The organism is Bacteroides sp. ET336 (assembly GCF_024733815.1).
GTDB classification, from domain to species: Bacteria; Bacteroidota; Bacteroidia; order Bacteroidales; family Bacteroidaceae; genus Phocaeicola; species Phocaeicola cellulolyticus.
This window is the reverse complement of record NZ_JANRHK010000011.1, coordinates 1-115343: the sequence shown is the minus strand read 5'-3', so window position 1 is coordinate 115343 and position 115343 is coordinate 1. Positions and strand designations below refer to the sequence as shown.

Annotated in this window: 106 protein-coding genes and 1 pseudogene (1 of these 107 running past the window's edge); 78 read left to right on the top strand and 29 right to left on the bottom strand. The window is 40.6% G+C overall.

What is annotated here, in order from left to right; translation table 11 throughout:
* The 19 genes from NW213_RS11160 to NW213_RS11070 form a co-directional block, all read right to left on the bottom strand.
* Positions 1-662, bottom strand: the 5' portion of a protein-coding gene (locus tag NW213_RS11160) for a dTDP-glucose 4,6-dehydratase (RefSeq protein WP_258322818.1). The gene continues 478 nt to the left of window position 1, outside the view; the window shows 662 of its 1140 coding nt (coding positions 1-662); the start codon lies at positions 660-662; the stop codon falls past the left edge of the window.
* A 14-nt stretch (positions 663-676) separates the two neighbouring features.
* Complete coding sequence (locus tag NW213_RS11155; RefSeq protein WP_309148294.1) at positions 677-1735, bottom strand: NAD-dependent epimerase/dehydratase family protein; 1059 nt, start codon at positions 1733-1735, stop codon at positions 677-679.
* Positions 1736-1738: 3 nt separating this feature from the next.
* Positions 1739-2989 carry a nucleotide sugar dehydrogenase gene (locus tag NW213_RS11150; protein WP_258322817.1) on the bottom strand — a complete coding sequence of 417 codons (1251 nt, stop codon included), beginning with the start codon at positions 2987-2989 and terminating at the stop codon, positions 1739-1741.
* A gap of 22 nt (positions 2990-3011) precedes the next feature.
* Positions 3012-4130 carry a glycosyltransferase family 4 protein gene (locus NW213_RS11145; protein WP_258322816.1) on the bottom strand — a complete coding sequence of 373 codons (1119 nt, stop codon included), beginning with the start codon at positions 4128-4130 and terminating at the stop codon, positions 3012-3014.
* Between the two features lie 182 nt (positions 4131-4312).
* The gene (locus NW213_RS11140) at positions 4313-4486 is read right to left on the bottom strand and encodes a hypothetical protein (RefSeq protein ID WP_258322815.1); all 174 of its coding nucleotides are present in this window, start codon (positions 4484-4486) and stop codon (positions 4313-4315) included.
* Positions 4471-4896 (bottom strand): hypothetical protein, encoded by a 426-nt coding sequence (locus NW213_RS11135; RefSeq protein ID WP_258322814.1) that lies wholly within the window; start codon positions 4894-4896, stop codon positions 4471-4473. Before NW213_RS11135 ends, NW213_RS11140 begins: the two co-directional genes overlap by 16 nt.
* A 30-nt stretch (positions 4897-4926) precedes the next feature.
* A complete protein-coding gene (locus tag NW213_RS11130) occupies positions 4927-5952 on the bottom strand; it encodes an acyltransferase family protein (protein ID WP_258322813.1) in 1026 nt (341 codons plus the stop codon).
* A 12-nt stretch (positions 5953-5964) separates the two neighbouring features.
* Positions 5965-7002: a glycosyltransferase gene (locus NW213_RS11125; protein ID WP_258322812.1), complete on the bottom strand. Its 1038-nt coding sequence runs from the start codon at positions 7000-7002 to the stop codon at positions 5965-5967.
* A 12-nt stretch (positions 7003-7014) separates the two neighbouring features.
* The gene (locus NW213_RS11120) at positions 7015-8064 is read right to left on the bottom strand and encodes a glycosyltransferase family 4 protein (RefSeq protein ID WP_258322811.1); all 1050 of its coding nucleotides are present in this window, start codon (positions 8062-8064) and stop codon (positions 7015-7017) included.
* Positions 8061-9197 (bottom strand): EpsG family protein, encoded by a 1137-nt coding sequence (locus NW213_RS11115; RefSeq protein WP_258322810.1) that lies wholly within the window; start codon positions 9195-9197, stop codon positions 8061-8063. Before NW213_RS11115 ends, NW213_RS11120 begins: the two co-directional genes overlap by 4 nt.
* An 88-nt stretch (positions 9198-9285) precedes the next feature.
* Positions 9286-10407: a glycoside hydrolase family 99-like domain-containing protein gene (locus NW213_RS11110; RefSeq protein WP_258322809.1), complete on the bottom strand. Its 1122-nt coding sequence runs from the start codon at positions 10405-10407 to the stop codon at positions 9286-9288.
* Positions 10408-10426: 19 nt separating this feature from the next.
* Positions 10427-11062: an acyltransferase gene (locus NW213_RS16945; RefSeq protein ID WP_309148293.1), complete on the bottom strand. Its 636-nt coding sequence runs from the start codon at positions 11060-11062 to the stop codon at positions 10427-10429.
* 44 nt (positions 11063-11106) lie between these two features.
* Positions 11107-12384: a glycosyltransferase gene (locus tag NW213_RS11100; protein WP_258322808.1), complete on the bottom strand. Its 1278-nt coding sequence runs from the start codon at positions 12382-12384 to the stop codon at positions 11107-11109.
* A 24-nt stretch (positions 12385-12408) separates the two neighbouring features.
* Complete coding sequence (locus NW213_RS11095) at positions 12409-13929, bottom strand: polysaccharide biosynthesis protein (protein ID WP_258322807.1); 1521 nt, start codon at positions 13927-13929, stop codon at positions 12409-12411.
* Positions 13930-13946: 17 nt separating this feature from the next.
* Positions 13947-15074 carry a dTDP-4-amino-4,6-dideoxygalactose transaminase gene (gene rffA, locus NW213_RS11090; RefSeq protein WP_204394514.1) on the bottom strand — a complete coding sequence of 376 codons (1128 nt, stop codon included), beginning with the start codon at positions 15072-15074 and terminating at the stop codon, positions 13947-13949.
* Between the two features lie 5 nt (positions 15075-15079).
* A complete protein-coding gene (locus tag NW213_RS11085) occupies positions 15080-16240 on the bottom strand; it encodes a sugar-transfer associated ATP-grasp domain-containing protein (protein ID WP_204394516.1) in 1161 nt (386 codons plus the stop codon).
* A 35-nt stretch (positions 16241-16275) separates the two neighbouring features.
* On the bottom strand, positions 16276-17499 hold the full coding sequence (locus NW213_RS11080; RefSeq protein WP_258322806.1) for an ATP-grasp domain-containing protein: 1224 nt from the start codon (positions 17497-17499) through the stop codon (positions 16276-16278).
* A gap of 23 nt (positions 17500-17522) precedes the next feature.
* Positions 17523-18452, bottom strand: coding sequence for a M28 family metallopeptidase (locus tag NW213_RS11075; protein ID WP_258322805.1), 930 nt, complete (start codon positions 18450-18452; stop codon positions 17523-17525).
* 22 nt (positions 18453-18474) lie between these two features.
* A complete protein-coding gene (locus NW213_RS11070) occupies positions 18475-19590 on the bottom strand; it encodes an acetyl-CoA carboxylase biotin carboxylase subunit family protein (protein ID WP_258322804.1) in 1116 nt (371 codons plus the stop codon).
* A gap of 406 nt (positions 19591-19996) precedes the next feature.
* Between NW213_RS11070 and NW213_RS11065 the strand changes: the two genes are divergently transcribed.
* The 3 genes from NW213_RS11065 to NW213_RS11055 all read left to right on the top strand — a co-directional run bounded on the left by NW213_RS11065 (position 19997) and on the right by NW213_RS11055 (position 23331).
* A complete protein-coding gene (locus NW213_RS11065; RefSeq protein ID WP_258322803.1) occupies positions 19997-21109 on the top strand; it encodes an MraY family glycosyltransferase in 1113 nt (370 codons plus the stop codon).
* A 130-nt stretch (positions 21110-21239) separates the two neighbouring features.
* On the top strand, positions 21240-22712 hold the full coding sequence (locus tag NW213_RS11060; protein ID WP_258322802.1) for a capsule assembly Wzi family protein: 1473 nt from the start codon (positions 21240-21242) through the stop codon (positions 22710-22712).
* Between the two features lie 142 nt (positions 22713-22854).
* Entirely contained in the window at positions 22855-23331 is a 477-nt protein-coding gene (locus tag NW213_RS11055; RefSeq protein WP_258322801.1) for a lipocalin-like domain-containing protein, read from the top strand.
* Positions 23332-23495: 164 nt separating this feature from the next.
* Here NW213_RS11055 and NW213_RS11050 read toward each other — a convergent pair whose 3' ends face one another.
* Both NW213_RS11050 and NW213_RS11045 read right to left on the bottom strand, forming a co-directional pair.
* Positions 23496-23987 (bottom strand): toxin-antitoxin system antitoxin subunit, encoded by a 492-nt coding sequence (locus NW213_RS11050; RefSeq protein ID WP_204394051.1) that lies wholly within the window; start codon positions 23985-23987, stop codon positions 23496-23498.
* The gene (locus tag NW213_RS11045) at positions 23984-24274 is read right to left on the bottom strand and encodes a nucleotidyltransferase domain-containing protein (RefSeq protein ID WP_154042700.1); all 291 of its coding nucleotides are present in this window, start codon (positions 24272-24274) and stop codon (positions 23984-23986) included. The genes NW213_RS11050 and NW213_RS11045 overlap by 4 nt, the downstream gene beginning before the upstream one ends.
* Positions 24275-24481: 207 nt before the next feature.
* Between NW213_RS11045 and NW213_RS11040 the strand changes: the two genes are divergently transcribed.
* The 4 genes from NW213_RS11040 to NW213_RS11025 all read left to right on the top strand — a co-directional run bounded on the left by NW213_RS11040 (position 24482) and on the right by NW213_RS11025 (position 25666).
* The gene (locus tag NW213_RS11040) at positions 24482-24634 is read left to right on the top strand and encodes a lipocalin-like domain-containing protein (protein ID WP_258322800.1); all 153 of its coding nucleotides are present in this window, start codon (positions 24482-24484) and stop codon (positions 24632-24634) included.
* A 108-nt stretch (positions 24635-24742) separates the two neighbouring features.
* On the top strand, positions 24743-24967 hold the full coding sequence (locus NW213_RS11035; RefSeq protein ID WP_258322799.1) for a DUF3791 domain-containing protein: 225 nt from the start codon (positions 24743-24745) through the stop codon (positions 24965-24967).
* Complete coding sequence (locus tag NW213_RS11030) at positions 24964-25446, top strand: DUF3990 domain-containing protein (protein WP_258322798.1); 483 nt, start codon at positions 24964-24966, stop codon at positions 25444-25446. The genes NW213_RS11035 and NW213_RS11030 overlap by 4 nt, the downstream gene beginning before the upstream one ends.
* A gap of 4 nt (positions 25447-25450) precedes the next feature.
* The gene (locus NW213_RS11025) at positions 25451-25666 is read left to right on the top strand and encodes a hypothetical protein (RefSeq protein ID WP_154042698.1); all 216 of its coding nucleotides are present in this window, start codon (positions 25451-25453) and stop codon (positions 25664-25666) included.
* A 103-nt stretch (positions 25667-25769) separates the two neighbouring features.
* Here NW213_RS11025 and NW213_RS11020 read toward each other — a convergent pair whose 3' ends face one another.
* Both NW213_RS11020 and NW213_RS11015 read right to left on the bottom strand, forming a co-directional pair.
* A complete protein-coding gene (locus tag NW213_RS11020) occupies positions 25770-26018 on the bottom strand; it encodes a DUF4248 domain-containing protein (RefSeq protein WP_204394045.1) in 249 nt (82 codons plus the stop codon).
* Between the two features lie 268 nt (positions 26019-26286).
* Positions 26287-28710: a DUF3987 domain-containing protein gene (locus NW213_RS11015; protein ID WP_258322797.1), complete on the bottom strand. Its 2424-nt coding sequence runs from the start codon at positions 28708-28710 to the stop codon at positions 26287-26289.
* A 337-nt stretch (positions 28711-29047) separates the two neighbouring features.
* Between NW213_RS11015 and NW213_RS11010 the strand changes: the two genes are divergently transcribed.
* The 32 genes from NW213_RS11010 to NW213_RS10855 all read left to right on the top strand — a co-directional run bounded on the left by NW213_RS11010 (position 29048) and on the right by NW213_RS10855 (position 70526).
* Positions 29048-29170 carry a hypothetical protein gene (locus NW213_RS11010; protein WP_258322796.1) on the top strand — a complete coding sequence of 41 codons (123 nt, stop codon included), beginning with the start codon at positions 29048-29050 and terminating at the stop codon, positions 29168-29170.
* Between the two features lie 118 nt (positions 29171-29288).
* Positions 29289-30587: an ATP-binding protein gene (locus NW213_RS11005; protein ID WP_258322795.1), complete on the top strand. Its 1299-nt coding sequence runs from the start codon at positions 29289-29291 to the stop codon at positions 30585-30587.
* 5 nt (positions 30588-30592) lie between these two features.
* Entirely contained in the window at positions 30593-31231 is a 639-nt protein-coding gene (locus NW213_RS11000; RefSeq protein WP_258322794.1) for a hypothetical protein, read from the top strand.
* A gap of 249 nt (positions 31232-31480) precedes the next feature.
* Entirely contained in the window at positions 31481-32275 is a 795-nt protein-coding gene (locus NW213_RS10995) for a polysaccharide biosynthesis/export family protein (protein WP_258322793.1), read from the top strand.
* Positions 32276-32309: 34 nt separating this feature from the next.
* Positions 32310-34739: a tyrosine-protein kinase gene (locus tag NW213_RS10990; RefSeq protein WP_258322792.1), complete on the top strand. Its 2430-nt coding sequence runs from the start codon at positions 32310-32312 to the stop codon at positions 34737-34739.
* 106 nt (positions 34740-34845) lie between these two features.
* A complete protein-coding gene (locus tag NW213_RS10985) occupies positions 34846-36375 on the top strand; it encodes a lipopolysaccharide biosynthesis protein (protein WP_258322791.1) in 1530 nt (509 codons plus the stop codon).
* Complete coding sequence (locus tag NW213_RS10980; RefSeq protein ID WP_258322790.1) at positions 36372-37592, top strand: hypothetical protein; 1221 nt, start codon at positions 36372-36374, stop codon at positions 37590-37592. The genes NW213_RS10985 and NW213_RS10980 overlap by 4 nt, the downstream gene beginning before the upstream one ends.
* Positions 37586-38893, top strand: coding sequence for a glycosyltransferase (locus NW213_RS10975; protein ID WP_258322789.1), 1308 nt, complete (start codon positions 37586-37588; stop codon positions 38891-38893). Before NW213_RS10980 ends, NW213_RS10975 begins: the two co-directional genes overlap by 7 nt.
* A gap of 8 nt (positions 38894-38901) precedes the next feature.
* Positions 38902-39975, top strand: a complete 1074-nt coding sequence (locus tag NW213_RS10970) for a glycosyltransferase (RefSeq protein WP_258322788.1) — start codon at positions 38902-38904, stop codon at positions 39973-39975.
* Positions 39972-41153: a glycosyltransferase gene (locus NW213_RS10965; protein WP_258322787.1), complete on the top strand. Its 1182-nt coding sequence runs from the start codon at positions 39972-39974 to the stop codon at positions 41151-41153. Before NW213_RS10970 ends, NW213_RS10965 begins: the two co-directional genes overlap by 4 nt.
* Before the next feature lie 11 nt (positions 41154-41164).
* A complete protein-coding gene (locus tag NW213_RS10960; RefSeq protein ID WP_258322786.1) occupies positions 41165-42259 on the top strand; it encodes a glycosyltransferase in 1095 nt (364 codons plus the stop codon).
* Positions 42256-42819 carry a serine O-acetyltransferase gene (locus NW213_RS10955; RefSeq protein WP_258322785.1) on the top strand — a complete coding sequence of 188 codons (564 nt, stop codon included), beginning with the start codon at positions 42256-42258 and terminating at the stop codon, positions 42817-42819. The genes NW213_RS10960 and NW213_RS10955 overlap by 4 nt, the downstream gene beginning before the upstream one ends.
* Positions 42809-43936, top strand: a complete 1128-nt coding sequence (locus NW213_RS10950) for a glycosyltransferase family 4 protein (RefSeq protein WP_258322784.1) — start codon at positions 42809-42811, stop codon at positions 43934-43936. Before NW213_RS10955 ends, NW213_RS10950 begins: the two co-directional genes overlap by 11 nt.
* Before the next feature lie 11 nt (positions 43937-43947).
* Positions 43948-44670, top strand: coding sequence for a WecB/TagA/CpsF family glycosyltransferase (locus NW213_RS10945; RefSeq protein ID WP_258322783.1), 723 nt, complete (start codon positions 43948-43950; stop codon positions 44668-44670).
* 28 nt (positions 44671-44698) lie between these two features.
* Positions 44699-45739: an NAD-dependent epimerase/dehydratase family protein gene (locus tag NW213_RS10940; RefSeq protein WP_258322821.1), complete on the top strand. Its 1041-nt coding sequence runs from the start codon at positions 44699-44701 to the stop codon at positions 45737-45739.
* Positions 45740-45749: 10 nt separating this feature from the next.
* The gene (locus NW213_RS10935) at positions 45750-47072 is read left to right on the top strand and encodes a nucleotide sugar dehydrogenase (protein WP_258322782.1); all 1323 of its coding nucleotides are present in this window, start codon (positions 45750-45752) and stop codon (positions 47070-47072) included.
* Between the two features lie 11 nt (positions 47073-47083).
* A complete protein-coding gene (locus NW213_RS10930; protein ID WP_258322781.1) occupies positions 47084-48163 on the top strand; it encodes a nucleotidyltransferase family protein in 1080 nt (359 codons plus the stop codon).
* A gap of 19 nt (positions 48164-48182) precedes the next feature.
* Entirely contained in the window at positions 48183-49511 is a 1329-nt protein-coding gene (locus tag NW213_RS10925; RefSeq protein WP_258322780.1) for a hypothetical protein, read from the top strand.
* Positions 49512-49597: 86 nt separating this feature from the next.
* Complete coding sequence (locus NW213_RS10920) at positions 49598-50653, top strand: DUF262 domain-containing protein (RefSeq protein ID WP_258322779.1); 1056 nt, start codon at positions 49598-49600, stop codon at positions 50651-50653.
* A gap of 6 nt (positions 50654-50659) precedes the next feature.
* The gene (locus NW213_RS10915) at positions 50660-51784 is read left to right on the top strand and encodes a DUF3696 domain-containing protein (RefSeq protein WP_258322778.1); all 1125 of its coding nucleotides are present in this window, start codon (positions 50660-50662) and stop codon (positions 51782-51784) included.
* Positions 51785-51788: 4 nt separating this feature from the next.
* The gene (locus NW213_RS10910; RefSeq protein WP_258322777.1) at positions 51789-52700 is read left to right on the top strand and encodes a hypothetical protein; all 912 of its coding nucleotides are present in this window, start codon (positions 51789-51791) and stop codon (positions 52698-52700) included.
* Between the two features lie 74 nt (positions 52701-52774).
* Positions 52775-55627: a bifunctional fucokinase/fucose-1-phosphate guanylyltransferase gene (locus NW213_RS10905; protein ID WP_258322820.1), complete on the top strand. Its 2853-nt coding sequence runs from the start codon at positions 52775-52777 to the stop codon at positions 55625-55627.
* Between the two features lie 157 nt (positions 55628-55784).
* Positions 55785-57041 carry a nucleotide sugar dehydrogenase gene (locus tag NW213_RS10900; RefSeq protein WP_258322776.1) on the top strand — a complete coding sequence of 419 codons (1257 nt, stop codon included), beginning with the start codon at positions 55785-55787 and terminating at the stop codon, positions 57039-57041.
* Positions 57042-57158: 117 nt separating this feature from the next.
* A complete protein-coding gene (locus NW213_RS10895) occupies positions 57159-58271 on the top strand; it encodes an OmpA family protein (RefSeq protein ID WP_258322775.1) in 1113 nt (370 codons plus the stop codon).
* 157 nt (positions 58272-58428) lie between these two features.
* Positions 58429-59835: an undecaprenyl-phosphate glucose phosphotransferase gene (locus tag NW213_RS10890; RefSeq protein ID WP_258322774.1), complete on the top strand. Its 1407-nt coding sequence runs from the start codon at positions 58429-58431 to the stop codon at positions 59833-59835.
* Positions 59836-60005: 170 nt separating this feature from the next.
* Positions 60006-62471 (top strand): SLBB domain-containing protein, encoded by a 2466-nt coding sequence (locus NW213_RS10885; RefSeq protein ID WP_258322773.1) that lies wholly within the window; start codon positions 60006-60008, stop codon positions 62469-62471.
* A gap of 73 nt (positions 62472-62544) precedes the next feature.
* Entirely contained in the window at positions 62545-63642 is a 1098-nt protein-coding gene (locus tag NW213_RS10880) for a Wzz/FepE/Etk N-terminal domain-containing protein (RefSeq protein WP_258322772.1), read from the top strand.
* Between the two features lie 70 nt (positions 63643-63712).
* Positions 63713-64804: a GDP-mannose 4,6-dehydratase gene (gmd, locus tag NW213_RS10875; protein WP_154042664.1), complete on the top strand. Its 1092-nt coding sequence runs from the start codon at positions 63713-63715 to the stop codon at positions 64802-64804.
* Positions 64805-64911: 107 nt separating this feature from the next.
* Positions 64912-65988, top strand: a complete 1077-nt coding sequence (locus tag NW213_RS10870; protein WP_258322771.1) for a GDP-L-fucose synthase — start codon at positions 64912-64914, stop codon at positions 65986-65988.
* A gap of 276 nt (positions 65989-66264) precedes the next feature.
* Entirely contained in the window at positions 66265-68001 is a 1737-nt protein-coding gene (locus NW213_RS10865) for a hypothetical protein (protein ID WP_258322770.1), read from the top strand.
* 18 nt (positions 68002-68019) lie between these two features.
* Complete coding sequence (locus NW213_RS10860) at positions 68020-69420, top strand: DUF5723 family protein (protein ID WP_258322769.1); 1401 nt, start codon at positions 68020-68022, stop codon at positions 69418-69420.
* Positions 69421-69578: 158 nt separating this feature from the next.
* Positions 69579-70526, top strand: a complete 948-nt coding sequence (locus NW213_RS10855) for an Rpn family recombination-promoting nuclease/putative transposase (RefSeq protein ID WP_258322768.1) — start codon at positions 69579-69581, stop codon at positions 70524-70526.
* Positions 70527-70612: 86 nt separating this feature from the next.
* On the opposite strand, the gene NW213_RS10850 is transcribed toward NW213_RS10855, so the two are convergent.
* The 3 genes from NW213_RS10850 to NW213_RS10840 all read right to left on the bottom strand — a co-directional run bounded on the left by NW213_RS10850 (position 70613) and on the right by NW213_RS10840 (position 73082).
* On the bottom strand, positions 70613-71794 hold the full coding sequence (locus tag NW213_RS10850) for a class I SAM-dependent rRNA methyltransferase (protein WP_154042661.1): 1182 nt from the start codon (positions 71792-71794) through the stop codon (positions 70613-70615).
* Positions 71795-71939: 145 nt separating this feature from the next.
* Positions 71940-72539, bottom strand: coding sequence for a 3'-5' exonuclease (locus tag NW213_RS10845; protein ID WP_258322767.1), 600 nt, complete (start codon positions 72537-72539; stop codon positions 71940-71942).
* Positions 72540-72551: 12 nt separating this feature from the next.
* Positions 72552-73082, bottom strand: a complete 531-nt coding sequence (locus tag NW213_RS10840; protein ID WP_258322766.1) for a DUF5063 domain-containing protein — start codon at positions 73080-73082, stop codon at positions 72552-72554.
* 148 nt (positions 73083-73230) lie between these two features.
* On the opposite strand from NW213_RS10840, the gene NW213_RS10835 reads away from it, so the two are divergent.
* The 6 genes from NW213_RS10835 to NW213_RS10810 all read left to right on the top strand — a co-directional run bounded on the left by NW213_RS10835 (position 73231) and on the right by NW213_RS10810 (position 82384).
* The gene (locus NW213_RS10835) at positions 73231-75939 is read left to right on the top strand and encodes a DNA translocase FtsK (RefSeq protein WP_258322765.1); all 2709 of its coding nucleotides are present in this window, start codon (positions 73231-73233) and stop codon (positions 75937-75939) included.
* A 65-nt stretch (positions 75940-76004) separates the two neighbouring features.
* Positions 76005-76610: a LolA-like putative outer membrane lipoprotein chaperone gene (locus NW213_RS10830; protein WP_258322764.1), complete on the top strand. Its 606-nt coding sequence runs from the start codon at positions 76005-76007 to the stop codon at positions 76608-76610.
* Positions 76611-76646: 36 nt separating this feature from the next.
* Positions 76647-77582 carry a thioredoxin-disulfide reductase gene (gene trxB / locus NW213_RS10825; protein ID WP_258322763.1) on the top strand — a complete coding sequence of 312 codons (936 nt, stop codon included), beginning with the start codon at positions 76647-76649 and terminating at the stop codon, positions 77580-77582.
* 151 nt (positions 77583-77733) lie between these two features.
* The gene (locus tag NW213_RS10820; RefSeq protein ID WP_258322762.1) at positions 77734-80544 is read left to right on the top strand and encodes a pitrilysin family protein; all 2811 of its coding nucleotides are present in this window, start codon (positions 77734-77736) and stop codon (positions 80542-80544) included.
* 247 nt (positions 80545-80791) lie between these two features.
* Positions 80792-81286, top strand: a complete 495-nt coding sequence (locus NW213_RS10815; protein WP_375338138.1) for a C40 family peptidase — start codon at positions 80792-80794, stop codon at positions 81284-81286.
* 12 nt (positions 81287-81298) lie between these two features.
* Positions 81299-82384, top strand: a complete 1086-nt coding sequence (locus NW213_RS10810; RefSeq protein WP_258322760.1) for a DUF4858 domain-containing protein — start codon at positions 81299-81301, stop codon at positions 82382-82384.
* Between the two features lie 77 nt (positions 82385-82461).
* On the opposite strand, the gene NW213_RS10805 is transcribed toward NW213_RS10810, so the two are convergent.
* Complete coding sequence (locus NW213_RS10805; RefSeq protein ID WP_154042654.1) at positions 82462-82833, bottom strand: DMT family protein; 372 nt, start codon at positions 82831-82833, stop codon at positions 82462-82464.
* A gap of 25 nt (positions 82834-82858) precedes the next feature.
* Complete coding sequence (locus NW213_RS10800; RefSeq protein WP_154042653.1) at positions 82859-83608, bottom strand: ATP-binding protein; 750 nt, start codon at positions 83606-83608, stop codon at positions 82859-82861.
* A 365-nt stretch (positions 83609-83973) separates the two neighbouring features.
* On the opposite strand from NW213_RS10800, the gene NW213_RS10795 reads away from it, so the two are divergent.
* From NW213_RS10795 to NW213_RS10655, 29 genes and pseudogenes are all read left to right on the top strand, one after another.
* The gene (locus tag NW213_RS10795; RefSeq protein ID WP_154042652.1) at positions 83974-85395 is read left to right on the top strand and encodes a M48 family metallopeptidase; all 1422 of its coding nucleotides are present in this window, start codon (positions 83974-83976) and stop codon (positions 85393-85395) included.
* 6 nt (positions 85396-85401) lie between these two features.
* Positions 85402-86280 carry a nucleoside phosphorylase gene (locus NW213_RS10790; RefSeq protein WP_258322759.1) on the top strand — a complete coding sequence of 293 codons (879 nt, stop codon included), beginning with the start codon at positions 85402-85404 and terminating at the stop codon, positions 86278-86280.
* Positions 86280-86765 (top strand): GAF domain-containing protein, encoded by a 486-nt coding sequence (locus NW213_RS10785; protein ID WP_258322758.1) that lies wholly within the window; start codon positions 86280-86282, stop codon positions 86763-86765. Before NW213_RS10790 ends, NW213_RS10785 begins: the two co-directional genes overlap by 1 nt.
* Positions 86766-86775: 10 nt before the next feature.
* Positions 86776-88188 carry a tRNA uridine-5-carboxymethylaminomethyl(34) synthesis GTPase MnmE gene (mnmE, locus tag NW213_RS10780; protein ID WP_258322757.1) on the top strand — a complete coding sequence of 471 codons (1413 nt, stop codon included), beginning with the start codon at positions 86776-86778 and terminating at the stop codon, positions 88186-88188.
* 314 nt (positions 88189-88502) lie between these two features.
* On the top strand, positions 88503-90011 hold the full coding sequence (locus NW213_RS10775) for a helix-turn-helix domain-containing protein (RefSeq protein WP_004309764.1): 1509 nt from the start codon (positions 88503-88505) through the stop codon (positions 90009-90011).
* 80 nt (positions 90012-90091) lie between these two features.
* On the top strand, positions 90092-91297 hold the full coding sequence (locus tag NW213_RS10770) for a site-specific integrase (protein WP_004309763.1): 1206 nt from the start codon (positions 90092-90094) through the stop codon (positions 91295-91297).
* A gap of 434 nt (positions 91298-91731) precedes the next feature.
* Positions 91732-92130: a hypothetical protein gene (locus NW213_RS10765; protein ID WP_227201968.1), complete on the top strand. Its 399-nt coding sequence runs from the start codon at positions 91732-91734 to the stop codon at positions 92128-92130.
* A gap of 11 nt (positions 92131-92141) precedes the next feature.
* Positions 92142-92522: a helix-turn-helix domain-containing protein gene (locus tag NW213_RS10760; RefSeq protein ID WP_008781816.1), complete on the top strand. Its 381-nt coding sequence runs from the start codon at positions 92142-92144 to the stop codon at positions 92520-92522.
* A gap of 214 nt (positions 92523-92736) precedes the next feature.
* A complete protein-coding gene (locus NW213_RS10755) occupies positions 92737-93462 on the top strand; it encodes a hypothetical protein (RefSeq protein WP_004309761.1) in 726 nt (241 codons plus the stop codon).
* A 168-nt stretch (positions 93463-93630) separates the two neighbouring features.
* Positions 93631-93960, top strand: coding sequence for a helix-turn-helix domain-containing protein (locus NW213_RS10750; RefSeq protein ID WP_018667707.1), 330 nt, complete (start codon positions 93631-93633; stop codon positions 93958-93960).
* Between the two features lie 16 nt (positions 93961-93976).
* The gene (locus tag NW213_RS10745; RefSeq protein WP_009275719.1) at positions 93977-94120 is read left to right on the top strand and encodes a hypothetical protein; all 144 of its coding nucleotides are present in this window, start codon (positions 93977-93979) and stop codon (positions 94118-94120) included.
* 40 nt (positions 94121-94160) lie between these two features.
* On the top strand, positions 94161-95213 hold the full coding sequence (locus NW213_RS10740) for an AAA family ATPase (protein WP_018667708.1): 1053 nt from the start codon (positions 94161-94163) through the stop codon (positions 95211-95213).
* Between the two features lie 75 nt (positions 95214-95288).
* Complete coding sequence (locus NW213_RS10735) at positions 95289-96227, top strand: toprim domain-containing protein (protein WP_018667709.1); 939 nt, start codon at positions 95289-95291, stop codon at positions 96225-96227.
* Between the two features lie 278 nt (positions 96228-96505).
* Entirely contained in the window at positions 96506-96979 is a 474-nt protein-coding gene (locus NW213_RS10730; protein WP_018667710.1) for a hypothetical protein, read from the top strand.
* A gap of 37 nt (positions 96980-97016) precedes the next feature.
* Positions 97017-97313, top strand: a complete 297-nt coding sequence (locus tag NW213_RS10725) for a DUF4134 domain-containing protein (protein WP_050541679.1) — start codon at positions 97017-97019, stop codon at positions 97311-97313.
* A gap of 70 nt (positions 97314-97383) precedes the next feature.
* Positions 97384-97740: a DUF4134 domain-containing protein gene (locus tag NW213_RS10720; RefSeq protein WP_018667712.1), complete on the top strand. Its 357-nt coding sequence runs from the start codon at positions 97384-97386 to the stop codon at positions 97738-97740.
* Between the two features lie 27 nt (positions 97741-97767).
* Entirely contained in the window at positions 97768-98070 is a 303-nt protein-coding gene (locus NW213_RS10715) for a DUF4133 domain-containing protein (protein WP_062695337.1), read from the top strand.
* Between the two features lie 154 nt (positions 98071-98224).
* Positions 98225-100783, top strand: a complete 2559-nt coding sequence (locus NW213_RS10710) for a TraG family conjugative transposon ATPase (RefSeq protein ID WP_175324269.1) — start codon at positions 98225-98227, stop codon at positions 100781-100783.
* 9 nt (positions 100784-100792) lie between these two features.
* Positions 100793-103351 carry a hypothetical protein gene (locus tag NW213_RS10705; RefSeq protein WP_258322756.1) on the top strand — a complete coding sequence of 853 codons (2559 nt, stop codon included), beginning with the start codon at positions 100793-100795 and terminating at the stop codon, positions 103349-103351.
* Positions 103326-104069, top strand: coding sequence for a hypothetical protein (locus NW213_RS10700; RefSeq protein ID WP_258322755.1), 744 nt, complete (start codon positions 103326-103328; stop codon positions 104067-104069). The genes NW213_RS10705 and NW213_RS10700 overlap by 26 nt, the downstream gene beginning before the upstream one ends.
* 24 nt (positions 104070-104093) lie before the next feature.
* On the top strand, positions 104094-104825 hold the full coding sequence (locus tag NW213_RS10695; protein ID WP_062695345.1) for a DUF5045 domain-containing protein: 732 nt from the start codon (positions 104094-104096) through the stop codon (positions 104823-104825).
* Positions 104826-104858: 33 nt separating this feature from the next.
* Entirely contained in the window at positions 104859-105989 is a 1131-nt protein-coding gene (locus tag NW213_RS10690) for a hypothetical protein (protein ID WP_258322754.1), read from the top strand.
* A gap of 23 nt (positions 105990-106012) precedes the next feature.
* A pseudogene (locus tag NW213_RS10685) lies at positions 106013-106258 on the top strand (conjugative transposon protein TraK); the annotation flags it as partial.
* 213 nt (positions 106259-106471) lie between these two features.
* Positions 106472-107584 (top strand): site-specific integrase, encoded by a 1113-nt coding sequence (locus NW213_RS10680; protein ID WP_258322753.1) that lies wholly within the window; start codon positions 106472-106474, stop codon positions 107582-107584.
* Between the two features lie 19 nt (positions 107585-107603).
* Positions 107604-108755 carry a site-specific integrase gene (locus NW213_RS10675; RefSeq protein ID WP_258322752.1) on the top strand — a complete coding sequence of 384 codons (1152 nt, stop codon included), beginning with the start codon at positions 107604-107606 and terminating at the stop codon, positions 108753-108755.
* Positions 108756-108770: 15 nt separating this feature from the next.
* A complete protein-coding gene (locus tag NW213_RS10670) occupies positions 108771-109703 on the top strand; it encodes a hypothetical protein (protein ID WP_258322751.1) in 933 nt (310 codons plus the stop codon).
* Between the two features lie 308 nt (positions 109704-110011).
* On the top strand, positions 110012-110245 hold the full coding sequence (locus NW213_RS10665) for an excisionase family DNA-binding protein (protein ID WP_258322750.1): 234 nt from the start codon (positions 110012-110014) through the stop codon (positions 110243-110245).
* 37 nt (positions 110246-110282) lie between these two features.
* Complete coding sequence (locus NW213_RS10660) at positions 110283-110777, top strand: hypothetical protein (RefSeq protein WP_258322749.1); 495 nt, start codon at positions 110283-110285, stop codon at positions 110775-110777.
* Positions 110778-111032: 255 nt separating this feature from the next.
* Positions 111033-111470, top strand: coding sequence for a hypothetical protein (locus tag NW213_RS10655; protein ID WP_258322748.1), 438 nt, complete (start codon positions 111033-111035; stop codon positions 111468-111470).
* On the opposite strand, the gene NW213_RS10650 is transcribed toward NW213_RS10655, so the two are convergent.
* The gene (locus tag NW213_RS10650) at positions 111442-111657 is read right to left on the bottom strand and encodes a hypothetical protein (protein WP_258322747.1); all 216 of its coding nucleotides are present in this window, start codon (positions 111655-111657) and stop codon (positions 111442-111444) included. The genes NW213_RS10655 and NW213_RS10650 overlap by 29 nt on opposite strands.
* Before the next feature lie 103 nt (positions 111658-111760).
* On the opposite strand from NW213_RS10650, the gene NW213_RS10645 reads away from it, so the two are divergent.
* The 4 genes from NW213_RS10645 to NW213_RS10630 are packed head-to-tail and all read left to right on the top strand — an operon-like array spanning position 111761 to position 115291.
* A complete protein-coding gene (locus tag NW213_RS10645; RefSeq protein WP_258322746.1) occupies positions 111761-112210 on the top strand; it encodes a hypothetical protein in 450 nt (149 codons plus the stop codon).
* Entirely contained in the window at positions 112207-113466 is a 1260-nt protein-coding gene (locus NW213_RS10640) for a relaxase (RefSeq protein WP_258322745.1), read from the top strand. Before NW213_RS10645 ends, NW213_RS10640 begins: the two co-directional genes overlap by 4 nt.
* 25 nt (positions 113467-113491) lie before the next feature.
* The gene (locus NW213_RS10635) at positions 113492-114028 is read left to right on the top strand and encodes a hypothetical protein (protein ID WP_258322744.1); all 537 of its coding nucleotides are present in this window, start codon (positions 113492-113494) and stop codon (positions 114026-114028) included.
* Between the two features lie 48 nt (positions 114029-114076).
* Positions 114077-115291, top strand: a complete 1215-nt coding sequence (locus NW213_RS10630) for a phage integrase SAM-like domain-containing protein (RefSeq protein WP_258322743.1) — start codon at positions 114077-114079, stop codon at positions 115289-115291.
* Positions 115292-115343: the final 52 nt, after the last annotated feature.

Below are 115343 nucleotides of genomic sequence, written 5' to 3'. Positions count from 1 at the left end.
TGGTACGGCCCATAGTTGTTCGAGCAGTTAGTCACTATAGTCGGCATCCCGTAAGTATCATGATAAGCACGCACAAAATGATCCGAGCTCGCTTTCGAAGCCGAGTACGGGCTGTGCGGATTGTATTTCGTATCCTCGTAGAAGAAATCCTTTCCGTATGCCAGATGATGTTCCGACGACGAAGCCGTAGTAGTGAACGGCGGTTTTACACCCTCAGGATTAGTCAGTTCCAGAGCCCCATACACCTCGTCGGTAGAGATATGATAGAAACGCTTGCCCTCATACTTCTCAGGCAGACTCTCCCAGTACAGTTTTGCAGCCTGCAGCAGGCTTAGCGTACCCATCACGTTCGTACGTGCGAAAGTGAACGGATCCTTTATCGAACGATCCACATGACTCTCAGCAGCAAGATGGATGATACCGTCTATCTGGTATTCCTTCATAATCTCCTGCATGCGTTCATAGTCGCATATGTCAGCCTTTACGAACACATAGTTAGGCTTATCCTCTATGTCCTTCAGGTTCGCCAGGTTGCCGGCATAAGTCAGCTTGTCCAGGTTGATGATTCTGTACTCAGGATATTTGTTCACAAACAGGCGCACTACGTGGCTGCCAATGAAACCGGCTCCGCCGGTTATCAGGATATTGCGGTTAAAGTTCATAATTGCTTGTTTTTTTATTTACAATAATAGTCTGCATACCATTTCGCAAAGTTTCTTAATCCATCTCTCAATGAAGTGGAAGGTTTAAAACCGAAGTCTTTTTCCAGAGGTGTTGTATCAGCGTACGTTACAGGTACATCACCTGGCTGCATAGGGACTAGCTTTTTATGTGATTCAAAGTCATAATCCTTTGGTAAAACGCCCGCATCTATTAATTCTTCCTGTAGGATTTGAACAAAATCAAGCAGGTTTTCAGGCTGATTGTTACCTATATTGTAAACTTTATATGGAGGAATAGGCAGACCATCATCGCCATTTTGTTTTTCAGGTGCATGTTGCATCACTCTTATAACGCCCTCCACTATATCATCTATATAAGTAAAGTCCCTTTTACAGTTACCGTAATTGAATATTTCTATTGTTTCACCTTTGCGGAGCTTGTTGGTAAAGCCGAAATATGCCATGTCAGGACGTCCTGCAGGTCCGTAAACTGTAAAGAATCTCAATCCGGTAGAAGGTATATTATATAGTTTTGAATAAGCATGAGCCATCAACTCATTACTTTTCTTTGTAGCGGCATAAAGCGATACAGGATTATCCACCTTGTCATCGGTAGAATATGGAACTTTCTTGTTTGAGCCATAAACCGATGATGAAGAAGCATATACCAAATGTTCAACTTCATGATGACGGCAAGCCTCCAGTAGATTGTAGAAACCAATCATGTTACTCTCAATGTAGGCGTCAGGATTGGAAATTGAATAACGTACTCCCGCCTGGGCTGCCAGATTTACTACAACAGCCGGCTTGTGTGTTGTAAAAATACTTTCTACCGCGTCGCGGTTGGCAATACTGTTTTCCACAAACACCCAGTCACGATTTAGGGCCTCAATTTGCGAAAGACGTTCTTTCTTTATATTGACATCGTAGTAATCAGTCATTGAATCGATGCCGACAATTTTTATATCATCCACATCATTGAACAAACGCTTTACAAGATTCGAGCCTATGAAACCGGCAGCACCTGTCACCAGGACAGTTTTTCCATTCAAGTCAATATTATATTCCAACATATCCTAGTCCCTCCTAAAAATATCTCTTGTATACACTTTCCCAGCCACATCATCAAGACAGGTATCATATCTGTTTGCAATTATGGCATTGCTCATACTCTTGAATTTATCAAGGTCGTTGATAACCTTCGAGCCAAAGAATGTGGAACCATCTTCTATTGTAGGTTCATATATTATAATGGTTGCACCTTTAGCTTTTATTCGTTTCATGACACCTTGAATGGAACTCTGACGGAAATTGTCGCTGTTCGATTTCATTGTAAGTCTGTAAACACCTATTACTACTTCATGTTCATTCTCTGAGCTCCATTGTGCATTGTCATTATAATATCCTGCCATGCTCAAGACTCTGTCGGCAATGAAATCTTTTCTTGTTCGGTTTGATTCTACTATAGCTTCAATAAGATTCTCCGGAACGTCCTTATAATTGGCTAACAGCTGTTTTGTATCTTTAGGCAGACAGTATCCCCCGTATCCGAACGACGGATTGTTATATTGGTCTCCTATTCTAGGATCCAGACTCACCCCCTTTATTATGTCCTGTGTATTCAGACCTTTCATTTCAGCGTATGTATCCAGCTCGTTAAAGTATGAAACTCTCAGTGCCAGATAAGTGTTTGCAAACAGTTTTACTGCTTCCGCTTCTGTAAGTCCCATAAACAGGACATCAATGTTTTCTTTCAGGGCTCCTTCCTTTAAAAGATTCGCAAATGCATTGGCTGCATCTTTCAGCTCTTCAGTATGATTGGAGAATTCTTCAGTTGGATATCCTACAATAATTCTACTAGGATATAGATTGTCATATAAAGCTTTGCTCTCACGAAGAAATTCCGGCGAGAACAATAACTTCAGTTCTCTGCCATATTTCTTGTACAGACTCTGACAATATCCCACAGGTATGGTACTCTTTATAACCATAACGGCATTAGGATTTACCTCCAGAATCAGGTCAATAACCTCTTCTACATGACTGGTGTCAAAATAATTTTTCACAGCGTCATAGTTTGTAGGAGCTGCGATAACAACAAATTCTGCATCTTTATATGCTGATTTACCATCTAAAGTTGCAGTAAGATTCAACTCTTTTTCAGCCAAATATTTTTCTATATATTCATCCTGAATAGGACTGATTCTTTTATTTATCTTTTCTACTTTTTCAGGGATGACATCTACAGCTGCCACTTTATGGTGTTGTGACAATAATGTAGCTATAGATAGACCCACATATCCTGTTCCTGCTACTGCAATATTCATAATAACTTAATTTAAAATATCCTTACAAACTGTTATAAATTTTTATATGTGCATTTATTACATCTTCCAACGAGAATTTGTTCTCTGCATATTTTCTTGCATTATATCCCATTTCCTTTCTGAGATTTTCATCTTCGAATAGAATCTGTAATTTATCGGCCAGTGCTGTACTGTCCTTTATCGGTATAAGAAATCCTGTCTTTCCATCAATAACCGTATCTCTGCATCCTGTAGAGTCACAGGTTATTATTGGTCTTCCAATAGCTGCAGCCTCTATACATGATTTCGGTAATCCCTCTTTATAATATGATGGGAATGCGAAAATATCCGAACTTTCCAGAAGTTGCTTTATATCGTCACGTTTGCCCAGCCATTTTATGTATGTACCGTCGCAAAGTTTATTTAAAGTTTCTTTTTTAATGGCAAGAGGATTGGTTTCCAGACCACCGCACAACAGGAATTCTACTTTATCATGGTATTTCTCTCTCAGAATATTTGCTGCATCTATTAAAATGAGCACACCTTTGTCTTCCACCATTCTGGCAGTAAACAATACTCTTAGTTTGCTGTCTTTTTGTTTTTCAACATATTTGAAAATATTAAGATCTATTCCCGATCCCATTGTCCTGATACAATGTTCTCTGTCAATAATTCCGTTGCTGACGAACAAATCCAAGTCATCTGTGTTATGAAAAATACAGTATGTGTTTTTTCTGTGATGAATAAATCTCATCATTTTCAGGATACATTCCGACATCAACCCATGTTTATATTCCGGAGAAAACATGACTCCCAAACCGCTCACAGCAGTAACAAGTCCGTTTATCTTTCTTAATCTGGCGGCCAGTCCTCCCCATAATATAGTTTTAAGTCCTACAAGATGAACAATATGAGGTTTCTCTTTCTTGAACAGCGAATATAGAAACTTAAAGGTTTTTAGTTCTTGAAATATATTTGTACCCGTTTTATTTATAGGCAAGTTAATAAATTTCAACCCCAATGACTTTATTTCTTGTGATTTTCCTGTATCACTGGCAATGATTGTAACATCATATCCTTCTTTTACTGCTCTTAATGCAATATCTTTCCTGTGTGAAAGAAAAAAACTATCAACATTAACTACAATAAATAGTTTATTCATATATAATTACGCATTAATAAAATAAATACTGCACTCCTGTTAAAAAAAATCACTATTTACAAATGTATGACAAAAGAATTATATCTCACAATCTTTATACGATAAAAAAGATTTTTACTGGTGTTTTTGTATAATTCCCATACATCAGTTGGATTTGCAGTTTCCTTACCATGTAAAACTCATTAATTATTATATCCGATAATTCTTGACGGGTTTCCAACTACTATTGCATTGTCGGGAATGTCTTTTACCACTACAGCACCTGCTCCTACCGTTACGTTGTTCCCGATAGTTACATCTCCTATAATAGTAACATTGCATCCTAAATTTACATTGTTGCCTATTTTCGGACGCAAGGTTCCTTTTTTCCAATTGTCGTACAGTGAATACAACTGAAATTGTCTCCAATATATTCAGCGTTCAAAATAGTGGAATATGGGTGAGCATATTTTAGTCCTTTACCAATCTTAGTTGAGAACGGCAAAGAGAAATACTTGTCTCCCGGACGATACCAGCTGATTAACAAGTCAAGGGTCGGACCAATCCGATAGTAGAATACATTGCGGAAATATCTGTTGTTGTGCAGCTGGTATAATAACTGCAATCCTATTGGTATTCTGATATTTAATTGTGGTTCAATGGCTTTCAGGTCACTGATTATGTAATTCATTTTATAGATAAAAACTATAAAATGAGGTATATATAACCAGAAGAAGCAAATAGAGCCAAACAGCCTGATACTGTCTCTTATTTTACGTTTATCCATGTTCCAGTATATTTATATGATTTGTAAATTCTATCTTTTCCCTAAAGCATATTTCTTGACAAATGTGCTATTTGATAAAAGGTAAATGAAAAGCATGCAAAGTGCTGTAATAAAGACTGTATATCCGAAACTTATAGCATAGATACTTAGCCAGTCAAGGGATTTTAACCATTGGGGATAACCGGAAAAATCAGGCATAAAGAAATATTGTAAAAGATAAATAGCAAGTGAATTCTTCCCGATATTCTGGATTATACTGTTGATTCTGTTGTCTTTGCTAAATATTTCCTGCTTGCAGTAAAAGAGTGATACAACAATATATAAGCCCAAATATCTCAATACAATATCCCTTAACAAATGATGAACAATATTTGGTAATGTTATTTTATATAACATGAAGAGTATAGTAAAAAATAATATGATGGAAGTGGCTTTTATCCACTCACTCCTCATCACTTTGTCATAAAGCGGAAAATACATTTTTGACAGTACCCCTAATGTAAAGAACTGGAAATATTTCATTAAATGGTTAAAATCAAAGAATGCAATATCATATTTACTAAAGAAGTTCAGATAACAGAGTCCTGATATAGATAGTAATATTAATGATATGGCAAGTCCTGTCTTTGATTTTATCAGGGAAATTACGCAATAGTATATCATGAACATTTCAAACAATGTAAATGTAAACCAATATTTCCCCAGACCATATTCAAAGAATCCGAAAATGTTGCCACCTTGTTCCAATAGACTTGAAAAAACATAAAATACAATTGCAGGTAAAACAAGATACTGGAATTTATTTCCTGTTTTTCTTACCCCTTTCATATTGCCTATCATATCTTCTTTAAAAGCTAAATATCCGCTAATAAAGAAAAATAATGGCATATTGAAACTGTATAGCATTAATGTAGGAGGAGAATCGTATGCTTTTATGTTCATTCCAAAAAACTGTACATGTCCGCTTATGACCAATAATATTCCCAGACACTTAAGTGTGTCGAAATAAGCTAATCTTTTACCACTATTTACAGGAATAACATTTTCTTCTTTCATATATCAATATAATCATTTATATACGCTCAAATATCTTTTTGACATTACAGAAATGTCATATTCTTTAGCCCTTTGCAAACATCTGTCTGAGACTTTCTGATAGTATTCTTTATCATTCAGAAGATTATTTATTATGTCGGCAAGTTCAGTTTCATTACCGCATTTAAAGATTATACCTGCACCTTCAACAACTTGCTTCAGTCCGTCTACATCAGTAGCAACCACAGGCTTGCCGCATGACATTATTTCCACAGCCGTCAGACCAAATCCCTCCCACTTGCTTGATTGTATTCCGATGTATGCCGAAGATATCAGTTCTGCTATATCAGATCTGGCACCCAGGAATTGAATTCTGTCCGTCAGTCCCAGTTTCTCAGTTATTTTCTCACAATGAATTCTGTTTTCGCCATCACCCACGAAACGTAGTGTTGCTTTCTTATCAATATACTTCATTGCTTTGATAACGGTTTCCTGGTCCTTAGAAGTTGCGAAGCGTGAAACCATAATCAGCGATCCTGGAATTACAGGAGTCTTTATTGAAGAAAACTTTTTTGTATCTACACCATTTTCAATAATTCTAAAACGTTCGTCATGTTCACCCAGCCACAAGGTTAACGCATCTTGTGTTTGTCGGCTTATTGATATGATTTTATCATATCTTTTATACATAAACCGTTCTATAGGTCTAAAATACCATTTATTTCTCCTTGAATTGAATGTAGAGTGTTCTGTATATATCAGTTTGGTCTTAAGTCCCCTTGCTGCCAGTGAAGCCCAATATATTGTTGGAAACAGATGAGCGTGTACTATGTCGTAATCCTTGAAAATTTTCCTCAATTTGAGGACAACTTTAGGATTATAGAAATTATGCTCATCCAGACAAATGATATTGACTCCGGCCTGTTCAACGGCCTTTTCAAAATCATTACATACACGTTCGTAAACAAGCAGAGTGACATTTTCTGAAACAGCCTGCAAAGGCAATAAATCGGCCAGAAGCCTTTGTGCCCCACCTACTTCCAAAGACGTGATAACATGCAATATTTTCATTCCTAATGTTTCCTATGACAGATTAATCTGTTTGTAAAAAAAAACTATTCCCTTTTCAAAATCGTCTATGGTCTTCAGATTCATCACAGTCTCCTGTATCCCCTTTTGCAGTTTTTCCCTTAACTCATGATTACCTGTCAACTGTTGAATTTTTGAGGCCATATCCTTTGCGTCTTTATTTTTTGCTATGAGTCCGTTTACATTGTCTTTTACTGTGTATGGCATAGCTGTATTGTCAAAACATATAATAGGAAGCCCGTTATTGAAGGCTTCTATCAATACTATACCATATCCTTCAAGTAAAGAAGGGAACGTAAATATTTCAGCTTTTTTGTAGCATTCTTCCAATTCTTCATCTGAAACTCTTCCTAGGAAATGTATATTATTTTCCAATTCCAGATCATGAATTTTCTGTCGAAGCATAGCAAAATAAGACTGATCCACTATTTTCCCTATTATATTAAGGTTTATATTTGTCTTATTATCCAGCAAGGATATAGCCTCCACTAAGTACGATAACCCCTTACGTTCTTCTATCGTCCCTACATACAATAAGTTTCCTTCCTCATATTTTTCGGATTTTATATATTTTCTTTCGAAAGGCAGAGGTATATAATAAATTGATTTTTGTGGAAATAATGATTTGGCCACATCATGTGTAAAAGGACTAGGCACAACTATACTGTCCATATAGGATACGTATTTGCACATCAGCCATTTATCTATCTTCGAAAGCATCCCTGTCTGTTCCAGAAAAGGGAAATGGTGTACTACTATAGTAGATTTGGCCTTTTTAAACCATTTGTTGAATATAGCCAGTAAAAAATGATGCTTGAAAGAAGTATCTCCAAAGATAACAAGAGTCTCCTTGTTGAAATATTTCAGGCTTTTCAATTCTACCAGTGGTGAGATTATCTTTTTCCACCCTCTAGTTTTGTTTCTGTATGAAACGGTTGCCTTTATTCCGGACAGCTTCTCCAGATGTGCCTTGAAGGCATTGTTGTATTTATGGCCTCCTGTCACCGGTTTCTCATGACTGTTTAGACATATAATCTGCTTCATCTTCCTAAAATTTTTTCAGTATAATATGCGCGGGTGTCAAAATCACTGACACCTGTCAGTACATTTTCATATTCAAGATTCGGATCGCTGGCTATTAGAACGAGTTTCATTGATAGTAAAGCTACAATAAACAGATATATGATTTTATTCCTGTTCTCTTTTGCATATTCTATAAGCATAGGGTATAACACCCAGAAAGAAGCTATGAACATATATTGGAAACGTTGAACCATGACTGCCGATTCGGAACAAACGGTAAATGCGGCATATAAAAGTACATACATATTCAGAAACAGAAGGTTACAGTTTTTTGATTCTGCCAGTTTATTATATAATATGATAACAATAAACATGGTAATCATACGCTCTATGTTACCGAATAAGGACGAATACGCCTGACTGTTCTCCAGATGTCCGGCCAAATGTTCCAGACGTCCGTCTTCGGAAAAAGAAACACGTGATACTATATCAGAAACGATTCCTATATGCAGAAACATTATCAGTGCTCCACCAATATAAATGCTCCATAATATCCATTTCGGCCATTTTTTGTTTAGCACGAAATATAAAGGAAAATACATTATGGAACTTATATGGAAAAGACAAGCTATAAATATGACACCAAAGTATTTCCACTTCTTTTTCTCTTCAATATAGCGCAATGCATACAGGAAAAGAAATATTGCTTTTGCATTTCTAAGCACATTAAATTCCAATGCTGTAGCTCCAATAATGAAAAACACTATTAATGATAAGATATGATTGCTCGAATATCGTTCTAGTATCTTGTAGAGCAAAAACAGATCGATTGTTGTTGAAATGACATTCCATGCAAAATAATTTGGAATTAGGAGTTTACACAATGCTGAGTATACCACAAAACCAGGTTCCCAGCCTTTGAGTAACAAAACCTCAGGAAGATTCTGAAAACCTTCAAGCATATCGAAGAATGGTTTGTAGTTTACAAAATCTGTATATACATACCCTCTTAGTCCCAGAAATATAACAAGTATCAGATATGCGAATTTAAGGAGCTGCTTCCTGCTTCTGTCTGTCGCTTCAGTAGATAATGGTATATCTGTTTCACAGTTGTACGAAAGGATATTTGTCTCACGCTCTCCAGCGTAAGACAAAACCCTTTTGTATTTTCTATATAAAACGAATAATAGGATAAATACAAAATAATATGGCACTCCTCTTAATATTGTATCTACCATAATATTATTTCTCTTCTACAATACTTTTTATCGCTTCCAGATATTTGTAACCATTTTCATTGTCAGGTTCCAGATAAGCTCCCTCACCCCATTCGTTCCATGCTGTCAGAAAAATGAACTCCTTGTTATTCTGTCGTGCTATACTATACAGCTCTTTCAGATATTTATGGAATTTATCTACAGAGAAACCTGTGAACAGACGTGAACCTTTGTTTCCGCGTCTTGGAGAGTCATCATAATTGATGAATGCCCCTGGATAAACGTTCTTAGGACAAGAGTTAGAATAATATTTAATCATTTTCTTCCATATCTTATCATAATCATAAGTAAGATATCTGAAATTAATGCCTAACTTTCGTTTTGCGAAATTGATGTATCTCTGTACTGTTGAAGGAGTATTCCATGCTGCGGAATGAGGCTCATAATTATAGCAGAAAGTATTCTGAGGGTATTTTATGTACTGGGAGAATTTAAAGATAAAGTGCATTCCCGGATAACCGTCCTTTTTGGCCAGTTTATCCCAAAAATCACACATTCTTTGGATATCCTTTCCGTAATTGATAATACAGAATACAGGTTTACCGTCTATCTTTATGTATCTGTCCTCCTTAAAATGTGTCTTAACGTAATTATAATGGTTTTCCCAATCAGGTTCTTCCCCCAGAATATAAGGGATTAAAACCTGAGGTCCCTTTCTTTGTTCCTTGGTCTGTTCTTCATCAGCAATAGGCGACCATGCATTTCCGCTTACGTTGCTCCAGCTTCTTTTCCACAGACAGTTGTCCCATACAAAGAAATAATTAATATCTATATCCTTGTTGTCTCTGATTGTTTCTGTAGGTTTTGTGAGAAGGTTTTTTTCGTTGTTAAACCAGTAATGGTAAGCGCCAAAACCGTATATACCATTTTCTTTGGCTATTTTTGCCTGCCATGCCACATGTTCTTTAACTGACAAATCATAATAATTGTCATTTAGCGGTACTTTTGGTTCCTTATGTCCCTCAAATAGCGGTTTGGCTTTTCTTACTGTTACCCAATCGGTAAAACCTTTACCCCAAAATTCGTCGTTTTCCGGAATGCAATGGAATTGCGGTAAATACATCGCAATAATTTTTGTATCTGTCATACTTATAATTGTATAGAATTTATACTGTTATACGTTTTATCACTTTTGCAGGGATACCGCCCACTATTGTATAAGGAGGTATATCCTTAGTAACTACGGAATTGGCGCCAACAATGACTCCATCTCCAATTGTAACTCCAGCCAATATTGTTGCCTTATCTCCTATCCAGACATTCTTGCCTATCACTATTTCTCCTTTGGAGTACATTTCCCTTTCGGCTGGCGGAGTCTTCAATGATGAATAGTCGGACTCTCCATGAGAATTGTCCGATATGGTAACCCATCGGCCGGTCAACAGACCATCTCCTATTGTAATGTTGTTCGTAGATGTGATATGATTATACTCTCCGAAACGGCAATCCGATCCGATAGTTATATGTGGATTCATCTTCTGGCCGTTGTAGCTGGTCCATGCTGTCAGTACGCTGTTCTTTCCGAATGACACGTTATTCCCAATAGATATACGGTCACCTCCATACAGGTAGAATGAAGACTTGAATATTACATTGTTACCTGTTTTTGCTATATCCAGACTATACCATTCACTGCGAATCAGAGTCGCCAGTTTGTCGAATTGGTTTATAATTTTCTTTAGACACAGCAATCTTGCTACCGACAGGATCAATTTGATGGCCTTTCTTAAGATAACTTTCATAATTACATTATTTCATGTTTTCTTGAGATTCTTTCAGTTTCCTGTTATGATTGAATGGCCGAAAGCATAAGCTGGCCGGAAGCCTTTCTCGAACATTCCTTTCTTGAAAAGTCAATACAGTGTGTACGTAATTTCTGATATTCCTCACTGTCCATCCTGAGAATCTTTAAAACTCCGGCTGCCAGATCTGCCGAATTGCGAAGTTCGGCACAATAACCTGTTCCCTGTCCAAGAACAAGTCCCAATGCAGCTCCCATTTTAAAAGATACTACAGGAGTGCCACATGCTAGTGATTGCGATACCATGGAAGGACCGGCATCATTTACTGATGAGCAGACGAATAAAGTTGATATTGAATAAAAAGCCGGTAAGTCACTTATAGGAATATACCCCAGATCCTTATGATCGAACTTCAGTCGCGGTATAATCTTATCTCCATTATTACCTATAAACATAAGCATCGTCTCTTTGCGTTCTTCATCAGTCATTTGTTCGTACACCATGTCCAGAGTATCCAACAAGTAAGACATCCCTTTTCTCTCGTCCGATAAAGACTGACATCCGAAAGAGATTATCTTTTTCTTCTCTTCAGGAATCTGGAATTTCTTGTATGTCACCTCTTTTTCAATAGGTTTGAAAACTTTGTGGTCGATACTGTTTTTTGAAAGGAAGAATTTGCAGTCCTTCAATAAATACGATTTCTTGAAGAAGTATTCCACCATATAGTGATTGGCTATAATAGCCGGTTTAACTTTTTCGTACACCTTTTTTCTGTACATGACGTTCCAATGAGTAAAATCATTCGGATCTGTCGAATCGAAAGCCGGACAGCAGCCACATCCGGTCATGAAGCGTTTACATTCATTCGTAAAATGGCATCCGCCAGACATAGGCGAATAATCAGCACAGACGAAAACGAACTTACATTTTAATTTGTCATAAAGCATTTCTACAGTCTTAAACGAAAGTAGATTCTGCCAGAAATATATTATAACCGCATCATAATCTTTATCTACCTGTTTCAAAACCTGTTCCGTAGATACAGGTGGAATCGATTCTTTGTGATAAAAGAAATAATATCCATCCTTAGGCTTCTTCCAGAATTTACGGCGCAGATTGAATGCTATAGCATTAAAACGTGATTTCTTTTTATAGATATATTTTGCTTTGGGAAACTTCGGCTCTTCATATAACGTAAGTACATCAACGTTACAACCTTCGTCACACAAAGTGTTGTATATATTCATCGCAATGGCTCCCGGTCCTGTAGTTAATGAAGCCGATGATATTAATAAAATATCAGTCTGATTATTATTTCTCATAAAAGTCACATTTCTGCTTATAGATTACTGTCCTATACCAAATTTTTTCTTTATCAGTGATGGTATCATTATCTTTATCTTCTTAGGTAAAAACAGATATGAAACTGTAATCACACTCAATACACTGGTCGCTCCTACAAGGATAAACCCTGCTATAGTGTTTACATCTACCATCAGGAATAAAATGAAAGGTAATATGAAGGATGATACGAATATAGTAAAAGTCTTTTTAAAGCAATTTGTAAAATCAGTGATGTTATAATTAACCTCACGTATAAGCAAATATGGTTTCACGATAAGGCCGAATATCATGGCTACCAGAATATAGCTGTATTGCACGAACATAACATCCTGGCCTGTTTTCAGCAATATATAAGCTATTACAAATTGTCCTCCGCAAATACACAGGGCAGCAATTGAATTTCCCTTTAATTTTCCGGCAGCGGTAAGTGGAGTATAAAATCCTCCACTGAACACACCGAACATGGCCGAAGCTATGATACATCTTGAAAAGGCTACAGCATATTCAGGCACTTCTTTCAGCCACAAATGCATGATAGGTTCTATTAACAAGAAAATAGGAATTCCAAACAACAGGTATAATTCATAGATGTAGATTGACGATTCTATTGTCAGTTTTTTTGACTCCTCATAATCTTTGGTTGCATACAGTTTTATAATCTGTGGATTAATGGCTGAACGGAAATTGTTGGTAAACTGTGTGATGCCATTCGACAGCTGCGTCGCTATAGACTGTGCTGCAATTACCATAGGCTGGAAAAACATACCAAACAGCATTATCAGTCCCTGTACCCTGAATGTCTCAGCTATATGGGCAATGATGTTCCATCCTGAGAAACTCAACAGATTTTTCAAAGTCGAAAAGTTTATTTCCCATGAAATATGCGACTCTTTCCAGTGCTTGTAACAATATGAACGGTAAATCATGGCTACAGACATCTGTGAGACAAACATCAATATAGCATAAAATACTAGCTTGTCTATAGGGGAAATCGTTATCAGATATGCTATTGTTAGTTTTAATATGGCCTCCAGCAGACTGATATATGCGAAAGCCTTCATCTGTTCATGTGCCATTATCAGTGAGGTATATGGCACCTGAGTAAAAGTCACAAGTACGGTTGCCACGGAGATATGGAACACATACAATGTCGGATCCAGTCGCTCTACAGGTATGATAGCTTTGTTGTAAACATACCACAACCCTACTGTCTCCATAATCAATATTACCAACACTCCCAAAACCAAGTGAGCTATCAGAGTGGTGTTGAAAGTCTGTTTCAGCCGTTTGAAATCACCTATGCCAATATCAAATGTAAGAAAACGTGAAGTGGCTGTCGATAAAGTACCATTAAGGAATGTCAACATACCTACTATACCGCCTACCAGGTTGTATAGACCATAATCATCCACACCCAATACATCAAGAACGACTCTTGATGTATAGAGCGAGACAAACATGATAATCAGCATTCTTACATAAAGAAATCCTGTATTTTTAGCTATTCGTTTTGAATCTATCATTATCCAGCGGCATTCCGTTAATTAAAGAACTCAACAATAAGCTTTATAATCATCTTAACCTCTTCGTCCTTTAATTCGTAGTACATAGGCAGTCTGACAAGACAATCAGCAAATCTGTCGCATGAAGGCAAATCAGGAATATAGTCACTGTGATTCCTGTTGTAGTCGCTCAAATGCAGACTCAGATAATGGAATACCGCACAAACACCATTCTCTTTCAGATGTTTGATAAGTGCAGTACGCTCTTCCAGTGAGCGGCATATTATATAGAACATGTGTGCATTGTTTGTAGCATATTCAGGGATATATGGAAGATGAATCATGCCTTTTTCCTTCAATTCAGACAGACCGTAGTGATATTGCTGCCAGATTTCCTTTCTGCGGTTCTGTATCATGTCCAGATTTTCCAGCTGAGCGTACAGGAATGCTGATATCGTTTCAGAAGGAAGGAATGAAGAACCTGTATCCACCCAGCCATATTTGTTTACTTCACCACGAAAGAACTCAGAACGGTTTGTTCCTTTTTCCCAGATGATTTCCGAACGGCGGATGAAACGTTCGTCATTGATAGCCAGCAAGCCTCCCTCACCAGAAATTACATTCTTTGTTTCATGGAATGAGAATGCTGCCAGATGTCCTATGCTTCCCAGAGGTCTGCCTTTATAGAACGAATCGATAGACTGAGCTGCGTCTTCCACAACCAGCAGATTATATTTTTCGGCTATTGCCATAATCTTGTCCATATCGCAAGCCACACCTGCATAATGAACTGGCACTATAACCTTTGTTTTCTCTGTAATCAATGATTCCAGTTTGTCGGCGTCAATATTAGGGTTGTTACTGTAACTGTCAGCAAATACAATCTTGGCTCCCTGACGTACAAAAGCCAATGCTGATGAAACGAAAGTGTATGATGGGACAATAACCTCATCACCGGGCTTTACATCACAAAGTATGGCAGCCATTTCCAGCGCGTCTGTACACGAAGTGGTCATGAGGGCTTTTTTAAAGCCATATCTGTCTTCAAAATATTTCTGGCATAATTTAGTAAACTTGCCGTTACCTGAAAGTTTACCTGTATATACAGCCTCATACATGTAATGTGCTTCTTTTCCTGTCAAAAATGGTTTGTTAAATGGTATCATAATCTTTATTTTTTAGATTGATTTTTATATTCGAAATATTTGTCCATTAATTCGTGAAGAACATTCTTGTTACCTTGTTCATGATTCTGTATCAAAAGTGGTTCGCCTACATCGTTAGCTTCCAACATTACCCAACCGGACTGACTGTATGCCCAGTCCCAGGATATCACAGTGGCTCCGTCTAATACTTGTGCGGCTTTTTTTACACAAGTCTGCAATTCGTCCCATTCGGGTATATTGAATCCCAACAAATCAATCTTAGTATCAGGGTGATATATATATTTATTTCCTAAATAATCTTTTCCGTATGAGTCAACAAAACCATAAGAATGATTTATATGGCAGAAAATTCCACCCGAACCGGCGTTGTCAACTATAGATTTTCCAACTCCCATACGTAATGCCGCACCATATATTGTAATCTGATTTCCAATTTTAAATGTCGCTACTCTTACTGTATTGATACTTTCTTGATGCAATACAGACATCTGCGGAGCCTGTTCGATAATCTCCTCCACGATAAATGGCCCGTTGGATACAGCCTTTGACAAAAAAGAAACAGGATCTTCATTGAAATCCCTAAATATCTTTATACCACGGCCACACACACCTCTCAACGGCTTAAAAATAAATGATTTGTGCTTTTTCAGGAAATCCTGAAACTCATTCTGATTAGCGGGCGTTATTACGGCTACAACATCTCTTTTGTAGAATGGCTTGAAATGCTTATATGTTTCTACCTTATTGTCAAACAGTTCTCTTACATTAGGGTCATTGACCTGTTCACAATAACCGTATTGGATTCTCAAATTATTAATTAGAGACCTGCCTATATAATTCTTTTTATAGAATTCATATACGAAATATTCTATAAAGTTCACCCCATACCTGTGGAGGCTATAAATCATATCACGGCGCAGATACTCGTCGGACAATGGGGTATCTTCGGCTGTCTCAGGTAGGTTCGGACGTTGCTTTGCTATTTCATCATCAATGATTTTTTTTCCCTTTGAATAATACTGATGATCAAACAGTTGATAATAAAGTACATATAATTTTTTCCAGAACTCATTTCTGTCAGCTTTATATCCCAGCCAGTTTTCGAATGAATTATCCATCTTCCAGCGAGTAATGGTTTTTGCTACCAAATAATATTTTTCTTTCATAAATAGCTATACCTTAGATAAGACACTTTGTTTGTTCAACTCCAGTGAATACCTGCCTTCCCATCAATATTGACCGAGAAGGCCGATTGTATATCATGTATGTATCTGTTCAGTTCTGATAATGAATTTGCCTCTACAATGAAAGGTCCCTTTCTCATTCCCTTATGTTCGATGAACGGAACATTGTCTCCTATATGCAGGTTCTCTACATCGGCTTTCTTTACGTGTGGCATTGACTTTATCTTGTCAATTCCTTCAATAGAAGTGATGCGACCCTCATTAAGGTAGAAACAGATATATGCAGAAGCACGTTCTATTCTGTTTCCCAGCTTCTCAATGGCTTTTTCCTTTTGTCCTGTCATAGCCAGGAACAGTATCTCTGTCAGTTCCACACCCACTGAAAGCGGAATAAGGTCGGATGCGATATATACGCCCCCTCCTCTTAATGCAGATTCAACCACTACAAACTCGCCTGTTTCTTCGTTCACCAGATACTCTGAATGTACAGTACCGAATCCGGGTTTTAATATCGAAGTTATCAGCCTTTCGTTTGCTATGATACGCTTCTCTATTTCCGTGGATATGGAAGAAGGGAAAATAGTCTGTGAAGGGATAAACTTGCCTTCCAGATTAAAATAGTTTCTGTCGCCAAAAGCTACGGGATAATACACTCCATCGATAGCAAATCCTTCGCACACCACCTCGCGTCCTTTGAAGAACTCTTCAATAACCACCGAACCTTTTTTTGAGTATGCCATTGCGTCCAGTACTGCCTGTTTCAGATCTGTGTATGACTCAACCTTTGATATACCCCTGCTGCCTTGCGAGTCTGCAGGCTTTACTACAACAGGAAATCTCAGGCCCTCTGGCAGAGAGTCGGCGTTATGTATCTCCACTGCTTTTGGTGAAGGGATATTGTTTTTCTCGCAGAATGCCCTGAACTTACTCTTGTATGAATATGTCTGTGCCACTTCCGGCTTGTTTCCCGGCACGCCCAACTTATCTGCAATATATGCTACAAGAGGAACAGCGAAATCCGACTGGTCTGATATCACATAGTCTACACCCAGTTCTCTTCCTTTTTCCACCAGTGCATCCACGTGGTAAATATCTTCATTGATATGTGTATCGGCCAGTTCAATGCCAGGGTAAGGGCCGAAAGGAGACACGACATACGTATGCAGTCCTTCCTGCTTACATAAATTAATAAGTGGAACCTGACCTGCACCAGCTCCGATAATCATAACTTTCTTTTCCATTGTTTGTACTGTTGTTATATTAACTAATTGTCCACTTCAATATTATTCTTATATATAGCTTGCTCAAAAGGGAATGTAATCAATTCAAAATTCATCAATGTGATAATTTCCATTTTATCCAGCGACAGATGTTTCATCTTGTCCTCTTGAGTATGGTTGAATTTTCCCTGATTGCTTTTCAAAGGATTTTTCCAGGTAAAGACAGGTATATTGACTGCATCGAACGGAACAAAATCCTGACTGTACTTGACTATTTTGTTATCTATTTCAAGATTGAGCTTCTTGTGCTTTTTTCCAATCTCCCTTATGCAGTTAGCCAGATAGTCGCTTGTCGTTTCTATGCGATGAAGCATTTCTGCATTTCCTATCATGTCAATATTCAAATAGAACAAAGGGCTCTTCTTTAATGTCGAAACAAAGAAGCGTGATCCGTTAAACGACACTCCGCTATCCTGTGTTTCCTCTCCATCGAAAAATACCAATTGATAGTCATATATAAGATCATCATTAGTATTTACCAGTAAATCAGCGAGTAATAATAATGACGCCACTCCCGATGCATTGTCATTTGCGGCAGGATGCTTACTTGATTCAACAGCTCCGTCATAATGTGCACCGATGATTATAGTCTTGTCCGAATTATTGTCAATATTTACAATGATATTGTAGTAATCTTTGTTTCTTTTGTCCACAGCTTTTTGTACAGTTGGGATATATGACATGTTTTCCAATTCGGATATAATAAAGTTTCTGGCCATTTCATTGCCTCTGGTTCCGGATTTACGGCCTTCGCACTCTGCTGAACATAAATACTCCAGCCAGAACTTCAGTTTACTTTGTCCGACAGAGAATGTCTCATTATTGATGTGCAGAAAATCCTCATCTTTTTCACACGAACAGAATGACAGACAAAGGCATGCCAGAAGCAGATAATAAATATATTTCTTTATCACAATCATTTCATCTACTGGCTATTTATAATAAAAAACGTTTGTCAGACTGATATATAAAATAGCCACTTCTGTCACCGCTACATTCTATATTTTTCAGAACCGGATCAGTAATCTGTGCCTCTACAATTTCAGGATATTCTGAGCTGTTGTCGATATATTTCTTTATGTGTTCAGTTTCTTTACTCAGGAAATATACTCCAGAACACATGTGTTGTGTGATAACCGGTTTTTCAAATTCTCCCATTGCAACCTTTATTACACCTTTAAGGAAATCATAACCTGTTGACAGACGGACCAATGTCGAACCGATAAAGTCACCTCCCATTCGTGCTCCGATTTCAATCACCCGTATATCACCATTGCTGGATATTTTCAGCTCTGAATGAGACGCGCCGAATTCAACGTGGAGCGCGTCCAAGGCATGAAGGACAATATTTTTGACTTTTTCCTGGATGTCCTCAGGAAGTGTAGTCGGCTGATGATGTTCCAGTTCAACAAAATAAGGAGCCTCGGTTGTTACTTTGTCAGTTATTTGAAGTATGTAGTGAACTCCTTTGTATGATATCGATTCTACACTTATTTCGCGTCCTGAAATAAATTCCTCTATAATGGCGGCACCGCTGAATGACTCCTTCTGTGCACGTTCTACTGCTTCGTTCAGATAAGAAGGATTGTCTACCTTTTCCACTCCCCTGCTGCCTGAACGGTCTGTAGGTTTCACTATTATCGGATAGCTGAAACCTTTCACATTGTAAGTGCCTTTGCTGTCAGCTATCGTGAAACGTGGTGAAGGCACACCGTTTTCGATGAAGCATTTACGCATCATGTACTTGTTTGTAGTGATTTGGGAATATTCGTCAGGATTGCTTATAAGTTCCATTCTTGATGCCACATAGTTTACTGTCAGCACTGCCACGTCACTGGCTATAGTGGTTATGCCATCAATCTTTATCCTCTGGCATTCTTCCAGTATCTGTTCTTTCTCAATTATAGAAATCGGATAAAAAAAGTCTGCATACTTTTCACATACAGCTCCATCCCGCCATGAAAAGCAATGAACCTCATATCCTAAATCCTTAGCTTTCAGTACTGCAGGCAGTTGCAAATAACTGCCACCTATAATTGCAATTTTTTTCATTGTTATTTTTTAATATCTTTAGATACACTCTAATATTGTTAAATATATTCAACACATTTAGTCAATATACATTTCTTCTTGGACACGCTTCGCGGCTACCTCCCACATCTTTCTTTTCGTTCTAACTAATGTGCAAGATAGTCCGTGTTTTATCCAAAATTATCCACAAAAGTAATTTTTATTCCCGATATAACCAACATAAACCGTGGTTTTCTGTTGTCCGGCATAATAAATCACTATAAATTTACCATTATACAAAAACATGTTGGTTTTCAGGGTAAAAAAACTCTTCTGTTTTTTAATTAAAGCATAAAAGATTTTGCTTTGTCAGATAAATGCGATATTTTTGCAATCACTTGCTGCGACAAGATGAAAAACAAATGGATTTAACAAAAATTTAATTTTTATGGCGAATGTTTATATTCTTATAGGGGCTTTCTTGGCCGCTATAGTATTGGGGAGGATTATAATTCCTAACATTCTTATAATTTCTTTAAGAAAACGGTTGTTCGACCAGCCTGACGCACGAAAGGTTCATAACCGTCCTATTCCGCGTTTGGGAGGTGTCACATTCTTTCCTGTCATCGTTTTTACTTTTACTGTAACTACCGCCCTGAGGGTGATGATGAATGAGATAGAATATGAAGTCTTCACGGCAAAAATGGCGTGCGAATTCCTGTATTTAATCGCAGGTCTTACCCTTCTTTACATCATAGGTATAGGCGATGATCTTATAGGCGTTCGTTATCGCAAGAAATTCCTTGTGCAGATTATTTCCGCATCACTCTTCCCTATCGCCGGACTTTATATAAATAATTTCTACGGAGTATTTGGTATTACTGAGATTCCCGCATGGATAGGTATGCCGTTCACAGTTCTTCTGGTGGTATTCATTACCAATGCCATCAATCTTATCGACGGAATTGACGGACTAGCTTCCGGACTTAGTATGGTGGCCCTTGTAATATTCGGAGTGATATTCATGCACTATAAATTGTGGAACTTCGCCATTCTTGCATTTATATGTGTAGGCGTGATTATTCCTTTTTTTGCATATAATGTATTCGGTAACGCCGACAGGGGACGCAAGATTTTTATGGGCGATACAGGCAGTCTTAGCCTTGGATATATCATAAGTTTCTTTGTTATAAAGTACTGTATGTACATACCTGGCGAAGATATGCAGGCGTACGGTGCTCCTGTAGTAGTGGCATTCAGCGTTCTTCTTGTTCCTTGTCTTGATGTCATTAGAGTGGTATTGAAACGTGCCCGTATGGGACATGCGCTTTTTATGCCTGACAAGAATCATATCCATCATAAATTCCTTGATATGGGCTTCACTCCAAGGCGTGCACTTATTACTATCCAGACTATGTCGGCATGTTTCTGTGCATTCTCTTTTATTGCTGTAAGACACATGAACAACACTCTTGTTTTTGTGATAGATATCGTTGTATGGACTTTGTTGAATTTATGGTTTAACAGGATTATTAATAAGAGGAAGACAATTAAGAATTAATAATTAAAAATTAATAATTAAAAATTAAGGACAGTACGTAAACTGAGTTTATTAGAACTATATGTTCTTTTGTACTTTTTTTAAAAAACGTCAACTAGTATCTAGTCAACTTATCAACTTAAAAACTTACATGAAACTATATACACTCATACTTTCCCTCCTCCCGTTATGTGCTCATGCTGCAAACGACAGTATTTCCGCCAGGGTGGAGACGGAAGCAACTTTTTCGGGGGGCGATTATGCTCCCCTTTGGCTTTCTACCAATAAGTATGGTATGGGAAGCGCTGAAAGCAACAGCTTTTATCTGCGTACGGGTGCCGACTGGAAAAAAGATTTCCGTCGCGGATGGAAAATCGGTGCAGGCCTTGATCTGGCAGGCGGAGCCGGTACAGTGTCCAAATTCTGGGTACAGCAGGCATATTTCGACGTATCATGGCGCATGCTCGGACTGAGCATAGGAAGCAAAGAACGCATAAGCTCTCCCCTTGAGAAAAATGCTGACCTTACTTCTGGATGGATGACCGAGGGAATGAACACACGCCCCATACCTCAGGTACGTGTTGAGATACGCGACTTCTACAGTCTGCCGTTCACCGGTCACTGGCTAGCATTGAAAGGTCATCTGGCATACGGAGCCTTCCTTGACGGCAAGTGGCAGGAAGATTTTACAGCTCCCGGTACACTCTACGGAAGAGATATAAAATATCACAGCAAGGCCCTGATGTTCCGTCTGGGAAACAAGGAGAAACTGCCTGTAGAGTTCGAATTCGGTCTGCATATGGCAACACAGTTCTGTGGTGACCAGATGCGCAAGCTTGCTGACGGAAGCAGTGAACTTGTATTAGATATGCCTGACGGATTACGTAATTATATAAATGCTTTCTTCCCTTCAGCCGGAGGCAGCGATACCACATGGGGCGAACAGGTAAACGTAGAAGGTAACATGTTGGGTAGCTGGAACTTTGCCTTGAATTATTATTTTCGCGACTGGAAATTCCGCTTGTATCTCGATCATTATTTTGAAGATGAGTCACAATTGGTATGGCAGTACGGCAGATGGAAAGACGGACAGATAGGTCTTGACATCACTCTTCCCCAAAACAGATGGGTAAGCAGCATTCTTTGGGAAGGTATTTCTACAAAGGATCAGACAGGCCCGTTGCTCTATGACGGGTTTGCAGGTTCTTTCAGCGACCTTCAGATGAGCGGCTGTGACTCATATTTCAATCATTATATATATCAATCATGGCAATACTACGGTCAGGGAATGGGTTCACCTCTCCTTCCAGGACCTGCATACAACAAGGATCACAGCATAACATTCCGCAGCAACCGTATGAAAGCCCATCATTTCGGATTGCAGGGCGAGCCTACCGAAGAATGGAGCTGGAGACTTCTGGCTTCCTTTGCCCGTCACTGGGGAACATATGATTCGCCTTTCGATGAAGTGAAACATCAGTTCAGCGGAATGGCCGAAGTCCGATACTCCCCTCTCAAACTGAAATACTGGAGCTTTAAAGCTGCATTAGGAGTAGATAACGGCGATTATATAGGAAACTCTGTGGGAGGAACAGTCGGAGTTCAATTTAGAATTAAAAGGTAATAAGGCTTCTTATTAGGTGACAAGGCTTCAGTTACAAGTTGACAAGGTTTGGCTTCACCGACCTTTGGTTCCATCCGGATGGCGGCCTAGTCAACTCGTCAACTTGTCAACTAGTATCTAATCAACTAAAAAACGACTCATTATGAAACAACTATCAATAAATAACCTGATCAACTCGTCAACTAGTATCTTGTTAACTCTTTTGTTCTTATGTCTTCAGCTTATCTCCTGCGAGAAAGCCCCTATCCGCTCAGATGTAGAAGGCTTCTGGAAGCTGGAGAGATTTACCGTCCTTTCCACAGACGAGACTGTAGAATGCCAAAACCTGTATTACAGCATTACCCGCCTTGTAACGGAAGTGTCCGAGCGAAATGGCAGTAACGGATACGGATCATACATCTCCCGCACAGGATATGAAGACGATGAAACAGTCCTTGTACTCAGCGATTTCAAGGTAAGATGGAATACCAGTGATAATGGCGAAAACGCCCCCGTCGAGGATCTCCGTCACTACGGAATAAACTCCCAGTCGGAAACAAAGTTCCAAATCATCCACTGCGACGGCAAGACCATGACACTACAGTCAGATTATGCCTGTCTTGAACTGAAGAAGTTTTGAGGTATTTCCCCAAGCTAAAGTATCTCATTACGTTTGTTTTTCTGTGTTATAATCAAAGCAATCATGCAAAACATCGTCTATATCAGGATATAAAAGTTACAAGTTGACGAGTTGACAAGGCTGCCATCCGAATGGGGAACCTTGTCAACTCGTCTCCTAGTCTCTTAGTATCCAGTATATTCCTCGCTATAAAACCTTTTCTTGAGTTCTTTGTATATTTCCAGCAGTATATCTGTCTTGTTTATCAATTCGTTTATTGCCTGTACCACTTCCTGATCGTCTATAGGGTAGTCATGAGCAATCTCGTTTCTGAGTTCACGGACATATATCCATTCTGAAACTGAAGGAATGATGTTGTATCTTTCCAGCCGGTTCAGTATATCACGCATAGGCAATGAACTTATGTCTTCATTCAGATGCTCCAAAATATAACGGAAAAGTTTGGCTCCCATTGCGTCCTGCAGTTTTGAGAAGCGGAATATAAACTGGTCCAGACAACGGACTTCGTCAGAGGTCAATGTCTGATACTTGTCACACTGTATGGGAAGTATTGCAGACAGTTCGTCCAATGCTTCCTTAATTCGGATTATATGTCTGTCGCATACTTCAAATTCGCGTGTTATACGCTCTCTTATTTCTTTTTCTCTTTCTGTCATTGCAGTAATATACCTTTTGATAAAGCCTCACGTGCTACTACGGATGTCTCGTGATCACCGATAATGTCTATCTTTTGATCTCCAAGCAGTTCTTTCAGCCTTGCTACCATTCGTATTCTTTTCAGTATGCCTCCATCGCTTTGAGGGGTTCGCAACAGAAGGTCTATGTCACCACCACGTTTACTCTCATCGGTGCGTGACCCGAAGAGATATACTTTCACACCCTTGCCGTATATCTCGTCCGCAACTTTCAGTATTGTTTCTATTTCCTTTCTGCTCAAACGCATACATTTTCGTTTTTTACAAATACTCTTTCCACAAAAGTAATTTTTATTCCCGATATAACCAAATTATAAGTTTTTTAGTTTATAAGTTCTTGTATTTTTAAACTATAAATCGCCTAAATTTACCATTCCACAAAAATATATCGGTTTTCAGAATGAAAAGACATCTTATAGGCGTTCGTTATCGCAAGAGAATGCTATTAATAAAAGGTGACAACTCGTCAACTAGTATCCACCATCGATGGCCTCCGTCACTACGGAATAAACTCCCAGTCGGAAACAAAATTCCAAATCATCCACTGCGACGGCAAGACCATGACACTCCAGTCAGATTATGCCCGTCTTGAACTGAAGAAGTTTTGAGGTATTTCCCCAAGCTAAATTATCTCATTACGTTTGTTTTTCTGTGTTATAATGTTTATTTTTGTCACATTGATGAAATTCTAAAAAGTTAAGGGATTTTGTATTAAAATGAACAAGAAAGAAAAAGACATAGCCTTATTCGTTGCATTCTGCATTGAAGAATATGGGGCAGACAAAGGTATGAGTGGTAAGGAAGTTCTTGATCTGTTTTCCAGGTATGGCGTGACCGATTATTTGAGTAAGTGCTTTGAACCGCTTCACACCCAAGGTCGCGATTGGTTAATTGATGAGATAGACGAATTTATACAAATAAGAAAGAATAAGGAAGAATGAAGGTATATCACGGTAGTTTAGAGGTAGTGGAGCACCCTATGATACTCCGTCCTAACCGTAAACTTGACTACGGCGAGGGTTTTTATACCACTACTTCGGAAAAACAATCCAAAGAATGGGCGGAAAGGCGTATGCTTGAGAAACACTCCGACTGTGGATATGTGAATATATATGAGTTTGACGAAACAAAAATATCGGAGTTCAAAAGCCTGATTTTCACTGAACCTGGAAAGGAGTGGGCAGAGTTTGTTTTGGCGAACAGAACACAAAAAGGCTTTACACACGACTATGACATAGTTTATGGACCGGTGGCCAATGATAAGGTTTATATTCAGTTTAGTCTATATGAGTCCGGCGTTATCAGTATTGAAACGCTTATCCGTGAACTTAAGACATACAAATTGGTTGATCAGTATCTTTTTCATACAGAAAAAGCGCTGAAAGCCTTAAATTTTATAGAAGCAATTAAAATAGTATAACGATATGTTCCAGATAAACCAAAGTAATCTTCACCTGCTTTTGCCCGGGAAAATAAGCTGGCTGGTGGAATATCTGCATGATGACTACGGTTTCACGCTTCAAGAGTGTCTGAACCGTATCTACAGCTCAAATCTCTACAAAAAATTATCGACAGAAAGTACCAAATATTGGCATTTGGGCCCTGTAGATTTGTATGAAGAATTGAAAATGGAATTGTGACGAGGGACTAGAGACTAGGGACTAGTTAACTAGTTAACAAGTTGACCAGGTCGCCATCCGGATGGAGAACCTCGTCCCCTTGTAACTGATGCCTAGTAACTTATCAGAACGGTTCCCCCAAATGCTTCACTATCACCGCCACCTCCGCTTTCAGCAGATACTGACGGTTCTTGTCGTACCCCATTTCATCCAGCTCCTTCATCATCGGAGGGCAATTCCTTATCCATCTCCGGAAATTCCTTGAGGCAGCCGCTTTCGACACGTCGGGGAAATACATCATTGCCAGCTCATTCTTCTTGTATGTGCGCAGACGGAATTCCTGTTCAGCCTGCTCTTTCTGTCCGTTGATCATATGCCTTTTGTTTTTGATTTTACGTAAAGTTACTAAAAATCAGGCAGATAACCAAACCATGAAAGAACAATATCGGCGGTATGACCGCCATTGTGCGGATTTTTCCTTTCTTGTGTTCCGGAAAAAACGTGCGCACATTTAAGGTAAAGCGTGCGCACGTTTAAGATCGAATGGACGCACGCTTGAAACCGAACGTGCGCACGCTTAAAAACGGACTTTTCAAGGGGGGATTTCCTGTTGCGTGAGTTATATTTTGTGCTCATTGTGCTCACTTTGTCCGTTTGAACATTTTTTTCAGCTTGCCTGTCTTCTTGAAGCCTGTCTCAACCCTTATTATCAGGCCGCTTGCGAGATATTTTTCAAGTGCTCGTCTGGCTGCGGAGACATTGGATCCACACTTCAGGGCTTCGTCGCGGAACTCGCTGTAACGGAATATGTCAGGCATCTTCTCCAACACCGGAAGAAGCTTGTAGTAATTGGTCAGCTTCTTTCTTGCGGCTGTATTCATCAGCATGGTGGAGATATTGGCGGAATGCTTCAGGCTGGTGAGTACTATCTTCATGGCTATGTCGAAGTCTTCGTCCGAGCATGTGTATTCGTTTACCTGCCATCCGGCTTCCATTATTCTCATGCAGCTCAACACCATGGCTATCCTTATCATGATGAGACCGGACCTCTTCACTATACCTGCCGAATGCGGACTGTCTTCGGCTGTGGCTATACCCAGCTCGGCATCGAAGGTCTCGCTGTGTATGTCCCATTGCTCACGGGTGAAATGTATAAATATCTCTTTGCCGCGGGTGTTGAAGAAATTGACTTTCAGCTTCTCGCCCAGTTTGCCGAACAGTTCTTTAGCGTCGATGTTTCCGTTTCCGTCGAGTGGCGATTGCGACTTCCATCTGTTGTCGGTTCCCATCATATAGAAGAGGAATCGGCTGTACATACCGTCCTCGAGTGACTTGAAGAACCGGACGAACTGCTCGGGAGTACCGCTCATCAGTATTGCCAGTCGGGGTTCTTTCACTTCGATAGGCTCCTTGTCTGTCCTGAAACGCAGACCTATGCCCTCGTGAGCGAATACCATACGCAGCTCGGGGGCATGTCGTGCATAATCGGTGTTCAGGGCTTCGCACATCATGTCTATCTCGGCCAGTATCATGATATTGCCGTCGTCCTTGGCCACCATCATATCTCTGATCAGCTGGCTCTTCGATATGTTGGCATGCAGCAGAAATGCCTGGTAGGGAGGTTCCACAGGTTTCAGCTCTATGTTGGCTGTCCTGTTTTCCTTTATGGCCCTTTTCTGCTCCAGTTCCCATATCTGCATCTTCTTCTCGAACTCCCTCTTCGCAGCGTGATAGATGTTGGCAAATTCCTCGTTTACCTTTATGGCAAGTTCTGTGGCGTACATGGCAGCTCCTTTTCCTGCTCCGGCTTCGGCTACAAAGCATGTATAGAGATGTGGCGAATATTTACGGTTGCCGTAGATTGTCCTTGCTGCCGGGAACAAGCTGCTCAGGACGCTGATGGACGACAGCAGGATTGTATCCCTCTCCCTCTTGTCTTTGGCTATAACGAGCAGCTCGCTGAGGTCTTCCGGAAGATGGTCGTAAATCTCGTCGGGTAATGCCGGACAGAATTCGTCTATCAGCTCCCCTTCATCCTTATCGTTATCCATAACTTCCTCATTATCCGCATTTTGTGTAGTTTGTGCACTCTGAAATGGTTTCATAGGAGCATTTTGAGCATTGTGAGCACTGTTTGTCGGTGTTTGCACTCTTTCCTCACCGTTCTCGTACCCCCATTTTACGGCGTTCGTTATCTCCTTTGCCGTGATGCCGGACTCTACCCCGCGACTGCACGCCAAGGATATCGCTTCGTCAAGTTGCCATGACTGTACCTTGTGCCAGCGGAGATATTTCCCGAGGAAGAGCATGGTGCTGTGACGGCTGCCACGCACGTAGGAATATTTTGCGAAGAAGCGCTCCATTATCTTAGTCACATCGGGAGCTGAGGAACTATCCATTTCCGACTCATATCCAAGCGACAAAGCCTGAGTTACAGGATTGTTCAGGTATCGGAAATCCTCCGAAGTGTCAGGACCGCTCGCAGGAACATAGCTAAATGGATTATAATCCCCGTCATAGTCGAACACCGTAGCGTCAGGATTGAAATAGATATCCGGATCATACGAAGCAAGGCTGGCACGGGCAAAATCCTTGCATGCCATATCCAGATCCATACCAGTCAGCTCCTTCAGACGGGCCGCCACACACTCGTATGCATTACGATACACATCTATATGCACCACGCCAATGTTCACCACTATCCTCAGTCCCCTGCCCGAAGAAGTCACATGCAGGATGACAACCCACGGAAACACCTCCAGCAGTTCACGAGCCGCTTTCAGCTGTTCCGGAAGCATATTGTCAATGTCGAACATCGCCCATCCCGTCCTTTCTGTCGTATCCTTGAAGAAACGCCCCATGCGGCACACTCCCCCATATACCACTGCAGGCAGCTTCAGTTTCAGTCCCGAAGTTTCATCCTTCCTTCCCTCATTCACCAGGGCACGGATCTGCTCCACCAATGATTTGTACTTGCCGTTACGTATGGCATCCACCCACTCGCTTGCATCGATTACTGCGCTAGCCTCTTTGCTGTAGAGGCTTGAAAATTCTGTTACTTTCATTTTAAAATCTCATTTAGTTGTATGGCGCAAATGTACGACATATAATTAAGATAACAAAAGTTAAAAAATACGCCTCTTGTTACGTTTTCAAGCCCTCTAAAGCCGTCTTTATCCCCGTTACATATGATATTTAAGAATATTTTAACACGAAATTTTTTATATGTTTTACAGCATAAAAGTTTCTAAATACAATAAATTATGTCATTTTTACAGATTTTTGTCATATCAGAAGAGATATTTTAAAGAAATATATTATTAACAAATCAAAGTAAATCAAGATGAAAAAAAAGCAAATTCAGTAGAGACAGTATTCAAGATTGTAGAATCATGCTTCCCTTTGTTATATGAACTGTTGGGAGAGGAAAAGTTAGGAAAATACGAAATCGCAAAGCTGAAAAGCATAAGGAAGCGTTTCGACCGTCTTCTGATGGAGATAGAAAGGAGATTGGGAATGAAATAAGTGCATTAGAGCCTCCGACGCTGCAAATAAGTGTCGGAGACTTTTTCACATAATTGCGTATTTGTTTTGCCATTCTCCATTTTTGGATTATTTTTGTATAGAATTTAATATTATCAATATGAGACTTTCAATATCCGACATAAACAAAATAGGAAAAGCAGATATAAAAATCAATGGGCTTACAGTAATTGCAGGAACAAACGACTCCGGTAAAAGTACCGTAGGAAAGATGTTGTTCTCGATAATAAAAGCACTGACAAACAGCAAGGACAGTTCAAAATCAATAGATGACACTATAAATACGAAAGTAAAAGCACTTTATAGAAATCTGATTAGTTTTGACCAATTATATCATACTTCTATTAAAAGAAACATCTTCGGCAGGACTCCCCCTACTAATATTGCAAAACTGATCAAATCCCAAAGCGAAGAGGTTTTCGATATTATGGGTAGAATTTCCGCAGCAATGGAAGAAGCGGAAATCAAGCCACTCCACAAAGCAGTGGTAAACAATCTTATTTCAGAGATATTGGATCTTATGAAAGAAAGCGGCACCCACGAAGGTATGCTGAAACGTGAGCTGCAGGCGATCCTGAAAGCGGAATTCATGAACTCGGTATGTACGTATGACACAGAGCAGTCCACAATAGTGTTTTCGGATGAAAGCGGCAGCAAGGAGCTGAGTGTATATCTGTCGGATAATAATATTACTGAAATAAAAGGTGGCGACGGATGTTTCTTTGATGACATCACCCTGATAGAGTCTCCTTTATATCTTCACATAATCGATGTTCTGTCTTCTGCCAGGACTTTCAACGAAGACGAAAGGGATGTATTTTCGTCACTCAGGCCTTTGGTGAACTATCACATAAAGGATTTCGCCAAGAAACTGGAAAGTTTCAAATACAGTATTGTAAATTCCCAAACCTATAACGACGATTTACAAAACATTAATAATATTACAGGAGGAAGTTTCAGTTTCGACCAGGACAGTAAAAATATTTTATGGATAAAGGATAACAAGAAGTTCCAGGTGGTAAATGTGGCTTCGGGTATAAAGTCGTTCGGCGTAATGCAGATGCTGAAAGGTATTGATTCTATAAATGAAAGAAAAATTCTCATTTGGGACGAACCCGAAAATCATCTTCATCCCGAATGGCAGATAAAGCTTGCAGCTCTGTTGGTGGAGCAGGCTTCGAAAGGTATTCCGATTCTTGTCACTTCCCATAGTCCGTATTTCATTCAAGCTATAAGATACTTCTCCAATAAAATGAAAATGGAAAAGTTCGTGAATTATTACATGGCCGACGAACAGGGAAACGGAACTTGTATAATGAATGACTATACAGAAGACCTAAACAAGATTTTCTTCAAACTGGCTCAGCCAATGAACAGTATAATCAATATAGGTTTATAATGGATATGTATTCGCCTAAATATATATTTGACTGCGTTCTGAAATATGCGGGCAACGGAACAGTATTATTATGTTCATTGCATAAACCATGTAAGGGAAACTATTGCAGCTTACCTCAAAACACTCAGGTAATTGATTTTGACAGTGTAAAGGAAAAATGGGATAAAGCACATAAAAATTCATCCCATTCGTCCGTTGACGCACTGGCATATAACAAGAAACTGTGTTTTGTTGAAATCAAAGGTTGGATAAAGTTTCTGGAGAATCAGAAAATATTAAAGAAGGACAGTTTAACGGAAAAAGATACAGATACTCTTAAAAAGAAAATCGACAAGCAATCAGCAAGCTACGATTACCAGAAAAAACTTCTTGACAGCATAATCCTATGCGAGAATATCTCAGGTCAGAATAATATAGGTAAGGATGTACCGATACAGTTTATTCTGGTAACTGACATTAATCCTGCAACCAGCCCTATTGAATCGTTTGCAGAACAATTATTTATGCTTGCAAACACTTCTACCAGCTGGGAGAAGATTTGCAGCGAGACCATGTATAATCATCTTAAGGACCAATTGGGAACAAATAATACATTTTTTATCCAATGTAAGGATTTTGACGATTTCATAAAAAATCACGGTTGAGACAAAACATAATCAAATCAAGCCTAAGAATAATAGTTCTTGGGCTATTATTTTTTTATATTGGACTATATTTTTTTATATATTGTCAGATTTTTTGTTACAACATAACTTTTTTTTGTAATTTTGTGCGCGATTATAGTCATACGGACTCTCTGTCATCCGCTTTTCAGTGGAAATACGGATGTGACAGGGAGCCGCGAAGCGCACCCGAAAATATGTGTTTTCAGAAATCGAATGTATTTTTATAATATGAGAAAATTAATCTATTCCTTATTGTTTTCTGCTGCATTATTTAGCAGTTGTACGTCATACAAGAACGTACCTTATCTTCAGCAACCTGAAATTGTAAACGCCTATGGTCAGGAAATCCCTCTCTACGATGCTACTATCATGCCTAAGGATTTGTTGAGCATTACAGTGAATACCACTGACCCAATGGCTGCCGCACCGTTTAATCTTACTGTACAGTCGCCTTTGAATGCTGCATCATCTATTATGAATACAACAATGCAGCCTACACTTCAACAATATCTTGTAAACAACAGCGGTGAGATAGATTTCCCTGTCATCGGCCGTATCAAAGTAGGCGGTATGACCAAGAATCAGGCTGAGGATCTTATCCGACAGAAGCTGCAGCCATACCTTAAGGAAACTCCTATCGTTACAGTACGTATGGTTAACTATAAGATTTCCGTACTTGGTGAGGTTGCCCGTCCCGGCAGTTTCACTGTTACCAACGAGAAAGTCAATGTCCTTGAAGCCCTGGCTATGGCAGGCGATATGACTGTGTATGGTTTACGTACTAATGTGAAGCTAGTTCGTGAGGATGCCGAAGGCAAACGCAATATCATTACTCTCGATCTTACCGACAGTCAGCTTATCACATCTCCCTATTTCTATCTGAAGCAGAACGATATCATTTATGTCACCCCGAACAAAACCAAGGCAAAGAGTTCTGATATAGGAACCACCACTACCACATGGATTTCGGCCACATCCATCCTTATTTCGCTGGCCAGCCTTATTGTAAACATTGTAAGATAATCAAAAAATCAGTAAAATAAAGATATAAACAGCTATGGTTGAAAACAGCATGTCAGAATTCAATGAAGTTCAGGAAGAGTCGTCTTTCAATATTTATGAGATAATTTTCAAGTATCTGGTATATTGGCCGTGGTTTGTAGCCAGCGTTATTATCTGTCTGGTCTGTGCCTTTATATATATGCGTTACCAGGTGCCTGTATATAGCGTTTCTTCCAGTGTACTTATCAAGGAGGACGACCCACGTACCAAGATGATGAACAATACCAACGGAGCGCTTGCTGCCCTTCAGGATATGGGCGGTTTTTCCATGACCACTACATTCGACAATGAAGTTGAGATCCTCAAGTCACGCACTCTTGTCCGCAAGGCTGTAGTTGACCTCGGCCTTTATGTCAACATATCACAGAAACGCTTCTTCGGATACAACACCCCATTGTATAAGAATTCTCCTGTCAATGTATATCTTACTCCCGACGAAGCCGAGAAGCTCCGTGGAGGGGTAAAACTGGATATAAAATATACTACATCCGGAAAACTCAGCGTGAAAGCAGAATATACTGTCAATAAGGAAGAATATGAATTCAAGCAGGAATTTGACAGTATTCCAGCAGTCCTTCCTACCCCTGTAGGAGTGTTCAGCTTCACACGTAATGAGGCTGTTGACTCTTTGGCTAAAGATGTTGAACTGGTTGCATATGTCGCGTCTCCTACAGCTGTCGCCATGTCGTATGCGTCCAGTCTTAGTGTAGAGCCTACATCCAAAACTACCACTATAGCCCAAATATCTGTCAACAATTCCAATACCCAAAGAGGTATTGACTTTATCAACAGTCTGGTAGAGAATTACAATAAGGATGCCAACAACGAGAAGAATGAAGTGGCACGCAAATCTGCCGAGTTTATCGAAGATCGTCTGGCTATTATAAATACCGAACTTGGCACTACAGAATCAGAACTTGCGGCATTCAAGCAGCGTTCAGGGTTAACCGATTTAAAGGCAGACGCAGAGTTGGCTCTTCAGCAGAACTCTCAGTATGAACAGCAGCGTATCCAGAATGCGACACAGATAAGCCTGGTAGAGTTTCTTCAGAACTATATAAACAATCCCGTAAATGCCAATGAGGTAATCCCCGCCAATGTAGGTCTTCAGGACGCAAATCTTACCTCTGTTATCAATCAGTACAACACTATGATAATAGAGCGTAACCGCCTTTTGCGTACATCGTCCGAAAGTAACCCTGCCGTAGTGAATATGAATACCGGCATTGAGTCCATGCGCAAGAGCGTGCAGACTACTGTTCAGAGCGTTCTTCGTGGCCTTCAGATAGCTAAGGCTGATATCGAACGTCAGGCAAAGAAGTTTGAAAACCGTATAAGCGATGCTCCTAAGCAGGAAAAGGAATTCCTTACCATCTCACGTCAACAGGAAATCAAGGCATCACTCTACATCATGCTTCTTAAGAAACGTGAGGAAAATGCCATCACCCTAGCTGCTACAGCAAACAACGGCCGAATTATAGAAACCCCATTACCGGGAACAGCTCCTGTATCTCCAAAGAAAAAGATAATAGCTTTAGCTGCTCTTGTCCTGGGATTAGGGATACCTGTAGGAGTAATCTTCCTTCGTGATTTGCTTAAATATAAGATAGAAAGCCATGAAGATGTTGAAAAGCTTACCGATGTAAGTATATTGGCTGATATACCACAAACTAAAACTGAAGGTGCAGGCGCCATAGTTGTACGTGAGAACCATAATAATATTATGGAAGAAATGTTCCGCAGCCTTCGTACTAACCTTCTCTTTATGCTTGAAAAAGGTGAGAAAGTCATATTGTTTACATCAACAATGTCGGCAGAAGGAAAGTCCTTTGTGGCAGGTAATTTGGCTGCCAGTCTTGCCTTCCTTGGCAAGAAAACCATTATCGTAGGACTTGATATCCGTAAACCGGGACTGAACAAGGTCTTTAAGCTTAGTCGTCATGCCGAAGGTATTACCAATTATCTTTCCTCACCAGACACTGTTAATCTATTTAATATGATTCAGCACTCAGATGTCAGTTCAAACCTTGATATCCTTCCGGGTGGAACCGTCCCTCCTAACCCAACAGAACTGGTAACACGTGAAGTCCTTGACAAGGCTATAGCCCAGCTAAAGGAGCATTATGACTATATTGTGCTTGATACGGCACCTATAGGTATGGTAACTGATACTGCCATTATCAGCCGTGTAGCGGATATAGGCGTATATATATGTCGTGCCGATTTCACTCCAAAGGCAGGTTTCGAGTATATCAATGTCTTGAAACGTGAAAAGAAGTTCCCGAAACTGGCTACTGTTATCAACGGTATAGACATGAGTAAACGTAAGCATAGTTACGGTTATGGTTATGGTAAGAAATACGGCTATGGAAAGGGATATGGTTACGGATACGGCTATGGTTTTGAACATGAAGTGAATAATTAACAGTTTTTTTAGTAACTAAATTATAGGAAATCCGTTCTTACATACAGTTTTATTATTGTATGTAAGAACGGATAATGCGTGAAATAAGTAAAGACAATAGTTATTTATGAGTAATAATACATCTGATAATAATAAAAGAATAGCTAAAAATACCATATATTTATATATACGCCAAATCTTTGTTATGGTAGTATCTCTATATACATCTAGAGTTGTGCTTGCAACATTAGGTGAAGTAGATTATGGTATTTATAATGTTGTAGGAGGTATAGTTACTTTATTTACATTTCTAAATTTTGCGATGGGATGTGCGACGAACCGTTTTATAACGTTTGAATTAGGTAGGAAAAATTATGATAAACTTAATCTCGTTTTTTCATATAGTGTAATTATTCATATAGTAATTGCTTTTATAATTTTGATTATAGGAGAAACTATTGGACTTTGGTTCCTTAATTCACATATGAATATTCCTATTGAACGTATGGATGCAGCTAGATGGGTTTATCAATTTTCTATTTTTACATGTATGGTAAATATTATGAGTGTCCCATATAATGCTTTAATAATTTCATACGAGAAAATGAATTTTTACGCAATATTGTCTATAATAGAAACGTTATTAAAATTAATAATAATATGGGGATTAGTAGTATGGGGCAAAGATAAACTTATATTATATTCAATTCTAATATTTTTGGTAAGTTTATTAGTTAGAATATTGAACCAACTATATACAACTCGAAAGTTTAAAGATGTACATTATGTTAAAGTAAAAGATAAAAAAACACTAAAAGAAATGATTAGTTATGCTAGCTGGAGTTTATTAGGAAGTGCTGGCGTTGTTTTTGCTAATCAAGGGCAGAATATAATATTAAATATTTTCTTTGGCCCAATTGTAAATGCAGCAAGAGGAATCTCTATGCAAGTTAAAACAGCAATTGAATCTTTTGCTAGTAATTTCTATAATGCAGTTGCCCCACAAATAAATAAATCATATGCCTCAAATGATCTTGATTATATGAGGAATTTAATCTTAAGTTCTTCAAGGTATATGTATTATTTATTATTTATTTTTGCTTTTCCTATTATACTAAACATTAATTTTATATTAAAGATATGGTTAAAGGACGTTCCAGAACATACTCCTATATTTGTATCATTAATGTTGTGTATATCTATGTTAACCTGTTTAGGACGGCCTTTATCTAGTGCAAATGGTGCGACTGGAAATATTAGAAAATTTCAGATCTTAGAAGGAACCACTAATTTATTATTAATACCTATTACTTGGGCTATTTTGTTAATATATCCGATTTCAGAATTAGCTTTTATAATACAAATTATAATGTGTATTATATTACAGTGTATTAGGTTATTTGTTGTATGTCCACAAATATCACTATCTTATAAATCTTATTGGAGAAAATTTATTTTACCTTGTATAAAGATTACATTTATTTCTGTACCTATTCCTATTTTACTAAAAATATCTTTACCGGAAAATTTTATAACTTTTGTATTTATAGTTATATTATCAATTTTGATAATACTATTTTCTGTATATTATATAGGTATAACTGAAAATGAACGAGTATTTATAAATAATAAAATTAAATTTTTAAAGAAAAAATGAATTTTTATATACCACATAAAAAAGAATCAAAAAAATCTTATGTATTGTTGTTTATAATTATACTCATAGGTATTCATTTTTTTGGTCTGCAGCCTGTTGCAAATTATGTAAATTCTCCATCTAAGCCTGCTATCCTAATTAGATGCATAATATTTTTATTTTTTGCATTAAAAATAAATAGGGAGCAAAATGAATATACAAGAACATTATTATACCTATGGCTATCATTAGGGTTAAATAAAATATCATCATTTATTTTTAATCAACAACCTTTTTCATCATCCTTATTTCAAGGTTTTTTTGTTTATGATTTGGGATTTTTTTATATTATATCGTATATAAAACCTTCAATAAAACAAATAGAAAAAATAATTTTATATTTAGGAGTAATAGGATTAGGTATATATTATATTCAATATATGCTTTTACCTAAACCTTTAGTCGAGTCGCTAACTTCAGGATGGAGAGCTATCAATGAAGTTTCAGAATTTGATATAAAACGCTTTACACTTACAGGAGAAGTCTTAATTTTTTTATGTGGATTATTGTGTCTGAATAAATACCTTCATCACAAGAGAAAAATATTTATCATAATATATATACTTGTTTTTTCTATGTGTATTTTACATGGGTATAGAAGTCTCATTATAAGTTTTATAGTATCTTCTTGCTTTATTTTTTATAAAATGCACGGATTTAGATTTAATGGTACGGCAGTTGGTTTTCTAATAGTTATCATATGTTTAACTTTTTTGATAAAAAACACTTCTTTGTTTAATGAAGTATTAGAAACATTTGAAGAAAAGAATTTAGCACAATCATCAGAAAGTATTTTTGAATTGGATCGAATAATTGAATTTAAATATTTTTATGACAATATAAAAAGTCCTATCGAATGGTTTTTTGGAGCTGGTTTTATAGGTAAAAATCTTACAGGTATTGATAGTTTTATAAATTGGGTGGATTTAGGTTTTATTGGTCTATCATTTATGGGAGGAATACTAATAACTTTTTTTTGGTTAAGACTTTTATTTTTGAATATACGTAAAGTTAAAAGTAAAGAATATGTATATATTAGAGCCTTTTCTTTATTTATATTATTATCCACGATTGCTTTACCTATAGCATTTATAGATAAATCACCTATAATACAGTCATTAGCATTTTATTTATTTTTTCAAATAAAAAAATCCGAAAATAGAAAATTATCATGTTAAATATAGCTTTTTATCTTGATAACGCTAAATTGTCTAAAACTAATTGGACTAATATTCTTAAAGGAAACCCTGGCGTTGGAGGTTCAGAATATGAGATTATACTTACTGCATATAAATTATCATTATATAAAAAATACTCAGTTATTGTATTTGCCCACTATATAGAAAGATTCCCAACAGGTTTAAATCTTATTAAAATAAACAATATTGGAGAGGCTTTAGATATAGCATCAAAAAAGAATACAAAATACTTTATATTTAAAGAGGAGCCACAATGGATAAAGGAAGGATATTTAAATAATCTTCCTAATAGCTTATTTCTGATACCATGGTGTCATAACTTTTTAAAATCATGGCGACTTGATTTTTATTCAAAATGTCCTAATATTAAATCATTGATCATGGTAGGACGAGAGCAAGCTGATTTATACAGAGATCATAAAGTTTTTAGAAAAATTGATTATATATATAATGGATTTCCAATACCGCAAAAGAAAGAAATACTTGATATATTTACCCCGATAGAAAAAAGAAGTAACATAGTTACTTTTATGGCTAGTATTATGCCCTTTAAAGGTTTCCATATATTAGCAAAAGCTTGGCCGAAAATAATAGATGAAGTTCCTGATGCGCAACTTTATGTTATAGGTTCAGGGAAAGTTTATGATGAGAATAAAGTATTAGGTAAATATGGAATCGCAGAAGAAAGTTATGAAAGAGTTTTTATGCCTTACCTCACTGATAAAGAAGGAAATATTTTACCTAGTGTTCATTTTATGGGACGTATGGGAACAGAAAAAATTGAAATAATAAAAAAAACAAAGGTTGCGGTCCCTAACCCATCAGGAGATACTGAAACTTTTGGAATAGGCGCAGTAGAATTTGGAATAATGGGATGTGATGTAATAACTAGAAGGTGTTGTGGCTACTTGGATACTGTATTTAATAAGAAAAATCTTTATTCACAGAGGAAGTCTAAAATACTGGCAAAATATGTTATAAAAGCATTAAAGCAACCAAATAATAATTTTGAAGATGTTTATAATGATATAAAAAAAAGATTTTCTATAGAACAAACTGTCAAAGAATGGGATTGTTTATTTGAGAAATTAGAAAATGGAGAAAATAAAATTCATGATTTAGAAAAAAATATTCCTAATAAAACATTTAGATATAAATGGCTTAGAATTATATATTCATACATTAATAAATTATTTCTGTATAAATTACCTCCTATGATAAAATGGAGTGAAAATAGATTGATCATTCATATCAACTGGTTAAGAAATCAAAATTATTAAAAATAACTATGGAAATTCCTAAAGTATCAATAATTATACCATGTTATAAGGTTGAAAAACTAATAAACAGGTGTTTAAAAACAGTTGTATCACAATCACTAAAAGATATTGAGATAATTTTAGTGGATGATAAATCGCCAGATAATACTCCTAATTTATGTGATGAATGGGCAAAAAAGGATTCTCGAATTTTAGTTATTCATAAAGAAAAAAATGAAGGATTAGGTTATGCACGTAATGCTGGATTAGAAGTTGCTAATGGTGAATATATAGCATTCATAGATTCTGATGATTATATAGATACAGATATGTATAAAATATTGTACGAATCTGCAACAACGGAAAAAATATATGATGCTGTTTTATGTGGTTTACGAAAAGAAATTGAATCGAATTTATATTTATACATAAAAGACTATGATACCCCTACAATATTTACTAAACCACAAATGGAATGTCTGGCTTTATCTTTTTTAGAAAAAACAGAATTAAATACAAATAACAGATTATTCATGTCCGTATGGCATGGTATATATAAAAGAGAACTAATAGAGAATATAAATCTTAGATTTTATTCAGAACGTGATATTTTATCAGAAGATTTACCTTTTCAGATTTCTTTTTTTAGTAATGCTTCAATTGTAAAGTTTATACCGGATGTATTATATACATATTGTTTAAATTCAAATAGTCTTTCTAATTCATTTGATATTAAAAAATTTGAAACAGCAGAAAACCTAAAAAAATTATTATACGAATTACTTCCAAAAACAAATAAATCAAAATCATATGTGGATTTAGAGTATTACGGTAGAGTTAGATATTTATTAATACGTTTATTATTAGCTAAAAATATATCTGTAATACATAAATATAAATTCATAAAGAAATTATGTAATAGGGATTTGTGGAATAAAATTGATGTATCACTTGGATATAAAATATATACATGGAAATATATGAAGCAATACAAATTGCTTAAAACTCAAAAGCCATTATCCTTAATAGTGTTTGTCTTATTTGATAAATATGTAAATAAAAAGAACTTGAAAAGGATGTTTAATTTAAACATAAAAGGATGAAAGATATATTATTTATGATAGGTTCATTATCTGCTGGTGGAGCAGAGAAAAGCTTGGTTTCTTTATTGAATACATTACCAAGTGATAAATATTCAATAGACTTGATTCTATCTAAAAAAGAGGGATTATTTTATCCATTGTTACCTGATAATATTAATGTAATAGAAGCTCCTTTTCCATATAGTTGTTTAACTAGATCTCCAAAAGATTTTCAATATTATTTAAATCATGGTATTTTATTTTGGATAAAAAAAATATACAGACTTTATAAAAGCAAAAGGAATATAAAAGAATATGCTTTACAACAAAGTCTTTGGAAATATTGGAGAGATGATATTCCTATATATGAAAAAAAATATGATATTGCCATTTCTTTTTTAGAAGGTTTTCCAAATTATTATATTATAGATAAGGTAAATGCTAATAAGAAATTTTTATGGATTCATAGTGAATATAGAAAATTAAAATATAATTCAAGTTTTGATTATTCATATTTTTCTAAAGCAGATAAAATAATAACAATCTCATCTATTTGCAAAGAAAGCCTATTGACATTCTTTCCTGATTTAAAAAATAAATTTGATGTTATTGAAAATATATCAAATCCTGATTTAATCAGAAAAATGTCTTTAGAAAAAGTTACAGATATATCTATAGATGAAAAGAAGTTTAAAATTCTATCGGTTGGAAGATTAGTTCCTGTAAAGGCTTTTGATTTAGCCTTAAAATCTGCATATTTACTAAAGAAAAGAAATGTCAATTTTGTATGGTACATAATTGGTGATGGTATATTGAAAAAAGAATTACAAAAGATGATACAAGATTTAGAACTGACCAATAATGTTTATCTTCTAGGATTAAAAATTAATCCATATAAATATATGAATTTAGCAGATATAATTGTACAATCATCAAAATACGAAGGCAAATCAATAGCTATTGATGAAGCAAAGATATTATATAAACCAATTGTAAGTACTAATTATACAACAGTATATGATGTGATAAAAAATAATGAGACTGGTATTATCACTGATATGACTCCTGAAGCATTATCTAATGGAATATATAAGTTATATGAGAATTTAGAATTAAGATCTTATATATCTGAAAATATAAAAAATGAGGAAAATAATAATAATCTTGAAATAAATAAATATATTGATTTAATTAGCTAATTTCTTATGAAATGAAGATTTTTGAATTACATTATTCAACAGCTCCTGCTGGAGCAGAAAGAGTTGTTGTAGATTTATCAAATGAATTATCAAAGAATAATGAGGTTACTTTGTGTATAATTAAAGATGATTCAGATCCGTACTATTCCTATTATCTTAAAGATGTTACTCCAAAGATAAAATATATTAATCTTAAATGTAAAAAAGGTTTAGAACTCAAAGCATTATGGAGAATTTTTAAAACAATAAAGAAAGAAAAACCAGATGTGGTTCATACTCATGGTGATGCCATAACATTATTTTTACCTTCATTATTGTTAACTAAAATAAAATATTTTCATACATTACATAGTGTAGCAGATAAATACATAAAAGGTAAAGAAAAATTAATTCCATTATATAGGTGGTTTTATAAACATAAAATTAAGCCTATAACAATATCTGAAGAATGCCAAAATTCATATAGGAGACTTTATAATCTTAACAATTCTATTAAAATAGAAAATGGGCGTTCTCAATTAAGAAAAACAGATAAGTATTTAACCGTAAAAGAAGAAATAGACAAGTTAAAATCCCATGCAGATGATAAGGTCTTTATACATATTGCAAGATGTTGTGAGGCTAAAAATCAAGAACTTTTGATAAATGCTTTCAATCTTTTTTTGAAAGAAGATAACCATGGAATATTAATCATTATTGGCAATGGTTTTGATGAAGAAAAAAATAAACATATTATTGAAAATGCAGAAGAAGGGATTTATTGGTTAGGTACTAGAAATAATGTTTGTGATTATTTGTTAAATAGTAATTTCTTTTTGTTATCATCTTTATGGGAAGGATTACCAATATCATTATTAGAAGCTATGTCGTGCGGAGTTATACCGATATGTACTCCAGCAGGTGGTATTCCCAATGTTATAATGAACAGGCGAATAGGTTTTTTATCGAAAGACTTCGAAGTTAATTCTTTTTACGAAGCAATAAAAGAAGGATACAATTCATATAATGAATTTGATAAAAGTTACCTACAAGATTATTTTAATATTAACTATTCTATTAATAAATCAGCAAGATTATATATAGAGGCATTTTTAGAAAAGCTATGATAAAAACTAGAAAAGATTTAAGATTATATCTTAATGAAGACATAAAACGTAATAGAATAAAATTTCCATTACTTCAAAAGCTTACATATAGCGAGAATTATCCAATATATAAGTATATAAAGACATTAAGAAAATATGAATATTATTTAAATAATAAACATTGGTATAATATTATTGCATATTATTATTACAAATTATTACATAGAAGAAATATACTAAAAAATAATATTTTTATAAGTCCTAATACTATAGGACCTGGGTTGCAGATTATGCATCCTGGATTTCGGCGAATAGGTGTTATGGCAAAAATAGGAAAGAATTGTACTATTCTTCCAATGGTATTATTAGGGAAAAAACGTCCAGGAGAAAATTCTGACATTATAATCGGTGATAATTGTTATATAAGTACTGGAGTAACAATACTTGGTCCTATAAATATAGGAAATAATGTTACTATTGCTGCAGGGGCAGTGGTTACTAAAGATATTCCTGATAACTGTGTGGTTGGAGGTGTACCTGCAAAAATAGTTAAATTTAAATCTTACGACAATGAGAAATAGAATATATTTCTTTGCAAATTTTGGAGATTGGAATAAAGTTCCTTATGGAGGAGGTGAAGTAGGCAATAGAAGGACTTTGGAACTTTTTAGAAAGGCAAAGTTAGACGTTATATTAATTCCAAAATATTTACGTGTTCCAGATCATTCATTAAAAAATATTTTTCTATTAATATACAGGATTATTATTAATATTCTTTTCTTTATAAAAACTCTAATGTTTGGAAGAAGAAAAAAATCAATCGTACATGTCGCTGGGTTTTATGGGCCAATGATTTATCTGGAGTATCTTTTAATATCTATTTCCAAATTATTAAAATATAAAGTAGTATATGAGATGCGTGGTGGGGGAGCAGACTGTTATTATTATGAAGGAAGAAGTATATATAGAAAGATATTTAACAAAACTATAAGAAAAGCAGATGTTATATTTACTCAGGGTATAGAAAATACACCTCTCATTAGAAAAATTAATAAATCTATCCATATTTTTTATTATCCTAATTATGTTATGGGTGATTTCTATCCCTCAGAATATCCTAGTAAACCCAAAGATAGGATAAATTTTATCTATTTTGGAAGAATTTCACCTACAAAAAATGTTGATATTTTACTTGATACTTTTTTTATCCTTTGTAATACATATGATAATATTTATTTGGATATAGTTGGGAACAGTACAAATGAATTATACCTAAATAAAATAAAGGAAAAGGTATCTTCAAGTAATTTTGGTAATTTAGTAAGAATATGGCCAGCATGTAACCATGAAGAATTAAAGAAACATTTGTCAGATAAACATTTTTATTTGTTTCCTTCTAAAGAACCTCATGAGGGACACTCAAATGCATTAACTGAGGCTATGGCATGGGGAGTTATTCCTATTGCTACATCTCAAGGTTTTAATAAAAGCGTAATTGGTAATGAGGATTTGATTGTCAATAATTTATCTGTAGACAATTTTGTAAAATGCATATCGAATGTTATTAATAAAGACTTAGTTAAAGAGTTATCTGAGGCAATGTACAATCGTGTTATAGAAAAATATACAGATAGTATTGTTTATGAGCAACTAGCTTCCGAGTATAAATCATTATTTAAAAGATTTTTTTCTAATTAATGCTATTAAATATGTTAAAACTTAAAGATATAGATATTTTGAGTTCTAAAAATGAACTGAAAATATTAAAAGAAGGAAAATTACTTATTAATACAATAAATGCCCATTCATATAACACAGCGTTAAAAGATTCCTTATTCGCTGAAGCGCTTACCAAAGGCGATATTCTTATCCCAGACGGAGCAAGTATAGTAATGGCATGTAAATGGCTGAAAGCAAAATCTCAGCCCAAAGATCGTATAGCAGGATGGGACTTGTTTGTGTTTGAGATGGAAAAACTGAATGCTCGCGGAGGAAAATGTTTCTTTATGGGAAGTAGCGAGAAGGTACTTTCTCTGATTAAAGAAAAGGCTGCAGAGGTATATCCTAACATAACAGTGGAGACTTATTCCCCACCCTACAAGCCGGAATTTACAGACGAAGACAATAAAGCTATAATAGATGCTATAAACGCAGCAAAGCCTGATTTGCTATGGATAGGTATGACCGCTCCGAAGCAGGAGAAATGGGCTTACACTCACTGGAAGGAACTGGATATAAACTGTCATTGCGGTACCATAGGTGCTGTGTTCGATTTCTTTGCAGGTACTGTGGAGCGTGCACCTCTGTGGTGGCAGGAGCATAGTCTAGAATGGCTGTACCGTCTAATAAAAGAACCAAAACGTATGTGGAGACGATATATAATCGGAAATACATTGTTTTTAATCAACATATTTAAAGAAAAATATAAATAAATACCATATGTTAGAAAGAAATATTTTTATTAATAATAAAACCGTATTTGTTACTGGTGTAGCGGGTTTTATTGGAAGTAATCTGGCCAATGAACTTATTAAAAGATTTAGTGGAGTAACAGTTGTTGGTATTGACTCAATTACTGATTATTATGATGTCAGTCTGAAAGAGGAAAGACTGAAAAAGCTGAATGGTTTTTCTAATTTTACTTTCATAAAGGGTAATATTGCTGATAAAGCATTAATAGAAAAGATTTTCTCGGAATATAAACCTAATATAGTGGTAAATCTAGCTGCACAGGCTGGTGTGAGATATAGTATTACAAATCCTGATGCGTATATAGAAAGTAACTTGATTGGTTTTTATAATATCCTTGAGGCATGCAGACATAGTGATTCTATAGAGCACTTAGTGTATGCTTCATCATCAAGTGTATATGGTAGCAATAAGAAAGTTCCATACAGTACAGATGATATGGTAGATAATCCGGTAAGCCTTTATGCTGCTACAAAAAAGAGCAATGAACTGATGGCTCATGCTTATTCAAAACTTTACAACATCCCTTCTACCGGATTAAGATTCTTTACTGTCTATGGACCGGCAGGAAGACCTGATATGGCTTATTTCGGGTTTACAAACAAACTGCTGAAAGGAGAAAAAATACAGATTTTCAATTATGGAAACTGTAAACGAGATTTTACTTATATTGATGATATAGTGGAAGGTGTGATTAGGGTTATGCAGCATGCTCCTGAGAAAATGAATGGTGAAGATGGATTGCCTATTCCTCCATACATGGTGTATAATATTGGAAATAACCAACCGGAAAATTTGCTGGATTTTGTTACTATTCTGCAAGAGGAACTTATAAGGGCAAAGGTTCTACCGGAGGATTATGATTTTGAATCGCACAAAGAACTTGTGCCTATGCAACCGGGGGATGTTCCTGTGACATATGCTGATACTACTCCACTGGAACGTGACTTCGGTTTCAAACCTTCAACTTCATTACGTGACGGACTGAGAGCATTTGCTGAGTGGTACGCTGGATATTATTGTAAAAAATAAAAGAATTGATATGGAAAAAAGAAATATTGCTGTAGCCGGAACAGGCTATGTAGGATTGTCGATAGCTACTTTATTGGCTCAACACAATAATGTAACAGCTGTGGACGTGATACCTGAAAAGGTGGAGAAAATAAACAACAGGATAAGTCCTATACAGGATGAATATATAGAGAAGTATCTTGCTGAAAAGGAACTTAATCTGACTGCTACTCTTGATGGAGCAGCCGCATACAGAAATGCAGAATTTATAGTGATTGCGGCTCCTACAAACTATGATCCGGTGAAGAACTTCTTTGATACAAGCCATATAGAGGAGGTTATAGACTTGGTTCTGGAAGTAAACCCGGATGCGGTAATGGTTATAAAAAGTACAATTCCTGTAGGGTATTGCAGAAGTCTGTATGTGAAATATGCTAAGGTTTATAGTGAGAATCCGAAGCTGAAGGGAAAGAAGTTTAATTTGTTGTTCTCTCCGGAATTCCTCAGGGAAAGCAAGGCTCTGTATGATAACCTGTATCCTTCGAGGATAATTGTGGGAATACCGAAGCTCATTGAGGGCAAGGACGAGGAAAACAGGGCTATAAACAGTATAGCAGGTGAACATCTTGAAGAAGCTGCAAGGACATTTGCTGCTTTGCTTCAACAGGGGGCATTAAAAGAGAATATTGATACTCTGTTTATGGGTATGAAGGAAGCGGAAGCTGTGAAACTTTTTGCCAATACTTATCTCGCACTGCGCGTTTCTTATTTTAATGAGCTGGATACATATGCGGAAATGAAAGGTCTGGATACTCAGGCTATAATAAAGGGTATCAGTCTCGATCCGCGTATAGGCGACCATTATAATAATCCTTCTTTCGGATATGGAGGTTATTGTCTTCCGAAGGATACGAAACAACTTCTTGCCAACTATGAGGATGTACCGGAAAATCTGATTGAGGCTATTGTGGAGTCGAACCGTACGAGAAAGGATTTCATAGCGGATCAGGTATTGAAGAAGGCTGGATATTACTCTGATAACGCACAGTGGAACTCTACAAATGAGAAGGAATGCATTATAGGTGTGTATAGGCTCACAATGAAATCGAACAGCGATAATTTCCGTCAGAGTTCTATTCAGGGGGTAATGAAACGTATAAAGGCCAAAGGTGCTACAGTGATTATTTATGAACCTACTCTGGAGAATGGAAGTACATTCTTCGGATCGAAGGTGGTAAACTCGCTGGATGAATTCAAAAAAATGTCGGCTGCCATTATAGCCAACAGATATGACGCTTGTCTGGACGATGTGAAAGACAAGGTTTATACACGTGATATTTTCAAAAGGGATTGATCATCTCCAATATGGATATAAACAGTTTGTTTTTTTCTCTCCTGCGTTTCGGCGCAGGACTGAATGACAGTATAGAATTGCCCGTAATGAACAGATCATTATGGGCTTCTGTATTCTCTATGGCACAGAAGCAGGCTGTGGCAGGGATAATGATGGATGCGGTGAACAGACTGCAGGAAGATGCACAGAAACCGGACCGTGACCTGCTGATGAAACTGATTTCTCTCGGAATAGAGATAGAGAAAAAGAACAGGCTAGTAAACAATGAAGCGGTTAAGTGGAGCGGTTTCTTCCGTGAAAAGGGGTATGGTGCAATATTGCTGAAAGGTCAGGGTGTGGCATGCCTCTACCCTAACCCGCTGCACAGGTCGCCGGGGGACATTGATATGTGGGTGACCGGCAATGAAAATGAAATAAGAGAACTGGCTCGCGAGGAACTGGGTGCAAAGGACTTCACGTATCATCATATAGGCGTTCATAATATGGAGATGACGGAACTGGAGATTCATACCACACCGTCGTGGATGTACTCGTATCCCAGGAACAGGAAGCTGCAAAAGATGTTCAGGACATGGGCAGGTTCATGCAGGGAGATTGAACTGCCTGATGCAGGACGTGTGTGTGTGCCTTCGGATGAAATGAACAGGGTGTATCTGCTGGTGCATATATACAGACATGTGTTCAGTGAGGGTATAGGACTGAGGCAAATGACAGATTATGCAATGCTGCTGAACAGGGGATGCAGTGATGATGATAAGGCGGTATTTGCCAGATATATGAAGGAACTGAATATGTATGGATTTGCAGGGGCAGTGATGTACGTGATGAAAAAGGTGTTCGGACTGAAAGACGAATGTCTGCTTGTGGAGCCTGACACTGAAAAAGGGGAAAAACTGCTGGTCTCGATAATGGAAGGCGGTAATTTCGGAATGTACGACAGCTCGATAGACAGAACAATAAAGAAAGATTCGGCAATGAGCTTCCTGACAAGGACAGGAAGAAATATGAAGCTGCTGAAGGAATATCCGGAAGAAGTGCTGTGGAGTCCGATATTCAAGATATGGCACTGGATATGGAGGAAAATTGTATAATTTCACTATATAAATTGATATGAAGACGATAAGAAGTTTTCTTTTTACTTTATTTATCTGTATTACCGTTTGTGACGGGGCTGCACAAAAAATGGATTCTGTGATGATAGACAGAATAATGGTGAAAATAGATTCGCTGGAGAGTAAAATAGAAGGCATAAAAAACAATACGGACGGCCCGGAATTTATGGAGATAAATCTGGACTGGTATAATGTGGTGTTTGCTTTTGTTGCTCTTGTGGCCGGTATATGGTGCGCTTTTGTGGATACACAGGGATACAGACAGTCGAAAAGAACTGCGGATAATGTTATAAGGGTGTCGCCGGAAATTCAGGACAAGCAGTTTGGAGACCTGATAAGGCATCTGTACAGAAATCTGGTTTGTACTGTTGCCATGGGAAGAAAACTGATGGCTGACAATGAGCATGTGGTATATCCGTCGGAGGAACACTTGAACAAGCTTAAACTTATGCCGGAAGATGTAATTCATCTGGATATATATAACCATGACGCGCAAATGTATAATGCCATGCATGAGATGAAACTGCTGATGAGAAATTATGACATGGAGATTGACATTGCACTGATTCACCTGAAGAACAAGGATATAGGTATGGATGTCATAGTGAATGACCTTGACACTCTTTTCTTCAAACCGCTGTATCTGATAAGCAGAATCATGGAGGTGTCGCTTCTGATGTATCATCCGGAATTCGATACGGAGCTGGAGAAGTGTTACAGAGAACTGGAGAAGGTGAATTTGAGCGAAAACAGGAAAAAGGTGCTCGATGACAGGATTAAATCGCTGAACGTACTGAAGAATAATGAAAGGAAGGTTTTGCTGGAGAAGACTGTAAGGTTCTTAATGGCTGAACATATAAAGAAGGTGAAGGAGGATAAGACTGATAATCCGATGAAACATTTCTTTGATATTCATAATGAGGTGAGAAAAAACGAGAACCGGAATTCGAAGAAAGTGGATTTTCCTTATGACGGACTGAGAAGATCGACTGATATGCTCATGAAATTTTATGATAAGGATATTGAGACGGTAAGCGTAAACAGACTGGTTGACCGGAATATCATGGCAAACTATAACAACAGGATGCGGATGTTTTCCGACTGTCTGAAGGCAAGGAATGAGAATGAAAATATCATAAGCAGTGATACGGTGAGGAAGATACTGGAACATTATAGCACAGTATATGATGAAAACCAAAAGAGGATTGAAAAGGAGGAAAATATTAATATAGAATATAACTTCAGGGAAGTGTTCCTGTTCCTTCTTTCTATTGACGTGGCTATGGAATATGAAAAGATTCATGTTATAAGGATGGCTAATATTTAAAAAGGACAGGAAACAATACTGAATATTTTGTCAGAAAATTATATTATATTTGTGAACGATAAACCAATAAAAAGCCAAGCCTTATAATGAAATTAGAATATATTCTCCCTTCATTCGATCCTAATGACGTGGATATCAGATTGCAATATATATCAATAATGCAACTCGAAACTATGATTGAATCAGGCAAACTTTACTTACCCGGAACTGATGAGCTGAGAAGGATGTCGAACGCATGGAATGATAAAGAAAGAAGTTCGTTCATAGAATCTATTATGGCTAATCTGCCTGTACAGCTGATTTATCTGGATGGAAGCAAGACACCATGGACTATTATAGACGGGTTACAACGCGTTATGTCCATTCATAGTTTTTTTCAAGACAAATTTGTACTGAACGGACTGGACTATTTTCATAAAGAATGCGAAGGAATGATTTTCTCTGATATCCCTTTTTATCTGAAAAGCAGGATTAAATCGACAAATATTGTGGCTTATGTGGTTAATCCAGGTACGCCGGATACTGTAAAGTTCAATATATTCAGAAGAATAAACAAGATAGGGAAACAGAGAAACAGGGAGGAACTAAGGTATGCCTTTTATCAGGATTATATATCCAAATATATCAAAGAACTGGCCGATTCGGAGGAATTCTTGCTGGCTACTCATAATAGGGTAAAGAAAAAAGGTATGGCAGACAGGGAACTGGTGAGCAGATATTTCGCATTCAGACTTCTATACGATTTTTATGACTCGACAGAAAGTATGGATGACTTCATTGATAAGGGAATGAATGCTCTTGATTCCTTGTATGGGGATATTTTTGAAAAGGAAATTGTAAGGTTCAGGACTACAATGCTGCGCTGTCATGAACTGCTGGAAGATATCGCTTTCTTAAATTTAAATTCAAGGCAGAAACGGATAAACAATAGTTTGTTTGATGTTTTTTCATATGCCATATCTGATTTAAGTGATAGTGAATATCAAAAACTGCTGAATAATGTACAGCTTTTTAAAGAGAGATACAGAATGCTTTTCAGGGGTGAAGGATTCTTATGTAAAGATAAATTGAGGCAAGGAACGAAAAAGGCTGTCAGAGAGAGATTTAAAGATATGAAAAATTTTATTAATCAGTTCATTTAATATATTATGATAAAGGAAATTAGACTCAGAAACTTTAAAGTTTTTGATGATGAATCGTTCAATATAAAGCCACTGACATTGATTGCGGGAATAAACGGTATGGGTAAATCTACGCTCATACAGTCTCTGCTGTTCCTAAAACAGAACTACGAATTGGGATTTCTATATAATACCAAAAAGAAATTGCGCCTGAAACATGATTTTGTAAACCTGGAATCAGTTGGTGATATGTGTTATACATTCGCAGAGGACAAAAACGTAGGTATTTATATAAAAGATTATAGCGATAATGAATATCAATGGACTATAGACGCCAGTGATGCCGGAAGCGAGGAAACTGATTACACTTATGAAGGAGCGGATATTGACGAGCTTTCATTGTTTGACCAAAGATTCATTTTTCTGGAAGCGGAAAGATGGGGACCGAGGGCGGTATATAACAGAACAGAATCAAGAGCGTATAACACGGCTTTGGGAATACAGGGCGAACTGACTCCTGCTTATCTGAATAATGCACTGAATACTAATGAGGAAATAGGCTTGAAGGAGATGAGACATCCTCATCTGAAAGAAGAACAAACCCAACTGACAGAAAACGTTAATGCGTGGATGGCTCAAATTATGCAGATGCCTGCTTTAAAAGCCAGTACTACTGATATAGATACAGATAAGATAAAACTTGAATTCGGAATGACAGGCACTAAAGGTAAGAAATATTCAGCACTGCAAGTGGGATTCGGTTTTACCTATTGCTTACCGATCATTGTAGCTTTGTTAAGGGCAAAAGCAAATGATCTGCTTATCTTTGAAAATCCGGAAGCACATCTGCATCCGTCTGCTCAGGTGGAACTGGGAAAAATGATGGCACAGGCGGCCGCAAATGGGGTACAGATTATTCTTGAAACACATAGCGACCATATACTGAACAGTTTAAGACTGGCAAGGAAAAAAGGGATAATATCAAAGGATGACATTAATATCATCTTTGTTCAAAGAGATTTCGGAACAGATAATGGCATTGATGTGACTTTTAAGGATGAAATTCAGATTACTGATAATGGGAAACTGACTGCTCGACCTGAAAAATTTTTTGACAGTTGGGATGACGTACTGACCAAATTAATCGATTGAAAGTATGGAAGCATATTTTAATGAATTAAGTTTACAGCCTTTCACTGATAACGAAACCGCAATAGAAGCATTCTCACAGTTAAAAGATTGCTTGAAGAAATTGTCGGAAATGGGTGTTTCCAACATTCGCATGACGGAAGAGGCTATGAGTAAAGTAATTCTAAAGGGTCAGACACTGAACAGAGTCCTGAATAATCAAACTATTATAGATAAAGAATTCAAATCTGTACTTATAGCCAGGTTGTGTACATTGGAACCGATAAATGAACTCGAAAATAAGTATAACGTAATAGGGTTTGATTATAACGGAGAAGCATGTAAAGGGTTGGGATGGGCCTCGGAAGATATCCTGGACTCTGTAGCATTAGGGTTAAAACAGAAAGATAAATGGATAGATGGAAATTACGAAGTGAATATCATCTCGCTTGATGAAAATGGAGAGGAAATTTCTTCTATATCCAAAAGTAAACATGTAGTAACCGAGAAAGGTATAGAAGTCCTGAGAGATTTCTTTAAATCAAAAATTGATATACCTAAGAATGGAAAGGTATTGGCTGTACGTGCTGCAGGTTTGTTCCCTCATCTGACTTTTGCCAGACAGGCTTTGGAGCAGCTTAAAAATATTAGTGATCCAACAGCTGTAGAACAAATTTATTCCAGACTGGGGGATCTGGAAAGAGTGGCCGCCAATGCTATTGTTCCTATCTCTCCTGACATTTTCAAATATAAAACGACACCGGAATCAGTAACACGAAGCAGACTGCCTGAAATGAATGTTTTGTTCGAAGATAACAAGATAAGGGACTGTTCTTGGCATTCCCGTTTTACTCCAGGGGCCGGACGAATACACTTTTATTATGACGAAAGTAAGAAGATTTTTTATGTAGGATATATTGGTGAAAAAATCGCCGGATAGACTCATGAATAAATAATGATTTATTGCACAATCCGTTAAGATGGATTAATTTTGTTGGCAAATTAAATAAAAATATAAATATTATGAAGAAATTACTCTCTCTCCCACCCAATCTGGTGGAGTGTTTTCACGATATAATGAACGCGGACAGAAAGGAATGGTTCTGCACTTCGGATCCTGTAGGAAAAAAACTGGGATCGGGCGGCGGAACGACATGGCTGCTGGATGAATGCAGAAAGAATGAGGCGGACGGACAGGACGTGATGGAATGGCTGGGACGCGAAAAGAGAATACTGCTGCATGCGGGGGGACAGAGCAGACGTCTGCCGGCATATGCTCCGTCGGGAAAGATTCTGACGCCGATACCGGTGTTCAGATGGGCGCGCGGACAGAAGATTACGCAGACTCTTCTGGATCTGCAGCTGCCGCTGTATGAGGAGATAATGGAGAAGGCTCCAAAGGGGCTGAACACGCTGATTGCAAGCGGCGACGTGTATATAAGGGCGAAGGAGCAGCTGCAGGAGATACCGGAGGCTGATGTGGTGTGCTACGGGCTGTGGGAGGATCCGCAGCTGATGAAGAACCACGGGGTGTTCGTGGCATCGAGGAAATCGCCTGAGAAGCTGGAATTCATGATGCAGAAACCGAGTGTGGAGGAGATGGCGGCGCTGATGAAGGATTATCTGTTCATGATGGATATAGGCATATGGCTGCTGAGCGACAGGGCCGTGAAGCTGATGATGGATCGTTCGAAGGACGGTAACGGGGAGATGAAATTCTATGACATGTACTCGGAATTCGGTCTGGCTCTGGGGGAGAAGCCGAGGATTGAGGACAGGGAACTGAACAGCCTGAAGGTTGTGGTGCTGCCGCTGCCGGGAGGGGAATTCCATCATTACGGAACGAGCAGGGAGATGATTTCATCTACGCTGACGGTGCAGAACTGTGTGATGGATCAGAGGGCGATAATGCATCATAAGGTGAAACCGCATCCGGCGGCTTTCGTTCAGAATGCGGTGATAAACATCGGTCTGACAGAGAAGAATGCGGAGATATGGATTGAGAACAGCTTCGTGGGCAAGGAATGGAAGCTTACGAGCAGAAATATAATTACGGGCGTGCCGGAAAATGACTGGGCTTTGTCGCTTGGTGAAGGTGTGTGCATAGACGTTGTGCCGATGGGCGAGAAATCGTATGTGGCAAGGCCTTACGGATTTGAGGACAAGTTCAAGGGGGACATGAGGGATGCCTCTACCCTGTTCTTGGGACGTCCTGCCGCACAATGGCTGGAGGAAAGGGGGCTGAAGGCTGATGACATAGCGGGAAGCACGGACTTGCAGAGTGCGGAGATTTTCCCTGTGACGGACAATATAGATGATCTGGGCTGTGTATTGGCGTGGATGACATGTAATGCTGATGATGCACGCGGAAAGAGGATATGGACGGAGGCACGCAAGATGTCTGCGGACGGGATTTCGGCATATGCCAACCTGAGAAGACTGACAGCACAGCGGAAGGCTTTCAGAATGGAGAACCTGGTGACTCTGGCCAAGAACCATGAGAGAAGTGTGTTCTATCAGATGGATCTGGAACAGGCGGCAGAGGATTTTGCAAAGGGTGGAATGGATCTGCCGGAGGAACTGCCGGAGGATACGCTGCTGCTGAAAAAGATAAGCGACGGGATGTTCCGCGCAAGGGTGATGGAGATTAAGGGTAACCCTGAGGCGAAGGCTATGGAGGACAGGGCTTTCGGACTGATGCGCGAGGGACTGACGGGTGTGATGGATTTGAGACAGAGGCCGGTGATGGCTGTGTATGCGGATCAGATAGTATGGGGACGCAGCCCTGTGAGGATTGATCTGGCGGGGGGATGGACTGATACTCCGCCTTTCAGCGTGATGGAGGGCGGCAATGTGGTGAACATAGCAATCGAGCTGAACGGACAGCCGCCTTTGCAGGCTTATGTGAAGCCGTCGGACAATTATAATATTATACTGCGTTCCATTGATCTGGGGGCTGCTGAGGTGATTTCTTCGTACGAGGAGCTGAGGGACTTCAGGAAGGTGGGCTCGCCTTTCTCCATTCCTAAGGCGGCTCTGGCTCTGGCGGGATTCCTGCCGGAATTCTGCATGGATGCTTATGCTTCGCTGGAGGAACAGCTGAGGGCATTCGGCAAGGGTATTGAGGTGACTTTGCTTTCTGCGGTTCCTGCGGGATCGGGACTGGGTACAAGCTCTATACTGGCAGCTACTGTGCTGGGGGCTCTGAATGATTTCTGCGGACTGAACTGGGACAGACAGGCTATCGGCAACAGGACTCTGATTCTGGAACAGATGCTCACTACGGGCGGCGGATGGCAGGATCAGTATGGCGGGGTGCTGCAGGGTGTGAAGCTGCTGCAGACGGCTCCTGGATGGAAGCAGGAACCTGCAGTGAAGTGGATGCCGGACTATATATTCAGGAATGAGGAGTATGCGAAGTGTCATCTGCTGTATTACACGGGTATCACGCGTACGGCAAAGGGTATCCTGGCGGAGATAGTCAAGGGTATGTTTCTGAACTCGGAAAAGCATCTGAGGATTCTGGATGCGATGAAGGGGCATGCGCTGGAGATGTATGACGCCATAATAAGGAATGACTTCGATGGTATGGGACGTCTGGTAAGGAAGACATGGCAGCAGAACATGGCTCTGGACAGCGGTACCAATCCTGAGGCGGTGAGAAGGATGACCGCGATGATAGACGACCTGTGTCTGGGATATAAGCTGCCGGGTGCAGGCGGAGGCGGATATCTGTATATGGTGGCAAAGGATCAGGAAGCGGCTGCCAGAATAAGAAGGATTCTGAACGAAAACAGGATGAACGACAAGGCGAGGTTTGTGGATATGAGGCTTTCGGACAGGGGGCTGGAGGTGAGCAGGAGCTGATGATAATTAAGAATTAAAAATTAAGAATTAATAATTAAAAAGTTGACAAGGCTTCAGTTACAAGGGGACAAGGATTCCATCCGGATGGCGACCTAGTCAACTCGTTAACTTGTCAACTCGTTAACTAGTCAACTAACAACTAAAAACTCAAAATCATATGAAAAGGAATATCGCGGTGGCAGGAACTGGTTATGTAGGCCTGTCAATAGCAACATTGCTGGCACAGCATCACAGGGTGATGGCTGTGGATGTAATACCTGAAAAGGTAGAAAAAATTAATAACCGTATTTCGCCTATACAGGATGATTATATAGAGAAGTATCTGGCAGAAAAGGAACTGGATCTGACTGCCACACTGGACGGTGAAGCGGCATACAGGGATGCGGACTTTGTGGTGATAGCGGCTCCTACAAACTATGATCCGGTGAAGAACTATTTCGACACAAGTCATGTGGAGGAGGTTATCGACCTGGTGAGAAGCGTTAACCCGAAGGCGGTGATGGTGATAAAAAGTACTATTCCGGTGGGATACTGCGAAGGGCTGTACAAAAAATACGGAAGGGATCTGAAACTGCTGTTCTCGCCTGAGTTTTTGCGTGAGAGCAAGGCGCTGTATGACAACCTCTACCCCAGCCGTATAATAGTGGGATGTCCGAAGGAGAATGTTTGTGACCATGCGGAGGAACTGAAAGAGGCTGCAAAGGCTTTTGCGGGTCTGCTGCAGGAGGGTGCGCTGAAGGAGAACATAGACACTCTGTTTATGGGACTGACGGAAGCTGAAGCGGTGAAGCTGTTTGCTAACACTTATCTGGCACTGAGGGTTTCGTACTTCAACGAGCTTGACACTTATGCTGAGATGAAAGGGCTGAACACTGTGGATATAATAAACGGTATTAGCCTTGACCCGAGAATAGGCAACCATTATAACAATCCGTCGTTCGGATATGGAGGTTACTGTCTGCCTAAGGATACTAAGCAGCTGCTTGCCAACTATGCGGATGTGCCGGAGAACCTGATTCATGCGATAGTGGAATCGAACCGTACAAGAAAGGATTTCATTGCGGATCAGGTGCTGAAAATGGCGGGATATTACACTGCGAACTCGCAATGGGACATGGGCAACGAAAAGAACGTGGTTATCGGTGTATATAGGCTTACAATGAAATCGAACAGTGATAATTTCCGACAGAGCTCTATTCAGGGCGTGATGAAGCGTATAAAGGCGAAAGGTGCTACGGTAATAATATATGAGCCTACTCTGGAAGACGGAACTACTTTCTTCGGTTCGAAGGTGGTGAACAATCTGGAGGAATTCAAGAAACTGTCCGGGGCGATAATAGCGAACAGATATGACTCGTGTCTGGACGATGTGAAACAGAAAGTCTATACAAGGGATATTTTTAAAAGGGATTAACAGATTTTCTTAATATAAAGAAAGAAAATTGCCTATAAAAATAAAAAAAATGTCTGTTTTTTTATTCAAAGACAAAATAAGTTATAACTTTGCGGCATCAAACATTTACAAATGATTATGAAAAAAGTAATTTTGACTATTGTAGCTGCTGCATTTGCAGGATTTGCAGGTGCACAGGAAAAGGTAACAGTGGGGAATAAATTTCTGGACAATTGGTATTTCGGTATAAACGGAGGATGGGAACATCAATTGGGAGAAACTTATAAAAACTCAGACAGAAACGGAGGTTTGGTAGGCTTTGAGCTTGGCAAACAGGCCACTCCGGTATTGGGAGTTTCATTCCAGGCACTGACAGGTTTCAACACTACTTACAGCGTAAATGCATTCGACGAACTGCAGTTCTTGATTAACGGTAAGGTGAACTTCTCAAACCTTCTGCTTGGCGCAAAGGAAGAACCGAGACTGTTTGAAGTGGAAGGTTTCCTTGGTGTAGGTGGAGGAAGAGAGTTCTTCGCTGCAAGACAGAGAGATGATAATAACTACTTCCTTTACAGAGCTGGTTTGAGCCTTAACTTCAACATGGGCAAGGAAAAACAGTGGACTCTGAGCGTGAGACCGGCACTGGTGACAAAACTTGGTGACAGTGATCCGAGAAATACTAACTTTGAACTTATGGCCGGTTTGGTTTATCACTTCAAGAACTCCAACGGAAAGCGTTATCCGTCAGTGATGATGGCATACAGCCAGGCTGACGTGGACAGACTGAACGGAGAAATCAACGACATGAGAAGAAGAAATGAAGGTCTGGAAAAAGAAGTGGCTGACGGCAAGAGAAAGAACGAAGACCTGGTAAGCGCACTGAATGATTGCAACAAGATTGCCGAAACTGCCAAACAACAGAACTTCGACATGTCTATGGAACCTGTAGTCTCATTCAGACAGGGTAAGGATATGGTGGATGCACAACAGCTTTCAAATATTGAAAACATTGCAAACTACATGAAGAAATATCCTGAAGTGAAACTTGACGTGAAAGGATATGCTTCGCCTGAAGGTAATGCACAATTCAACCAGAAGCTGTCTGAAAGACGTGCAAACACTGTCAAGGAAATCCTTGTGAACAGATATGGAATTGAAGCTGACAGAATAACTGCAACCGGTATGGGTGTGGGTGATAAATTCAGCAAACCAGAAATGAACAGGGCTATTATAGCTACTTTCAGCAAATAATTCTCCTGATGAGAACTCTATAATGTAATAAATACGCCGGATTCTAAATACTTCTAAAAAAGGTCTTTACAATCCGGCGTTTATCTTTCCGATAAAGGTATCTTGCCTACTTTAACTTCTATTACTTCTTAACTTCTATAATTCTAAAATCAAACACATGGTAAATTCAAGCAGTTACGATAAATATCTGAATACAGTACTCATAGCTTTCGAGACATTGCTATGCGGTGGCCTGTTTCTGGTATATGTAAAACTGACACAAGATACAAACTATGAAAAGGTTATGATATCGCCCACTATACAGGTGGCGATGATGGTTATGCTGATTTATGCAATCTGTGCTTCTATAGTGGGAGTGGTATTGTTTAAAAGAAAAGTTCTGGCATATGAAATTATATCGAAGGTGTTCAAAACTGTATGCCTGTTCGGAATAGCATCGGTATTTATTCTGAGATACGGACACTTCATGGATTCATGGTCATACATGTATGGCATTTATATATTATCTGTAATGATACTTCTGTTCGCGGAAAGACTTACTTGGAGATTCCTGATAAAAAGATACAGAACGCGGGGTGGAAATCTGAGATTTGTAATCCTGGTGGGAAGCAGCAGAAACATGATGGAACTGTATGATGAGATAGTAAGTCAGGACTGGGCCGGTTATAAGGTTCTGGGATATTTCGACTATGAAAAGAATGAAATGATGCCTGAGGGGTGCAGGTATCTTGGAAAGCCGGATGAAGTGGAGGATTTCATAAAGAATAACAGAAACGTGCACTATCTGTATTGTGGATTGAGAGATAATCACAGTAAGGACATTGTTAAGATCATAACTCTGTGTGAAAACAATATAATAAGGTTTTTCAGTGTTCCAAATATGCACAACTATCTGCAGAACAGGGTTTATCTGGGTTTTATGGGGAACGTGCCTATATTGAAGCTGAGAGAGGATCCGATGTCGAGAATAGGAAATAAGTTGCTGAAAAGGGCTTTCGACCTGGTGTTCTCCACTCTGTTCTTATGTACGGTATTCCCTATCGTACTGATTATAGTGACTATTGTGACGAAAATCACAATGCCGGGACCGGTGTTCTTCAGACAAAAAAGAAACGGACTGAACGACAAGGAATTCTACTGTCTGAAATTCAGAAGCATGAAGGTGAATGCCGATGCGGACAGGCTGCAGGCCACAAAGGATGACCCAAGAAAGACAAAATGGGGAAACATAATGAGAAAAACGAATATAGACGAGTTGCCGCAGTTTATCAATGTATTCATGGGCGACATGAGTGTAGTGGGCCCTAGACCGCACATGCTGAAGCATACGATAGAATATTCGAAACTGATAGACAAATATATGGTGAGACATCTGGTGAAGCCGGGAATAACGGGATGGAGCCAGGTGACAGGTTTCAGAGGGGAAACCAGGGAACTGAAGGATATGCAGGGAAGAATAAAGGGGGATATATGGTACATAGAAAACTGGTCGTTCTGGCTGGATCTGTACATTATATACAAAACTGTGGCAAATGTGTTTAAGGGCGAAGAAAAAGCTTATTGATATATACAATATAAACGCTGGTGGAACGGATACTCCACCGGCGGAAATAAACGGGCAGGTACATTCCTGCCCGTTTTGTCATTAAATATGGGGGCATGTTTTGATTTCTTATGTTAAATAAGTATCTTTGCAACGGTTATTCAAAAAAACAGAACATATAAAAATATTTCATGAGAAAACATTTCGTATATGCAGCGTTCTCAATCCTAATGATGGGAGCACTTCCGGTTTTTGCCCAGTCGGGCATGACTGACTCGCAGGTGATACAGTACGTTCAGGACGGTATGAAACAGGGTAAAAACCAGCAGCAGCTGATGATGGAACTCACTGCCAAGGGTATGACGCAGGAACAGGCCCTGAGACTGAAGAAAATGTATGAGTCGGGACAGATAAGCAACAGCAGCGGCATTTCCGACAGGATAAGCGCCAACAGCAGGATGAGACAGGGGAAACTCAACGGTGACGAGCAGTCCAACATAAAGGGATACAACAAGATACAGCTGGGAATGCTGAACGACTCGACAATGTATAATCCGGACATGTTTATCGCAGTGGATGAATACGGAAGACCTATCAAACCGGTGAAGCCGGAAGACCAGGTGTTCGGAAGAAATATCTTCACGAACAAGAACCTGTCGTTCGAACCGGACATGAATGTTGCCACTCCCCAGGATTACAGACTGGGACCGGGTGACGAAATCATCATAGACATATGGGGTGCCAGCGAGAACTCGATAAGACAGGAGATCTCGCCTGACGGTTGCATCACCATACCGGGACTGGGAATGATTTCGCTGAACGGACTGAACATAGCCGATGCAAGGGAGTATCTTAAGAGCGAACTGAGCAAGATATATGCGGATGAGGGAAACCAGATACAGGTGACACTGGGTAATACAAGAAGCATTAAGGTGAACGTGATGGGTGAAGTGATGGTGCCGGGCACCTATACCCTGTCGGCTTTCGCATCGGTATTTCATGCTCTGTACAGCGCAGGAGGTATAACCGACCTCGGTAGCCTGAGAGATATCAGGGTGTCAAGAAACGGGAATACGGTAGCTAACGTTGACGTGTATGAGTATATACTGCAGGGAAAAACTGATGGTAATATAAGTCTGCAGGAAGGTGACGTAATCATAGTTCCTACATACGAGGCTATTGTTAAGGTGGAAGGCAAGGTGAAAAGACCTATGAAGTATGAGATGAAGAGTGACGAAAGCATCTCTACCCTGCTGAAATATGCGGGATTCTTTGCTGCCAACGCATACAAGAACAGCGTGAGAGTGGTGAGACAGGAAGGAAGACAGTTCTCTGTAGCGACAGTGGATAGAGACAAGTTTGCTTCGTTCAAGGTAATGGACGGTGATGTGGTGACTGCCGACTCGATTATCAACAGATTCTCGAACAAACTTGAAGTGGTTGGTGCGGTTTACAGACCGGGTATTTACGAATTCTGTGAAAACATAAACACAGTGAAGGAACTGCTTACACAGGCTGACGGACTGCTGGGCGACGCATTTACAAACCGTGCGGTGCTGTACAGACAGCGCGAGAACCTGACAAGCGAAGTGCTTTCGGTGGATGTGAAAGGTATAATGAACGGTACGGCTCCTGACGTGGAACTGAAGAATAACGATTTGCTGTACATCCCGAGCATTCACGATATAAAATATGCCGGTGACGTTTATATTTCGGGAGAGATAAAGAAACCGGGTATATATCCTTATTCGGACAATATGACTTTGGAAGACTTCGTGATTACTGCAGGAGGACTGAAGGATGAAGCTTCGCTGGTGAGAGTGGATGTGTCAAGACGTATAAAGGACAACAAGGGAACAGAGGTGACAGAGACCGTGGGACAGAACTTTACATTCGGACTGAAAGACGGATTCATTGTGGATGGAGAGCCGGGATTCGTGCTTGAACCGTATGACCAGGTGTTCGTGAGAAAGAGTCCTGGATACAACGTACAGAAAAACGTAAAGGTGAACGGTGAAGTGCTGTACGAAGGTGAATACAGCCTGAACTTCAAGAATGAAAGATTGAGCAGCCTGATAGAACGTGCGGGAGGCATAACGGCATTCGGATATGCAAAGGGGGCAAAACTGACCAGAGTGGCAAACGATGACGAGAAGAAGAGAATGGAGGATGTTCTGAAGCTGATGAGAAGAGAGCTTGGCGAAGGACTGACAGACTCGCTAAAACTGGAACTGGACAGTGTGTTCACTGTTGGTATAGATCTGGAAAAGGCTTTGGCTAAACCGGGAAGCAGCGCAGACATCGTACTGAGAGAGGGTGACGTGATAAGTGTTCCGGAAATGACATCGACAGTGAAGATAAACGGTGCGGTGATGATGCCTAACACAGTGACATATATGGACGGAGAGAACGTGAAGTACTATCTGAACCAGGCAGGTGGTTACTCGCAAAGCGCAAAGAAGAGCAAGAAATTCATTATCTACATGAACGGCCAGGTGGAAAGGGTTAAGGCAAGAAGCAAGAAGGTGGAACCGGGATGCGAGATTGTAGTGCCGAACAAGGTGAAGAAGAACAGATTCGGAGACATAATGGGATATACCACTTCGCTGGCCTCACTGGCTATGATGGTGGCTTCTATTGCGAATCTGGTTAAGTAAACCGTCCCCTAGTAACTGGTTACTATTATCCAGTAACTAATTTCTAGTCAACTTAAAAACTTAAGAACTGAAAATGGAAGATATACAGAAACAAAAGAATATGCAGGAACAGGAAATAGATCTGATAGAACTGGCAAAAAAAGTTTGGGAGGGAAGAAAACTTGTATTGAAAACCTGCGGATGGGCAGCACTGATAGGACTTGTAGTGGGTTTCAGCATTCCTAAGGAATATACTGCCAATGTGACACTGGCACCGGAAGCAGCAGCAGGAGGAAGGTCAGTAAGTGGAGGATTGTCGGCATTGGCAGGAATGGCAGGAATCAATCTAGGGGCATCGCAAACAGCTGATGCACTTTCACCAGAATTATATCCTGATATTGTAAAATCTATACCTTTTTCAATTGAAATGTTCGATATAAAGGTGACAGACATGAAGGGGAAACTGAATACTACGGTATATGAATATCTGAAAGAGCACCAGCGACAACCGTGGTGGGGATATATTACTTCTGCACCGTTTAAGGCTTTGGGATGGGTAATAAAAACAATAAAGGGAGAAAAAGAGGATACCGGAACCACAAATACAGTTGACCCTTTTAAACTGACAAATGAACAGAACGGAATAATTGCTACATTAGGAGAAAGAATAAAAGTAGAAGTAGATAAGAAAACTTCAGTAATAAAAATTTCAGTGACAATGCAAGACCCTCTGATAGCAGCAACGCTGACAAACGAGGTGATGGAAAAGCTGCAGGATTATATTACGGAGTACAGAACAAACAAGGCAAGGAAAGATCTGGAATATACTCAAAAGCTGTACGAAGAAAGCATGCAGAGCTATCATGAGGCACAGCAGGAATATGCCGCATATATGGACAGAAACCAGAATGTTTCACTAAGAAGCGCCCAGACACAACAGGAAAGGCTGAGAAACGAGATGGAACTGGCATTCAACGTTTATAACCAGACAGCTCAGCAGCTGCAGGTGGCAAAGGCAAAGGTGCAGGAAGACACTCCGGTATATACAGTGGTAGAGGCAGCTTCGGTGCCGCTTAGAGCGTCTAAGCCTTCGAAACCGATGATTCTGATAGGTTTCGTATTTCTGGCAGGAGTGGGAGCTTGCGCATGGATACTGTTTGGAAAGGATTTGATAGACTCTTTTAGAAAATAAATATACGGAGGGGTAAAAATAAAAGTTTTTACCCCTTTTACTGTAACTTATATACATTAAAACAGACTGAATGAGAAAAGTAGCATTGATTACAGGTATAACAGGACAAGACGGTTCATACCTGGCAGAATTTTTATTGGAGAAAGGATACGACGTACACGGAACTATCAGACGCTCGTCTGTGGATTACAGAGAGAGAATAGCACATCTGGAAGGAAAACCTAACTTCCATCTGCACTATGCGGATCTGGGAGACTCAATGAGCATCATGCAGGTAGTGAGCAAGGTACGCCCTACTGAAGTATATAACCTGGCTGCACAAAGCCATGTGCAGGTGTCGTTCGACTCGCCTGAGTTTACAGCTAATGTGGATGCAACAGGTGTGCTCCGCGTGCTGGAGGCTGTGCGTCTGTGCGGACTGACTGACAGCTGCCGAATATATCAGGCATCGACATCGGAACTGTACGGAAAGGTGGAGGAAGTGCCACAGAACGAGAATACTCCGTTCCACCCCTACTCGCCTTATGCAGTGGCAAAGCTGTACGGATTCTGGATTGTGAAGGAATATCGTGAGGCTTACAACATGTTCTGCTGCTCGGGTATCCTGTTCAACCATGAGAGTGAACGCCGTGGTGAGACTTTCGTGACAAGAAAGATTACTCTGGCTGCCGCACGTATTGCTCAGGGTAAGCAGGAGAAGTTGTATCTAGGTAACCTGGACTCGCTGCGTGACTGGGGTTATGCGAAGGACTATGTGGAATGTATGTGGCTGATTCTGCAGAACGACCAGCCTGAGGACTTCGTAATCGCTACAGGTGAACAGCACAGCGTGAGGGAATTCTGCTATTATGCTTTCAAACGTGCAGGTATAGAGCTTGAATTCAAGGGTGAAGGTATTGACGAAAAGGGTTACGACAAGGCTACAGGAAAGTGTCTGGTAGAGGTGAGCGAAGATTTCTACCGTCCTACTGACGTGGTGAACCTGTGGGGTGACCCGACTAAGGCGAAAGCAAAACTGGGATGGAACCCGACAAAGACAAGCTTCCAGGAACTGGTGAACATCATGGTGGATGCCGACATGGCGAAAGTGGCTGTGGAAAGACACAGCGAGGTGGTGAGAACTAATCTTGCGGAGTATCTGGAGAAGGGAATAGTGAAGTGAGTTGACAAGGCAACAATTACTAGTTAACAAGGCTACAGTTACTAGTTGACAAGGTCTCCATCCGGATAGCTAACCTCGTCAACTTGTCAACTAAAAAACTAAAAGACATGTTAGAAAAGAACGCAAAAATATATGTGGCAGGACACCGCGGACTGGTGGGCTCTGCCATCTGGAACAATCTTCTGCAAAGGGGATATACAAATCTTGTGGGAAGGACTCACAAGGAACTGGATCTGCTGGACGGGGTGGCTGTGAAGAAATTCTTCGACGAGGAAAAACCGGATGCGGTGATTCTGGCTGCTGCCCATGTGGGCGGTATAATGGCGAACTCTATCTACAGAGCTGACTTTATATACAACAATCTGCAGATACAGCAGAACGTGATAGGCGAAAGCTTCCGTCACGGGGTGAAGAAACTGCTGTTCCTGGGAAGTACATGTATCTATCCGAGGGATGCGGAACAGCCGATGAAGGAGGAAGTGCTGCTCACCTCCCCTCTGGAATATACCAACGAACCGTATGCGATAGCTAAGATTGCGGGACTGAAGATGTGTGAGAGCTTCAATCTGCAGTATGGCACAAACTATATAGCGGTGATGCCGACTAACCTGTATGGGCCGAACGACAATTTCGACCTGGAAAGAAGCCATGTGCTGCCGGCCATGATAAGAAAGATCCATCTGGCAAAATGTCTGATGAACGGCGATATGGAGGCTGTAAGGGCTGACCTGAAGAAGCGTCCGGTGGAAGGTGTGGACGGAAATTCTCCGGAAGCTGACATCATAGCTATTCTGGCAAAATACGGCATCCACAATGACCACGTGATGCTGTGGGGCTCGGGAAAACCGATGAGAGAGTTCCTGTGGAGCGAGGAAATGGCAGACGCCAGCGTGCATGTGCTGCTGAATGTGGATTTCAAGGACACTTATAAGGAAGGTGACAAGGATATCAGAAACTGCCATATCAATGTGGGTACGGGCAAGGAACTGAGCATTCACGACGTGGCGATGCTGATCAAAAAGGAAATAGGTTTCGAAGGGGAAATAAGATGGGATGCATCGAAGCCGGACGGCACGATGAGGAAACTTACGGACGTGACGAAACTGCATAACCTGGGATGGCACCACAAGGTGGAAATAGACGAAGGTGTGCACAGAATGTACAAATGGTACACGGAACAATAACGGAATCGAGTACATGGACAATGGCGGGATGTCAACTGATGATATCCCGCCATTTTTATATACGGGAGGCATCTAAACAAGAATGTAACGGAATGATGTAATTATAAATATGTATTCACAATTCAAAAGATTTTACTTGTATTTTTTTCCTATTTATTGGATGTTTTCGCTATATTTGCAAAGTATTATTAATATGAGTATGCATAATCTTTGTGTATTCGTAAAAAATATTAATGATGTAAATTTTGTCTGATATAAAAAATATAAACTAGAAGTATGGAAAAAAAATTCAAGAATCATGCAGTTGTGGGTATGTGTGCCCTGGGACTGATTGGTCTTAATTCATGTCTGAAAGTCGATGAGACTTATGACCTGGACAAGGACTTTGATATGACTATTACTGTTGGGGGAGATTTGACGGTTCCGGGAAGCAGTACAGAGAAAATTGTTTTAAGCGACCTTCTTGATCTGGAAGATAACAGCGTGATTAAAGTAAACAATTCTGCGGGTGACTATTATCTGGTGCAGGATGGGGAAACAAGCTCCACGGACGTAAAAGTACCGGAAGTTGATATCAACATGACGAACGGTTTCAAAGGTGTAAGCCAGACTTTCAACATTCCTGCAGGAATTGGCAGCGATATGCCTGAAGAAAACATAGAATTTAAAGACAATATCGAAATTGACGTTAACGAAAACGGCATTACATCCGACATCAAGAGTATAAGCAATGCTGAGACTTCATGCAGAAACACATATCTGGTATTCTCGAAAAATACAAACCAGATAAAGGCAGTACTGGAAAACGGTTATACCATAGAGTTTCCAAACTATATTACAGTAAAATCAGAGAGTGCTGACTGGACAGCAGAAGGAAACATCCTGAAGCTTACCAAGGCTGAAGGTATGGAAATATCAAACAACACCAAAATAAAATTCCAGATTGTAAATGTAAAATTTGACCAGAATGAGGCTGTCTTTACCAACAATGAAAATGAAAAAGACAACAACTCTGTACATTTCGGAGGAAATATTTCGCTGGACGGAAACGTTAAGGCTTCGGCAATGACTAATGCAGGAGGAAACATCACTCTGTCGGCAAATGTGGAAGCTGAAAACATGGCTATAGAATCGGCAACTGCAGTGGTGGATCCTGAGGTTGACATAAAAATAGATCCTATAAGAATAGACGATATTCCTGACTTCCTGGCTGAAGAAGATGTGATTCTTGACCTTACAGACCCTAGAATTTACATTACAGTGACAAATCCGAGCCCTGTAGCCGTAAACATGGGTGCCGCACTGAGATCGTTTAAGGAAGGTAACAAAAAAGGGGAAGCTTATCTGCAGAATGTAAATATCCCGAAAGAATGTGAGAACTACGTAATCTGTGTAAACCAAAAAAGGGAAGAATGGGATACAACAGAGAAAATCATGTACAAGAAGGTTGAAGGACTGAGCGACCTGATAAAGAACATTCCGGACAGAATAGAAATAACAGACGTGGAAACAAGCGTGGTGCAGGAAGAAGTGACTATAGATCTGAACAAGAACTATACCATCGTTACTGACTACAGGGTGGATACTCCGCTGATGTTCGGCCCTGAAACAAAAATAACATATACTGAGGCTATAGACGGATGGGATGCTGACCTGGAAGATATGGAATTCGACAGAGTGGAAGCATCGATGAACGTGATAAACGAAATACCGCTGGGAGTGAGAATGACAGCAAAGGCCATCGACGTGAATGGCAATGTGCTTGAGAACGTGAAGGTGGATATGGATGTAGAAATCAAAGCCGGAGAAATCGGTGCACCGACAACTCAAAACGTGAAGTTCACTCTGACAACTGACGACGGCAGGATTGCAGGACTGGACGGTATAGAAATCTCTGTTGTGGCATCGGTTGACAACAGCGTAAGCGATGTTACACTGAACGAAAACCAGACTATGCAGTTTACTGAAATAAAACTGAGACTTGTAGGCGGTATTACTATGGATCTGAACTAATATTAAAAGACAAACAAGATGAAGAATATAGCTAAATATATGATGGGAGCTGCCATGATGTGTGCAGCTACAGGGGTTTCTGCCCAGGCTCTTAACTCGGGATATTTTCTGGACGGATATCTGTTCAAGCATCAGCTGAACCCGGCACTGGAAAGCGACAAATCGTATTTCAGTATCCCGGTATTGGGAAACATGAATTTCGGAACAATGGGTAATGTGGGTATGGCAAACTTCATATACCCTACTGCCGGCAACAAACTGACTACTTTCATGAACAGCAGCGTGAGTGCTGATGAGTTTCTTGGAGGACTGAGAAACATCAACAAGATGTCGCTGAACGTGAATACTTCAATCATCTCAATGGGATTCAGAGGATGGGGCGGTTTCAACACTCTGGACATAGGACTGAGATCGAGTTCTTCGGTATATGTGCCTAAGGATTTCTTTGAATTCATGAAGGTGGGACAGAGCGGACCTAATACCGTTTATGACCTGGGAAGCATGGGTATCTCGACTTCCAACTATGTGGAAATCGCCTTGGGACACTCAAGACAGATATTCGACAATCTGAGAGTGGGTGCCAAATTCAAGGTTCTGCTGGGCGGTCTGTATGCCAACATGAACCTGAGCAATACAAAAGTAACGCTGAGCGAAGACAAATGGGAAGTGATGGCCAACGGAGAGATGAATATCGCAATGGCAGGACTGAACGTTCCGACAAAAGAGGAAAGCGGTGCTGAATATACAGGTAACGAGGGTACGCTGGTGGATTTTGACAATATAGAAATGAACTCTCCGGGACTGGGAGGATTCGGTCTGGCATTGGATCTGGGTGCCACATACGAGGTGATGGATAATCTGACTGTATCGGCTGCCATCAAGGATCTGGGATTCATGAACTGGAGCAACAATACTTATGCTTCGACTAACAACGAGCCTTGGACTTTCGAAGGTTTCCATAACCTGTCAATAAACGAAGATGATGGTAACTCGCTGGACGACAAATTGGAGGAAAAATTTGATCAATTTGAAGACTATACTAACCTGCACAGAAGAAGCGCAGGAGGAAAACTGAACAGGGCACTGGCTGCTACACTGAATCTGGGTGCGGAATATGCATTGCCTATGTATGACAAACTTTCGTTCGGCTTCCTTTCTTCTACAAGAATCAACGGTAAGTATTCATGGAGCGAAGGACGTTTCTCGGCTAACGTTTCTCCTCTGAGCTGGTTTGAAGCCGGCATCAACTACGGTATCACATCGTACGGTAGCACAATGGGTTGGATTGTGAACTTCCACCCTAGAGTATTGAGTCTGTTCGTAGGTATGGACTATATAGTAGGAAAGGTGAGCAAGCAGTATATTCCTCTGAACAACATGAATATGAACCTGAGCTTCGGTCTGAACGTGACTTTCTGAAAAAAACGACTGATTTTATTTTAATCTGATAATTGAGGCAGCAAGAGTCTTTATGATAAAGATTCATGCTGCCTCAAACTTTTTTTCATCTTTATTTTTCACATAAATATAATTATTACATATCTTTGTAAAAACAGATAATCAGTAAACACTTCTATATGGGAAATTATATTCGATTCGACTGGGCAATGAAACGCCTGCTGAGAGACAAGGCTAACTTCAAAGTACTGGAAGGACTACTCACTACTCTACTGAACGAGGAAATAAAAATTGTGAACCTGTTGGAGAGCGAAAGCAACCAGGAGGAAGAATTTGACAAATATAACCGAGTGGATATGCTGGCAGAAAACTCCAAAAAGGAACTGGTGCTGATAGAGGTACAAAACAACAACGAATATGCATACTTCCAGAGAATGCTGTTCGGTACTTCAAAGCTGGTGACAGAATACATAAACCGTGGAGAAGGATATGACAAGGTGAGAAAGGTTTATAGTGTGAATATTGTATATTTCTCGCTGGGACACGGAAAGGATATAGTATATCACGGAAAAACCGAATTCAGGGGAATACACAAAAATGACATACTGGAACTGACACCTTTCCAGAAACAGACTTTTAAGGTGGACGCCGTGAGCCAGCTGTATCCTGAATATTATATTCTAAAAGTGAATGACTTCAACAGCGTAGCCCGAACGCCACTTGAAGAATGGATAGCATATCTTAATACGGGACAAATAGCTGAAAGCGCAAAAGCTCCGGGACTGGATGTGGCCAGAGAAAAACTGAAAATAGATAATATGTCAAAAGACGAAAAAAACGCTTACTACAGACATCTGGATAACATTGTAATCCTTAGAGACAATATAAACACAGAAAGAGCGGAAGGAAGAGCGGAAGGAAGAGCGGAAGGAAGAGCAGAAGGAAGAGCAGAAGGACTGAAAGAAGGAAAAGCAGAAGGACTGAAAGAAGGAAAAGCGGAAGGACTGAAAGAAGGAAAAGCGGAAGGTATTACATCAGTAGCATTGAAAATGAAAAATATGGGTGTAGCTATTGATCTGATTATGGAAGCTACCGGACTGAGTAAAAAAGAAATAGAGGGACTATAAAAATAGTCCCTCATTTATTTACATACTGTTATTCAAAGTCAATTATTTGACGGATAATTTACCTTACTTGAAATACTTAACTACAATTATTCTACATACAGTACCAGTCCCTTGAGGTATTCACCTTCAGGATGGTATATATTGACCGGATGATCGGCCGGCTGTGTGAGCTGGTGCATGATGCGTACGCTTCTGCCACTCTGGGCTGCAGCAGTGAAGACTGCATTGCGGAAATCCTGTTTGCTTACTACCTGGGAGCAGGAGAAGGTGAAGAGGATGCCTCCCGGACGGATTTTCTCGAATGCCTTGGCATTGAGCTTGGTGTAGCCGCGAAGGGCATTGCGAAGGGCTCCGCGATGTTTGGCGAATGCCGGCGGGTCGAGGATTATAAGGTCGTACTCCCCTCCCATCCTGTCGAGATACTTGAAGGCATCTTCGGCAAAGGCTTCATGACGCTTGTCGCCAGGGAAGTTAAGCTCTACGTTGGCACGTGTGAGGTCGATGGCCTTGGATGAGCTGTCAACGGAATGGACAAGACGGGCTCCGCCTCGCATGGCGTAGAATGAAAATCCTCCGGTGTAGCAGAACATATTGAGGACGTTGCGGCCGAGCGAATAGTGTTCGAGAAGGGCACGGTTGTCACGCTGATCGACAAAGAAACCTGTTTTCTGACCTTTGAGCCAATCGACGTGGAAGAGAAGGCCGTTCTCCATTGCCACATTCTCTGTACTGCCTCCGAGGAGGAATCCGTTCTCTGTAGATTCAAGATCGGCCTTGAAAGGGAGCGTGGTCTCACTCTTATAATATATGTTGCTGACGGTGTCGCCCATCACTTCCTTGAGTGCCTTGGCTATCTCGTGACGATAGACGTGCATTCCGGCAGAGTGTGCCTGCATGACGGCTGTATGGTCGTAGAGGTCGATGATAAGGCCGGGAAGATTGTCGCCTTCGCCGTGTACAAGGCGGCAGGCATTGTTGGTTTCTGTTCCGATAAGGCGGAGAGCCTGACGGAGGTTACGCGCAACGGTGAGACGGCGTACCCAGAAATCGTGGTTGATCTCTTCTTTCCTGAATGTGAGCACACGTACGGCGATGCTGCCTATCTGATAGTGTCCGGAAGCTATGTACTGCTTGTCGGATGTATATACTTCAACTACCTCTCCTTCTTCCGGATTGCCCTCTACACGGGCTATGGCGCCGGAAAACACCCACGGGTGAAAACGGAGAAGCGATTCTTCCTTCTTGGGTTTTAAATATACTTTGTTCATGTTATTCAATTAAAAATTAAGAATTAAGAATTAAGAATTAAGAATTAAGAATTAAAAATCAGCGATGCTAACCAATGGTCAACGAAGTTAATTAAGAATTAAAAATTAAAAATTAAGAACTAAAACTGATGACATCCGCCAATTATTAATTATTAATTATTAATTTTTCATTATTAAGTTTCTGATAAATCCTCAGCGTAGCCCATGCATCCGTAGCGGCATACTGTTGCTGTGCTTCGGTCAGGACGTCGGCTTCCCAGTTGGAAAGGCGCTGGCTCTTGGATATTTTCTCGCCGAAGAGTATGGCATATATCTTCTGGAGACTTTTTTCCTGAATGCCGAAACGGGATACATAGTCCTGGAGTTCAATCCAGTTGCCTACCCTCGGGTCCTTGTTGTTCGCACGGCGCAGCATGTTGAAATCGTCGCGGAGAGAGAGTCCTATCTTCAGGACATCGTTCTGCAGAAACTCTTCGAGGAAGTCCGGTATGCCGATGCGGTTGAGCCTGAAAAGGAAACATGTGTCGGATGTGGCAACCTGCAGAAGGGCTACACTGTTCACCTTTCCTTTCTTGAACGAGGGACGGGTTTCGGTGTCAACTCCCACTACGCTGCAACGGTTGAGATAGGCTACAGCCTTGCGGGCATCGTCCTCGGTGTAGATGATAATGATACGGCCGGGGAAAACCACTTTAGGCATTTCGGATATGAGTTTCTTGTCTATTGTGGGTTGGAAGTCTGTCATGTCTGTCCGTGTTTAGCATTTTGATTCTTCACCGTGATACTTTACATTGTGAAGGGCACGCATGACATTGACCAATGTACGCCCCCAGTAGGATGCGAACTGCTCGCGGCAACGCCAGAGGGAATCGTTCATAGTTCTGTCGAGCCCCAGGCTATATACGCATACGAAATCTTTCAGCGGCTGGTAGATGTCTGCCAGACCTTCGGAGATGTTCTGCTTGATAGGTGTGTCGCTGAATGCCATGTCATCAAGGAAAACCTCAAGATAGTCATCGTCAGGACCCAACTGTTCCGCTATCAGGCTGCGCAGATGTTCATAGTCGGTTTCTGTAACGAATGTCTCAGGCTCGATGTCGTCGAGAGGTTCGCAATCGGGAAGCAAGGATGCTTTCAGATAAAGCAGCGGAAGGAGCTTGAGACTGCGATCGACAAACTCGGAGGGCTGCATTTCGGGAGTACGTTCCAGAAAACCGCAAAACTCGGCGGCTACGGTAACGAACTCGACTGTGTTTGCATCGAAAATAGGTTGATTTGATGATTTCATTTGATTTAATTTGTCTGCTATTCTTTAAAATATATGTGCAAAGGTAGGAATTTTTTCTGTTTTTATTGTTTTTTGTTTACTGTTTTCATATCGTTTGTATTATCTTTGCATGAGTATTTTGTAAAACGGTAATTAACTGATATATGTTATGAGTACAAAAAAAGACAATAAAAAATCGAATATAAACTCTAAGGACAATAGTAAAAAGAAGATAAAATCGGCACTGAACGGAGAGACAGGGCACTTTATAGGAGGACTGATATGTCTGATGTTCGGAGTGTATATGTTTCTGGCATTCACTTCGTTCCTGTCGGCAGGAGGAGCCGATCAGAGTGTGACGGCGGTGAACTCGATTGGCGAAACGGAGGTGGTGCAGAACCATACGGGACCGGCGGGTGCCAGACTGGCGGAATTTCTGATAAACGACTGTTTCGGTATTCCGGCATATTTGATAGTGGTGGTGCTGCTTATCGCGGGTACGAAGCTGATGAAGGCATACAACTTTACGGTATGGAAATGGTTCCTGGGATGTATGAGCATAATGTACTGGCTGTCGGTGACACTGGGATTTGCTTTCGGAAAAGTGTTTGAGAATTCTTTCATCTACCCGGGAGGTATGCACGGGTATAATGTGTCGCTGTGGATAGAATCGTATATCGGAGTGCCGGGACTGATATTGCTGCTGCTGTTCTGCGGTATAATAATAGGTATTGCCATCAGAAGACAGACAATGGATGTGGTGAGAAAGGTTATACATCCGGATTTCAAGAAGAATGACAACGCGGCAGACGGCAACAGCGGGCCTAAGGCTGACGAGGAGACAAGGAATGAGGCGGTGGCAGTGGAAGAGGTGAAGGCTCCTGCCGAGGAAGAAACTGCGGCTGAAGACGAGAATGCCGAGGAAGCCGAAGAAAAGACGGAGGAAGAAAAGCCGAAATGGAGTGCAAGACTGATGCCGGGTGGAATATTGGGAAAACTGTTCGGAAAGAAGCATAAGGCGGCTGAAGAAAACGCAGGTGAGAATGATGCTGAAGAAGAGACTGCAGCTGAAGAGGAAAAGGCAGATGAAGAGGATATCATAAGTGTGGACTACGAGAAGAAATATGCCGAATTCAAGCATGAGAATGAACCTGAACCTTATGCCGAGGAGGTTTACAGCGACGACGTAAACTATACGGACAACAGCATAGAACTTCCACTGGATGATGTTCCGGTGAATGCGAAAAAGATTATTGAGGCGGAGAACATGTCGCGACCTGCAAAGGCCGACGACGGGGAGCCTGCTTTCGAGATAGAAGAGACTAAGGAAGAGGAAAAGGTAAGAGGCGACCTGAATGTTCCGTATAATCCGAGACTGGATCTGGAGCTGTATAAGTTCCCTACCCTGGATCTGCTGAAGACTTATCCTGACGACGGGCCGAGCATAGACATGGAGGAACAGAATGCCAACAAGAACAGGATTATCCAGGTGTTGAGAAGTTTCGGAATAGAGATTTCGTCGATAAAGGCTAATGTGGGGCCTACGGTGACACTGTATGAGATCACTCCGGCTGAGGGCGTGAGAATATCGAAAATCAGAAATCTGGAGGATGATATAGCGCTGAGCCTTTCGGCACTGGGAATACGTATAATTGCCCCTATACCGGGAAAAGGTACGATAGGTATAGAAGTGCCTAACGCGAGTCCGAAAATCGTTCCTATGAGCTCTGTGCTGGCAAGCAAGAAGTTTCAGGAGAGTACTTACGAGCTGCCTATAGCGCTGGGTAAGACTATCACCAACGAGGTGTTCATGGTGGATCTGGCAAAGGCTCCGCATATGCTGGTGGCAGGTGCTACAGGACAGGGTAAGTCTGTGGGACTGAACGCCATCGTGACATCACTGCTTTATAAGAAGCATCCGAGCGAACTGAAATTCGTGATTATCGACCCTAAGAAGGTGGAATTCGCCATCTATGCACCGATAGAGAAGCATTTCCTTGCAAAACTGCCTGATGCGGAGGACGCAATCATCACTGACGTGACAAAGGTGGTGCAGACACTGAACTCGCTGTGTGTGGAGATGGATACGAGATATGACCTGCTGAAGAAGGCGGGATGCAGAAACATAAAGGAATATAACGCGAAATTCATCAACCGACAGCTTAATCCGGCAAACGGACACAAGTTCATGCCTTACATAGTGATAATTATAGATGAGTTCGGCGACCTGATAATGACTGCGGGAAAAGAAGTGGAACTTCCTATATGCCGTATAGCTCAGCTGGCACGTGCGGTGGGAATACATGCGATAATCGCGACTCAGAGACCGACAACGAACATTATCACAGGTACCATCAAGGCAAACTTCCCTGCACGTGTGGCTTTCAGAGTGGCATCTATGATGGACTCAAGAACTATTCTGGACAGACCGGGGGCACAGCAGCTTATCGGTAAGGGTGATATGCTTTATCTGCAGGGAAATGATCCGGTGCGTGTGCAGTGTGCATTTGTGGATACTCCGGAGGTGGAGAAGATTTCGGAATACATAAGCAAACAGCAGGGCTACCCTACCGCTTTCGAGCTGCCTGAATATGTGGATGAGAATGCGGAACCTAGCGGAGCTGCGGATGTGGATATGAACAGACTGGACCCTATGTTTGAGGAAGCTGCAAGACTGATTATTTATCATCAGCAGGGTTCTACTTCGCTTATACAGAGAAAGCTGTCGCTGGGATATAACAGGGCGGGACGTATCATGGACCAGCTGGAGAGAGCGGGTATCGTGGGTCCGGCAAACGGCAGCAAGGCGAGAGATGTGCTGTGTATTGACGAGAATGACTTGCAGATGAGACTTGGTCAATTAAGAGCTAATAATTAATAATTAAGAGTTAACAATTAAAAATTAATAATTAAGAGCTGATAATCAAAAATTAGGAGCTGATAATGAATATAAGATATTTAACTGTAATATCATTATTGCTGGCTACGCTGCAATGCTTCGGACAGAAGGATGCGAAGGCAAGGCAGGTACTTGACGCCATGGCGGCAGAATACGACAAGGCGGCGGGTACGGAAATTGTGTTTGGCGGCAGCGTGAAGGGGACAATAGCACTGAAAGGAAACAAATTCGTTCTGGACTGCGGAGGAATAAAAAGCTGGTTCGACGGAGAAACTCTATGGAGCTATGTGGAGGATAACGAAGAGGTGAACGTGTCGTCGCCTACGGCAGAGGAGATACAGTCGATTAATCCGTATGCCATGATAGGGATGTACAGGAACGGTTTCAACTACTCGTATGCAGGCACGAAGAGCAGAAGCGGAATGATGTGTAAGGATATAGTGCTGAGACCTGAAAAGAAGCAGGATATAAAGGAGATAACTATATCGGTGAACAACAGGATGCAGCCTGTGTATGTGAAACTGGAAAGCAATTCGGGCGATGCGCAGGAATTCACCGTGAAGGAATACAGGACATTGAACCTGGCGGACTCTTTCTTCAAGTTCGACAGGAAGAAATATCCGAATGCAGAGATTATAGATTTGAGATAGTAATATAAACATTAGTAACCAATAATAATTTTCAGTATGGCTACAGAACACGTGAAATGCCTGATCATAGGATCAGGACCGGCAGGATATACTGCCGCAATATATACAGGAAGAGCAAACCTCAATCCTGTACTTTATGAAGGACTCCAGCCTGGAGGACAATTGACAACTACAACTGAAGTGGAAAACTTCCCCGGTTATCCTGAAGGGGTGACAGGTCCGGTGCTTATGGACGACCTGAGAAAGCAGGCTGAGAAATTCGGCGCTGAGATAAGAAACGGTATCGTGACAAAGGCTGACCTGAGCAAGGCTCCATATACTTTCGAGGTAGATGGAGAAAAGGAAATTACTGCGGATGCGGTAATCATCTCGACTGGTGCTACTGCAAAGTATCTGGGACTGGAAGATGAAAAGAAATATGCAGGTATGGGCGTGAGCGCATGTGCCACTTGCGACGGTTTCTTCTACAGAAAGAAGAAAGTGGCTGTAGTGGGCGGCGGTGATACAGCCTGCGAGGAAGCCCTCTATCTGGCAAGTCTGGCAAGCGAGGTGTATCTGGTGGTGAGAAAGCCGTTCCTGAGAGCATCGCAGATTATGCAGGAAAGAGTGATGAACCATCCTAAGATTAAGGTGCTGTTCGAACACAATGCAGTGGGACTGTATGGCGACAACGGCGTGGAAGGTATGCACGTGGTGAAGAGAATGGGCGAAGCTGACGAGGAAAGATATGACGTGGCTATCGACGGTTTCTTCCTTGCAATAGGCCATAAGCCTAACTCTGACATCTTCAAGCCATGGGTGAAGACTGACGAGGTGGGTTACATCATCACTGAAGGCAATACACCATGTACCGGAGTTCCGGGTGTGTTTGCAGCAGGTGACGTGGCTGACCCTCATTACCGTCAGGCTATTACAGCTGCAGGAAGCGGATGTAAGGCTGCTATTGAGGCGGAGAGATTTTTGAATAAATGAAGAATTAATAATTAAAAATTAAAAACGAGTGCATGTCATCAATTTTAATTTTTAATTTACCTCCGGATCTAAATTATTAATTGTCAATTGTTAATTGTCAATTATTAATTATTAATTATTAATTATTAATTATTAATCATTAATTACAAACATGAATTTATGGAAACGTTCTGCCGCCATGATAATATTCATAGGCGGTATGGCATCAGGCTTCGCACAGCAGATGCCGCCTATACCTACCGATCCGAATGTACGTATAGGAAAACTGGAAAACGGGCTTACTTATTACATCAGACACAACGAGCTGCCTGAGAACCAGGCCGATTTCTACATTGCACAGAAAGTAGGTTCTATTCTTGAAGAGGATAATCAGAGAGGACTGGCACACTTCCTGGAGCATATGTGTTTCAACGGTACGACAAACTATCCGGGAAACCTGCTGAGAGAGTATCTTGAGACTATCGGTGTGAAATTCGGAGCTAACCTGAATGCATATACATCAATAGACGAGACTGTGTATAACATCTCGAATGTTCCTGTGGCAAGAGAAACTGTGATTGACTCATGTCTGCTGATACTGCACGACTGGGCTAACGACCTGACTCTGGATCATGAGGAAATAGACAAGGAACGCAAGGTGATACACGAAGAATGGAGAACCAGAACAGGTGCCATGATGCGTATGTACGAAAAGGTGTTCCCTATAATGTTCAAGGACAGCAAGTATGCTTACCGTCTGCCTATCGGTACAATGGAAGTGGTGGATAACTTCCCTTATCAGGCTCTGAAAGACTATTATGAAAAATGGTACAGACCGGACCAGCAGGGTATCATAGTAGTGGGCGACGTGGACGTGAACAAGGTGGAAGAGAAAATCAAGAAGATGTTCTCCCCTATCGAGATGCCTGCAAACGCTGCTGAAAGAGTATATTTCCCTGTACCTGACAATGACGAACCGCTGATAGCCGTGGCTAAGGACAAGGAACAGCAGGTGCCTATCATATATCTGTTCTACAAGCATGAGGTTGTGCCTGATGAAATGAAGAACAATATGGGATATCTGGCAATGAACTATATGACTTCGATGATAAGCAATATGCTGAATGCACGTCTGTCAGAGCTTACTCAGAAGCCACAGCCTCCATTCATCCAGGCTTTTGCAGATGACGGTATCTATCTGCTGGCAAAGACTAAGGGTGCCTTCATGGGACTGGCTGTAGCCAAGGAAGACGGCATCATGACTTCTACAGAAGCATTGATGACTGAAATAGAAAGAGTGAGACAGTTCGGATTTACTGCAAGCGAATATGCAAGAGCAAAGGCCGACTATCTGAGAAGTCTGGAATCGGCTTACAACGAAAGGGAGAAGATGAGAAACTCACAGTATGTGAACGAATATGTGAGACACTTCATCGACAACGAACCTATCCCTGGCATAGAGAACGAATATGCGATAATGAACCAGATTGTGCCTAACATTCCTGTAGAGGCAATCAACCAGGTGGTAAAACAGATTATCGGAGAAAAGAACATCGTGCTGAGCGTGTTCTGCCCTGAGAAGGAAGGTATGAAATATCCTACAGAAGCTGAGCTGAAGGGAGTTATCGACAAGGTTAAGGCTGCAAAACTTGAAGCATACGTGGATAAGGTTTCAAACGAACCTCTGATGAAGGAACTTCCTGCAGGAGGAAAGGTTGTAAAAGAGGAAGCAGGACCGTTCGACAGCAAGATCCTTACTCTGAGCAACGGTGTGAAGGTGGTTCTGAAGAAGACTGACTTCAAGGCTGACGAAGTGAGAATGCAGGCTTTCAGTACCGGTGGTACTTCAATGTTCGACGACAAGGATGCAATTCAGTTCAAACTGATCAACCAGGTGGTAAGTCTGGGAGGACTAGGCAACTTCAGCGCAGTGGATCTGGACAAGGTGCTTGCAGGAAAGATGGCTTCGGCATCGGCTTACGTAAACAGCCTGACTGAGGGTATAAGCGGTTCTTGCTCGCCTAAGGATATGGAAACAATGCTGCAGCTTACTTATCTGAGATTTACAGCTCCAAGAATGGATCAGGATGCTTTCGCATCGTTTATCAACAGAAACAAGGCTGCCCTGGCTAATGCTGAAGCTGACCCTAACACTGCTTTCGGCGACTCAATAAGCGTGGCTCTGTATAACAGACATCCTAGAGCTATAAGCGTGAAGGCTGAGACTCTCGACAAGATTGACTACAACAAGGTGATGGAACTGTATAAAGACAGATTTGCTGACGCAAGCGACTTTACTTTCATCATGGTGGGCAACATTGACGAGGCTACAGCTACTCCGCTGATAGAGAAATATCTGGGCAGTCTGCCTTCGACAAAACGTAACGAGAAATTCCGCGACGTGAACCCTGACATCAGAAAGGGACTGTATGAAAACAACTTCACAAGAGAGATGGAGACAGCCAAATCGTCAGTTCTTATGGTGGCAAGCGGAAAATGCAAGTATGACCAGAAGAATGTGGTGCTGATGAGCATGATGGGACAACTGCTGAACATTCTATACACACAGACTGTGAGAGAGGATGCTGGAGGTACATACGGTGTGTCATGCAACGGCTCTGTAAGCAAATATCCTGAAGCTGAAGGTGTGTTCCAGATATATTTCGACACTGACCCGCAGCGCAGACCTCAGATGGTGGAACTGATAAACAAAGGTATCAGCGACTTCATCGCACAGGGTCCTAAGACTGAAGACCTGAACAAGGTGAAAGAATATATGCTCAAGACATATCAGCAGAACCAGAAGGAAAACTCTTACTGGATGAGAATTCTGAACACCATGTTGTGGGAAGGTGTAGATATGAACAAAGGATATGAAAACACCGTGAACGGAATTTCAATAGATGACCTGAAGAAATTCGCAAAAGACTTCTTCGGACAGAAGAACATGATTGAAGTGAGTATGAACTCGCCGGTGAAATGAGATTGACGGAATAGCCGAGAGGTGACCGTAAATATATATTGGAGACGATATACTACGAATTATGAGTGTATCGTCTCCATTTTTTTGTAATCAGGGGATATATTGTAAGAATAATGTTAAATTGTAACTAAATTGTGCAAACGGAAATCTTCCGAAAGGGAACTATTGACTACATTTGTATTGAAACACGTAAAAAAAGACATTATAAATGCCAGAAAAGACTCTATACAGAAAAATAATCCATGTAATGGCGGTGTGTATATCGGTACTGCTGCTGCTGTCGTCGTGCGGAAGCCACAGGTTTAACTATGACTTCAGGGATCTGGCAGCTGCGGCCATCAGACTGGACATGGATATAGAGATGAACGACAACCACAAGCTGTACATCGAAGCTGCCGACTGGATAGGTACGCCATACAGGTACGGAGGCAAGACGAAGAAAGGTGTGGACTGCTCGGGACTGACATCGGCAATATACAAGACCGTGTATATGAAAAAACTGGGAAGAAGCGCGGAGGACCAGAGGAATGACGACTGCAGGAAAATCCTGAAAAGAAATCTGCGCGAGGGGGATCTGGTTTTCTTCCACAACGGGAAAAAGAAAAGAAAGGCATCGCACGTAGGGATATATCTGAAAAACGGCAGATTCATACACGCTTCGAGCAGTGTGGGAGTGGTGGTGAGCAGCCTGAACGAACGATATTACGAGAAGCATTGGCTACAGGGCGGAAGAGTGAAATGATATTAGGAAAAGATGGAGAATAACAGTAAGGTACATATTCCGGTCATTATAGCCGGCATGCTGATGATAGGTAACAATATTGCGGCACAGCAGTTGAACACTGACTTCAAGAAGGATTTCAAGAACGAAAAGACGGACAGTGAACTGAAACTGAACGAGGATGCCATAAAGCTGATCAAGTTTGATTTTATGCCTGAAATGAACAACGATGCGACAAAACCTCTTGAGGCACCGTTGAAGAAACCGTGGATGGAGTTCAAGGCCGATCTGGCAGTGCCCAAGAGCCTTACAGACACCACGAAGGTGAGAAAGCCAAAAGGATATATAAGGATGCTTCCCTACTCCATATGGACAAAATTCGGCGAAGATCCGGTGTATGACGTAATGGTGTTCGGCAAAAAAGAGAAGGATTATGAGATAACGTGGACGTTCAATCCTTTCGGAGATGAAGAAGGCAATTACGGAATAAGCATAGCTCCTTCGGCAGGTATGATAAGCGACGGGGTGATGATGAAAGGTGCGGGGGTGACTATAGGAAATCTTGACATACTGGGATTTATATACAACAACCTTACTCGAAGGGGAAGGATGCTGCAACATAACAGGAAGCATGCAAATGCATGGAAGACATATCAGACGTATCAGCCGTCGCTGGCTGACAGCCTGAAGTTTCCGACATTCTACAACGGGATGACGATGCCTGTATTCGACTACAGCAAGAACGGGAAAGATACGGCTATGACAGGGGATTTTCCTGTATTGTCGGACTCGGCAAGGGCGGAGATAGAGATGGTGATTGCATTGAGGAAAGACTCGCTGAGGAACGAGTATCTGGAAAAGGCGAACGAGGAAGCGGACAAGGAGAGAAAGCCTGACAGGGTGAGAAGGAACTTCAGATGGAACGTGAAAAAGGCCAAGGCAGCTAAGAAAATAAAGGATGAGGAGGAAAAGGTGAAAGCCATGGAGGAGAAGATGATTGAAGAACTGCCGGGAAGCATGGACAGCATCTATATCTATATGAGGAAAAAGGAAAAACGGGAGGCTGAAGAAAGAGCCGAACAGGAGAAGATAAGAAAGATGAGATACGGACTGGAATAAGCCGCGGGAAAAGAAATATGCCTTGTCGTCAGATTGAGAACGGCAAGGCATATTTTATGATATGTCGGGACATTTTCTTATTTCTTGAATATGAAATAGACTGCCAGGATGAGACAACAGAATGCTGCAAGGTGGTTCCATTTCAGTTCCATCTTGAAGGCTATGACAGAGAATACGGTGAACACAACAAGCGTGATAACCTCCTGGATGACCTTGAGCTGCATGATATCGAACGGTCCCCCACTCTCACGGAAGCCAAGACGGTTGGCAGGTACCTGAAGGCAGTATTCGAAAAATGCTATAGCCCAGCTGAAGGCTATCACTCCTATCAGCGGCAATGATTCAAACCAGCTGTATTCGCGCATCTTGAGATGGCCATACCAGGCAAATGTCATGAAAATGTTTGACAAAATCAGTAATAATACTGAGAAAATTCCATGTGATAACATATTGTGAGTTTTTTAAGTTTTCAGTTTACAGTTTCTCTACTACAGGCAGCATGTCTTCCTGAATGTTGTTCATACTGCTCCACAGGCTGTATCTTGCCTCCGGATTCATCTCTTCCAGCCGGTGCAGCACTTCCTTCATGTCCGAACGGTGGGAATCCTTCTCATAGGGACAATTCTTTATCTGCTTACGGTATCCACGGATACGGGCCATTTCTATCAGATCCGACTCGTGTATCAGGCACATAGGGCGGATGACGGTCATATCGAACTTGCGCATCACCAGGCGTGGAGGCATGGTACTTATGGCTCCCTGAAACGTCATGTTCATCAGCAGTGTCTCAAGAATGTCGTCCATGTGATGACCGAGGGCAATCTTGTTGCATCCATGTTCCTTGGCTACGGTAAACAATGCCTTGCGTCTGTTCCACGAACAGAGGAAGCACGGCGACTTGCGTGTGTCTGTTGTAGGATCGAACGAGGTGGTGTAGGTGACGAACTCAACGCCAAGCGATTCTGCAAACTCGCGCAGGTACGTAGTGTCCGACTTGTATTCGATGTTGCTCATCTCCACATGTACCGCCATTACAGAGAAACGCGGCTTGAATATTCTGGAACGCATGGCAAGCAGTTCAAGCAGAGCCATGGAGTCCTTTCCTCCCGACAGTCCGACTAGAATCTTGTCGCCGTCGTTTATAAGTCCGTAATCAACTATTCCTTTCAGGAAACGCTTGTTTATGCGGTAGAGTGTCTTGTCTTCTTCAGTCTGTTTTGTCATAAATCATTTCAAAAAGCGGGTGCAAAGGTACTCATAAAATGTTTTTGTTCAGTCTTGTCCGTTATTTTTTTTACGTATATTCCTTGATTTATCATAAAAATACAGCCATGCTTTCCGGCAGGAACCTGATTACGCAAACATCCGGTATGAGTGGAAATATACTCCGCAATCGCAGATAAAAGCTTATGTCAAGCTGCATCAGCCTACTAAATAATTGAAGATAAATACCTGCTTTCGGATATTTTGATTATTTTTGTAGAAAGTTGATGAGAATATTAGTTTTTAATTCCTGATTGAATAGAATGATTTGACCACCAATCGGTTGATCACAATGATAAAACAAGAAAATATAAAAACAGATATATATGGATACAAAAATAAAACTGACTGCAATAGCACTATTGATGTTTTCTGCCAGTGCCGGAGCACAGACGCTTAGCCAGGCGCAGAGATGGTTTACACAAGGTGAATTCGAAAAGGCAAAACCGGTATTCAAGAAACTGGTGAAGCAATCGCCGTCGAACGCCAGCTATAACTTCTGGTACGGAGCATGCTGTTATGAGACGGGAGAGATGATGGAAGGACTGCCTTATCTGGAAAAAAGTGCGGCCAGAAAGGTGATAAACGCTTACCTGTACGTAAGCAAGGCTTATTATGACATGTACAGATATGAAGATGCTATAGAAAATCTGGAACAACATATCTACTGGCTGGAAAAGAAGAAAAGAGACACATCGGAAGCCGAAGAACTGATGACGAAATACAGGAAGGGCGAAAGACTGATAAGAAGCGTGGAGAACATTACGGTGATAGACAGTTTCGTGGTGGACAAACAGAGATTTCTTGACGCATATAAATTGAGCGAACAGGCCGGTACACTAAAAATGACCAATGACGGTAGCGGCAATGATGACGATATGACAGTGGAATTCATCAACGAGATGGGAGACAAAATGCTGCTCTCAGGAAAGGATGAAAACGGAAACAGCAAGCTGTATGCAAGCATGAAGCTGATTGACAGCTGGAGCAATCCGCAAAAGCTGAAAGGCATAAACGAAGACATGACAGTACTGAACTTCCCATTCCTGGATTCGGACGGTACAACACTTTATTTCTCGGCAAAAGGAGATGACAGTCTGGGAGGATACGATATATTCATTACGCGTGCCGACTCGGAAGAGAACTCATTCTTCAAACCGGACAACATAGGATATCCTTTCAACTCAAGGTTCAACGACTATATGTATGCCATAGACGATTATAACAATCTGGGATGGTTTGCATCGGACAGGTATCAGCCGGAGGGGAAAGTGTGTGTGTATGTGTTCGTGCCAAACGAATCGAAGATTACTTACGACTATGACGCTGTGGGTGAAGACAAAATGATTTCTCTGGCAAAACTTGATAATATAGCTCTTACACAAACGGACAACAACACTGTTGCCAGAGCAAAGCAAAGGCTTGCCAAGGTGATGTATGCCACAGAAAACAAGGCCAAGAAAGCTGATTTCACATTCATTGTGAATGACAACAGGACATACACATCGCTGAACGATTTCAGAAAGGCAAAAGCAAAACAGATGTTTCAGGAGATGACCAAAAAACAGAGTGACCTGAATGCCCTGGAAAAGGAACTGGGACAATTGAGAGAGAAATATTCGAAATCAAACCAGGCAACAAAAGCCTCAATGGCACCGGGAATACTGGATAAAGAAAAGAGGGTGAATGATTTAAGAGCCGAAATAGAAAGAATGTCAACTACGATAAGAAACATTGAACTTAAATAAATGCCTATGAAAGAATATTTTGCCCCTTCGGAACTTATTATAAATGAAGACGGATCGGTGTTCCATCTGCATTTGAAACCTGAACATCTGGCAGACAAGGTGATACTGGTGGGAGATCCGGGACGTGTGGCTACTGTGGCATCGCATTTCGACAGCAAAGAATGCGAAGTGGAAAGCCGGGAGTTCAGAACCATAACCGGTACGTACAAAGGTAAGAGAATAACCGTAGTCTCAACAGGCATAGGATGTGACAATATAGATATCGTGATGAATGAACTTGATGCTCTGGCGAATATAGACTTCAACACAAGATATGAAAAGGAAAATCTGAAATCGCTGGAAATAGTCAGGATAGGAACATGCGGAGGATTGCAGCCTTATACTCCTGTGGGAACATTCATATGCTCTGAAATATCGATAGGTTTTGACGGATTGCTTAACTTCTACGAAAGACGAAACGCTGTCTGTGACCTGCCTTTGGAACGTGCGTTGCTGAATCATCTGGGATGGTGTGGAAATATGTGCTCCCCCGCCCCATATGCAATTCATGCCAACAAGGAGATGGTGGAACGCATAGCAGGCAAAGATATGGTGAGAGGTATTACTGTGGCTTGCGGAGGTTTCTTCGGACCACAGGGAAGGAAACTGCGGGTTCCGTTGGCAGATCCGCATCAGAATGAAAAAATAGAGACATTCGAATATGACGGACGAAGAATAACCAATTTCGAGATGGAAAGTTCGGCACTTGCAGGTCTGGCAAGACTACAGGGACACAAAGCTACGACGGTATGTATGGTAATTGCAAACAGAGTGGCAAAGGAAGCCAACACAGGATATAAAAACCAGATAGACGATTTAATAAAAACGGTATTGGAAAGAATATAATGGAAGAGAGTTTCAAGCAGGACAATATAGCCGGAAAGGAAGAAAAATATTTACACTTCCTTGAACAGTACTCGCATCTGATTGATGGCGAGAAGAACATTATCAGCGTACTGGCAAATACTACTGCCGCACTGAAAGAGGCATTCGGCTTCTTCTGGATAGGTTTTTATCTGATAGAAGAAGGAGAACTGCACTTGGGACCGTTTCAGGGGAGTGTGGCATGTTATCGTATAAAAAAAGGAAGAGGTGTGTGCGGAACAGCATGGGCAGAAGCCAGAACGCAGGTGGTGGCAGACGTGGATCTTTTTCCTGGACACATTGCATGCAGTTCGCTTTCACGATCGGAAATAGTGGTACCGATGATAAGTGGCGGGAATGTTGTCGGAGTTTTGGACATAGACAGTGACAAGCTGAATACTTTTGACGATACAGACCGCATATATCTGGAAAAGGTCGTGGAAATGATAGTAAAAAATTTATACTGATTTTATAAAAATGAATATTCTATACACAGATGATACAATATGTGCCATAGCTACGGCACAGGGAGGTGCAATAGGTACTATAAGAGTTTCGGGAAAGGATGCCATAGCCATAACGGACAGGATTTTCAGTCCGATAAACGGGGCTCCACTAGACGGACGTAAAGCATACACACTGACATTCGGGCATATCATTGGCAATGAAGGCGAAATAGTGGATGAAGTGCTGGTGAGCCTTTTCCGCGGACCACATTCATATACGGGTGAAGACTCAACGGAAATATCATGCCATGGTTCATCGTATATCCTGCAACAAGTGATGCAACTGCTGATAAAGAACGGATGTCGTGCTGCAGGTCCCGGAGAATTCACTCAAAGAGCTTTCCTGAACGGCAAGATGGACTTAAGCCAGGCAGAGGCTGTGGCAGACCTTATAGCATCCACATCGGCCGCCACACACCGTATGGCAATGAACCAGATGCGTGGTGGATTCAGCAGAGAGCTGTCATCATTAAGAGAAAAGCTGCTCCATCTGACATCTCTTATGGAGCTGGAACTGGATTTCAGCGACCATGAGGAACTGGAATTTGCCGACCGTAGCGAACTTGCACAGATTGCATCGCAGGTGGAAGAAGTGATAAACGGTCTTGTACAGTCGTTCAGTGTGGGAAATGCGATAAAGAATGGTATCCCTGTAGCAATAATAGGCGAAACAAATGCAGGCAAATCTACCCTACTCAACGCCTTGCTAAACGAAGAACGTGCAATAGTGAGCGACATTCACGGTACAACACGTGACGTGATAGAAGACACTATGAACATTGAAGGAGTAACATTCAGATTTATTGATACAGCCGGAATACGAGAGACATCCGACGCTATCGAGACTATAGGTATAGAACGCAGTTTCCAAAAGCTGGATCAGGCCTCAATAGTACTATGGGTGGTTGACAGCACTGAAGCAAAAGCCCAGATAGATACATTAAAGGACAAGGTTATTCCACGATGCGAAGGCAAAAAGCTCATCCTTGTGATGAACAAATGTGATGTGACTCCCAACCATGATATAGTTGCAAAAGAAAATATATGTCTTGGTGAGGATGACTGCATGGAAACAATATCAATCTCTGCAAAAAACCGCAAGGGAATAGCAGAACTGCAAAAGCTTCTTGTAAGAGCAGCAGCATTACCCGAAGTGACACAAAATGATGTTGTAGTAAGCAACGTCCGTCATTACGAAGCCCTCTCACATGCCCTTGAAGCCATCCACCGCGTACAGGACGGAATGGCCATGGGACTTTCCGGTGACCTGGTAAGCCAGGATTTAAGGGAATGTCTGTTCCATCTGGCAGAAATCGTTGGTGGGGAAATAACTAATGATGAGGTGCTGGGGAATATATTTAGGAATTTTTGCATCGGTAAGTAGCTGATTATCAACAATATTACAATATATCGCTAACTGTCTGAAAGCCACCGTTTTGGTGGCTTTTTTCATTTTAACACTTTCCATTTGAAACTTGTTACAACCAGTTTTTAAGGGTAAATTTGGCTCAAATATCGTTCCTATCCCTAAATTTTGCGACCAAATGGCAATGGGAAAATGACATATATGGCACCTTATGCAAAAACTGCAAAAGTGATAAATGTGCGCCCGTTGACATGTTGGACACCTCGTGAAAATTCCTGCAAATACCTGAAAATTGCTGCAAAGGAAATGGACGATTTTAACATGCCAAAAAGATGAAGATATTAAAGAAATGTTTAACATGTGGAGCAGAGTTTATTGCATCCAAGATGTCAAATAAATACTGCTGTAGAGAGTGCGAACGTGACGCATCTCGCAAACGTGAAGCAAAACGTAAAAAAAGTGTCCGGGAAAGTGAAAAAGAAGCAGCTCTTGATAAAGAAAGAGATGCAGTTGCTTCACGACCATTTTTGACACCCTCAGATGTTGCCTTATTACTTGATATGAGTGTTAGCACTGTTTATAGATGTTTCTATTCCGGAATCATCAAGGCAGTGAGAATACGTAGAAAAACCCTTGTCCGTCGTGAGGATCTTGACAAATACTTTGAGGATGCAGGACCTTATAGAAAAAGAAGTTACAAGCGTAAGCAAGAACAAGAATACTATACCCTACAAGAGATTATGGATAAGTATAAAATTGGACGTAAAGCTGTATGGGGACGTTGTGACAGATTAGGCATCCCTAAAGTTTACGAAGGGCGTAATACTTTCTACAGTAAAAAGCTTATTGACGCAAATTTCTCTGAGCTTCTTGATGTCATAGACATTGATAACTATTACACATTGAGTCAAATCATGGAAATGTACAATATGACTCAGGGTGCGGCTCTTTGTTTTGTAAAATACCATGCGGTTCCCAGGGTAAAGAGAAATGGCAGGTCTTATTATTCTAAGGTTCATATAGATTGTATAAAACACAAGACCGATGAAATTGATCCTGACTGGTACTCTTATGAAGAAGCTATGCAAAAGTATGGCATAACTAAAGATCAGGTAAGTTATACTCTAAAGACCTATAGCATTAAGACTGAAAAGCGTGGAAAATTCACCATGATTTATCGGACGGATTTTGATAATATCATGCATCAACGTCTTCAAAATTCAACTCCACTAATAAAGTCAAATGGTGAAGAAAAGGTTGTTTTCACGGCAAAGCAACAGGAAAAAATCTGTCCAGCAACTCCTGAAGGATACTATTCTACTGATGAGGTAGCAGAGATGTTTAAAATATCAATAAAGCATGCTGGAGTTATAACAAGAGAGAACAACATACCTAAGATAGCACTGAAAGGATTTAATTTCTATGAGAAGGGATCCATTGACCTGTTATACAACAAAAAGAATAAGTATGCAGAAATCACAGACTGGATAACGCCAGAGGAAATGCGTACAACATTTAAAATGACAGCAGATGGTGTACGCTCTTTTATTCATAGACATAAGATTCCAGCAAAGGTTGAGTATGGTAGTACCTATTATTCCAAACAACACATAGAGGAAATAAAGAATGGATATTTTGTTGGTAGAGACAGGTATTATTCCGTAGAAGAAGCTACAAAGAAATATAATCTTACAAATTCACTTGTCTTCTATTACGTCAATCACTATAAGCTCACCAGAGTAAAGAAGCAGAAATTCATCTTTTTTAGAAAAGAAGAATTTGACCGGTTAATGGAAAAACGGTTCTCAGAAGATGATTTTATAGCAAATATTGATATATAGTGATATTTACTTTCAATTTACCGATGTCAGCAATATATCATTCGAGAATTTTGAGACATAAAACTATAAAAACAAATAATATGCAGTATTGTAAATCAGTAACTCTCCGTATGCGAGATAGACGAAATGGTACTAAATCATTATTTCTGGACTTTTGGCCAGGCTATAGAAATCCTGAAACAATGGAACTGATTCGTCGTCGTTCGCTTGGCATGTATATATATGCCAACCCCATTTCTACACAACAGAAAAAGTATAATGAAGCTATTCTGGCAAAAGCTGAAGCTATTCGGTGTAAGGTATTCATAGAGGTAATTAATGAGAAATATGACTTCTTTAACCAGGACCGTCTAAAGGAGGACTTTCTTGCATACTTCAAGAATATTGTCAACAGAAACTTTGCGAAGTGTGATGCAGCCTATAAACATTTCAGCAGGTTCTGCCACAACAAATGTACATTTGAAATGCTTGATACCGTATTCTGTAACAAGTATAAAGAATATCTCTTAGACACGAAAGTATCAGCAAGAGGCAAAGTCATGGTTAACAAGCCTATATCACGAAATACAGCTTCAGCATATTGGAATATCTTCAAACAAGTTTTAACTAAAGCCTATAGGGAAAGAAGACTTGTAGATAACATAGCATCCCTTTTGGATAATATTCCATGCACAATACCAGTCAAGCAAAGCCTTTCACTGGAGGAAGTCAGAAAACTATACAACTCAGAATGTTCAGTTCCAGTAGTAAGAAAAGCCGCTATATTTTCCTGTTTGAGTGGATTACGTATAAGTGATATACTCAATTTAAAATGGGAAAATATCCAAACATATGCAGATGGCGGACATTATCTTGATTTTAAATGTGTAAAGACTCAGCGTCAGACACAGGTTCCAATCGGTGATGATGCTTATGAACTAATTCAGCCACAAACAACAGATAAATATATTTTTTCAGGATTTAATCGTACTATGACATATAGAGTCATGCAAGATTGGATTAAGGAATGTGGAATAAAAAAACATATTACCTTTCACTGTTTCAGACATACTTACGCATCCTTACAGCTTGAACTTGGAACTGATATTTACACAGTACAACATCTCCTTAATCACAAGAATGTAAGTACCACTCAAATCTATGCTTCACATGCTGATCCGAAAACACGAGAAGCAGCTGATAGAATTAGGTTAACAAATGTAAAAATGGAAATGCAAGAAAATGAAAACATAAATGTTAATGCAGAAACCAAGAGAAAGAAAGAGAAAGGAAAATCAAAAAAGTGACAATAAATAGTAGCGTAAATCATTGAAACACTGAAACATAAATAATGTTTTCTAGAGAGATTTTATTAGTAACAACTAGTATCAATTAGTAAGTTTATCTATAAATTTGCAATAAAGTAATACGATAAAAACCAATTGCAATGACAAAAAAGATAAGAGAGAATTTACTGATACTTCTCATTTCAAACATTATTACCATTATTCTGTTTGTGACCGCTCCATATATTATCAGGGTGGTCACAAGCACTAATGCAACAGAAAATAATAACCTAATGTTATCCCCATTGCCGATTTTGTTATACCTCATTTTATTATCTTTATTAGTTTGTATAATAACTGTCCTGTACAGGTTACATACTGAGAAGCGCATAATCATTAATAATAGCATCACTTCTCTACAACCTGCTACTTCAGAAAAGAATAAAGCAGAGATTATGCGTGAGATTTATAAAAATAAACAGGACCATTTGGAGGTTAACAGATATGAGGCAATCAAGGAGTATACATATACTGTTTTTTCACCATACATGACAGATGATTGTCTGGAAACCCTATGCCAGAACATTAAACTTTACGAGATTCCAGAATCGTGTATCAATTCTGTATTAACAAATGGTCAGTTAAACACACTCGACATCAGACATTATGCCTGGAATATAGGAGAACGGCTTGGTTGGAGTGGACAAACCAGAGCTACCTTCATCAAGCTCTGTTTTCCTAAAGAACTTAATGACGTTGAAATTGAAAGCATCAGGCGTACACTCAGACAAAAAGGGAAATGTAAAATAGAAATTGACATTCCTGATAAAGATAGTTACGAGTTTCATTATTAAAAGAATTATATATGCAAGAATACGTAGAAGATAATCCGATAACCTTTAATGACATACCAAGAGTTATGTCAGATATACTTAAAAAATGTGATCTACTTGAACAGTCCATAGAAATACTTCATGAAGAGATTCGTCAATCTAATCAAAAGTCTCCATCTGAACACATTCCAATGGATGTAAAAGAAGCCTGTGAATTTCTCAAAATAAAAAAATCGACAATGTACTGTTATATACAGAACGGACAAATTCCAGTCAACAAGAAAGGTAAGAAATACACATTTTTCAGGGATGATCTCATCAAATGGGTTGAGTCTGGTTGTAAAACTGAAAAGCCAATCAGTACAGCAGAAATCAATCAAATACTCAGCAAAAGATCAAGTCGAAGGAAATAGTAGAGAAATGCGAATTCATAAATAGCCCGCATTAAGGATTATCTAATGTAGGCTATTTTTTTTGCATATATCACTTAAAAGCACTTAGCAAAGTGATCAGTGATAATTACAATATAGTATATAAACAAATGATCATAGAAATAGAATTAAATATTTATACACAAAAAAAATTAATTTATGAGTAAAAAGAATCAACACTCTTTGCTCTCTCTTTTTGTATTTACAATGTAACAATCATTTCACAAACCAAGAGATTGAGCTGTCCAAAGATGAGCTTTGGGACTTATTTAAAGTCAGTTACAAGCATTATCAAACTGAAGTAATTAATGATAGAAAAATTTACAATCGCTATGTAAATGACTTAATCAGTTATCATCTTCCTGTTTTCACATCTGATGAGGAAGCAATACGAAAACATTTCCAAAATCTTTTCTGTGTTTATGAATTACTGACCGACAGAAAAGATCTTGTTGAGAAGTACTTCACTAAATCTACATTCGAAAAGACAGACTTCTCTAAAATGCTTAATGAGTTTAACCATGTGGAAGTTATATTAAAGGACTCCAATGGACTTGCATCCTTTAACAGAAAGCAAATTAAACTTATCACAGATTTTGCCAATAGAAAGAATTTCTTCACTACCCCTGTTGACGAGAATACTATTGAAAAGTTCTTTAACTGTACATTAAAAAAGACTCTTATAGCCACAAACTTGCGCTATATACTTCAGCTGTTATATTCTCTTTCCCAACAAAAAATGATTCCATATAATTGGGTATCACTTGTAGTAAGAAATAAAATGTTAGCCCCACAGAAAAGTATGATACCATCAACTCGTGGAGCAATCAGTTCACGTCTTACAGAACTAAAGAATACTACTGCTACATTTCCTGAAGAAGAATATGTGAATATAGTAAAACAACTGAAAGAAATGTATTGAAGTGAAACAATGTAAAGCAATTGAAAGAAAAATCCCTGACACTCTCCCTGACATTTTAAACTGACAGGAGACATTCAAATTGCGAAAATAACAATAGGAGTATATTTACCCCAGAATCGATTCAGCTTTTGGGGTACTCCCTATTGTATAACATTAAATCATTAGAAAATGGGAACCAGTAACATTGAAATCAGCATCTTAAAAAAGAGATTAGAACTCTTGGAAATGAAAATTGGAGAACTTAATAGTATTAATCCAGAAATACTCAATGAACGTCTTGCAAAGATTGAGGAAAGATTATATGTGGTTAAAGAAATGTTGACCACTGAAGAAGCTTCAAAGTATTTGGGAATATCACAATCCCAGATATATAAACTCACTATGAATATGCAGATTCCACATTTTAAGCCCAAAGGGAAAACCATCTATTTCAATAGACAAGAACTCCTGAGATGGATGCGTAAGAATCATGTAGTGCCAGCAAAACAAAAAAAATGATAAATAGAATATTACAATGAAAAAGAAGAAACATAATAAAAAGGAGGTTTATACAGATGCTCAACTGACTGCTTTACTGAAAAAGTCAGAAGTTGTCATAAGTTCCTCAAAAAATGATAATAAAAAAGAACTATGTCATGATAAGAAGGAAAAACAGTAATGATAAGGAATGTTCAGTGGAAAGCTCTCTTGAAGTCGGAATGCTAAGCAAGAGTACATTCAACGACCAGGAATTAGACAACTACCTGAGACAAGGAGAAATAAAGGCATGTGAAAAGCCTCCTGTTCCACCACAGATTTTATGGGTTGGAGATTGTACCATAGCAACCTTTGGTAATTTCAGCGCATCCACCGGTAAAGCAAAGAGCAAGAAAACTTTTAATATTACAGCAATGGTTGCAGCAGCGGTAAACAATTCAACGGTTCTTAAATACCGGGCCAGTCTTCCTGATGGTAAACGCAAAATCCTCTATTTCGATACAGAACAAAGTAGGTTTCACTGCCACAATGTGATAGAACGCATCTACCGCCTTGCAGGATTGAGTCTGACAAAGGAAGATAAACGCATCAAGTTCTATGGGCTAAGGGAGTTCACTCCTACTCTCCGTATTGCCCTCATAGATTATGCCCTAAGAACATTTGAGGGTGTAGGATTGGTCATTATCGACGGCTTACGAGATCTCATGTATGACATTAACAATGCCAAAGAATCAACCGATGTGATGACTATGCTCATGGCCTGGACAAGCAAGTACAATCTTCACATCCATTGCGTGCTGCATCTTAACAAGAATGACAATAACACCAGAGGTCATATTGGTACCGAACTTGAAAACAAGGCTGAAACAGTTCTGATAATCAGCAAGAACAAACAGGATTCCAACATCAGTGAAGTCAGGCCTATGCACATGCGAGACAAGGAGTTTTCTTCATGGGCATTTCACATTGACGACAATTCTCTCCCCGTCTTGGATGACGGCTATCATATTACAGTAGTCAAACCCAAAGATAAGCCCTTGACATCTCTGCCAGATGACTTACATGCCAAAGTACTTCGCACTGTTTTTGAAGGTGAGAGTCCACAGAGGTATCTTGAACTGGTGAAAGCAATCAGTCAGGCTTACGCACAAGAAGGCTACAAGCGTGGGGACAATGCAGTTAAGGATATGCTTAAAATCTTCTGTGAGCGCAAACTGATTACCAAAGACAAAGACGGTTATCATTATCATCCTGCACTCCTGCCGTTAAAGTAAGTTTATGAGTTTAAGTTTAACAGGGTATATATATACTAAACTTATATAAGCCCAATTAGACATTATTGATATGCCATGACCATAGATGAAATAAAATCAGTCAGTATTGTACAGTTCCTTGAAACGGAAGGTTATCAGTATGCCTATATCCATCGAGGTAATTACTGGTATCTATCTCCTTTTAGAGCAGAATCGTCTCCATCTTTCAATGTCAGTCCTACAAAAAATCTTTGGAATGACTTTGGGGCCAGCTCAGGAGGAAACATTATAAATCTTGTTCAGAAGATGCACCCTTCATGGAATAATCATCAAGTACTTACTTATCTTGAACAACAGATTAAGAACCATAATCTCAAATATGCTGAAGATTATGAAGCGATGACCAAAGAACAACAAAGAAGAAATGCGTGGAATGAGAGCCATATAGCAGAAAAGGGTAATGAAAGAAAAAGTATTACTTTCATTGATCGTATTAGCAAGCTCAGTCATCCCAATTTGAAAAGATATATTTTACAAAGACGTGTTGACTTCGAGGTTGCTCAGGAGTTCTGTAAGGAAATACATTATCATATCAATGATAAACATTATTATGCCATAGCCTTTGAAAATGTAGATGGTGGTATGGAAATCAGAAACAAATACTGCAAACGCAGTATCGGAAAGAAAACAATATCCGTAATAAAGCCCAACGGTGAATCACATTCAGAATGCTGCATATTTGAAGGTTTCTTTGATATGCTCACGTATGCAAGTATCAGAAAATGGATGATGGATATACAACTTTGTGTTGAAAACGACTGTGATTATATTGTTCTTAATTCAATCAGTAATATTAAAACTGCACTTCCATATCTCCAGGTATATGATGTAGTACACTGTTATCTTGACAACGATGCTGCCGGTATAGCTACAACAAAGAAAATCAAAGACGAATATTCAAACAAGGTAATTGATGAATCTGTCAGATACCCAAATTTCAAAGATCTAAACGATGTCATCAATGGAATAGTATAGGAGTAACAAAAATAATAAGTCTGTTCTATTAGTTTAAGGAGGTTCCCCACAAGAGAGCCTCCTTTTTTTGTGATGTTTTTATTCTAATAGTATGATTTTTACCAGAATATCATACTTCTAAACAAATGTATGTTAATACTGAAATGCAAATTGGCATATTTTTATCGGAATACCATAAAACTCATTTCCTTTGTCATGTTACAGGAGCAAATTGGTTTTCAATTTTATCTTCTGAGTATAAAATATATTTATAATAACACATTAAAATCAGATTGAGAATGCCAGGATTTGTAATATTCGTATTGGTCCTCACCTTTGTTTATGTGGTTTACTTTTCAGTAATGATTACCCTTGACCTTCATAGTAAGAAAGACGAAAAGAAAACGGATGAAGAGACCATTGATGTCAGCAGCATGGATAATGAAGAAGTGCCGGTTTCCGTGGAAGAACATAATGATGGTCCTGAAGGTAGTGACATGACATACACAGAGCAAGTAACAGACGACGGCCTTCGGGTAGTTATTCCAACAGGCAATAAGCAGAGCAACAGTTCCCCTCCTGAAGAGGAAGAGTCTAAATCCACTCAACAGACTACTACAAGTGCAGAACTCAATAAAGAAAACGAAGAAAACATGGAAGAAATAGAGGCAGTTCCTCAATACAGTTTCTATCCTGATGAGTTCATGCAAAATCTCAACGACAAACACAACAAAAGAAAAATAGAGAAAAGGAATGCAATCGATAAACTGTAAAATCAAACAACTGTTTTTTATTGCCTGTTTCGGCTTCATGTTCCTCCAGCCTCAGTCGGCATTTGCTAAATGCGGTGGTGTTGACTACAGCTGGGGTGCTGACGCATTGAGTAATGCCCATGATTTTACGGTCACAATGATGCTCTATGTCGTATATCTTCTTTATGCTATTGCATCCATAGTAGCAATTATAGGAGCTTTACAAATCTATATCAAAATGAATACCGGTGAAGGAGATGTGACCAAATCAATAATGATGCTGGTTGGAGCTTGCCTGTTTATGATTGGAGCAACTATCATTTTCCCTGCATTCTTTGGCTATAATATTGTATAAAAGTAAAAAATAAATAACCAAGCAAGTAAGGATAACGTGTCTAATTTTTTAACTGTAAAACAACAAAAAAATGAAGAAAATCAAGAATTTAACCAAAAGGATTTTCAATGCTAAACGTATTGGAACACTGGCCATGTTGCTCTTTTGCGGAGTAGCTGCCACTTATGCTCAGAATGCTGCAGGAGACTACACTGCCGGAACAAATGCACTGACTACAGTTACGGAAGAAATTGCAAAGTATGTTCCATACGTTGTGAAGCTTTGTTATGCCATAGCCGGTGTCGTTGCCGTTGTGGGTGCCATAAGCGTTTACATTGCAATGAACAATGAGGAGCAGGACGTCAAGAAGAAGATCATGATGGTTGTTGGTGCATGTATCTTCCTTGTAGCTGCTGCACAGGCTCTGCCTTTGTTTTTTGGTATCTAACTATTATCCAAGTAATATGGATTCATCATGACAAAGGAATCGGGCAATCATCAATACGTCAGCTATCCCATGTTTAAGGGGCTTCAGAAACCCCTTGAATTTATGGGATTCCAAGGCAGGTATATCACCTGGGCTGCAGCAACTGTAGGTGGAGGTATTCTCAGCTTTATCATAGTGTATTGCATCCTCGGATTTATTGCCGGACTCATCGTCCTTGCTGCAACTCTATGCACCGGTGCTGCACTTATCTTTTTCAAACAAAGGAAAGGATTACACACCAAGAAAGAGGAACATGGCGTATTCATCTATGCCAATGCACATAAGATGTAATCGGACAACATGATAAATGAGCAAGAGAGTTGGATTTTGAATAGTGTGTGGTTAGGCTCACCCTCCCGTTAGGATGAGCCTAACATAGTTTATACGACAACTCTCAGATTGTGAACGTAACTGATAAGTAATCGAATAATAAATTCAAAGAACAATGATTCTATACGTCATCTTAACATTTGTGGCAATCCTTATTGGTATGGCTATCTCAGTCATGGCTTTCGGTACTGGAGGGAAACGCAAGAAAATCTTCCAGAATATCTACTTCTCTTTGGAAGAGGTCAACGGTATCGGGGTGCTTTACACCAAGACCGGTGAATACTCGGCCATTCTGAAGATGGAAAACCCGGTACAGAAATATTCGGCAGACATTGACAGTTACTACGAGTTCAATCATCTCTTCACTGCCCTTGCACAGACTTTAGGTGATGGATATGCCATCCACAAACAAGATGTATTCATCCGCAAGAAGTTTCATGACGATAGTAATGATAATCATGAATTTCTGTCGGAATCATATTTCAACTATTTCACAGGTCGTACCTATACCGACTGTCAGAGCTACATGATTATTACTCAGGAAAACAAGAAGAGCAATCTTTTTTCATTTGACAGCAAGAAATGGCGTGATTTCATGGTAAAGATACGCAAGGTCAAAGACCAGTTGAGAGACTCCGGTGTGGATGCCCAATTTCTTGATGGCAATAAAGCCCGTGATTACGTAGACCGCTATTTCTCAATGAACTTCACGGACAAAAATTTGTCGATGAACAATTTCAAGGTAGATGACGAAGCTATTACCATGGGTGATAGAAGATGCAAGATATATAGTCTCGTGGATGTGGACTGCATCAACATCCCCTCTCTGGTACGTCCGTTTACAAACATTGAGGTGAACAATGTTTCCATGCCAGTAGACATGGTATCATTGTTAGACAGCATACCGTCAGCTGAGATGGTCGTGTATAACCAGATGCTCTTCATTCCCAACCAGAAAAAAGAGCTTTCTCTGCTTGAAAAGAAAAAAAACCGCCATGCAAGTATGCCCAATCCAAGCAACCAGATTGCCGTGGAGGACATTAAAAATGTACAGGATGTTATCGCAAGAGAAAACAAACAGTTGGTATATACCCATTTCAATCTTATCGTTGGAGTACCCATCGATACGGATATTCAGCGATGTACCAATCATCTGGAGAATCTCTTCAGCAAGTTGGGAATCCACATCAGCAAGCAATCGTACAATCAGTTGGAGCTTTTTGTCAATTCATTCCCCGGCAATTGCTATTCTACCAATCCCGAATACGACCGCTTCCTGACCCTTAGTGATGCAGCAACTTGCCTTATGTACAAGGAAAGGATTCAGCATAGCGAAGAAACACCGCTGAAAATATACTACACCGACAGACAGGGAGTGCCTGTTGCCATAGACATCAGTGGTAAGGAAGGTAAGAACAAGATTACAGATAACTCCAACTTCTTCTGTCTTGGTCCTTCGGGCAGTGGCAAAAGTTTCCACATGAACAGCGTGGTACGTCAGATGTGGGAGCAGAACACTGATGTTGTAATGGTTGATACAGGTAATTCATACGAGGGACTTTGCGAGTATGTAGGTGGCAAGTATATCAGCTATACCGAGGAGCATCCTATCACGATGAACCCTTTTGCTATCAAACATGAAGAGCTGAACATCGAGAAAATCGGTTTCTTGAAGAATCTGATTATGCTTATCTGGAAAGGCACCCAGGGAGTAGTTACCAAGACGGAAGACCGGCTTATTGAGCAAGTCATCAAAGAATACTTTGACGAGTATTTTGTGAACCGTCGTATTGAGAATCTCTCGTTTAACACCTTCTATGAATACAGTATTGTCCGCATTCCACAAATCATTGAAGAAAATAAACTTTCCGGCATTGACTTGGCAGCCTACAACTATCTATTGAAGGACTTCTACAAGGGTGGAAGCCATGAGGTGACGCTGAATGAGAACCTGGACACCAAACTGTTTGATGAGACCTTCATCGTGTTTGAAATCGACTCCATTAAGGATGACCCTCTTCTATTCCCTCTTGTTACGCTTATCATCATGGATGTATTCATCCAGAAGATGAGAATCAAGAAGAACCGTAAGGTACTGGTTATCGAAGAGGCATGGAAGGCTATCGCCTCTCCCATGATGGCCGAATATATCAAGTATCTCTACAAGACTGCCCGAAAGTTCTGGGCTTCTGTCGGTGTTGTAACGCAGGAAATACAGGATATTGTAGGAAGTCCTATTGTCAAGGAAGCTATCATCAATAACTCAGACGTGGTAATGCTGCTCGACCAGAGCAAATTCCGTGAGCGATTTGATGAGATTAAAGCCACGCTCGGTTTGACGGACGTTGATTGTAAGAAGATTTTCACTATCAACCGTCTGGAGAATAAGGAAGGACGAAGTTTCTTCCGTGAGGTCTTTATCCGACGTGGAAGTGTCGGGGCCGTATTTGGAGTTGAAGAGCCACGTGAATGCTACATGACTTACACTACAGAGCGAGCTGAAAAGGAAGCCTTGAAACTCTATAAAAGAGAGTTGAAGTGTGACCATCAGCATGCCATAGAAGCCTATTGCCGGGATTGGAGTCTTTCAGGAATAACCAAGTCTTTGGCCTTTGCACAAAAGGTGAACCAGGCTCAACATGTTCTTAATCTCAAAACAAAAACAGAAATGTAAGATTTGAAAATGAAACGCTATCTGATAATACAACTTCTATTTCTCTGTGCTATAGTGCCTGCTATGGCACAGTATTACAGTGTAAATTATGATACTCGCACTGTAGCGGAAATGTCGGCGGCTTTCGGTACAGAAGCTGCTACTGAGGCGTATTATGCTCAACAGATAGCCAAGATCAGGGAACATTATCAGGCAGCGGAAGTGGCTGCTGCAGGAATCTTCAGTTCCAAGTTCCTCGATCGCAGAGCTCTCACAAATCTGGGACTTTGGACCAGTGCAACAGAGAACTACTATTACCGCCGTATATACAACATGGTGTCTGCCAAAATTATGCCCAAAATATGGACTGTTGCCGGCATGATGCTTAAAAGTCCTCATAACACCCTCTATTGGGGTAGCTATCTCTATAAGATCTGTGATGAGGTAAAGACTTTGTGTTATCAGTTTGAGTCTATTGTTACCAATAGTACTTTGTCATTCAAGGACATCGTATTTCTTGAAATCAACCAGGAACTTGCAGCAATTCTGAAATTGTCAGAACTGGGCAATGTGGATTGGAATGTTCTGCTTGAAAGCTTCTCAAATATTGGTACAAACTTCACAAAGGAAAACCTGAAGCAAGACATAGATAACCTCTATGCGATGGGCGTTAGCCTTGCTTCAGCTGGAGCCGGCAATGCTGTAAGTTCCATTCTTGGAAACAGTTCCTTTAACGGAACCATCATGGACAAGACAAGCAGTGTCATTGAGATAGCCGAGAATGTGTACGACTTGTACGGCAATCTTTCCAAGAATGCCGGAAATACCTTATTACAGTTTATCGGTGGAGAGGAAGGCATCGCCAATCTCTTCTCTTTGTCGAATTACAACACAACGGCATGGATTACAGACTATGCCAATGAAGCATTCGGCCAGTACTACACACAAAGGTGGTATATCTACCGTGTAGATGCTGGTACAATTAAACTTTGCGACTATTATCCTCCTGAAGACAATAACTCAATTATCAACGGTAATCACTGGTACAGAATCAGCACTACAGATGAAAACTTTTATCCATCCTCCGCACAGCGTGAAGCCGCACTCCAAAACTCCGAGAATCATGCAGGATACAGTCGTTCACAGATAGCCAATCTGAATAAAGCCAATGATGGCTATACCTATAGCATCTCATATTATATGCTCGCATACAAGATTAATTCTTCAAAGAATGGATTGTATGCAAAAGCATACGCTTACGAGATTCATGCTACCAAAAGCTGGAATCGTAAGGAAGTAGTCTATGAAGACATATTTGATTCATACACTATGGACCTGAATACATTTAAGGCGGGTATGAACGCACGTCTATCTGAACTTAACGATAATGAAGAGGGCTATACCTATTATCTGGGAAGTGACCCAAAGAAATACTATCAGACTACCAATGCCCAGAAGATTTCAGGATGTGAGACAGCAACCATCAGCGTAACCTGTCATGACGGTGCCAAATTAGGAGAAGGTTCAACACAATACAAATGTTCTGATTGTGGAAGCAGTGTAAACAACCATACCAAGCAATGTTCTATGGCAACAAGTGTTTCCGAAGGAAGTATCAATATATCTGAAATAGACTCCAAGATAACGGAATTGAAAGGAAATATTGTCTCAGTACAATCAGAAATAACAGCACTGGAGGCAGAAAACGCAGAGCTCCTGAAAAAAATCCAGACAGCAAGCGTCGAGGATGCTGCAATATACAGACAGTCCTACAATGAGAACAAGGACAGAATATCAAGCCTAAAAGCTGAGATGAGCTCGTATGAGACAGAACTGTCACAGTATGAACAGGCAAAGCAGGAAGCTATCGACGGCGAGAATGCTGCCACGGATGACTACTACCGCATACCGGCTATCATGCAGGATTGTAAAACAGCCTATAATCTGTCGTGGAACGGTTCAGGTGCATGGGAAGGCAATACATTCGTTCGTACTGCATCCATGCCCAACATCAACGGTACCATAACCTTTAAAGCAACCATCTCCATAGCCAGGAAACCAAAATATTTTCTTTGGATTAAGATACACCGTGCTATCGTACAGATTTCATGGACGCTTACTACTGAGTACAGTGACACACAGGTTGTTGAAGTAGTCAATCTCGATCCGTCCAAATCGGATGCGGAAAAAGCCAACGAGGTCAATTCAAAATTATCAGAAGTGGCCAGAGAATTTCCGGATTGCACTCCTTCTGTGGAATATGCCAAAAGTAGTCCTGTAGAAGTCGATGATACCGGTGATACCTATCATCTGCTCTGGTCAAGCGACAGACTTGAAATAGCCCGTCAGATTGACACTAGACTCACCAATATCTATGCCGACCTTGTATCATTGGAAAAGATGATGCACTACAAACATTCCATCATAGATATGTTGAAAAGCGTAGTCCCGTATATCAACGATGACAGTGGCAGAAGATTGACACTCATTGAACAATGTAGAAAACGCTGGTTGCGTCAGGCAGCCTCCAGTGCTCACTCAGATACATACAATGGTAAATACGATGAAGATGAAAACGACCAGGAATAACATATTGCCGATTATTGTATGCCTTTTGGTATTGTTCCCGTTCACAGCCAAGGCTCAATATGGTTTTGATGTAGCTTCCATAGAAGCTTATATCAACGACCATAAAGAACAACGAAGTCTGCTGCTTGTTCGATCCACACTGGAGGCAAGCAACAAACTTCTGCATGAGTACAGCAGTGATGCCAATATCGGTTTCAAGGACATCAATAAAGAGCTTGACAGATACACCCGTGCGTTTGATATTATTGATATTCTGTATCAGTCTCTAAGGACAAGTCTCAATATCTATAACACCTACGAAAACATCAGTGACCGTGTGGGTGATTATAAAAACATGCTTGAAGACTTCAGAAGGAAGTGTCTGGACAGAGGAAACATTGTAAGCACAGATACCTTAATAATCACAGTCAATGCCGGGGCCTTGGCAAATATTACAGAAGAAGGAGACAATCTGTATCGTTCGGTCAGTGATTTAATCCTGTATGCAACCGGTGCGGCAGCCTGTTCAACTGCGGATCTTTATATCATTCTGATGAACATAAACAACTCACTCGACAATATCAGGACGCATCTGAACAGGGCATACTTTGAGACCTGGAGATACATTCAGGTACGCATCGGATATTGGAAAAGACAGGTTTATCGTGCAAAGACCAAGGAAGAGATTATTAATGATGCTTTTGGCCGGTGGAAAGTTGCGGGCTATTTAGGCTATTAAATAACAATTTAAAACTCAACAGATATGGTACATTCTATCAGTTATCGGACAACATTATGTTTATGTGCAATGCTGCTTTGTTTCAAAGCAGCTGCCCAGTCTTATGTGACATACAACCACGATGCTACAAAGATGAATCAGATTACAGTTCAGGAAATAGGTGTTGGCGGACTAACCCCTGCTTTCTACTACACCCTCTTTCATAACAGCTACCAGAAATCGGCAGCAAGTAAAAACAAGCTGAGCTTTAGGACACTGGCTGGTGTAGAATCATACCAACAGGTAGATTTAGCTGACAGCATTCAAGCGTCACTGACTCAGCGGGCAGAAATTGAAGCTCTCAATATTGCCGATAGACAGATTGATATTGCCTGGCTTGCAGAAGGCAGCAAAGTGAATAACAAGCTATCAGACTTTGAAAAGAATATCAACCGCATCATCAGTTCTGGAGGTACGGTAAATGATAAAACGCGATGGAACGAATACTACAATATGTTCAGGACAGCCATTAAAGAAACCCAGGACGCTTATATGCCAAACGCCCAAAGGAAAAGACAATACCTTGCGATATATGCTGATATAGAGCATCAGAATGAAATTCTCATAGCGTATCTGATTCAGTTAAGCAACAGGAACAAGACAGCTTCCTTGTTGGCCGCCCGCTTGAACAGACGAACTGATGTTGCTTCTCATGCAACCGAAGCATTTAGCCGTTGGCGAGAAGCCGGGCAACTAAATTCAGAAGGGCACAATTAACAGAGAATTATAACATAAAAGGAAACTAAAATCATGGCAGATTCAAATATACTCTCAGATTTCGGTATCAATATTCTTGAAGAAGAGATTGATGACGTGATTTTCCAGACAAACGAGTTCCTTACAGATGCCACATTCACAGGCTCACAAGGACCGTTCTGGTGGATTCTCCAAATGTGCATGGCTCTCGCTGCTCTGTTCTCTATTGTAGTGGCAGGAAATATAGCCTATAAGATGATGGTGAAGCACGAGCCTCTGGACGTTATGAAACTGTTCCGGCCATTAGCTATATCCGTTATTCTATGCTGGTGGTATCCACCTGCAGATACGGGTATAACTAACAGCGGAAGCAGTTGGTGCTTCCTTGACTTTCTTTCTTACATTCCTAACTGTATCGGTTCATATACTCATGACCTTTATCAGGCAGAATCCTTACAGATAGAAGATAAATTTGAGGAAGTTCAGGAACTCATTTATGTCAGGGACACTCTCTATACATCCTTGCAAGCTCAGGCTGACGTAGCACATTCAGGAACGTCCGATCCGAATCTTATTGAGTCCACGATGGAACAGACCGGTGTTGAAGAAGTGACCAACATGGAAAAGGACGCATCCAAACTATGGTTTACTTCACTAACTGCCGGTGCAGTGGTCGGACTGGATAAAATCATTATGCTCATCGCTCTGATAGTTTATCGCATCGGTTGGTGGGCAACCATCTACTGCCAGCAAATCCTGTTGGGGATGCTGACCATCTTCGGGCCGATACAGTGGGCATTCAGTCTTCTGCCCAAATGGGAAGGTGCCTGGGCAAAGTGGCTCATACGTTATCTGACCGTACACTTCTACGGAGCTATGCTGTACTTCGTTGGATTCTATGTACTGCTCCTATTTGACATTGTCCTGTGCATACAGGTAGAGAATCTGACTGCCATTACCGAAAGCGAACAGACCATGGCGGCCTATCTGCAGAACTCGTTCTTCTCAGCCGGCTATCTCATGGCCGCAAGTATTGTGGCACTGAAATGTCTCAACCTTGTACCTGATTTGGCCGCATGGATGATACCGGAAGGCGATACAGCATTCTCAACTCGAAACTTCGGTGAAGGAGTCGCACAGCAAGCCAAAGTATCAACCCAAGGCATGATTAGCAAAGTATTGTAAGCAATAAATCAATATGGAATATTATGGTAATTAAGAATCTTGAAAACAAAATCAAGCTGGTGCTGATTATATGTTCCCTTTTCCTTGCAGGCTGCATCATCATCTGCATCTCCAGCATTTGGACAGCCAGGACAATGGTCTCGGATGCCCATAAGAAAGTCTATGTTTTGGACGGCAATGTGCCTATTCTTGTTCATCGGAGCACAATGGACGAAACGCTTGACGTAGAAGCTAAGTCTCACATCGAGATGTTCCACCATTATCTTTATATTAGTTTTCCATTGGAATAGATGAGAACTGAAAAGAACTTAATATCATTATATATCAATACTTTATGCGATTTATTCAAAAAGATGATGAGTTCTTATTTTCGCTAAATCGGGTTAATTTTGTTACTTTGTTTGCTACTATTTTGTTACTTTGAAAAATAGTTTGTAGTTTTGCATCTGTAAAATGACCGTATAGTAACAAAATAGAGTTTTATGACCATACAGAAATCGCATATCACACTTAAATACAAGGAGATAGACAACGGGAAGAAGTCTGCCTACCTTGACTATTATAAGGACGGCAAACGCATCCGCGAAGCCCTCCACCTCTATTTGTTACCCGAAACATCTAAAAAGAATATCGCAGCTAACAAGCGGACGATGAAAGAAGCCGAAACTGCCCGTGCCGCCAGGGAAGATGAACTGCTTGCCGTGCGATTTGGTATAGAAACCAAAGAGCCGTCAGCCATGCGTATTGGAGAGGCCATTGACGAGTACGAGAAAATCATGCTCGATAAGGGCGATGCTTCTACCGCATGTAATATAAGAAGTATGAAAAAGGCTGTAGATGCTTATCGTGGATTAGATACGAAAGTGGTTGATATTGACGAAAGCTATTGTGACGGTTTGGTTGACTTCCTGCATAAGGACTACACCGCGCAATTCGGGAAAATTAGCATGTCATCTGCAAGAATATACATCTACCTTTTCAGTAGCACACTCAATCAGGCAGTAACGGATGGTGTGATAGGTGTTAATCCCCTCCGCTTCGTTAATATCCACGGTCGTATCACAAGGGAACGTCCGCTGAAAAAATTTCTGACCGTTGATGAAATACGCTCTTTAATGAATACCCCATGCCCTGTAATGGCAAGGCCGCAAGTCAAGCAGGCGTTTATGTTGAGCATCTTCACATACTTGTCTTTTGCTGATGTCCTCTCCCTCAAATGGAAAGACATAAAAACGGATAATGACAGAACGACAATCGAAATACATTCAAGAAAGTCATCCATACCGCTTACTTCCATATCAATGCGCTGGCTACCCGAAACTACGAACCATCGCGGACTTGTATTCAAAGGTCTGCCGAGAGATACTGAAATCAGAAACATACTATTGCAATGGGGAAAGAACGCCGGAATAGAACAACAGTTGAGTTTCAGGCTTGCGCAAAACACCTTTATATATCTGTTGCTCATCACTGGCACCGACATCGGAACTGTCAGTTGTATGCTCGGCCTTACGCCCAAGACGATGAAAGGATATATGAAAATGGTTGCCGCGAGTCATATTGAGGATAAGAAAGAAACAGTGGAAATCGAATAATCAACAAAAATATAACACCATGCCCAGACCGAAGAAAGTTATCAAGGCGAAAGAGCCTGTCCGCATCCGCTTCAAGGAATTGCAGAACGGAAACAAGTCCATCTATCTGGATATTTACCGCAACGGGAAGAGGACGTATGAGTTCCTTAAACTTTATATCGTGCCGGAGATTGACCCGGCAAGCCGCGCCATGAACCAACACAACATGGCTTTGGCGAACAAGATTAAGGCAGACCGTATCATAGAACTTACCAACAACGAAAAGGGAGTTTCAAACGCCACGTTGCGTGGCCGTATCAAGTTGTCGGAATTGCTCGGCCTCTATGCAAGATGGCTGGAGGACAACGGCAAAAAGTCATCCCTCCGTGGTGTCAATTCCATACGGAAAGCGACATACCAATTCCGTGGCGATGTTCCCATAAGGATGCTTGACAAGGATTATTGCTTGGCTTTTATGAATTTCCTGCGGAACGATTACAAGGCACGGACGAACCGTCCTATTTCTATGACCACCGCCTCCGGGTATGTCACTGTGCTTAGTGCCATGCTGAATTGGGCTGTGCGGAATGATTATCTTTCCGAAAATCCGTTCACGCACATTGCAGCAGCAGACCGCATCCACCGTCCCGAAAGTAAACGCGAGTTCCTGCAGATTGATGAACTGAAAAAGATGATTGCAACGGAATGTCCTACCCGTCCTGCCGTGAAGCAGGCTTTTCTATTCTCCTGTTATTGCGCCTTGCGCATTAGCGATGTTGTCGGTCTTACATGGGGCGACATTCACAAGGACGGCGACCAGTGGAGGGTGTTCACTGTAATGGAAAAGACCAACGACCCTATTTATCTTCCGTTATCCAAGCAAGCGATGAAGTGGCTGCCGGAGCGTGGCGATGCAAAGGACGAGGACAAAGTTTTCGACCTTCCGTCCGAAAGCCGCATCTGCATCATCCTTGACAAATGGGCAAAGGCGGCTGGGATAAACAAGCACGTGACCTACCATGTCAGCAGACACACCTTCGCTACCATGATGCTGACTTTGGATGTTGACATTTATACCACGAGCAAGCTGCTCGGCCACAAGAACATTTCCACCACGCAGATTTACGCGAAGATTATCGACCAGAAGAAAGACGAGGCAGTCAACCGCGTCAATGACATTTTCAAAGACTAATCCCTGTTGTATGCGATGAAACGATTGTCCGATAACTTTCTTACGATGCTATTGCCGCTTACGGTGTTAACCGCAACCGCATTCGGGGTGGTAGCCGCCGTTGCTTTCCGTATGGAAGCAACTACGGCTGCATTTGTCTTTACCGCCTTGTCAATAATCGGTTGGATTGGGCTGGTTGTAGAATTTTTCCTTTTGTACGACATCATCACAGACAAGTGGCTTTCAAAAGACCGCTCTGTTTTGACAGCCTCTTGGTTTGTGGTTTCACTGTTGATTGCCTTCATCCTCACGCCTGACAAACACATGGACTGGAGTACGTTCATCGTCATGACTTCACTCTTTGCCGTGCTTTTCCTGCTGCCCTGCATCATCGGCATGGCTTACGGGGAACGGATAAAGTCGTGGTTGCGCCAACGATGGAACAGGCTTGTTCCAGGCAAGCAACAGGCTGTTGACAAACAAGTGGAGAAGCAAATCGAGGCTGTGCTTTCAATACCTACGCCGCCAGTTGCGATGAAGCAGGAGGATGAAATCCGGCACTACGACCATCTTATTTCACAAGTTCAACCGGAACAGATAAAGAAGTTGCCAGAAGCATTGCAGACCAACGATGCGCTGTTCTTGCTCGTGCTGTTCCGGGAGGACGGCTATTTGGATGCGGACTTCCAGCCTCTGATGAAAAAGGAGGATGACGAAATCAACCAAACGCTCTATGCCTATATCGCCAACGCCCTATGCGCCGCACTCAAAATCAGGAAAGGCAAATGGGTAATCTTCGAGAAGTTCTGGCCGCTCAACAACGGCGCACAGTTGGCAAGCAACCTCAAAGCCGCATCCAAAGACAACCCGTCCGAACACCAAAGACATATTGCCAAGCTGTTGCGCAAGGCCACGCGACTGCGTCCGAGACTTGACACATACGACCTTGAAGAGTTCAAGAAACTCTAACCGCATACTTTTATAAGACCACTTTCTTGTTCCCGTCATTGCAAACCGATGGCGGGATTTTTGTGTCCGTCCGTGAACACCTTTATTTCTTTCCGCACTGATAGATTGCCATGTATGGATGATATGGGATTATGGAGTGTTTAGAGTTCCTTTATACATCGTTTTAGCCTTATTTATACTCGCATTTATAATCCGCAAAATGCCATTATAGTGTCATTTACATTGATTGCTATTGGAATTTGCCGCCATACCTTTGCATTGTCGCCACGACAAGGGCGCAGTCGATTATCAATTAAAAATATACGCACATGACAGAGCAACGAAAACTTTTAAGCACAAAGGAAGCGGCCGAGTATTGCGGCTTCAAGCTGTCCTACTTCCGCAAGCTAATGATGCGCCGGGTTATCCCGATGTACAAGCCGTGCGGCAAGTTGTGTTTTTTCAAGAAAGAGGATTTGGACGCTTTCCTTACAGGTGTCCGCATTTCATCCCAAGAGGAAATTGCGGAGGAAGCCGACCGCTATCTTGCAGGACGGAAGTAAACAACATTTTTAATTCACATCAAAAACAAATTGTATTATGGAACAACAGAACAAGAACATGGAACAGGCTGGCACAGTTACAGCTGTTCCGACCGTAAAGAAGAACGAGAGCCGTAAGCGTGAAGTTAGCGGCAAGGACGTACAGGCAATCCGCACATTCTTGGAGAGTGTTGGTATCTACGAAGCGGATGCACTGCGCGTGAGCATAGTCATCGCTGACGGCAAGGCAACGGCAGAAAGCATTTCGGCGGATGACCGCCTTGCGCTCAACCGCTATCTAAACAGCGGCACGGACAACGACAGGTTGACAGCGGACAACATACAGGGACATCGGTTGAACCGTGCGTTCGGATTGCTGGAGCGTGTGGCGGAGTTTTGCGACAAGCGGCAGTTGGTAACTGTCAACAAGGCATTGCTTTCCATTGCGGTGAACGCGACGGACATCAGCCGTGCCGTGTCGAGCCTTGACAAGCGGCCTGCACCCGGACAACCGTTTTCGGGCAACGCTAACAGCAACGGAGCAAACAAGTGACCGTGTGCTAAAGTTGGAAAGAAGTATGTTAGGTGTCTGTCCATGCAGTTTATTTTCTTCCCTTATTTCGGGACAGGACTTATTGACCGGCTGATGCGTGGCTTTCACCAAATACCTTTCTACTTATACGCAATTCAACTATTTCAAGCCGTGCAGGGTACAACAAAAAGCAAGTCGGTATTTCTATACAGATACCTGCATGGCTTCATTCCATTCAAATAAAAACAGTATCACATTTATAAAGTCATAGATTTTATGGACAAGAAAACATACAGGTTCATGTACCCGTCAGGAATTGCATCATTCTCTTTCAGCTTTTCCGACCATGCAATGCAATGGCTGTGCGGAACAACGACCGATGACAACGGCAGGGAGACAGGCAACTTTGTTCTGTTTGGCGACCTGTTGGCAAGAATGGCGGTTGCCGCCGGAGAGAGCAAAGGCTTCCGCAGGACACTCATGCTTTCCGCTGGTCAGGCACAGTATTCCGAGGAACAGCTTTCATCGCAATGGAGCATGGGTAGGAAGCGCATACGCAACCTGCTTGCCATGCTTACGGATATGGGGCTTATCGACACTTGCCGTTCAAAGGTTGCATCAGTGATGACATTTCCGTGCCTTTTGAAATGGGAAACAGCGGGAAACGGCATCATAAAAAACCCTTTTATTCCTTACGAGCAGAGGGAAAAATAAGAGCCATCAGAAGCCGAGCCGATAGCAGCATAGTGCAAACGACACCTCCCGTTGTTCCATTCTCCGGCATTTCTACTGGCACAAGTCTGTACTGGTTGTGGCAAGCGGACGGCTGGAATGGCATGGAGCAGTAGCGTTCAGTTGCGAGATATGCCGAGGTATTACCGCCTCCGGACGGTATTACCACGACACTCTCGCAACGGCTTGGCAGGCCGTTGTCCTTGCCGCTCGCAGGCTCGCACCATCCCTTTTGTAGATACCGTATTATTCCATTTTAAGAACTTTTGTTTATGGCATATGAAGAAGATACTTCCAAGCAGCAATCCGAACAGGAAAAGCCTGTTGTAAAGCGTGACAAGGTGGTGGTCACCAAAGTCACGGAACAGGAGCTTGCACAAATCAAAAGTACCGCTGACCAGTGCGGCATGACACGCAGCGATTTCATCCGTGCGAGGGCACTCGGCTACAAGCCACGGCAAAGGCTTTCCGACAAGGAATTGGACGGATTGCGGCAACTTGCGGCTTGCCGCACTGACATGGTGAACTTCGCCAACGCCCTGCACGGACTGACCGACAACGAGAAGATACGCCTTTTCCGGCACCAGCCGACCATGCTTGACTGGTACGAGAAAGTGGCGTATGTCACAGACCGTGTCACCGATTTCTTGCAGTCCGCACAGACGGCCAACAGCTATCCGGCAGGGACAACAAACGAAAAAGCGAAGGAGGACGGCGCATGATAGCCAAGGCTAAAGCCGTAGCCCACGGCATAAGGGCGATGCTGTATGTGTCGGGAGAATCGAGGAACAAGAAGCATCCCGAAAGGATTACCCGTATCTGTGACAACTTCATGCAGCAAGGAATGGATGCGACAGGCATTTTTACGGAAATGAAGTTCGCTACAATGAACCATCCGAACATCAAGAACAATGTCATCCGCATGGAGATAAGCCCGGCGATGGAACATACCGAAAATTTCACTTTGGACGATTGGCGGAAACTGTGGCAGGACTTCGCAGCCGCTTTCGACATTCAGGAAATCCGCAACAAGGACGGCAAGGTAATTTCTGAGCAAACAAACATATCGGGCAGCAAGTCCTCCGTGTGGCTGCATGAGGAATCCGACAGTGGCATACCGCATCTTCATGCCATCGTCAGCCGCGTGGACGAGGACGGGAACATCAACAACGACCACGCCATCCACCTCCGCGCACAACGGGCGGCTGAAATGATTGCCCGGCAAAGGGGATGGACTACGGCGCAGCACATACACGAGACCAACATCCCCAAAGTCAGTGCCGACTGCATGGAGGCCTTGTGCGAACTTGATAAGTGGTCATGGGACGGCTACCAAGAAAGGCTTGCCGCCAAAGGCTATGACTTATATTTGCGCAAGGACAAGAAAGATGTCATTCGTGGTTATGTGCTTCTTAAAGGTAACACGAAATTCAAGGCTTCGGAACTCGGAAAAGGGCGCAACCTGACTGCATCCCGTATCAGGCAGACATGGGAGAAACTGCATCTTGAACAGACGAAGCAATCCCGTCCGACACCCAAACCAACCGCCAAACCGACATCGAAACCACCCGCGCCCAATGTTACGAAGCAAAAGCCACAGCCTGTTATACGGCAGAGCAATCAGGTTTACGAGGACTACACGACCTATAAGCCGAACAGCCAGCCCACGGAGTTTGAGCACGACGGAAAGACCTACAAGCGTTATTTCCCGGACAAGGTGCTTGCCTTCTTCAATGACGAGTTCGACCATCGGGAGCTGGCCAACTGGCAGGACTTGCAGAACTTGGCGATGGCTTACTTTACCCTTATAGCGTCACCATATGAGGTGACATCGGGCGGAGGTGGCGGCGGTTCGCAGTCCGACCTCAAATGGGGGCGCGACCCGGAGGAAGACGAGATTGAATTTGCCCGTCGTTGTGCGCGTGAGGTTTCGCACAGGCTCGGCACACAGAAGAAAACAGGAATAAAACGTAAATGACAACGAATTAAAAACAGCTACAATAATGAAACAACTCGATACTGCCGCACTGCGTGAGCGGCTTGCCAATTATACGCCCGAAGAAGAATTGAAGCAGGATATGCAGGAGCTTGATGGACTGCTTCAGGAAGTCAACTGCCAAATGGTTGAGCTTCGCAATCTGCTGAATGAAATCCATGCCCTGAAGGAAGAACTGCATGCCATACACGGCAGCTTGAAGCATACCGTCCAACGTGAACGTACTGCTTTCAATGCTTTGGTTGCGGCAAAGGACAGTGCGGACAACATCGTGGACGGCATCAGCCGCGCCATTGTCAAGGCGGAACAGCACACAGTCATTCGTGCTAAAGTAGATGACAGTGAATTGGCAAAGTTAAACCAATGTTCAGTCAATCACATCAAGGCAGAGAAGAAACTCTTGAAGGAACATTGTAAAGAGTTAGCCAAGCACCTTCAAAAGGATGAAGGTATTTGGATTCCCAACCGATGGATCACAATACTGACTATCGTTTATATCATATGTTATTTAGCTATTCTGTTATGGGCATTAGTGAAAGAATGAAATGAAACAGATGGAAGTTAAATTGGACAGAAACCATAATATTAATGTATGACAACAACAGTAAAAATAAAATTTCGCCCGTCAACGGTCGTAGGCCGACCGGGTACAATCGTCTATCTTGTCACTCACCGCCGTATTGTAAGACAAATTACGACTGACTACAAATTATATCCTCATGAATGGGATGAGAGTAAATCTACAGTTATAGCAATAAACAATGAAAATATTAGTAACGAGCGCAAGGAAGTCATTACGTTTGTTGATATGAAATTGCGTCATGATATGGATAGTTTAAAAATGGTTATTCAGAATCTGGACAGTAAAAAAATAGCATATACATCCGATAACGTGGTAACTGCTTTCCATGAACTTATGAGAACCCATTCGTTTAAATCCTTCATGGAAAACACCATATTCAGATTAAAACGATTGGGCAAAGAACGGACATCGGAAACCTACACATCAACATTGGCCAGTTTTATGCGTTTTCGTAAGGGCAGAGACCTCCTGTTTGAAGAAATGACTTCCGACCTTATGATGGAATATGAAGCTTGGTTGAAATCAAATGGAGTGAGAAGGAACACTGTTTCATTCTATAACCGCATACTCCGTGCCGTGTACAACCGTGCCGTGGAACAAGAACTCACGTCGCAACGTTATCCGTTCAAACATGTATATACCGGAATAGACAAAACTGTAAAACGTGCAATCCCATTAAAGGATATAAAACGCATCAAGGAATTGGATTTGTCATTAAGACCGAGCTTGGATTTCGCAAGAGATTTGTTTATGTTCTCATTCTATACACGTGGAATGTCATTTGTCGATATGGCTTATCTGAAAAAGACAGACCTTCGAGACGGCATTCTAACATATGTCAGACGGAAAACTAAACAGACGTTGCTTGTCAAATGGGAAAAATGTATGCAGAAGATACTTGACAAGCATCCAACGGGAGATTCGGAATACATATTGCCCATAATACGAGACCGAAATAACGAACGTCGACAATACCGCAATATGCTACGCCTAGTGAACAACAACTTAAAAAAGATTTCAACGTTAGCTGGATTACATACGAACCTTACAATGTATGTCAGCAGGCATTCGTGGGCCAGTGTAGCCAAAGACCAAAACATTCCTTTATCGGTCATCAGCGAAGGAATGGGACATGATTCGGAAAACACGACGCTGATTTATCTCACTTCATTGGATACATCAAGAGTTGATATGGCGAATGAATTGATATTGGGAAAGTTGTAGAGAATTAGCATTTGGATTGTTAAGCAAAACAGGAGTTCTCTCCATAGGAGAG

Coding starts and splice junctions, on each gene's coding strand:
- NW213_RS11155 (WP_309148294.1), bottom strand. CDS start 1,735: ATGTTGGAATATAATATTGACTTGAATGGAAAAACTGTCCTGGTGACA.
- NW213_RS11150 (WP_258322817.1), bottom strand. CDS start 2,989: ATGAATATTGCAGTAGCAGGAACAGGATATGTGGGTCTATCTATAGCT.
- NW213_RS11145 (WP_258322816.1), bottom strand. CDS start 4,130: ATGAATAAACTATTTATTGTAGTTAATGTTGATAGTTTTTTTCTTTCA.
- NW213_RS11135 (WP_258322814.1), bottom strand. CDS start 4,896: ATGGATAAACGTAAAATAAGAGACAGTATCAGGCTGTTTGGCTCTATT.
- NW213_RS11130 (WP_258322813.1), bottom strand. CDS start 5,952: ATGAAAGAAGAAAATGTTATTCCTGTAAATAGTGGTAAAAGATTAGCT.
- NW213_RS11125 (WP_258322812.1), bottom strand. CDS start 7,002: ATGAAAATATTGCATGTTATCACGTCTTTGGAAGTAGGTGGGGCACAA.
- NW213_RS11120 (WP_258322811.1), bottom strand. CDS start 8,064: ATGAAGCAGATTATATGTCTAAACAGTCATGAGAAACCGGTGACAGGA.
- NW213_RS11110 (WP_258322809.1), bottom strand. CDS start 10,407: ATGACAGATACAAAAATTATTGCGATGTATTTACCGCAATTCCATTGC.
- NW213_RS16945 (WP_309148293.1), bottom strand. CDS start 11,062: ATGAAAGTTATCTTAAGAAAGGCCATCAAATTGATCCTGTCGGTAGCA.
- NW213_RS11100 (WP_258322808.1), bottom strand. CDS start 12,384: ATGAGAAATAATAATCAGACTGATATTTTATTAATATCATCGGCTTCA.
- NW213_RS11095 (WP_258322807.1), bottom strand. CDS start 13,929: ATGATAGATTCAAAACGAATAGCTAAAAATACAGGATTTCTTTATGTA.
- rffA (WP_204394514.1), bottom strand. CDS start 15,074: ATGATACCATTTAACAAACCATTTTTGACAGGAAAAGAAGCACATTAC.
- NW213_RS11085 (WP_204394516.1), bottom strand. CDS start 16,240: ATGAAAGAAAAATATTATTTGGTAGCAAAAACCATTACTCGCTGGAAG.
- NW213_RS11080 (WP_258322806.1), bottom strand. CDS start 17,499: ATGGAAAAGAAAGTTATGATTATCGGAGCTGGTGCAGGTCAGGTTCCA.
- NW213_RS11070 (WP_258322804.1), bottom strand. CDS start 19,590: ATGAAAAAAATTGCAATTATAGGTGGCAGTTATTTGCAACTGCCTGCA.
- NW213_RS11065 (WP_258322803.1), top strand. CDS start 19,997: ATGGCGAATGTTTATATTCTTATAGGGGCTTTCTTGGCCGCTATAGTA.
- NW213_RS11060 (WP_258322802.1), top strand. CDS start 21,240: ATGAAACTATATACACTCATACTTTCCCTCCTCCCGTTATGTGCTCAT.
- NW213_RS11055 (WP_258322801.1), top strand. CDS start 22,855: ATGAAACAACTATCAATAAATAACCTGATCAACTCGTCAACTAGTATC.
- NW213_RS11050 (WP_204394051.1), bottom strand. CDS start 23,987: ATGACAGAAAGAGAAAAAGAAATAAGAGAGCGTATAACACGCGAATTT.
- NW213_RS11045 (WP_154042700.1), bottom strand. CDS start 24,274: ATGCGTTTGAGCAGAAAGGAAATAGAAACAATACTGAAAGTTGCGGAC.
- NW213_RS11035 (WP_258322799.1), top strand. CDS start 24,743: ATGAACAAGAAAGAAAAAGACATAGCCTTATTCGTTGCATTCTGCATT.
- NW213_RS11030 (WP_258322798.1), top strand. CDS start 24,964: ATGAAGGTATATCACGGTAGTTTAGAGGTAGTGGAGCACCCTATGATA.
- NW213_RS11025 (WP_154042698.1), top strand. CDS start 25,451: ATGTTCCAGATAAACCAAAGTAATCTTCACCTGCTTTTGCCCGGGAAA.
- NW213_RS11020 (WP_204394045.1), bottom strand. CDS start 26,018: ATGATCAACGGACAGAAAGAGCAGGCTGAACAGGAATTCCGTCTGCGC.
- NW213_RS11015 (WP_258322797.1), bottom strand. CDS start 28,710: ATGAAAGTAACAGAATTTTCAAGCCTCTACAGCAAAGAGGCTAGCGCA.
- NW213_RS11005 (WP_258322795.1), top strand. CDS start 29,289: ATGAGACTTTCAATATCCGACATAAACAAAATAGGAAAAGCAGATATA.
- NW213_RS11000 (WP_258322794.1), top strand. CDS start 30,593: ATGTATTCGCCTAAATATATATTTGACTGCGTTCTGAAATATGCGGGC.
- NW213_RS10995 (WP_258322793.1), top strand. CDS start 31,481: ATGAGAAAATTAATCTATTCCTTATTGTTTTCTGCTGCATTATTTAGC.
- NW213_RS10990 (WP_258322792.1), top strand. CDS start 32,310: ATGGTTGAAAACAGCATGTCAGAATTCAATGAAGTTCAGGAAGAGTCG.
- NW213_RS10985 (WP_258322791.1), top strand. CDS start 34,846: ATGAGTAATAATACATCTGATAATAATAAAAGAATAGCTAAAAATACC.
- NW213_RS10980 (WP_258322790.1), top strand. CDS start 36,372: ATGAATTTTTATATACCACATAAAAAAGAATCAAAAAAATCTTATGTA.
- NW213_RS10975 (WP_258322789.1), top strand. CDS start 37,586: ATGTTAAATATAGCTTTTTATCTTGATAACGCTAAATTGTCTAAAACT.
- NW213_RS10970 (WP_258322788.1), top strand. CDS start 38,902: ATGGAAATTCCTAAAGTATCAATAATTATACCATGTTATAAGGTTGAA.
- NW213_RS10965 (WP_258322787.1), top strand. CDS start 39,972: ATGAAAGATATATTATTTATGATAGGTTCATTATCTGCTGGTGGAGCA.
- NW213_RS10960 (WP_258322786.1), top strand. CDS start 41,165: ATGAAGATTTTTGAATTACATTATTCAACAGCTCCTGCTGGAGCAGAA.
- NW213_RS10955 (WP_258322785.1), top strand. CDS start 42,256: ATGATAAAAACTAGAAAAGATTTAAGATTATATCTTAATGAAGACATA.
- NW213_RS10950 (WP_258322784.1), top strand. CDS start 42,809: ATGAGAAATAGAATATATTTCTTTGCAAATTTTGGAGATTGGAATAAA.
- NW213_RS10945 (WP_258322783.1), top strand. CDS start 43,948: ATGTTAAAACTTAAAGATATAGATATTTTGAGTTCTAAAAATGAACTG.
- NW213_RS10935 (WP_258322782.1), top strand. CDS start 45,750: ATGGAAAAAAGAAATATTGCTGTAGCCGGAACAGGCTATGTAGGATTG.
- NW213_RS10930 (WP_258322781.1), top strand. CDS start 47,084: ATGGATATAAACAGTTTGTTTTTTTCTCTCCTGCGTTTCGGCGCAGGA.
- NW213_RS10925 (WP_258322780.1), top strand. CDS start 48,183: ATGAAGACGATAAGAAGTTTTCTTTTTACTTTATTTATCTGTATTACC.
- NW213_RS10920 (WP_258322779.1), top strand. CDS start 49,598: ATGAAATTAGAATATATTCTCCCTTCATTCGATCCTAATGACGTGGAT.
- NW213_RS10915 (WP_258322778.1), top strand. CDS start 50,660: ATGATAAAGGAAATTAGACTCAGAAACTTTAAAGTTTTTGATGATGAA.
- NW213_RS10910 (WP_258322777.1), top strand. CDS start 51,789: ATGGAAGCATATTTTAATGAATTAAGTTTACAGCCTTTCACTGATAAC.
- NW213_RS10900 (WP_258322776.1), top strand. CDS start 55,785: ATGAAAAGGAATATCGCGGTGGCAGGAACTGGTTATGTAGGCCTGTCA.
- NW213_RS10895 (WP_258322775.1), top strand. CDS start 57,159: ATGAAAAAAGTAATTTTGACTATTGTAGCTGCTGCATTTGCAGGATTT.
- NW213_RS10890 (WP_258322774.1), top strand. CDS start 58,429: ATGGTAAATTCAAGCAGTTACGATAAATATCTGAATACAGTACTCATA.
- NW213_RS10885 (WP_258322773.1), top strand. CDS start 60,006: ATGAGAAAACATTTCGTATATGCAGCGTTCTCAATCCTAATGATGGGA.
- NW213_RS10880 (WP_258322772.1), top strand. CDS start 62,545: ATGGAAGATATACAGAAACAAAAGAATATGCAGGAACAGGAAATAGAT.
- gmd (WP_154042664.1), top strand. CDS start 63,713: ATGAGAAAAGTAGCATTGATTACAGGTATAACAGGACAAGACGGTTCA.
- NW213_RS10870 (WP_258322771.1), top strand. CDS start 64,912: ATGTTAGAAAAGAACGCAAAAATATATGTGGCAGGACACCGCGGACTG.
- NW213_RS10865 (WP_258322770.1), top strand. CDS start 66,265: ATGGAAAAAAAATTCAAGAATCATGCAGTTGTGGGTATGTGTGCCCTG.
- NW213_RS10860 (WP_258322769.1), top strand. CDS start 68,020: ATGAAGAATATAGCTAAATATATGATGGGAGCTGCCATGATGTGTGCA.
- NW213_RS10855 (WP_258322768.1), top strand. CDS start 69,579: ATGGGAAATTATATTCGATTCGACTGGGCAATGAAACGCCTGCTGAGA.
- NW213_RS10850 (WP_154042661.1), bottom strand. CDS start 71,794: ATGAACAAAGTATATTTAAAACCCAAGAAGGAAGAATCGCTTCTCCGT.
- NW213_RS10845 (WP_258322767.1), bottom strand. CDS start 72,539: ATGACAGACTTCCAACCCACAATAGACAAGAAACTCATATCCGAAATG.
- NW213_RS10840 (WP_258322766.1), bottom strand. CDS start 73,082: ATGAAATCATCAAATCAACCTATTTTCGATGCAAACACAGTCGAGTTC.
- NW213_RS10835 (WP_258322765.1), top strand. CDS start 73,231: ATGAGTACAAAAAAAGACAATAAAAAATCGAATATAAACTCTAAGGAC.
- NW213_RS10830 (WP_258322764.1), top strand. CDS start 76,005: ATGAATATAAGATATTTAACTGTAATATCATTATTGCTGGCTACGCTG.
- trxB (WP_258322763.1), top strand. CDS start 76,647: ATGGCTACAGAACACGTGAAATGCCTGATCATAGGATCAGGACCGGCA.
- NW213_RS10820 (WP_258322762.1), top strand. CDS start 77,734: ATGAATTTATGGAAACGTTCTGCCGCCATGATAATATTCATAGGCGGT.
- NW213_RS10815 (WP_375338138.1), top strand. CDS start 80,792: ATGGCGGTGTGTATATCGGTACTGCTGCTGCTGTCGTCGTGCGGAAGC.
- NW213_RS10810 (WP_258322760.1), top strand. CDS start 81,299: ATGGAGAATAACAGTAAGGTACATATTCCGGTCATTATAGCCGGCATG.
- NW213_RS10805 (WP_154042654.1), bottom strand. CDS start 82,833: ATGTTATCACATGGAATTTTCTCAGTATTATTACTGATTTTGTCAAAC.
- NW213_RS10800 (WP_154042653.1), bottom strand. CDS start 83,608: ATGACAAAACAGACTGAAGAAGACAAGACACTCTACCGCATAAACAAG.
- NW213_RS10795 (WP_154042652.1), top strand. CDS start 83,974: ATGGATACAAAAATAAAACTGACTGCAATAGCACTATTGATGTTTTCT.
- NW213_RS10790 (WP_258322759.1), top strand. CDS start 85,402: ATGAAAGAATATTTTGCCCCTTCGGAACTTATTATAAATGAAGACGGA.
- NW213_RS10785 (WP_258322758.1), top strand. CDS start 86,280: ATGGAAGAGAGTTTCAAGCAGGACAATATAGCCGGAAAGGAAGAAAAA.
- mnmE (WP_258322757.1), top strand. CDS start 86,776: ATGAATATTCTATACACAGATGATACAATATGTGCCATAGCTACGGCA.
- NW213_RS10775 (WP_004309764.1), top strand. CDS start 88,503: ATGAAGATATTAAAGAAATGTTTAACATGTGGAGCAGAGTTTATTGCA.
- NW213_RS10770 (WP_004309763.1), top strand. CDS start 90,092: ATGCAGTATTGTAAATCAGTAACTCTCCGTATGCGAGATAGACGAAAT.
- NW213_RS10765 (WP_227201968.1), top strand. CDS start 91,732: ATGCGTGAGATTTATAAAAATAAACAGGACCATTTGGAGGTTAACAGA.
- NW213_RS10760 (WP_008781816.1), top strand. CDS start 92,142: ATGCAAGAATACGTAGAAGATAATCCGATAACCTTTAATGACATACCA.
- NW213_RS10750 (WP_018667707.1), top strand. CDS start 93,631: ATGGGAACCAGTAACATTGAAATCAGCATCTTAAAAAAGAGATTAGAA.
- NW213_RS10745 (WP_009275719.1), top strand. CDS start 93,977: ATGAAAAAGAAGAAACATAATAAAAAGGAGGTTTATACAGATGCTCAA.
- NW213_RS10740 (WP_018667708.1), top strand. CDS start 94,161: ATGCTAAGCAAGAGTACATTCAACGACCAGGAATTAGACAACTACCTG.
- NW213_RS10735 (WP_018667709.1), top strand. CDS start 95,289: ATGACCATAGATGAAATAAAATCAGTCAGTATTGTACAGTTCCTTGAA.
- NW213_RS10730 (WP_018667710.1), top strand. CDS start 96,506: ATGCCAGGATTTGTAATATTCGTATTGGTCCTCACCTTTGTTTATGTG.
- NW213_RS10725 (WP_050541679.1), top strand. CDS start 97,017: ATGTTCCTCCAGCCTCAGTCGGCATTTGCTAAATGCGGTGGTGTTGAC.
- NW213_RS10720 (WP_018667712.1), top strand. CDS start 97,384: ATGAAGAAAATCAAGAATTTAACCAAAAGGATTTTCAATGCTAAACGT.
- NW213_RS10715 (WP_062695337.1), top strand. CDS start 97,768: ATGACAAAGGAATCGGGCAATCATCAATACGTCAGCTATCCCATGTTT.
- NW213_RS10710 (WP_175324269.1), top strand. CDS start 98,225: ATGATTCTATACGTCATCTTAACATTTGTGGCAATCCTTATTGGTATG.
- NW213_RS10705 (WP_258322756.1), top strand. CDS start 100,793: ATGAAACGCTATCTGATAATACAACTTCTATTTCTCTGTGCTATAGTG.
- NW213_RS10700 (WP_258322755.1), top strand. CDS start 103,326: ATGAAGATGAAAACGACCAGGAATAACATATTGCCGATTATTGTATGC.
- NW213_RS10695 (WP_062695345.1), top strand. CDS start 104,094: ATGGTACATTCTATCAGTTATCGGACAACATTATGTTTATGTGCAATG.
- NW213_RS10690 (WP_258322754.1), top strand. CDS start 104,859: ATGGCAGATTCAAATATACTCTCAGATTTCGGTATCAATATTCTTGAA.
- NW213_RS10680 (WP_258322753.1), top strand. CDS start 106,472: ATGACCATACAGAAATCGCATATCACACTTAAATACAAGGAGATAGAC.
- NW213_RS10675 (WP_258322752.1), top strand. CDS start 107,604: ATGCCCAGACCGAAGAAAGTTATCAAGGCGAAAGAGCCTGTCCGCATC.
- NW213_RS10670 (WP_258322751.1), top strand. CDS start 108,771: ATGAAACGATTGTCCGATAACTTTCTTACGATGCTATTGCCGCTTACG.
- NW213_RS10665 (WP_258322750.1), top strand. CDS start 110,012: ATGACAGAGCAACGAAAACTTTTAAGCACAAAGGAAGCGGCCGAGTAT.
- NW213_RS10660 (WP_258322749.1), top strand. CDS start 110,283: ATGGAACAACAGAACAAGAACATGGAACAGGCTGGCACAGTTACAGCT.
- NW213_RS10655 (WP_258322748.1), top strand. CDS start 111,033: ATGGACAAGAAAACATACAGGTTCATGTACCCGTCAGGAATTGCATCA.
- NW213_RS10645 (WP_258322746.1), top strand. CDS start 111,761: ATGGCATATGAAGAAGATACTTCCAAGCAGCAATCCGAACAGGAAAAG.
- NW213_RS10640 (WP_258322745.1), top strand. CDS start 112,207: ATGATAGCCAAGGCTAAAGCCGTAGCCCACGGCATAAGGGCGATGCTG.
- NW213_RS10635 (WP_258322744.1), top strand. CDS start 113,492: ATGAAACAACTCGATACTGCCGCACTGCGTGAGCGGCTTGCCAATTAT.
- NW213_RS10630 (WP_258322743.1), top strand. CDS start 114,077: ATGACAACAACAGTAAAAATAAAATTTCGCCCGTCAACGGTCGTAGGC.